The following is a 115,343-nucleotide window of genomic DNA, read 5'->3' on the forward strand; positions in this document are numbered from 1 at the left end:
TCGCTCCAGGGCCCGTACCTCACCGCGCTCCTCGGCAGCGTCGAACTGTCCGCGGTCTCCGCCGTGCTCGGCGCCCTGCTCGGGCTGCCGCTCGCGCAGGCCGTGGCCGGCTCCCGCTCCCGCGCGCTGCGCGAGGCCGTGCTGACCGCGTCCGGCGTGCTCGCCAACTTCGGCGGGGTCCCGCTCGCCTTCGCCTTCGTCGCCACCCTCGGCAACGCGGGCGTGCTGACCGTGCACCTCGGCCTGAAGGACAGCGGCTGGGACCTGTACAGCTTCTGGGGACTGGTCCTCGTCTACCTGTACTTCCTGATCCCGCTCATGGTCCTCACCATCACCCCGGCCCTGGACGGTCTGCGCTCCCAGTGGCGGGAGGCCGCGCTGAACAACGGCGCCACCGGTGTGCAGTACTGGCGGCACGTGGCCCTGCCCGTGCTGGCGCCCTCCCTGCTCGGCGGCCTGGTGCTGCTGTTCGGCAGCGCCTTCGCCGCCTACGCCACCGCCGCCGCGATGGTCGGCAGCGCGGTCCCGCTGGTCACCCTGCAGATCGCCGACGCGCTGTCCGGCAACGTCCTGGTCGGCCAGGAGAACGTGGCCCTCGCCCTCAGCCTCGACATGGTGCTGGTGGCGGGCCTGGTGATGGCCGTGTACCTGCCCCTGCAACGACGGAGCGCCCGATGGCTCGACGCCTGACACCGTGGCGGTGGGCCGTCCTCGGCCTGGCCGCGCTGTACTTCCTGGTGCCGCTCACCGCCTCCGTGATCTTCACGGTCGACGTGCCCGGGCAGGGCGTCACCTCCGACGCCTACACCAGGATCCTGTCCACCGAGGGCTTCGTCTCCAGCCTGCTGCTCTCGCTGGAGCTGGCCGTCGCCACCATCGCGGTCGTCCTGCTGCTCATGGTGCCCGCCGTGGTCGCGCTCAGGCTCGGTGCGCCCCGGATGCGGCCGGTGGTCGAGGTGGTGTGCTCGCTGCCACTGGTGGTGCCGCCGATCGCGTTCGTCGCCGGGATCGTCACCGTGCTCAAGTGGGGCCCGGAGCATCTGTCCCGGACCCCGCTGTTCCAGACGTTCGTGGTGATCCAGAACGAGAACTTCCCCCTGGTCCTCGTCCTCGCGTACGTCGTGATGGCGCTGCCCTTCGTGTACCGCGCCCTGGACGCCGGCCTGCGCTCCATCGACGTACGGACCCTGGTCGAGGCCGCCCGCAGCTGCGGTGCCTCCTGGCCGCAGGCGCTGGTCCGGGCCGTGCTGCCGAACCTGCGCGGTGCCCTGCTGAACGCCTCCTTCCTCACCCTGGCACTGGTCCTCGGCGAGTTCACCGTCGCCCAGCTGCTCGGCTTCCGGCCCTTCGCCGTGTGGATCTACAACGTCGGCGGCTCACAGGCCCAGATGTCCGTCGCCGTGTCCGTGCTCAGCCTGCTCGTCACCTGGGCCCTGCTCCTCGCGCTCGCCGGTGCCGGCGGCGGACGCACCCGAACCGCTTCTTCCCGGGGATGAACCGTCATGACCGTCACCACGCCTGAGAAGGCAACGGCCGAGAAGGCCGCCACCGTCGAATTCCGCGGTCTGCGCAGGGAGTTCGGCGCCACCGTCGCCCTCGACGGACTGGACCTCACCGTCCGCCCGGGGGAGTTCCTGGCCCTGCTCGGCCCGTCCGGCTGCGGCAAGACCACCGCGCTGCGCATGCTCGCCGGGTTCGAGCACCCCGACTCCGGCGCCGTCCTGGTGGACGGCGAGGACGTCACGCGGGTCCCGGCCCACCGTCGCGACGCCGGGATGGTCTTCCAGTCGTACAGCCTCTTCCCGCACCTGGACGCCCTCGACAACGTCGCCTTCGGGCTGCGGATGCGCAAGGTCCGCATGGCCGAACGCCGCTCCCGCGCAGCCGAATTGCTGGAGCTGGTCGGCCTCGGCGACAAGGGCGCGCGCTACCCGCACCAGCTGTCCGGCGGCCAGCAGCAGCGCATCGCGCTCGCCCGCGCCCTCGCGCTGCGTCCGCGCGTGCTGCTGCTCGACGAGCCGCTGTCCGCGCTGGACGCCAAGGTGCGCCTCACCCTGCGTGAGGAGATCCGCCGGCTCCAGCAGGAGCTCGGCATCACCACCCTGTTCGTCACCCACGACCAGGAGGAGGCCCTGTCGGTCGCCGACCGGGTGGCCGTCATGGGGGCCGGGCGGCTCGAACAGTGCGCCGCGCCCGCCGAGCTGTACTGGCGTCCGGCCACCGCGTTCGTCGCCGAGTTCGTGGGCACCATGAGCCGTTTGCCGGGGGAGCTGAGGGACGGCACCGTCGAGGTGCTCGGGCAGCGGCTGCCCGCCGAGGGCGAGGTGCCCGACGGCGCGGTGGACGTGCTGGTGCGGCCCGAGGCCGTACGGCTGCACACCGACGACCGGGGCGGCGCCCGCGTGGTCGCCACCGCCTTCCTCGGCGCGGTCGTCCGGGTCACCGTACGGCTCGCCGACGGCACCGAGGCCAAGGCCGACCTGCCCGCGCACGAGGCCGCCGGACTCGGCGCCGGAACCGCCGTCACCGTGTCGCTGCCGGAGCGGCCGGTGCTGGTGGCAGAACGTATCCAGAAGTGAGGAAAGACCCCGACGTGACCCCCCACGCCCCCGACCGCCTCCACCACCGGCTGCACGCCGTCCTGTTCGACATGGACGGCACCCTCGTGGACACCGAACGCCTGTGGTGGGAGGCGGTCGAGCAGGTCGCCGGACGCCCGCTGACCGAGGCCGACCAGCCGGAGGTGCTCGGCCGCCCCGTCGAGCACACCGCCGACTGGCTCGGCGCTGCCACCGGCAGGCCGGCCGCCGACCTCGCCACCGTCCTGCACCGCGAGTTCGCCGAGCGCGTCCGCACCGGCATCGTGCCCCGCCCCGGCGCCGTCGAGCTGCTGGACGCGCTCGCCGCCGCGGGCGTCCCCACCGCCCTGGTCACCGCGTCCCCGCGCGCGGTCGCCGACGTCGTCCTCGACGCGCTGGGTGCCCACCGGTTCGCGACCTCCGTCACCGCCGACGACACCGCCCGCACCAAGCCCGCCCCCGATCCCTACCTGGCCGCCTGCCGGATCCTCGGGGTCGACCCGCCGGCCTGTGTCGCCGTCGAGGACACCGAGACCGGCGTCGCCTCCGCCGAGGCCGCCGGGTGCACGGTGCTCGCCGTGCCCTCGCTCGCGCCGATCGGCGAGGCGCCCGGCCGGACCGTGCGGGACAGCCTGGCCGGGGTCACGGCCGCCGACCTGGAACGGATGGCCGCTCCCCGGCTCCGCGTGATGAGCTGGAACCTGTGGCTCGGCGGCAGCAAGGTAGACGACCACCGGGCCAAGCAGGTCCAGGCGGTCCTGGAGAGCGGTGCCGACGTCGTCGGGCTCCAGGAGACCGGCGGGACGGCCGCCCAGGAGCTGGCCGAGGCCCTCGGCTGGCACCACCACCGGGCCGGCGAGAACCTCGGCGTCCTCAGCCGTCACCCCGTCACCGCCCGCTTCGGCGACCCGGACGTCGGTTTCTACGGCGCCGCCGGTGTCCGGATCGCGGTCGCCCCCGGTCGCGAGGTGGACGTCTGGACCGCCCACCTGCACTACACGCCGTACGGGCCCTACGAGGCCGCCTTCGACGGACTGCCGGCGGCCGGGCTGATCGCCCACGAGGAGCTGCGGCTGAGCCAGATGCGGGACGCGCTGGACCGGATCGCCGAGTCGTCGGACGACGGCGTCCCGGTCGTCCTCGTCGGGGACTTCAACTGCCCCTCCCACCTGGACTGGCCGGACGTGCGCTGGCCGGTGACCGAGGCGGCCGAGGACGCGGGGTTCGCCGACTCCTTCCGCGAGGCCCACCCCGACCCGGCCGCCGAACCCGGGCACACCTGGTCGCCCGTTCATCCGGTGCACGAGGACGGCAGCGGACGGCCCGAACCGCAGGACCGGATCGACTACGTCCTGCACCGCGGACTGACCGTGCTCGACTCCCGGACGCTGGTCACCGGCATCCCGCGGCCCTGGCCGGACGTGGCGGGCAACGACTGGCCCTCCGACCACGCGGCGGTCGTCACCACCTTCGCCCTGCCCAGCGGGTGACCCGGGGTTACCGCAGGTCACCATTGCGGGGCCGGTGCTGATCCCGTAGGTTGTGCCGAACTTTCTACCGACTGGTAACACCGGCAGGTCTCCATGCGCTGGCCCCTCGGCCGTCCCACCACCGTTCGTGCGCGGATCGTGGCGCTCGCGCTCGCCCCGGCCGTCGCCCTGATGGCCCTGTGGAGCTTCGCCATGGTGTCCGTCACCGCCGAACTGCGCGCGCTGGTCCGGCTCCAGGGGGTGTACGAGGACTTCGGCACCCCCGTGGACACCGCGGTCGGACAGATCCAGATCGAGCGGCGGATGTCCGCCACCTACCTGGGCGGGCGCCTCGACACCACCACCGCCGGGCAACTGCTCGGCCAGCAGCGGCGTACCGACCGGGCCGTGGACGCCATGCGGCAGGCGGTCCGGGACGGGGACCGGGACCGGCTCACGGACCGTCAGCGGCAGGCCCTGGACACCATGGTGAAGGCCACCGGCAGGCTGGAGGGGCTGCGCGAACGCGTACTGTCCCGGCGGCTCAGCTGGGACCGGGCCGTGGACGAGTACAGCGCGCTCGTCGAGCCCGGCTTCGACGTGCAGTCCACGCTCACCGCGCTCCAGGCCGGACAGCTCGCCCGCGAGGCACAGGTCGTCGTCGAGCTGGTCCGGGTCCGGGAATTCGTGTCCCGGGAGGACGCCCTCGTCGCGGGCGCACGCGCGGCCGGCACGCTGACCGACCGGCAGTACGACAGCCTGACCGCGGCCATCGAGGACCGGCGCGTCTTCGAGCGGACCTACGTGCCGGACCTGCCCGCCGACTCGCGGGCGCTGTTCGAACAGTTCGCCCGGGACGACCTGCACCGCTCCCTGGAGCGGGGCGAGGACGCGCTGCTGCGCTCCGGTGCCGCGGGGGCCGGGCGGGCCGTCGCCGCCGACAGCTGGCGCTCCACCACCGACCGGGCCGTCAAGCGGTACATGCTGCTGTGCACCCGGTCCGCCGAGAACTCCGCCGCGCGCGGACGGGCCTTCGCCTACCGGGAGCTGACGAAGGCGGCCGTCGTCGGCGCGGTCGGGCTGGCCGCCGTGGCCCTGTCGCTGTGGTTCGCGGTGCGCGGCGCCCGGCGGATCTCCCGGCGCCTGGAGACCCTGCGGGACGCCGCCGACGTCCTGGCGCAGCGCCAGCTGCCCGACGTCATGCGGAGACTGGGCGCCGGCGAGGAGGTGGACGCGGCCGCCGAGGCCCCGCCGCTCGCCGCCGACGACGTGCGCGACGACGAGATCGGGCAGGTCGGCCGGTCCTTCAACGCGGCCCGCCTGGCCGCCGTGGAGGCCGCGGTCCGGCAGGCGACCCTGCGCCGCGGCCTGTTCGCCGTCCTGCTCAACATCGCCCGGCGCAACCAGGCGCTGGTGCACCGCCAGCTGAAGCTCGTCGACACGCTGGAGCGGCGCACCGAGGACCCGGACGTGCTGCGCGAGCTCTTCCGCATCGACCACCTGACCACCCGGATGCGCCGGCACGCGGAGAGCCTGATCATCCTGTCCGGCTCCGCCCCCGGCCGCCGCTGGCGCAGGCCGGTGCCCGTCGCGGACGTCGTCGCGTCGGCCGTCGGTGAGATCGAGGATTACGCGCGTGTGGTCGTGCCGCCGATGCCGGAGACGGGCGTGGCCGCGGACGCGGTCGCCGACGTCGTGCACCTGGTCGCCGAGCTGTTGGAGAACGCCACGGTGTTCTCGCCGCCGCACACCCAGGTCACCCTGCGCACCGGGCGGGTGGGCGGCGGCTTCGTCCTGGAGATCGACGACCGGGGCCTCGGTCTCGACGCCGGGCAGCGGGCCGAGGCCCAGCGCACCCTCACCGACCCCGACGCCTTCGACCCGACCCGCCACGACCGGCTCGGCCTGTACGTCGTCGGCCGCCTCGCCGCCCTCCACGGCATCGAGGTGAGCCTGCGCGACTCGCCGTACGGCGGTACGACGGCGGTGGTGCTGCTGCCCGAGAGCGTGCTGGCGGAGCCGGAGCCGGTGCGGACCGTAGCGGGGGTACGCCGGCCGGCGACGGACGTGGAGACGGGCCGGGGAGCCGGGGCACGGCCGAGGCCGGACGACACCACGGCCACGGCCGCCGGCGCAGCGCCGGCAGGCACCGGGGACCCGGCGACCGGTGTCCGGGCGGCGCGTGGGCTTCCCGCGCCGCGGACCGGCGAGGGGATCGCCCCGGTGCGGGAGCTGCCGACGAGGAAGCGGACGCGGCCGGCGCAGGAGCCTGCCGGACCGGTCGTGGAGGGGGATTCGCTCGCCGCGGAGCCTTCGGTCCGGGAGCCTGCCGGACCGGTCGTGGAGGGGGATTCGCTCGCCGCGGAGCCTTCGGTCCGGGAGCCTGCCGGACCGTCCGTGCTGCCCACGTTGCCCAGCCGGACCCGCCAGGCCGCCCTGGCCCCCGAGCTGCGCGACGATCCGGCCGGCCCCGGGGCCGTGCCCGAGCGGGCCCTCGACCCCGAGGAGATGCGCGCGATCTTCGGCGCCTTCCAGCGGGGCCTCGACCGCGGCCGCAAGGGCCTCCCCGCGGCCGGGGAGCCGGGCACGGAAGGAACGGCAGCGCAGGCCACCGACATGACCACCCACGCCGACGAAGGGACGGACACCGACGATGCCCGGTGACGATCACAACCCCGAGCAGACCGACGTGCCCGCGGGAGCGCCCGGCACGGACCTGGGCTGGCTGCTGGACGATCTCGTGGCGCGCACCGACCACGTACGCCAGGCCGTGCTGCTCACCGCCGACGGGCTGCCGCTCAGCAGCTCGGACGGCATGCGCAGACGGGACATCGAGCATCTGGCCGCCATCTGCTCCGGCTTCCACGGCCTGGCCAGATCGGCGGGGGAGCGGTTCGCGGCGGGTGAGGTGCGGCAGACCATGGTGATGCTGGACGACGCCTACCTCTTCATCACCCCCGCCGGCCACGGCAGCAGGCTCGCCGTGCTGAGCGAGGCCCGGACCGACGTCGGTCAGCTCGCCCACGAGATGGCCCTCCTCGTCCGCCGCCTCGGCAGCCACCTGGACGCCGCCGCCCGATCGGGCTCCTGAGCCGACGGTGAGCGACGAGCACTGGTACGAGGACGAGACCGGGTCGATGGTGCGCCCCTACACGGTGACCCGGGGCCGTACCCGGCCCGACGGCCGGCACACCGTCGACCTGATGTCCCGGGTCACCGCGCTCGACACCGAGGGGCCGGAGCCCGCCGTGGACCACGCCGGTGCGACCCTGCTCGAAATGGTCCGGCGCGGCCCTCGCCCCGTGGTGGAGCTTGCGGCGGACGCCGATCTCCCCCTCACCGTCGTCCGGGTCCTCCTCGGCGACCTGGCCGCGGCGGACCTGATCCGCATCGACGAGCCCCGGCGCGCGGGACCCGACGGCACCGCCACCGACCCGGTCCTGCTCCGCGAGATCGTCCAACGGCTCCGGCAGATCTAGCACGGGCGCCGGGGGACCGCCGTACCCGCGCTGAGCAGCGGTGACGCGGCCGGTGAACCGACGGTGATCTTCCTCCTGAGGGCACGGCGGTCCCGCCGCGAGCTCCTGCCCGCGCCCGAGCCCCCTTGAGGGACGGGCACCGCTCCGACGGGCCGCGCAACGAATCGCCGCCGAACCCGTGGTGCACGCAACAAACCGTGCACCGGCGCGCAACGGCTCCTTCTTGTCCGGCCGAGCGCGCCGAACGTACCTTTCTTCTGGCCCCCAAAACCCCTTTTTCCGGTGAGGACCCCGCATGCGCACCGCCCTGCTCCAGAGCTCCGGCCGCCCCGGCTCCGTCGCCGAGAACCTCAAGGTCCTCGACGCGGCCGCGGGCCGGGCCGCCGCCGCTGGCGCCGCGCTGCTCGCCGCGCCGGAGATGTTCCTGACCGGGTACGCGATCGGCGACGACATCGCCCGCCTCGCCGAGCGCGCCGACGGCGACTCCGCCGACGCGATCGCCGAGATCGCCGGCCGGCACGGCATCGCGATCACCTACGGCTACCCGGAGCGCGACGGCGAGACCGTCTACAACTCCGCCCAGCTGATCTCCGCCGACGGCACCCGGCTCGCGAACTACCGCAAGACCCACCTCTTCGGCTGCGCCGAGCGCGAGCACTTCACGCCCGGCGAGCAGTCGCTCGTCCAGGCCCGGCTGGGCGGCCTGACCGTCGGCATCATGATCTGCTACGACGTCGAGTTCCCGGAGAACGCCCGCGCCCACGCCCTGGCCGGCACCGACCTGCTCGTCGTGCCGACGGCGAACATGCACCCCTTCCAGTTCGTCGCCGAGTCCATGGTGCCGGTGCGTGCCTGGGAGAACCAGATGTACGTCGCGTACGTCAACCGGGTCGGCGCCGAGGGCGAGTTCGAGTTCTTCGGGCTCTCCGCGCTCGCCGGGCCCGACGGGATCGCCCGCACCCGCGCCGGCCGCGGTGAGGAGCTGGTCGTCGCCGACGTCGACCCGGCCTTCCTCGCCGCCTCCCGCGAGGCCAACCCGTACCTGAAGGACCGCCGCCCCGGCCTGTACGGGTCCCTGGTCTGATCCCCCCGAGCCCTCCCCGATCCACCCCCGCGCAAGGAGTCCGTACCCCATGACGTCCACGGTGCCCAACGCCGTCGAGCACACCGACGAGCAGCAGCCGCCGATCACCATGTTCGGCCCGGACTTCCCCTACGCCTACGACGACTTCCTCGCCCACCCGGCGGGCCTCGGCCAGATACCGGCGACCGAGCACGGTGCCGAGGTCGCGGTCATCGGCGGCGGCCTGTCCGGCATCGTGGCCGCGTACGAGCTGATGAAGATGGGCCTCAAGCCCGTCGTCTACGAGGCCGACCAGCTCGGCGGCCGGCTGCGCACCGTCGGCTTCGAGGGCTGCGACGAGGAGCTCAACTGCGAGCTGGGCGCCATGCGGTTCCCGCCGTCCTCCACCGCCCTGCAGCACTACATCGACCTGGTCGGCCTGGAGACCACGCCGTTCCCGAACCCGCTGGCCGAGGCCACCCCTTCGACCGTGGTCGACCTCAAGGGCGAGTCGCACTACGCCGAGACGGTCGAGGACCTGCCCCAGGTCTACCGGGACGTCGCCGCCGCCTGGAACAAGTGCCTCGAGGACGGCGCCGACTTCTCCGACATGAACCGCGCGATGCGCGAGCGGGACGTCCCGCGCATCCGCGAGATCTGGGCGCAGCTCGTCGAGAAGTTCGACAACCAGACCTTCTACGGCTTCCTCTGCGACTCCGAGGCCTTCAAGTCCTTCCGGCACCGCGAGATCTTCGGCCAGGTCGGCTTCGGCACCGGCGGCTGGGACACCGACTTCCCGAACTCCATCCTGGAGATCCTGCGCGTCGTCTACACCGAGGCCGACGACCACCACCGCGGCATCGTCGGCGGCTCGCAGCAGCTGCCGCTGCGCCTCTGGGAGCGCGAGCCGGAGAAGATCGTCCACTGGCCGTACGGCACCTCGCTGAAGTCCCTGCACGTGGACGGCGAGCCGAAGCCGGCCGTGACCCGCCTGCACCGCACCGCGGGCAACCAGATCACCGTCACCGACGCCAACGGCGACATCCGCACCTACAAGGCGGCCATCTTCACCGCCCAGTCCTGGATGCTGCTGTCCAAGATCGCCTGCGACGACTCGCTCTTCCCGATCGACCACTGGACCGCGATCGAGCGCACCCACTACATGGAGTCCAGCAAGCTCTTCGTACCCGTGGACCGGCCGTTCTGGCTGGACAAGGACGAGGAGACCGGCCGGGACGTCATGTCGATGACGCTCACCGACCGCATGACCCGCGGCACCTACCTGCTGGACGACGGCCCGGACAAGCCGGCCGTGATCTGCCTGTCGTACACCTGGTGCGACGACAGCCTGAAGTGGCTGCCGCTGTCCGCGAACGAGCGGATGGAGGTCATGCTGAAGTCGCTCGGCGAGATCTACCCGAAGGTCGACATCCGGAAGCACATCATCGGCAACCCGGTGACCGTCTCCTGGGAGAACGAGCCCTACTTCATGGGCGCGTTCAAGGCCAACCTGCCGGGCCACTACCGCTACCAGCGGCGCCTGTTCACGCACTTCATGCAGGACCGGCTGCCCGAGGACAAGCGTGGCATCTTCCTCGCCGGCGACGACATCTCCTGGACGGCCGGCTGGGCCGAGGGCGCGATCCAGACCGCGCTGAACGCGGTCTGGGGCGTCATGCACCACTTCGGCGGCGAGACCGACGCGGTCAACCCGGGCCCGGGCGACGTCTACGACGAGATCGCCCCGGTGGAGCTTCCCGAGGACTGACCGGGACAAGGACGAAGGCGCGGCCGGCCGGCCTCAGACTCCGGCCGCCCGCGCCTTTTCGAACACCTCGGCGGCGACGTCCGTCAGCTCCTGCGCGTCCCGCGCCTCGCCCTGGAGGTCGACGAGGATCTCGTCCAGTCCGATCCCGGCGTGCTCCACGAGATCGGCCACGATCTGGTCGACGCTGCCCTGGAAGGGCCTGCGGTCGGTGCCCTCGCACGGCTTCGCGCGCACGCTCGTGTTCGCCCGCAGCACCGTCCGGATCGGCTCGGTGCGCCCGCGCTCCTCGGCCATGTCTCGCAACCGCCGCCACTGGACGGCGATCTGCTCCGCGCCGGCGCCCGCGGGCAGCCAGCCGTCGGCGTGGTCGACCAGCCGGCGCAGGGCCCTGCCGTTGCCCGCGGCGAGCAGGATCGGGATCGGCCGGGCGGGCTTGGGTCCGACCACCGCCGAGGCGATCCGGGCGACCGCGCCCTCGTGCACCACCGGGTCCGGGCCCCACACCGCGCGGCACACCTCGATGGTCTCGTCCAGCACCCTGCCGCGTTCCTCGAAGGGCCGGACGCCCGAGGCCGCGTACTCGTCCAGGGACCAGCCCGTGCCGAGGCCGGCCACCACCCGGCCGCCGCTGGCCGCGTCCAGCGTGGCCAGGGCCTTGGCGAGCTGGAACGGCAGGTGCAGTGGCGCCACCAGCACGCTGGAGCCCAGCTCCGCCCGCCGGGTGGCCGCCGCGGCCAGCGTGAGGGTGACCAGCGGATCTGCCACCGCCCGGTAGCGGTCGGGCCAGGGCAGGCCTTCGATGCCGTACAGGCCCTGGGTGGCGGGCTCCGGGAACAGGGCCCGCTCGAAGACCCACAGGCTGTCGTAGCCGATCTCCTCGGCCGCGCGCGCCACCCTCGGGACGTCGTCGCCGATCGAGTACTGCCGCATCTGGGGAAGTCCGAGTCCGAGCCGGGTCGCCATGCCGCCGCTCCTCTGCAGTCGAGTACCGGTAGTTCAACTCCCGGCGTGCGCGGGAGAGTTCCGGATAACGGGTCCGGATCAGCCGGCGAGCGGGGTCAGCAGCATCCGCCCGGCGAACCCCACCGCCGCGTCCAGCCGTTCGGTGAACTCCTCGGCCAGGTCCCCGCAGCGGCGCAGTGCCCACAGCGCCCGCGCCGCCGCCCAGGTGGCGTCCCGGGCCCGCTCCAGGCTCCAGGAGCCCAGCAGATGGGTGAGCGGATCGGCGATCTGGAGCAGATCGGGGCCCGGCATCAGATCCTCGCGGATGCGCTCCTCCAGCGAGACGAGGAGATCGCCCACGCGGTCGAACTCGTCCTCCAGCTCGGCCGGTTCGCAGCCGAGCGTACGGCAGGCGTCCACCACGGCGAGCGCGAGATCGTGCCCGATGTGCGCGTTGATGCCCGCCAGCGCGAACTGCAGGGGGCGTACCCCGGGGTGGTGGCGGAGCTGCAACAACGGCCGCCAGCAGGCGGGTGGACGGCGGCCCGCGGCCACCGTGTCGACCGCCGCGAGATACCGCTCGGCGAACCGCACGTCCAGCGCGATCGCCGCCCGCGGATCCCCGAACCTCCCGCCGTGCAGGTGCCGTCCGACCTCCTCGGTGACGGCCAGGTAGACGCGGTTGAACACGGCGACCCCGTCCCGCTCGGGCAGGGCCGCGTCGAGCGCGCGCATCCGGCGGAGGACCGCGTCGACGGGAGTGGTGAGGTGTTCCAACTGCGCCATGAGGGAAGGGTCCCAGCCCTACGCCGACCGGCGTGCCGACCGGCCCGGTGCTTCGCCGGATCGGGGGAACGCGGGGCCGTACGGGGGTGCGGCGCCGCGCACGTCGCGGGGGACATCGCGGTGGAGGGGGCAACGGCACCGTGTCAGGCTTACGGGTCCGGCGCCTGGCCGAGCGGCGGGCCGCACGCGGGCGCGCCGTCCGGCGCGGGCTGAGGGCGGCGGTGGCCGCGGCGGTCACCGGGATCGGCACCGTCACGGGGGCGCTCTCGGCGCTCGGCGACGGCCACGGCTCCGACCGGGCCCGGCCCGCGGCGAGCCACCGGGCGATTCCGGCGCCGCCGCCCGCCGTACCGTAGCGGCCGACGTCGGCGAGTGCGCCGGTCACGTCCCGGCCGACGCCGGAGGCAGGGCCGCCGACGAGGACGCCCGCACCGGCCGGGACCGGGAAGGGGCGGCGGACCGCACCCGTCCCGGGGCTCCTGTACCGCGACCCCGACTCCCAGGTGCGGGACCGGGCCCGCGCCCATCCCGCCGATCCACGTACCACCGTCATCGCGTCCAGGATCGCCGGGCAGCCGGCCGCGGTGTGGTTCACCGACCCCGCCACGGACACCGTCGCCGGCCGGGTGCGCGCGGTCACCGCCGGCGCGGCGGCCATGGGCAGGCTCCCGGTGCTCGTGCCCTACGCCGTCCCGGACCGCGACTGCGGCGGCGCCCCCCCAGGGCGGTGCCGCCGATCTCGCCGCCTACGACGTCTGGATCGACGCCTTCGCCGACGGGCTGGGCTCGGGCGAGGTGACCGTGATCCTGGAGCCGGACTCCGTCGCGCAGTCGGACTGCCTGACGGCGGCGGCCCGGGCCGCCCGGTTCGCCTCGCCGGCCCGGGCCGGCCGGGTCCTGAAGGCGGCGAACCCCAGGGCGCGGGTCCACTACGACGCCGGTCACTCCGGCTGGAACCCGCCCGCCGAACAGGCGGCGCTGCTGCGGGAGGCGGGCGCCGCCGCCTCGGACGGCGTCTTCAGCGACGTCTCCGACTTCCGGGGCACGGCCGACGAGATCGCCTGCGACCGCCGGGTCCTCGACGCCCTCGGCGGGCCGGCCGGCCCCCGACACCGACCACGGGCGAGGCGCGCGTCGACGCCCACCTGTGGGTGAAGCTGCCGGGGGAGTCCGACGGCTGCCGGGGCCCGGCCGGGACGTTCACCCCGTGGTACGCCTACGACTCGGCGCGCGGGGTCCGGTCGTCGTAACGGGACGTGCCCTCGTCCAGCAGCGGCCCCTGCTTCTTCAGATGGGCCGGGGCGAAGGCGCGCAGCGTGTGGTAGCCGGTGATGACGACGAGGGTGCCGAGCGCGATGCCGCTGAGCGAGAAGGTGTCGGAGAACTTCATGCTCACGTTGCCGACGCCGATGATGATGCCCGCGGCGGCCGGGACCAGGTTCAGCGGATTGCGCAGGTCGACCTTGGCGTTGATCCAGATCTGGGCGCCGAGCAGGCCGATCATGCCGTAGAGGATGACGGTGATGCCGCCGAGGACCCCGCCCGGGATCGCGGCCACGATCGCGCCGAACTTGGGGCAGATGCCGAAGAGCAGCGCGAAGCCCGCGGCGGCCCAGTAGGCGGCGGTCGAGTAGACGCGGGTCGCCGCCATCACGCCGATGTTCTCCGAGTAGGTGGTGTTCGGCGGGCCGCCCACCGCGGTCGACAGCATGGAGCCGACGCCGTCTGCCGAGATCGCCGTACCGAGCTTGTCGTCCAGGGGGTCGCCGGTCATCTCGCCGACGGCCTTCACGTGTCCCGCGTTCTCCGCGACCAGGGCGATGACGACCGGCAGCGCGACCAGGATCGCCGACCACTGGAACGTCGGCCCGTGGAAGGAGGGCAGACCGATCCAGTCGGCCTGGGAGACGCCGGAGAGGTCCAGCCGCCAGTGGTCGGTGACCTTGCCGCTCGGGCTCATCGAGTGGATCTTCCCGAAGATCCGGTCGAACGCCCAGGAGATGAAGTACCCGAAGAGCAGTCCCAGGAAGATCGCGATGCGGGACCAGAAACCGCGCAGACAGACGACGGACAGACCGGTGAACAGCATGACCAGCAGCGCCGTCCACTGGTCCTGCGGCCAGTAGGTGGAGGCGGTGACCGGGGCGAGGTTGAAGCCGATCAGCATGACCACCGCGCCGGTGACGATCGGCGGCATCGCCGCGTGGATGATCCGCGCCCCGAAGCGCTGCACCGCGAGCCCCACCAGGAACAGCACGGCACCGACGACGAAGACCGCGCCGGTGACGGTCGCGCTCGTGCCGCCCTGCGCGCGGATGACGGCGGCGACGCCGACGAACGACAGCGAGCAGCCGAGGTAGCTGGGCACCCGGCCGCGGGTGGCGAGCAGGAAGATCACGGTCGACACGCCCGACATCATGATCGCCAGGTTGGGGTCCAGGCCCATGAGCACCGGTGCCACGAAGGAGGCGCCGAACATCGCGACGACGTGCTGCGCGCCCAGTCCGACCGTGCGGGGCCAGGAGAGCCGTTCGTCGGGGCGTACCACCGCTCCGGGCGCGGGCGTGCGCCCGTCACCGTGCAGCTTCCAGCGCACGCCGAGATCCATGTGGGGTTTCGCTTTCTCTGTACGTGAAGACGGTCCGAACCATTGTCACGTGTACCTCGCGGCTCTACGCTCGCACGGTCCTATTCATGAACGAAGTTCATGTATCTGACCACCCTGCTCCCGAGATCGGAGTGCCCGATGAGAGGAAGCCCCCGTGCGGCCGTGCTGCTCGCCGCCGTGGTGACCTTCACGACAGCCCTGCTCGCCCCCTCCGCGCACGCCGCCCCGGCCGCCGCCGGGGCCCCGCGCACCGCCGTCCTCGACGGCGCCCGCCTCGAGCGGACCCGGGCCCGCCTCGATCACGACCCCCGGCTGCGGCGGACCCTGAAGGACCTCACGACCCGTGCCGACACCTGGCTGGACCAGGGCCCCTGGACGGTCGTCGACAAACCGAGGCCGGCGCCCGGAGGCGACGTCCACGACTACCTCAGCCAGGCGCCCTACTGGTGGCCCACGACCACCCCGACGGCCGGCAACCCCTGGGGCTGCCCGTACGTCCAGCGCGACGGGCAGCGCAATCCCGAGGTCGACACCGGTACGGACCGCCAGGACGCCGAGAAGGTCTTCGACGCCACGTACGACCTCTCGCTCGCCTGGTACTACACGGGCAGACGCGCCTACGCCGTGAAGGCGGGGGACATCCTGCGCACCTGGTTCCTGGACCCGGCCACCCGGATGAACCCGAACCTGGACCACGCCCAGTTCATCCCCTGCAAGTACGACGGCCGGGCCATCGGCGTCATCGACTTCTCGCAGTCGTACACCAGCGTGCTGGACGCCCAGGCGATCCTCGCCACGGGCGCACCCGGCTGGACCGCCGGGGACCGCGCCGCGATGGGCGAGTGGAACACCGACTTCCGTGACTGGCTGCAGAACAGCGACTTCGGCCGGCAGGAGGGCGCGGCCGCCAACAACCACGGCACCTTCTACGACATGCAGCTCGCCGCCCTCGCCTACGCCACCGGGGACACCGCCCTGGCCCGGCGGACCGTGCTGGCCGCCCGCACGGCCCGGATCGACCCGCAGATCGCGGGCGACGGCAGCCAGCCCCAGGAACTCGCCCGCACCCGCAGCTGGCACTACTCGACCTTCGACCTCGTCGCGTACACCCGGCTCGCGGCCATCGGCCGGCACGTGGGCGTGGACCTCTGGCGCTACCGCGGACCCGACGGACAGAGCCTGGTCAAGGCCGTCGACTACCTGCTGCCGGCCGCGACCGGCGCCGCCGGCTGGCCGCACCCCGAGCTGGAGTTCCTCCGGTACGCGGCGGCCGATGTCGTCCACGCGGCGGCGGACGCCGGCGACCGGGCGGCGAGGGCGGCCGTGCCGCGCCTGGAGGCCCCGCCCGGGGGAGATCTGTGGGCGCTGCGGCCCGCCGCCGAGCAGCTGGACTCGATAGCGGGCTGACCAGGTACTTCCCAGAGTCCGGGGCTTCTGAGCGGTCGCTTAGTATGGAATGCGTCCGGGGGTGGGCGCGCCCCACCCCGCCAGCGATGCTCAGGAGCCCTCCCGTGACCGCCGAAGCCCCGACCGCCCCCGTGGTGTCCCACGGCCGGCTGATTCCCGTCACCGTCCACTTCGACGACCTCGACGCGCTCGGGCTCCTGCACAACGCCCGCTACCCGCTGATGGTCGAGCGGGCCTGGACCGAGCTCTGGAACGAGCACGGCGTCCGCTTCGACGGGGACTGGGCGGCCGCCGGCGACGCCTGCAACGCCGTCCGCGAACTCACCATCGGCTACGAGGCGCCGGTCACCCGCCCCGGCACGTACGCCGTGCATCTCTGGCTGGAGCGGCTCGGCGCCACCGGTCTGACCTACGGCTTCCGCTTCTGCTCGGCCGACGGGAGCGAGACCTATGCGCGGGGCACCCGGGTTCTCGTCCGGCTGGACTCGGCGACCCTGCGCCCCGCGCCGTGGAGCGACACCTTCCGGGCCGTGGGCGAGGAACTGCTGCGGCCCGCGGACTGAACGGGGCCGGGCGCGGCTAGTGCCAGCAGGTGGCCTCGTCCCCGCCGCTGCCGTCCGCCTTGCTGCCGACGGACACCTCGAAGGCGATACCCGAACCCACCTCGGGTGCCGGGGAGATGGAGCCGGTGGGGAAGTCGACGGTCAGCAGCAGATGCCGGCCGTGTTCGGTCCTCGTCCAGCAGGCGCCCTCCACGGAGGCGGGCGCCGCCGTGCCGCTCGGGTCCCGTTCGGGACGCCAGCCGGCCGCAGCGGCCGCCCTCGTGTAGTGCGCGACGACGTCACCGGGCCCGCCCGGGAAGGCGTACAGACGGTCCGCATGCAGCCAGGGCGCACCGCTGCTGTCGTCGTCGCAGCCGGTGGTCACGCCCGTGCCGCGGTAGTTGGCGGGTGCGGCGGCACGGGCGGGTGCCGTGCCGAGCACCGGCTCGGCGGCCAGCCGCTTCAGGTCGCCTCCGGTGCCGTGGCAGCCGTCGCCGCCGGTGAGCGCGCATCCGCCGAGAAAGGCGGCCGGCACGAGGAGGGCGGCCGCCAGCCCGGCACGGGCGGAGGCGGACGGCGAAGTGGGGGACAAACGGGTCTCCTGTCCGGGAACGTCGGAACCCGACGTGCCGGGGAGCGGCGCCGTCAGGGGCGTGGGTCGGGAACCGCCGTGGCCTGCGGGCCGATCTCCTTGCGGCCGCCGCGTTCGGCGGTGCGCAGGACGCCCGCGAACACCGCGAGCCCGCACGCCAGGACCGTCACCACGCAGAAGGACACCACCAGGCTGGTCGCCTGGGCAACCCCGCCGATCAGACTCGGTGCGATCAGCCCCGAGGTGTAGGTGATGGTCGCGACGCCCGCGATGGCCTGGCTCGGATTGGGTCCCGCGTGCCCGGCCGCCGCGAAGCACAGCGGTACGACCACGGCGATGCCGAGACCCATCAGCGCGAACCCGCCCATCGCCACGGCCGGATGGCCGGCGAGGACGATCAGCAGCCCGCCGAGGACGGCCAGCATCCCGCCCGCCCGGACCGTGCGGACCGCGCCGAAACGGTTCACCACGGCGTCCCCGGCGATCCGGGCCACGGCCATCGTCAGCATGAAACCGGTGGTCGAGGCCGCGGCCAGACCGGCCGAACTGTCCAGCCGGTCCCGCAGGAACACCGCCGACCAGTCCAGGCTCGCGCCCTCCGCGAACACCGCGCAGAAGCCGACCGTGCCGATCAGCAGCGCGGAACGGGGTGGCAGGGCGAACCGCGGAGGCGGCTCCTCGTCCTCGGCCGGCTGGAGGTCGAGCACCCAGTTGCAGGCCAGCAGGCCCAGGAGGGTCAGGGTGGCCGCGGCGAGCGCGTGGTGCAGGCGGGCGTCGGAACCGAGGTGCGCGGCGAGTGTGCCCGCCGCCGAGCCGACCAGCGCGCCCGCGCTCCACATGCCGTGCAGGCCCGACATGATCGACTTCTCCAGCAGCCGTTCGATCTCGACGCCGAGCGCGTTCATCGCGACGTCGGCCATTCCGGCGGTGGCGCCGTAGGCGAACATGGCCAGGCACAGCGTGTACAGGTTCGGCGCGAGGGACGGCAGGATCAGCGACAGCGTCCACAGCGCGAGCAGCCCGCGCAGCGCCGTCCGGCTCCCGAAGCGGTGGCTGATCCGGCCGGCCAGCGGCATCGCGCACGAGGCGCCGAACGCCGTGAAGGCCAGCGCGAATCCCAACTGGCCGGCCCCGAGCGAGGCGTGGTCCTGGATCCAGGGCACGCGGGTCGCGAAGGAGCCGGTCACGGCGCCGTGCACGGCGAACACGGCCGCCACGGCGTACCGGGCGCGCCTGACCTCGCCGCGTGCGTAACCCACGTCACCCATGTTCCAGTCCCTCCCCGGGAGTTCCCCACCCGCCGTGCGGCACGCGGCGTAAACTATCAGGGACCCTGCCTGATAGATAGGTCGTTTCACGTCCCGCGGGCCGGGGTGCGGCTCGTGGGACCGACGGGCGGCCCGGTCGCAGCGATCTGGGAGGATTCCCGTCATGCCCGCATCACCGAGCACCGCCCGGGCCATCAACGACCGGGTCGCCCTCCGGCTGCTGCAGCAGGAAGGCCCGCTGACCGCGGGGCAGTTGAAGCAGCTGACGGGGCTGTCCCGGCCGACGGTCGCGGACCTCGTCGAACGGCTCACGGCCTCGGGGCTGATCACGGTGGTCGGCGAGTCCGGCGAGCAGCGCCGGGGCCCGAACGCCCGCCTCTACGGCATCGTCGCCGGCCGGGCCCACCTCGCCGCCCTCGACGTCCGCACCGAGGGCGTCCTCGTGCTCGTCTCCGACCTGGTCGGGCGGGTCCTCGCCGAGGCGTCCGTGCCGATCGGCGGCGACGCCGGGACCGGTCCCGCCGTGGAGCAGGCGGTGGCCGCGGTGGAGCGGACGGCCAAGGAGGCCGGGGCCGACCGGCTGCACACCGTCGGCATCGGCGCGCCCGGCCTCATCGACCCGGCCACCGGCGACCTCCGCGACTCCGCCGGGCTGCCCGCCTGGCACCGGAACCTGGCCGCGGCCCTCCAGGAGCGGCTGCCCGGTGCCCGGGTCACCGTGGAGAACGAGACCAACCTGGCCGCCCTGGCCGAACAGCGTGAGGGCGCCGCCCGGGACCGGGACACGTTCGTCCTGCTCTGGCTGGGTCACGGTGTCGGCGCCGCGGTCGTCCTGGACGGCATCCTGCGCCGGGGCGCGTCGGGCGGCACGGGCGAGATCGGCTTCCTGCCGGTCCCGGGCACGACGTCCCTCCCGTCGGCGACCGACTGCGACGGCGGCTTCCACTCGCTTACGGGCGCGGCGGCGATCGGCGCGCTGGCGGTCCGCCTGGGCCTGCCGGCCCCCGCCACACCGGACGGCCCGGGCGCGGCGGCGATCGTCCGCCGAGCGTCGGAGACGACCACCGAGCGGCTGGACGGGGGCGATGCCGGCACTGCTCGGGTGACCTCAGCGACCGGGCGCGGGCGGCTCACGCCTGGCGAATCGGTCCCTGCCGACGGGGGCGAGGGCCCTGCCGGTGCCGGCCGGGCGGCCGCATCGCCGGCGGAGGCCGGGCATGGGTGCTCCGCCCCCGGTGGATCCGCCTTCGTGGACGCGGTCGTCGCCGCCGACGGCGATGTCGGCACGAACGGGCTGACCGGCTCGCCCGCTGCGGGGACGGACGCCGGGCGCGGGCGGCTCGCGCCCGGTGGATCCGCCCCCCTGGACGCGGACCTCGCCGCCCGCTTTCTCGGCGTTCTCGCCGATCGGATCGCCGTGGGTGTCGCCTCCGTCGTGGCCGTCCTGGACCCCGGCTGCGTGGTGCTCGGCGGGGAGGTGGGGCAGGCCGGGGGAGCGGTGCTCGCGCGGCTCGTGCAGGAGCGGCTGCGGCGCATGTCCCCGCTGGCCACCGAGGTGCGGGCCAGCAGCCTCGGCGGCACGGCCGTACTGCGCGGGGCCCTGCTGACCGCCCGCGAGCGCGCCCAGGACGAACTCTTCGCCCCGCCGGAGCGCCGCTAGGGCCGCGTCCGGCAGACGCCGTACCCGGCCGGTCAGCGGTGCCTGCGGCTCGGGTCCGCACCTTTCCGAAGCGGTGCGCCAGGTAGTCGGCCTGTCGCGGCGCACCGGGTTCAGGCTCGCCCGCTTCCGAAGCGGCGCGCCGACTCCTTCTCGACGTCGCGTCCCGGCCGAATCACGTTGCGTGCAGCTCGGGCACCGCCCGCTTCCCAGGCGGTGCCCAAGCCCCTCGCACGTCGCCGCCCGGCCGGATCGCGATGCGTGCGGCCCGGGCCCGCCCGCTTCCCAGGCGGCACCCAAGTCCCCCCTCCACGTCGCCGCCCGGCCGGACGGCGGAGCCCCCAGCCCGGGCTCGCCCGCCTCCGTAGCGGTGCGCCGACTTCTCCTCGAAGAAGCCGCGTACCGGCCGGGGCCGCGGAGACACGTGGCTCAGCTCCGCCCGGTTCCGAAGCGGTGCGCCAAGTGCTGTTCGAAGTTCAGCTTGCCCACCGCGTGGTCCGGTGCCAGGTGGCCGCCCGCGCGGAAGGCGCCGTAGGCCCTGCCGAAGAGCGGGAGTCGCACGATCAAACGGCGCCGGCCGGTGGCCCGCAGGTAGGACCGGGCCAGCGAGTCGAACGAGCGCACCTCCGGACCGCCCATGTCGGGCACTCGTCCGGCCGGTGCGGCGAGCGCCAACTCCGCCAGGCGACCGGCCACTTCCGTCACCTCGACGGGCTGGTCCGGCACCCCGGCGGGGAGCACCAGGACCGGCGACTTGGCCAGCCCCCGCAGGACGGTGACCACCAGGTCGTGGAACTGGGTCGCGCGCAGCACCGTCCAGCCCAGCCCCGATTCCTCGATCTGCCGCTCCACCGCGAGCTTGCTCCGGTAGTAGCCGAACGGCACCCGGTCGACGCCGACGATGGAGATGTAGAGGAGGTGCCCCACCGAGGCCCGCCGTGCCGCCTCGATCAGGTGCGCGGCCGCCTTCTCGTCCCCGCCCCTGGGGCTGCTCGCGCAGTGCACGACCGTCTCCACGCCCGCCAGGGCCGCGTCCAGCCCCGGGCCGCCCTCGCGCAGATCGACGGCGTACGGCTGCGCGTGCCGGCTGAGCACCCGCACGTCGTGCCCGCCCGCCCGCAGCTCGTCCGTGACGACCCGGCCGAGCGTTCCGGTCCCGCCGGTCACCAGGATGGTGGTCATGCTGTTCTCCGTCCCCTCAGGACACCGCGGCGCCCCTCCGGGGCACCCTTCGGGGAGTGAGACGTGGGGCGGCCCCGTAAACGTGACATGGCACCGTGACACGACCCGGCGGCGGGCAAGGGCCGTCGTCACCGCCGCCGGGCCCGCCCGCACCCTAAAAGGACTAGACCAGTGTGGTCAATGGGTTCGAGCCAAGGTCAACGCGCCACCTCGACGCGGAAGTTGACCGGCGGCGCTGCGCGGAGCAAGGCCGGCGACACGTACTGTGAGCGAACCCACACCCGCCCCCTGTCTGGGGGAGCGTCCGGCGTGGCACACTGGCCGTGTACCAGAAGCAGCGCACTCCGGGGTCGGTGAAAGTCCGAACCGGCGGTTACAGTCCGCGACCCGACCGCTTCCAGCGGCCGGTTGACCAGGTGAAATTCCTGGACCGACGGTTAAAGTCCGGATGGGAGGCAGTGCGCGGCGGGCGGGCATGCGTCATGTGTGCGCGCCGCCGTATCTGGACTCGTCCGTATGCGGACGTGTCCTTTTCGGCGTCGCCCCCGATGTGTGTTCACCCGTTGATTCTGTCGTCTTCGACAGGCCCCGGAGTCCGTGCCCCCATGAGGCAGGAGGACCCGGGAAGTGTTCACCGGAATCGTCGAAGAACTGGGTGAGATCATCGCCGTCGAGAACCTCGGCGACGCCTCCCGTTTTCGGCTCCGCGGCCCCGTCGTGACCGAGGGCGCGCAGCACGGCGACTCCATCGCCGTGAACGGGGTCTGTCTCACCGTCGTGGAACACGAGGGCGACGAGTTCACCGCCGACGTCATGGCCGAGACGCTCAAGCGCTCCAGCCTGGGCGCGCTCACCGTCGGCTCCCGGGTCAACCTCGAACGCCCCATGGCCGTCGGCGCGCGCCTCGGCGGGCACATCGTGCAGGGCCACGTGGACGGCACCGGGCAGATCCTGGCCCGCACCCCGTCCGAGAACTGGGAGATCGTGAAGGTCTCGCTCCCTGCGGACCTCGCGCGCTACGTCGTCGAGAAGGGCTCCATCACGGTCGACGGCATCAGCCTCACCGTGGTCGACGCCGGCGCCGACCACTTCACGGTCAGCCTCATCCCGACCACCCTCGCCCTGACCACGCTCGGCCACAAGCAGCCCGGTGACCCCGTCAACCTCGAGGTCGACGTCGTCGCCAAGTACGTCGAGCGCCTCCTCGGCGACCGCGCGCAGGGAGCCACCAAGTGAACTGGCTGAACTCCGAGGCCTTCACCCTCTTCGGCCAGCACATCATCTGGTCGGACATGGTCGGCAACATCCTCGGCCTCATCACCCTCGCCCTCGGCTGGCGCCGCTCGCTGTGGACCTGGCCCGTGCAGTTCCTGTCCGGCCTCGTCCTGTTCGGGGCCTTCTACGGCCACCTGACCGGCAGCGCCGGCAAGCAGGTCGTCGTCATGGCGGTCGCGCTGTACGGCTGGTGGCAGTGGCAGCGCAACAAGGACCGGGCCGTGGACGGCCACATCGTCCCCCGGTTCGCCACCTGGCGTGAGCGGGCCGCGATGCTCGGCGCGGCGGCCGTCGGCACCGTCGCGGTGGCCCTGCTCTTCACGGCCTACCCGTCCCTGTCCTGGGACCCCTGGCCGGACGCCTACATCTTCGTCGGCACCGTCGTCGCCATGTACGCCCAGGCCAAGGGCATGGTCGAGTTCTGGTTCGCCTGGCTGCTCGTCGACCTCGTGGGCGTACCCCTCAACTTCGCCAACGGCTACGCGTTCTCCGGCTTCGTCTACGTCATCTACGGCGCACTCGTCCTGTGGGGCATGCGCGACTGGTGGCTGCGCTCCCGCAGGAGCCCGCAGCCCGTCCTGGAAGGAGCGCCGGCATGACCTCGGCACCGATCCTGTACCGCACGGACGACATCGAGAACTTCCAACTCGACCCCGTGGAGCAGGCCATCGCGGACATCGCGGCCGGCCGCCCCGTCGTGGTCGTCGACGACGAGGACCGCGAGAACGAGGGCGACCTCGTCATCGCCGCCGAGAAGGCGACCCCCGAGATCGTCGCCTTCATGATGAGCGAGTGCCGTGGCCTGATCTGCGCCCCCATGGAGGGCGAGGAGCTGGACCGGCTGCGGCTGCCGCAGATGGTCGAGGACAACACCGAGTCGATGAAGACGGCGTTCACCGTCTCCGTCGACGCCTCCGCCGCGCACGGCGTGACCACCGGCATCTCGGCCGCCGACCGCGCCACGACGCTCCAGCTGCTCGCGAACGGCACCGCCGAACACACCGACTTCGTGCGCCCCGGCCACATCTTCCCGCTGCGCGCCCGGCCCGGCGGCGTCCTCGTCCGCGACGGCCACACCGAGGCCGCCGTCGACCTCGCCCGGCTCGCGGGCCTGCGCCCGGCCGGCGCCATCGTGGAGATCGCCGGCGAGGACGGCCGCATGCTGCGCCTGCCCGAGCTGATCCCGTTCGCCCGCAAGCACGGCCTGACGATCATCTCCATCGAGGACCTGATCGCCTACCGCCGCGGCAGCGAGCCCACCGTCCGCCGTGAGGCCGAGACCCGGCTGCCCACCGCGCACGGCACCTTCACCGCCTACGGCTACCGGTCCACCCTCGACGGCGTCGAGCACGTCGCCCTCGTGCACGGCGAGATCGGCGCGGGCGAGGACGTCCTGGTCCGCGTCCACTCCGAATGCCTCACCGGAGACGTCTTCGGCTCCCTGCGCTGCGACTGCGGCCCCCAGCTGGACACCTCCCTGGCCCGCATCCAGGAGGAGGGCCGCGGCGTCGTGGTCTACCTGCGCGGGCACGAGGGACGCGGCATCGGACTGCTGTCCAAGCTGCGGGCCTACGAGCTCCAGGAACGGGGCCGTGACACCCTCGACGCCAACCTGGAACTGGGCCTGCCCGCCGACGCCCGCGACTACGGCGCCGGCGCGCAGATCCTCGCCGACCTCGGCGTCCGCAGCGTCCGGCTCATGACCAACAACCCCGACAAGACCGACGCGCTGCTGCGCCACGGTCTGCGGGTCACCGGCCGCGAGCCGATGCCGGTCCAGGTCGGCGAGCACAACATGCGCTACCTGCGCACCAAGCGGGACCGGATGGGACACGACCTGCCCTGGCTGGACACGCCCGCCGTGTCGGCCCCCGCGGCCGCGCCCGCGGCCACCTGCGGCAACCAGTAAGCGAAAGCACTTAGGAGAGACGTGAGCGGCAAGGGTGCACCGGAGCTGTCCGTACGCAACGCGAGCGACCTCAGGGTCGCCGTCATCGCGGCACAGTGGCACGTGAAGGTGATGGACGGTCTGGTGAACGGCGCCCTGCGCGCCCTGCACGAACTCGGCATCGACGAGCCGACGCTGATCCGCGTCCCCGGCAGCTTCGAGCTGCCGGTCGCCGCCAAGGTCCTCGCGGGCCGCGGCTACGACGCGGTGGTCGCCCTCGGCGTCGTCATCCGGGGCGGCACCCCCCACTTCGACTACGTGTGCCAGGGCGTCACCCAGGGCCTCACCCAGGTGTCCGTGGAGACCGGCGTCCCCGTCGGCTTCGGCGTGCTCACCTGCGACACCGAGGAACAGGCCCTGGACCGGGCCGGTATCGAGGGTTCCAGCGAGGACAAGGGGCACGAGGCGGTGACGGCGGCGGTGGCGACCGCGGCCACGCTCCGCTCAGTATCCGAACCCTGGCACTGAGGCACCGCCCGAACCGCGTAGGGTGGGACCACCATGTCCAAGAAGACGTTCGAGGAGCTCTTCACCGAGCTCCAGCAGAAGGCCGCCCACGGCGACCCCGCCACCTCCCGCACCGCCGAACTGGTCGGGAAGGGCGTCCATGCCATCGGCAAGAAGGTCGTCGAAGAGGCCGCCGAGGTCTGGATGGCCGCCGAGTACGAGGGCAAGGAGGCGGCTGCCGAGGAGATCTCGCAGCTGCTGTACCACGTCCAGGTGATGATGGTCGCCCGCGGGATCTCCCTGGACGACGTCTACGCCCACCTGTAAGCCCGCCCTCCGCACCAGCCGCAAGAAACCCCTTCACGCAAAGGAAGCCGACCTCATGCTGCGCATCGCCGTCCCCAACAAGGGTTCACTGTCCGGCCCTGCGGCGGAGATGCTGCATGAGGCCGGCTACCAGCAGCGCCGCGAGTCCAAGGAACTGCGCATCGTCGACCCGGAGAACGAGGTCGAGTTCTTCTACCTCCGCCCCCGCGACATCGCGATCTACGTCTCCTCCGGCAAGCTCGACATCGGCATCACCGGCCGTGACCTGCTGATCGACTCCGGCGCCGACGCCGAGGAGATCCTTCCGCTCGGCTTCGCCCGCTCGACCTTCCGCTTCGCCGCCAAGCCGGGCACCGCGAACGGCATCGAGGACCTCAAGGGCAGGACGGTCGCCACCTCCTACGAGGGCATCGTCGCGGGGCACCTCGCCGACCGCGGCGTCGACGCCTCCGTCGTCCACCTGGACGGCGCCGTCGAGACCGCCATCGAGCTGGGCGTCGCCGAGGTCATCGCGGACGTCGTCGAGACCGGCACCAGCCTGCGCAACGCCGGCCTGGAGGTCTTCGGCGAGCCGATCATGAAGTCCGAGGCGATCGTCGTCCGCCGCACCGGCGCCGACTCCGAGGAGGCGAAGGTCCAGCAGTTCCTGCGCCGCCTCCAGGGCGTCCTGGTCGCGCGGACCTACGTGATGATGGACTACGACTGCCGGGTCGAGCAGCTGGAGAAGGCCGTCGCGCTCACCCCCGGCCTGGAGTCCCCGACCGTGTCCCCGCTGCACAACGAGGGCTGGGTCGCGGTCCGCGCCATGGTCCCCGCCAAGGAGGCGCAGCGGATCATGGACGACCTCTACTCCATCGGCGCCCGCGCCATCCTGACCACGGCCATCCACGCCTGCCGCCTCTAGAGGTACGCCAGAGATGCCCGACGTTCCCACCCTTCCCGTCACCTTCCGGCCGGGCCACACCCGGGCCATCCTGCTCACCGCCGGTGCCGTGATCTTCCTGGTGATCTCCGGGATCGCGCTGCTGCTCGAGCTCGGCCCGGGGGAGCGGCTCACCTTCGTCCTCACCGGGGCCCTCAGCTTCTGGGCGCTGGCCCAGATCGCCCGGGTGCGGGTCGTCGCCGACGAGTCCGGCGTCACCGTGGTCAACATCGCGAGCAGGCGCCGCCTGGACTGGGCGGAGATCGTCCAGGTGAACCTCCGTCCGGGGGATCCCTGGGTGTTCCTCAACCTCAGCGACGGCACCAGCCTGCCCGCGCTCGGCATCCAGCCCGGCCTCGCGAGGCAGCGGGCCATCGCCGACGCGCGCGCCCTGCGGGAGCTCGTCGAGACCCGCTCCGCGGCCCGCCGCGCACAAGATCAGGGCTGACTCGGGGCCGTCCGCCCTGCCCCACTGGCCCGTGTCTTGATTAATCTGGTGACTGGAGGCGTTTCGCTGCGCCTCCGCCCCTGCGTGCCACCCGGCGCCCGGGGGTTCCTGCTACCCGAGGAGTGACTCCCTCCGGCGATGGACGGATCGTCCTGTAGTACCTGCGCCGCCCCTACCCGACATACCGGGAAGGCGGTGGCAGCGTGACCATCTCTTTGCTGCTCCTCGGAGCGGCCCTCCTGCTGATCCTCGCCAACGGCTTCTTCGTGGCCGCCGAGTTCGGCCTCGTCACGGTCGAGCGGCCGGACGCCGAGCGGGCCGCCGCCGAAGGCGACCGCCGCGCCCGTACGGTCGTGGAGTCGCTGAAGGAGCTCTCCTTCCAGCTCTCCGGCACCCAGCTCGGCATCACCATCACCTCCCTGGTCGTCGGCATGCTCGCCGAACCGGCCCTGGCCGGGCTGCTGCACAGCCCGTTCGCCGCGCTCGGCATCCCCGCGGGCGCCGTCTCCGGCGTCGCCGTGGTCGTCGGGATGCTGCTGGCCTCCGCCATCCAGATGGTGATCGGCGAACTCGTACCCAAGAACTGGGCGGTGTCGAAGCCGCTGCAGGTCGCGCGCTTCGTCGCCGGCCCCCAGCACCACTTCTCCCGCCTGTTCCGGCCGGTGATCGCCGCACTCAACACGGTGGCCAACCGGCTGGTCCGCGCACTCGGCGTCGAGCCGGCCGACGAACTGGCCTCCGCCCGCACCCCGGGCGAACTGGTGTCCCTCGCCCGGCACTCCGCGCGGGCCGGCGCCCTGGAGCAGGACACGGCCGATCTCTTCGTCCGCACCCTGTCCCTCGGCGAGCTGACCGCGCAGCACGTCATGACCCCCCGGGTGAAGGTCAGCGCCCTGCAGGACTCGGCCACCGCCGAGGACGTGGTCAACCTCACCCGGGCCACCGGACTGTCCCGGTTCCCCGTCTACCGGGAGAAGATCGACGAAATCGTCGGGATGGCCCACCTCAAGGACGCGCTGGCGGTCCCCGTGCACGACCGGCTGCGCACGCCGGTCGGCCGCATCATGCGCAAGGCCCTCCTCGTGCCCGAGACCCTGCCCGTCCAGCCGCTCCTCGCCCGCCTGCGCAGCGAGCAGCCCATCGCGGTCGTCGTCGACGAGTACGGCGGCACGGCCGGTGTGGTCACCCTGGAGGACATCGTCGAGGAACTCGTCGGCGAGGTCCGCGACGAGCACGACGCCAAGGACATGCCCGAGCTGGCCCCGGCCCCGCCCGAGGACGGCAGGCCCGCCTGGGACGCGGACGGCAGCTGCCGTGTCGACATCCTCCAGCGCATAGGCCTCGACGTGCCCGAGGGGCCGTACGAGACCGTCGCCGGACTGGTCGCCGACCTGCTCGGCCGCATCCCGGCCCCCGGCGACCGGGCCGAACTGCCCGGCTGGCGGCTCTCGGTCCGGCAGGTCGGCCACTACCGCGCCGAACGGGTCCGCCTGGTCCGGACGGTCCCCGCGGTGAACGTCATGGAGGCCGTCCGATGAGCGTCCTCCAACTGCTCTTCGCCGCGCTGCTGGTACTCGCCAACGGGTTCTTCGTCGGCGCCGAGTTCGCGCTGGTCTCCGTGCGCCGCAGCCAGATCGAACCGCTCGGCACCGTCCGGGCCCGCCAGGTGCTGGTCGGCCTGGAGCGGCTGCCGCAGATGATGGCCGCCGCGCAGTTCGGCATCACCGTCTGCTCCCTGACGCTCGGCGCGGTCGCCGAGCCGACGGTGGCCCACCTGCTGGAACCGGTGTTCGAGGCGATCCGTCTGCCGGACGGTGTGGTGCACCCCCTCGGCTACGTCATCGCCCTGGCCGTCGTGGTCTTCTTCCACCTGGTCATCGGCGAGATGGTGCCGAAGAACCTCGCGATGGCGGCCCCCGAGAAGGCGGCACTCTGGCTCGGCCCCGGCCTGGTCTACTTCGCCCGCCTCTGCAAGCCGATCACCGTGTCCCTCGGCGCCTGCGCCCAGGGCATCCTGCGTCTCTTCCGCGTCGAGCCCAAGGACGAGGTGGAGGCTGTCGTCACCACCGAACAGCTGAACCGCCTGCTGGAGGACTCCGGTCAGGCGGGCCTCCTCGATCCCGAGGAGCAGGAGCGGCTGGAGGACGCCCTGGAGCTGGGTTCCCGCCCGGTGACGGACGTCCTGCTGCGCCGGGAGTCCCTGGTCACGGTGGCCCCCTCGGTCACCCCGGGCGAGATCGTGGAGCTGACCGGCCGTACGGGCTACTCACGCTTCCCGGTCGCGGCGGGGGAGAAGGGGCCCTTCATGGGATACGTCCACGTCAAGGACGTCCTCGACCTGGAGGACTCCGAACGCGCCGTACCCCAGCACGTCTGGCGCCCCATGACCACCCTGCGCGCCGAGCTGCCGCTGGACGACGCGCTCACGGTGATGCGCCGGGCGGCCACCCACCTGGCCCAGGTGGCCGACCCCACCGGCCGGGTCCTCGGTCTGGTCGCCCTGGAGGACGTACTGGAGCTGCTGGTCGGCGAGGTACGGGACCCGGCCCACCGTGAGCTGCCCGACATCAGGCTGACCGAGCCCAGGGGAAGCGGGGAGCCGGAGGGAGCGCTCGCCGGCTAGCCCGGGCGGTGTCCGGGGCCCGCGCGACCGCGCGCGGGCCCCGGCACGGGCGGGGAACCGGGACGCAGTCGGGCTACATGGCCGGCGGATCCTGCGGGCCCCGCCCCGACAGCACCTCGCCGTACGCCTGCATCAGGTCCGGCAGCCGCAGTGTCGCCAGGTCGTCCCGGGACAGTGAGCCGACGCAGGTCGACAGCCGCAGATCCCGGTACGCACAGCTCTTCTCGTACAGGGTCCGCAGGAACCGCCCGTTGCCCAGCTCGTCGATCCACCCCTGATCGACCACGTGCCCGGCGATCGACCGCAGCTCCTCCAGCGCCTCCTCGTCCCACCGGTCACCGTTGTCGGCCGCCAGCACCTTGCCGATGTCGGTGAGCTCCAGCGGCCGGTAGGAGGGGAAGTCCACCCGGGTCGTGAAGCGGGAGGACAGCCCCGGGTTCGCCGCCAGCAGCCGGTCCATGCCCTCCGGATACCCGGCCAGGATCACCACCAGATGGTCGCGGTTGTCCTCGGCCCGCTTCAGCAGCACCTGCAGGGCCTCGTCGCCGTACGCGTCCCCCTTGCCGTACCCGGAGTTGGACAGGGAGTACGCCTCGTCCACGAACAGCACCCCGCCGATCGCGGAGTCGATGAGCTCGTTGGCCTTCACGGCCGTCTGCCCGAGGTACTCGCCGACCAGGTCGGCCCGCTGGGCCTCCACCAGGTGGTCCCCGCCGAGCAGGCCGAGGGCGTAGAACACCCGTCCGAGGATTCGCGCGACCGTGGTCTTGCCGGTGCCGGACGGCCCGGAGAAGACGAAGTGCCGCTTCGGCGGCTGCACCGGCAGCCCCTGCCCGGCCCGCAGCCGGGCCATGTTCAGCTGCGCGGACAACGCCTTGACCTGGCGCTTGACCGGTTCCAGCCCCACCATCCGCTCCAGCTCGGCGAGGGCCTCCTCCAGCAGAGCCGGATCGGTCGGCCCGGCAGGGATCGCCGAAGAGCTCACCCCGGTCTTCACCCGCACCACCGGATCGGTCACCGACGGCAGGGGCCCGGTCGGCAGGTCGGGCTCGGGCAGCCGCAGATCACGGCCCTCCATGCCGAACACCGGATCGAAGAGGTCGGGCCCGTCCGCGGTGTCCTGCCCGGCACCGGCCAGGGTGATCGCGGCGAGATCGGCGTCGTCGTACCCGTCGCCCTCGGCGATCGCGGCGAGCCGGGCCGAGGTGTCCATGAAGGCCGGGTCGACCCGGTGCACCGCGCGGTACAGCGGGAGGGCGGCGGCCGAGCGGCCGGTCCCCTCGTGGGCGCGCGCCAGCCAGTACCGCAGTTCCTTGCGCTGCGGCTGCTCGCTGCGGCAGCGCATCAGCGCCGCGGCGAGCAGCGGCTCGGCCTGTCCGTACATCTCCAGCCGGACCCGGGCCATGCCACCGAACAGGCCGACCTCGATGCCGAGCAGGGTGTCGTCCAGCAGCGGATCGGTGTGCCGGACCAGCTGCTCCCAGTCCTTGACCAGATAGGCACGACAGGCGTGCAGGAAGCGGACCTGCGGGTCGGTGTCGACCGGGGGCAGCCCGGCGAGGGCCCGGTCCAGCTCCGGCACATGCCGGCCGTCCAGCCAGTGCGAGGCGTGCGCGAGCAGCAGGTCCCGCGGGCTCTCCAGCACCGGCTGCACCCACCAGCCCAGCCAGTACCAGGAGTTGAGGGTCCTGCGGTGCCGGGCCCGCTGTTCCCCGAAGCGCTCGCGGTGCCGGAACATCCGCAGCAGCGCGGTCGTCGTGTCGACGCGCAGTGCGTGCAGCCCGAGCCAGGCGTCTGCCATGCCCGGATCCATCCGCACCGCGGTGCGGAACTCCTCCTCGGCCTGCGGGTAGGCACCCACCGTGTAGGCGTCCACACCCCGCAGCCAGGCAAGATCGGCCGGGGCCTCGGGGCCCTGCGTGCCGAAGTCCATCCCGTCCCCCCACAGACCGTGTCCCCGTGGTTCACCACCGGGCAGGCATCCGACGGCCGCCGCCGTCGAACCGCCGTGCCGCGGACCGGAGTTGCAGGTGCTCGAGGCAGCAGCTCGAAGGTCGCACCGAGGGCATCGTACCCGCGGGGAGACCGCGTTCCGAAGGGTGCCGCACAGGCCGTCGGGGGAGGTGGGAGCAGACGGGGCGCACACGATTCGGTGACCGAGGGTGAGCGGATCGGTGCGTGGGGCGCCCGGAAAACCGGCCGCGGACAGAACGAAGCCCCCGATCACGGGGGAACAACCGGGGGCTTCGCGTCTGAGGGGCGGCTCCTTATGGCCGCACATCCAGAACGTAAGTCCTGTACGGGCTGCGGGTCAAGCGAAGTTGAGGCACTCGGGGAAGTTGGGCCACGGGGGTTTTCACACCTTCACCACATCGCCGGTGGTTCCTCACTCTGGGTAGCGAGGTGGTCCGGTCCGGGCGACGACCCGGGCCCCGGGAGTACCTCGTACCCCTCCGCTTTCTGCAGTACCAGCAGATCGGCATGGGGGCGTGAGGGGTCGGTGGCGAAGTGCGCCTGCTCCGCCCGGATCCACCCGTCCCAGAACTCCCGCTGCTCCGCCCCGTCGCGCGAGCGGCCCCGCGCCCAGGACTCCTCCGGCGGCAGCTCCATCCACAGCAGCCGCGCCAGATACGGCCGCAGTGCCCGACGGCCGGCCCCGACGCCCTCGATCAGCACCACGGGCGCCGCCGGCAGCGGCCGCGGCGCGCCGAACGTGCGGGTGCGCCAGTCGTACGGGGTGCAGGACGCGCTCTCACCACGGGCGAGCGGGTGGATCACCTGGGTCATGAGCCGGTCGGTCCACGCGAAGAGCTGATCGTGGCTCGCGATGTCGTCGAGGCGGAGCACCGGTGCCCCGCCGAGCGCGGCCGCCAGCCGGCCGGCGAAGGTCGACTTCCCGGAGCCGGCGTGCCCGTCGACGCCGATCAGCCGGACCGGCCCCAGGGAGGGGGGAAGCCCGCGCAGCCGGGCGGCGAGGTCGTGAATGGTGATTCCCGAGGTGTGGTGCCGTGTGGGGGTTTTACGGAAACAGTGTAGTGACGGCGCCCGCGACGCCCGGACCACCCACGGGATCGGGCCAAAGGACGTCGCAATTTGAACCATCGGCTGGCGGCCAGTCAATGTTCTCGATAAACAATCCGAATCCTCTGACCGATATGTCGAATTCGGCGTTCCGGGTGCGCCCGCCGCTGAGTAAGGTGCCTTCTGCGCAACTGCGACGCGTCGAACGGGGACGGACGGGTGGAGATGGCCGCGGAGTTATTCGAGGGGCAGTATGTGTGGCACCCGGCGGCCGACGACCGTGTCCTGGCAAGCGTTTGCGTCGATGTGCGCGCCGGACGATACCGGCACGCGCACGAGGCGCTCGCCGAGACGCGTTCCGACTTCGCCCTGCGTGCCCACCGCTCACTCGTCCTCGCCTCCGAGGCGGCCGGCACCGACCTGGTCGAGCGCTGGCTGGACGAGGAGCCGTCGCCCGAGGCGGCGCTCATGTGGGCCCGGGTCGCGGTGCAGCGCGCCCTGCGGGCCGCCGACCAGCGGGACGACCGTGCGCAGGCGCTGGAGCGGATCGCGCTGACGGCCTGCGACCGGGCCGCCGCTGCGGCCCCCCGGGACCCCACCCCCTGGGTCGCCAAGCTGGCCATGGCCCGGCTGCACCGGCTGCGCGACCCCGCCCCGCAGGGGCTGCTCACCGCGCCGCCCGGCCCCTGGCGGCTGTTCGCGCACGTCCTGTCCCTGGACCCCTGGCACCGCGAGGCCCACCACCGCTTTCTGTCCTGTTTCTTCACGCGGCACGGCGGTTCGGTCAACGCCGCCTGGGACGTCGCCGCCTTCCTCAGCCAGCGGGCGCCCGCCGACTCCGTCCTCCGGCTGCTGCCCCTGGTGGCCCTGGTGGAGAGCTACAACCCGACCCAGCTGCTCGCCGACCGGGTCTGGGAACAGCCCCAGTGGCGCTCCACCGCGCTCGCGATCTACCACAACTGGCTGCCGGCGGTCGCCGGTTACCGCTTCACCCCGGTGCTCGACCTGGCCTACCTCGCGCACGCGCTGGTCATGGCCCAGCGCGAGTTCGAGGCCCGGGCCGTGTTCGCGGCGATGGGTCCGTACGCCTCGCGCATGCCCTGGAGTGCCTTCGGTGACCCCGTCGAGCAGCTTTCCCGGGCCCGGCGCACCTGCGGACTGCCCGTGCCCGGACCGGCCTGACCCCGCACGTCCCCCACCTTCCCCCGGAGAGAAAGGCCGATCTGTGTCGGAACGGACATCGACGCCGCGGACCGAGGCTCGCGCGGGCGACGCCCCGGTCGTGCTCGACGACGACGCGACGCTGCACGCGATGGGTTATCCGCGGAAACTCACGCGGCGCTTCAAGGCGTTCGACAATTTCGCGATCTCCTTCACCATCATCAATATCCTCTCGGGTATTTTCTCGTCCTTCGGATTCGGTATGAATGCGGGCGGCCCCCGCATTCTCGTGTTCGGCTGGATAGGCGTGTCCATCATGGTGCTGCTCATCGGTGCGGCCATGGCGGAAGTCGCCTCCGCCTATCCGACGAGCGGGGCGCTGTATTTCTCGGCCGGTAAACTCGCCAAGCGGCACAAGGGCGCCTGGTCGTGGTTCACCGGCTGGCTGAACTTCGTGGGCCAGATCGGCGGCACCGCCGCCACCGGCTATGCGGCGGCCACCTTCATCCAGGCGTTCGTGCAGCTGCAGTGGCCCTCCTACCAGCCGACCGTGCACCAGACGGTGCTGATCACGGCCCTGGTCATCGTGCTCCAGGGGCTCGCCAACACCTACACCGTCCAGCTCGTCGCCGTACTCAACCGGATTTCCGTGTGGTGGCTGCTGATCGGACTCGTCGTGATCGTGGGCGCACTCGTAGTGATGCCTGATCAGCATCAGTCGGCGTCCTTCGTGACGCATTTCGAGAACAACACCGGCTTCACGAACGGGCTTTACGGCGGCATGCTCGGCCTGCTGGTCACCAGCTGGACCTTCACCGGGTTCGACGGCAGCTTCCACATGTCCGAGGAAACGGTCGGCGCGACGGTCAACGCCCCGAAGGGGATCACCCGGGCCATCGGCTATTCGGCGATCACCGGACTGATCCTGATGCTCGCACTGGTCTACAGCATCGGGGACTACGCCAAGGTGGCCGGTTCCGGTACGCCGCCCGTCCAGATCCTCATCGACGGGCTCGGTCTGGGTGCCGCCAAGGTCATGCTCCTCATCGTCATCGGCGCGATGCTCTTCTGCGGCCTGGCCAACCTCACCAGCAACACCCGGCAGATCTTCGCCTTCTCGCGGGACGGCGCCATGCCGGGCTCCCGCTGGTGGCACTCGGTCTCGCTGCGCACCCGTACGCCGGTGAAGGCGGTGTGGCTCGCGGTGGGCTGCTCGTTGGTCCTGGTGGTGCCCGGCTGGTGGTCGCACACGGCGTTCACCGCGATCGTCAGCGTCAACGTGGTCGGTCTCTTCCTCGCCTACGCCGTGCCGATCTTCCTGCGGCTCAGGCTGGGCGACGCGTTCCGGCCCGGGCCCTGGCACCTGGGCCGCTGGGGCCGGCCGATCGGCTGGCTCGCGGTGATCTGGATCCTGCTGAGCAGCGCGCTGTTCATGCTGCCGCAGGCGTCGCCGATCACCGTCGACTCCTTCAACTACGCGCCGATCGCCCTCGCCGTCGTCCTGCTCGTGGCCACGGTGTGGTGGTTCGCCACGGCCCGCCGCCGCTTCCAGGGCCCGGTCAGCTACGGCCGCCCGGACGAGGTGGCCGCCATGGACCTGGTCTGACCTGCCCCCCTGATCCGGCGGCCGACCCCACCACCCCCCTCGCCCGATCGGCTCGGCCCGGTCGCCCCGAATCCTCGATCACCCCGGCCCCGGCGCGCGGCAACCCGCACGCGCCGGGGCCTTCGTGCACCTGGCGGGAATCTCCCCCAGGCCGCTCCGCCACCGTTTGGGAGATCGACCCCACCCCCGAGAAAGCCCTTTCAGTGGCGCAGACCAATATTCATCGCGCCGCATGTGCGGAAGTGCTGGCAGGGGCATGCCGCCTGATCCATAGTTGGCGCACACACCGTGCACCGGACCAGCCCCGACTCGCACCCCTGGGGGTCAAAGCGCCCATGAGCAGAGCCGAACAGCCGTCCCGCAGAACCCTCCTGGCCGTCGCCGTCGCCGCCGCGGTGACCGGCGCGACGGCCACCACCGCCAGCGCACAGCCGACCGCCGCCCGGACCCGGGCCTCGGGCCCGACGCCGGCCCGCCCGATCGACTACCACGCCTGGACCACCCACCACGAGTGGCGTTCCGGGACATCCGAGGGCACCCGGGCCGTCCCGGGCGCCCGCCCGGGCGTCGTGATCGCCGTCCCCGTCGGCCGCAGCGACTACACCGACCCGCACACCGGCACCACCGCCACCTGGGAGTACGCCACCTGGACCTCAGGCGTGCACCGGCTCACCGTCCCGGCCACCGAGGTCGTCGCCTCCTGGAACGCCCACACCCCGGACGGCACCTGGATCCAGGTCGAGCTGCGGGGCACGTACTCGGACGGCACCGACACCCCCTGGTACGTGATGGGCCGGTGGGCGGCCGGCGACCAGGACATCAAGCGGACCTCCGTGGACGACCAGACGGACGGCAGAAGCACCATCTGGACGGACACCTTCTCCATCGACGACGCGAGCACCGGTCTGCGGCTGACGTCGTACCGGCTGCGGCTCGCCCTCTACCGCAAGCCCGGCACGCGTCTGACCCCCACGGTGTGGCGGCTCGGGGCCATGGGCTCCGACATCCCCGACCGTTTCACGGTCCCGGCCTCCACCCCGGGCCTCGCCCAGGAACTGGCCGTACCGCGCTACTCGCAGGAGATCCACAAGGGGCAGTACCCGCAGTACGACAACGGCGGTGAGGCCTGGTGCAGCCCCACCTCGTCGCAGATGATCATCGAGTACTGGGGCGGCCGGCTCACACCCGAGCAGCTGTCCTGGGTGGACCCGTCCTACGCCGACCCGCAGGTCGACCACGCGGCCCGCTTCACCTACGACCACCAGTACGAGGGCTGCGGCAACTGGCCCTTCAACGCCGCCTACGCGGCCACCTTCCACGGCCTGCAGGGCGTGGTCACCCGGCTCGCCTCGCTGACCGACCTGGAGACCCTGGTCGCCGCCGGCATCCCGGCCATAACGTCCCAGTCCTTCCTCAAGACCGAGCTGACCGGCGCCGGCTACGGCACCTCCGGGCACCTGATGACGGTCATCGGCTTCACCGCGGACGGCGACGTGATCGCCAACGACCCGGCCTCGCCGGGCGACGACGCGGTACGGCGGGTCTACCTGCGCCGGGAGTTCGAGAACATCTGGCTGCGTACCAAGCGGTACAACGCCTCCGGCGGTGTGTCCTCGGGCACGGGCGGGGTCTGCTACCTCTACTTCCCCGCGCACCCGAGCCCCCGCCAGCGCAAGGCGCTCGCCGCGGTGGGAGTGCGCTGACCCGGCCCGTGTGAGCAACGTCTCCGCCGCGAACGCCGTCGCGGGTGGCAAGGTGGACAAATGGGTGGGGGGACTCCACTCCGTACGTCCGACCTCTGTGAGAAACCATGACCGCACACCCCGCCACCGCCACCCGCGTCCGCACCGGCGGCCCCCAGGAGGACGGCCCGAAGATCCTCGAGCACGTCATGGGCTGGGTCCTCGTCGTGGTGGTCGCGATGCTCGTGACCCGGCTCGGGCTGCTCTGACCCGGCCCCTCACCCGGCCGGCATGTTCTGACATACTGCGGCTGTCCCACCGACCTACCGGACCAGGGTCGAAAGTGAATATGCCTCAGCAGCGTGCCGCCGCCCGTCCCCGGGTGAGCGGCACCGAGCGATCCACGGCGCGCCGTGCCGAACTCATCGCCATCGGACGGAAGTTGTTCGCGGATACGTCCTACGACGCGCTCTCCATGGACGACATAGCCCGCCAGGCCCATGTCGCCAAGGGGCTGATCTACTACTACTTCCGGTCCAAGCGCGGCTACTACCTGGCCATCATCCAGGACTCCGTGGCCGACCTCGTCTCCTTCGCGGCGAGCGGCACCGAGCTGCCCGCCAAGGACCGGGTCCAGCGCACGGTCGACAGCTATCTGCGCTACGCCGAGCACCATCAGGCCGCCTACCGCACCATCGTCAGCGGGGGCGTCGGCTTCGACGCCGAGGTGCACGCCGTCCGGAACGGGGTGCGCGAGGCGATCGTCGCCACCATCGCGGAGGGGGCGTACGGCCGCACCGACATCGCCCCGCTGGCCCGGATGGGCCTGCTCGCCTGGGTGTGCAGTGTGGAGGGCGCCACCCTCGACTGGATCGCGCGGCCCGAACTGTCCCGCGACGCCATGCGCGAACTGCTGGTGAGGACGCTCGGGGGAGCCCTGCGCGCCATCGAGGAACTCGACCCGGCCCACCCGGCCCCGTCGGCGGCCCGCCGGGACGTCTGACGCGCACGAGGGAGCGGAGGCTCGTGGTCCTCCGCTCCCTCGCCCCCCGTGGGCCGGGTCAGTGGATGGCCCTGATCAGCTCACCGTTGGCGGTGTCGCCGCTCAGCTCCCAGAAGAAGGTGCCGCCGAGGCCCTGCTGGTCCTTGTACGCCATCTTGGTGCCGATGGTCGCCGGGGTGTCGTAGCTCCACCAGTTGCTGCCGCACTTGGCGTAGGCCGTGCCGCCCACCGTGCCGGTCGCCGGGCACTTCGTCCTGAGCACCTTGTAGTCGTCGATGCCCTGTTCGTACGTGCCCGCCGCCGGACCGGTCGCGGTACCGCCGGGGGCCGCCTGGGTGACCCCGGTCCAGCCGCGCCCGTAGAAGCCGATGCCGAGCAGCAGCTTGGCGGCCGGGATGCCGAGCCCCCTGAGCTTGGAGATGGTCGCGGAGGTGTGGAAGTTCGCCTTGGGGATGCCCGCGTACGAGTTCAGCGGAGAGTGCGGGGCGGTCGGGCCCGTGGCGTCCCAGGCGCCGAAGTAGTCGTACGTCATCGGGTTGTACCAGTCGACGTAACGCGCGGCGCCCGCGTAGTCCGCCGCGTCGATCTTGCCGCCGCCGGTGGCGTCGGCCGTGATCGCCGCGGTGACCAGACTGCCGGAGCCGAACTTCGACCGCAGCGCGGCCATCACGTTCTTGAAGGCCTCCCGTCCGCTGGTGTCGCAGGTGTTCCCGCAGGCGTTCGGGTACTCCCAGTCGATGTCGATGCCGTCGAAGACACCCGCCCACTTGGAGTTCTTGACCAGGTCGTAGCAGGACTGGGCGAAGGCGGCCGGGTTCTTCGCGGCCTCCCCGAAGCCGCCGGACCAGGTCCAGCCGCCGAAGGACCACAGGACCTTCAGCCCGGGGTGCTTCTTCTTCAGCTCGAGCAGCTGGTGGAAGTTGCCGCGCAGCGGCTGGTCCCAGGTGTCGGCGACGCCGTCGACGGACTCGGCGGCGGTGTAGGCGCGGTCGGTCGCCGCGTAGGAGTCGCCGAGCGCGCACTTGCCGCCGGTGACGTTGCCGAACGCGTAGTTGATGTGGGTCAGCCGGGCCGCGGAGCCCGAGGTCTCGATGTTCTTGACGTAGTACTTGCGGTCGTAGGTGCCCCATTCGGTGAAGTAGCCGACGACCTTGGAGCCGGCCTTCGCCTGGGGCGCCGCCGGAGCGGCCGCGGTCGCGGTACCCGCGCCGGCGAGCAGCCCGGCGCCGAGGACGGTGGCACACGCGGCGGCGACGAGCGCCCGGAACCGGGCGCGGGGACGGTGGGGAGTGTGCATCGGTGTGTCTCCTCGTGGGGGGAGGGGAACGCGCGCCGATTGGCATGAACGCGGTAAAGCGTTGGTCCTGCACAGTAGGAGGACTAGACCACTAGGTCAATGGTTCGGACCAATTCGGGGCTGTCGGAAATTCGCCGCCGGATATCCGAAGTAAGCGGTCGTTAACTGGTGACGCGAGCACGCCGATCGGGCATACTCACAGCGCAGCCGCTGGTCAGCAGCTTCCGAGACCCGGAGGCGGGCGCCTTCGGCAACCCGAACGATCAGGCGGAGCCGCCCCCACCCACGGGCCGTACCGCTGGTGCCCGAACAGGGAGGAGACCGACGCCATGTCCGACCGCGACCCGCAGCCGGTGGAGCGTCAACTGCCGACGGAAGAGTCGAGGGATCTGCTCGCACTCGTCCGGGAGATCGCCCAGCGCGAGATCGCGCCGAAGGCGGCCGAGGAGGAGGACGCGGGACGCTTCCCGCGCGACGTCTTCACCCTGCTCTCCGAGTCCGGCCTGCTCGGCCTGCCGTACGACTCGGAGTACGGCGGCGGCGACCAGCCCTACGAGGTGTACCTCCAGGTCCTGGAGGAGCTGGCCTCGGCCCGCCTCACCGTCGGTCTCGGCGTCAGCGTGCACACCCTCGCCTGTCACGCGCTCGCCGGCTACGGCACCAAGCAGCAGCAGGTCGAGCACCTGCCCGCCATGCTCGGCGGCGGCCTGCTCGGCGCGTACTGCCTCTCCGAGCCCGCTTCGGGCTCGGACGCGGCCTCCCTGCGCACGAAGGCCGTCCGGGACGGCGACGGATGGGTGATCGACGGCACGAAGGCCTGGATCACGCACGGCGGCATCGCCGACTTCTACACGGTGCTGGCGCGCACGGGCGAGGACGGCCCGCGCGGGATCACCGCCTTCCTCGTGCCCGGTGACGCACCGGGGCTGAGCGGCGCGCTCCCCGAGAAGAAGATGGGCATGAAGGGCTCACCGACCGCCCAGGTCCACCTCGACGGCGTCCGGGTCCCCGACGGCCGGCGCATCGGCGAGGAGGGCCAGGGCTTCGCCATCGCCCTGGCCGCCCTCGACTCCGGCCGGCTGGGCATCGCGGCCTGCGCCATCGGCCTCGCCCAGGCCGCGCTCGACGAGGCGGTCGCCTACGCCACCGAGCGCCGGCAGTTCGGCCGGCCCATCGCCGACTTCCAGGGCCTGCGCTTCATGATCGCCGACATGGCGACCCAGATCGAGGCCGGCCGCGCCCTCTACCTCGCCGCGGCCCGGCTGCGCGACGCGGGCAGGCCCTTCGCCAAGCAGGCCGCCATGGCCAAGCTGCACTGCACCGACACGGCGATGAAGGTCACCACGGACGCCGTGCAGATACTCGGCGGCTACGGCTACACCGCCGACTTCCCGGCCGAGCGCTACATGCGCGAGGCCAAGGTGCTGCAGATCGTCGAGGGCACCAACCAGATCCAGCGGATGGTCATCGCCCGTCACGTGGCGGGACCCGAGGCTCGCTGAACTGACCCCGCAGGACCGTGGGGGCCGCCAGCCTGACCCACTCCGGGTCGTGGCGGCCCGGCAGGGTCCGGCCCCCGTCGGCCCAGACCCGCAGGAGATCGCGGTAGATGGGCGGGTCCTGCGGGGGAGGCGGCGGCGGAACCGATTCCGCCGGGCGAGGCACGAAGATGCGGCGCGGACGCCCGGTGACCGTGTGCAAAGGGGTCATGCCCCAAGAACGTGGCGCGGGCGCCGCGAGTTACCCCCCGGCCGAATCGCGCGTGCGTTCACCGCCGACGCCCGCTCCCTCCTCTGGCCGTCTCCGGTCATCTGACGTACCGTCAGCGGACTGTCTCCAGGGGGGTGTCCGTGGCCGACGACGACCGACCCGTACCGCTCGACGAGTACCCCGTGCACCAGGTGCCGCTGTCCATGAAGCACGTGGCGACCGGGGACCGCAACGCCTACGACCGCTGCATCTTCCACGTCCTCGACCACACGGGCCGCGCCCTGCTCATCCTCGGCCTCGGTGTCTACCCCAACCTGGGGGTGATCGACGCCTACGCCACCCTCCGCACCGGGGACGTCCTGCACGCCGTCCGTGCCTCGGACGCCCTCGGCGAGGACCGGACGCGCCTCGCCGTCGGGCCGCTGCGCATCGAGGTCCAGGAACCGCTGCGCCGCCTGCACCTGGTCTGCGAGGACGAGCCGCTCGCCTTCGACCTCACCTGGACGGCCGCCTTCCCGGCCCTGTGGGAGCCGCACCACCTCCAGCGCCGGGGCGACCGGCTCACCCTGGAGGGCCGGCGCTTCGTCCAGGCCGGGAAGGTCGCGGGCGTCATCCGGGCGGCCGGCGAGGAGCTCGACGTCTCCGCCGACGGCTGGACCGGCACCCGGGACCGCAGCTGGGGTGTGCGCCCGATACCGGGCGAGGAGGGCGGACGGCTCGTCGAGGACCACCCCGCCGAGGGCTTCCACTGGATCTGGTGCCCGGCCGCCTTCGAGGACCGCTTCCTGATGGTCGTCACCCAGGAGGACGCCGACGGCCACCGCTCCCTCAGCGACGCCACCCTCGTCCGCCCCGGCCGGCGCGACCGCCAGCTCGGCTGGCCGTACAGCGAGATCGGCTACCGCCCGGGCACCCGCCACCCCGAGCACGCCGTCGTCCACCTCGGCGACCCGCGCGAACCGCGGACCCTGGAGGTGGAGATCCTCACCTCCTCCCCGCTCGCGATCGGCGCGGGCTACCCGCCCGCCGGCGACTGGCAGCACGGGACCTGGCAGGGCCGGGGCTGGACCGACCGCCGTACCTACGACCTGACGTCGCCCGACCCCCTCGCCGCCTACGGCGTCACCGACCACTCCGCCCGATTCCGGCTCGACGGGCGGACCGGATACGGGATCTTCGAACACGGCACCTTCGGCCGGCACGACCCGAGCGGCTTCACCGGATTCGACTCGGTCGCCCCCTGAAGGAGGACGAGATGGCCACCGCACCACGTCCCCGCACCACCACCCGCGACCCCGGCGACCTGGCCCGGCGCCTGACCGCCTGGCTCGGCACCCGACTGCCCGGCGCCGAGGCCACCGGCGTGACCGTTCCGGCCTCCAACGGCATGTCCAGCGAGACCCTGCTGTTCGACATCGACCACCCGCGAACCCCGCTGCGGGCCTGCGCGTTGCGCCTCGCCGCGGACCCGGCGGCCTACACGGTGTTCCCGGAGTACGACATGGCCCGCCAGTACCGCACCCTGCGCCTGGTGGCCGAGCACACGGACGTGCCCGTGCCCAGGACGCTCTGGCTCGAGGACGATCCGGGCCCGCTCGGAGCACCGTTCTTCGTCATGGCGCGGGCCGAGGGACGCGTGCCGCCGGACGTCATGCCGTACACGTACGAGGGCAGTTGGCTGTACACGGCGACCGACGCCGAGCGCGAGCGGCTGGAGGCCGCGACCATCGGGCTGCTGGCCCGCCTGCACGACCAAGTGCCCGTCGGCGAGGCCCGGTTCCTCACCCTGCCCGGCGAGGGCGACGCACTGCGCCGGCACGTGACCGCCCAACGCGCCTACTACGCGTGGGTGATCGACGGCCTGGCCCGCTCACCCCTCATCGAGGCCGCCTTCGACCGGCTGGAGCAGCTGTGGCCCCGCGACCCCGGTGACCCCGTGCTGAACTGGGGCGACGCGCGCATCGGCAACATCGTCTACGACGGTTTCGACCCCGTCGCCGTACTGGACTGGGAGATGGCGGCGCTCGCCCCGCGCGAGGTGGACCTCGGCTGGACGATCTACCTGCACCGCTTCTTCCACGATCTGACGACCGGCTCCGGGCAACGGGGGCTGCCCGGCCTCCTGCGCCGCGACCGCGTCGAGGCCCGCTACGCCCGGCTGACCGGCCACACCCCCCGGGACATGGACTTCTACACCCTCTACGCCGCACTGCGGCACGCGATCGTCATGCTGCGCATCGCCTACCGGCAGGCGTACTTCGGGGAGGTCGACGTCCCGGCGGACCCGGACGCACTGATCCTGCACCACGACAGTCTGCGCGCCATGGTGCAGGGCAGTTACCGGTACTGAGCCGGGCCTCCGGCAGGAGCCTCAGGCAGCCTGGCGGCGCATCTCCGCCACCCGCATCGGGCGCGAGCCGGGACCGCCGACGTGCGAGAAGGGCTGCGTCCGCCAGTCCAGGCCCTGGGGGAGCGTCAGCAGCAGGGCGGTGTCCTGCTCCTGCGGCGTGAAGTCCTCGTCCGCGGGGCGTGCCTCGGCCGCCGCACGGCCCGTGCCCGCGCAGACCGTGAGCCCGAACGGGTTCCACGGCGAGGCGCACAGCGCGTGCTCCGGCAGGGCCTCCTCGTCCGCCAGCAGCGCGATCGGCTGCGCGCAGTCCGGGCAGATCACCCGGTACATCTCGAAGGTGTCGTACGTGTCGAGTTCCTCGTCGAGGGCGTCGGGTTCGACGCCCTCCGGCTCGGGCTCGACGACCGGCTGCTGCCGCTTGGGCGTGGAGCGACCAGGGCGGTTGACACTCTGCATGGGATTCTCCCCCTAAGGCTGGGCCGTGAAGGCACTGCGGCCTCGACCACACCAAGCACTTCCCGTCAGCCCTCGGCGGTAATCACGAGAACATCACAGAGCCGGTTCCAGCCATGTGGTGTTCGTCACATGCCGTGCGCGGGTGCCCGGAGGGGGGACCGGCGCGGTGCTTTTTGTATCGAACCGGCCATGACCTGCGCTCTCGGCTATCCGAGGAGATCAAGCGCACGGTAGGTTTTGGCGCCATGGAGGAGCTGGACCGTCAGATCGTGCAGCTGCTCGTCAAGGACGGGCGGATGAGCTACACAGACCTGGGCAAGGCCACGGGCCTGTCCACGTCGGCCGTGCACCAGCGCGTGCGCCGGCTCGAACAGCGTGGAGTCATCCGCGGCTATGCCGCGGTGGTCGACCCGGAGGCCGTGGGGCTGCCGCTCACCGCGTTCATCTCGGTGAAACCCTTCGACCCCAGCGCCCCCGACGACATCGCGGAACGCCTGGCCGGCGTCCCCGAGATCGAGGCCTGCCACAGCGTCGCCGGCGACGAGAACTACATCCTCAAGGTGCGCGTGGCCACCCCGCACGAGCTGGAGGAGATGCTGGCCCGGCTGCGCTCCCTGGCCGGGGTCTCCACCCGAACGACGGTGGTCCTGTCGACGCCGTACGAGGCCAGGCCGCCGAAGATCTGAACCCGGGACGCCGCGTAACCCGGCGTCCCGCCCCTCCCGGCGCGCCGCCCCGGTGCCCGCGGCGCCCCGCGCACGCGAGAGACTGTCGGACATGAGTGAGCAGTCCGCCGAGCCCAAGACCGTCCTGCTGCGCCGCGGGGAGGTGCACAGCCCCGCCGACCCCTTCGCGACCGCGATGGTGGTGGAGCGCGGCCAGGTCTCCTGGGTCGGTTCCGAGGGCGCCGCCGACGCCTTCGCCGACGGGGTGGACGAGGTGGTCGACCTCGACGGCGCCCTGGTGACGCCGGCCTTCACCGACGCCCATGTGCACACCACCGCCACGGGCCTGGCGCTGACCGGCCTCGACCTGTCCACGGCCCCGTCCCTGGACGCGGCCCTCGCCCTGGTCCGGGAGTTCGCCGCCGCCCGCCCCGGCGACCGGGTGCTGCTGGGCCACGGCTGGGACGCCGCCCGCTGGCCCGGCGGCCGGCCGCCGACGCGTGCGGAGCTCGACGAGGCCACCGGTGGCCGCCCGCTGTACCTCTCCCGCATCGACGTGCACTCGGCGGTCGTCACCACCGCCCTGCTGGCCTTGGTGTCCGGCGACGTCCCGCGCGAGGACGCCCCGCTCACCGCGGACGCCCACCACACCGTGCGCGAGGCCGCCCTCGCCGCCATCACCCCCGCCCAGCGCGCCGAGGCCCAGCGCACCGCCCTGGCCCACGCGGCCTCCCTCGGCATCGGCTCGGTGCACGAGTGCGGCGGCCCGCAGATCTCCTCCGCGGACGACTTCACCGCCCTGCTGCGGCTCGCCGGCGAGATCCCCGGGCCCCGCGTCGTCGGCTACTGGGCCGAGCAGGGCGACGAGGGCGTGACCCGGGCGCGCGAGCTCGGAGCCACGGGTGCGGCCGGGGACCTCTTCGCCGACGGCGCCCTCGGCTCGCACACCGCCTGCCTGCACGAGCCGTACGCCGACGCCGGCCACAGCGGCACCGCCTACCTGGACGCCGACGCCGTCGCCGCCCATGTCGTCGCCTGCACCGAGGCGGGTCTCCAGGCCGGCTTCCACGCCATCGGCGACGCCGCCGTCACCGCAGTCGTCGAGGGCCTGCGCGCCGCCGCCGACAAGGTCGGCCTCGCCCGCGTCCGGGCCGCCCGCCACCGCGTCGAGCACGCCGAGATGCTCACGCCAGGGACCGTCGCCGCCTTCGCCGAGCTGGGTCTGATCGCCTCCGTCCAGCCCGCCTTCGACGCCCTGTGGGGCGGCGAGGACGGCATGTACGCCCGGCGCCTCGGCGCCGAGCGGGCCCGCACCCTCAACCCCTACGCGGCCCTGCTGCGGGCCGGTGTGCCCCTCGCCTTCGGCTCCGACAGCCCTGTCACCCCGCTCGACCCGTGGGGCACGGTCCGTGCCGCGGCCTTCCACCACACGCCCGAGCACCGCATCTCCGTCCGCGCCGCCTTCACCGCGCACACGCGCGGCGGCTGGCGGGCCGTGGGACGGGACGACGCGGGGGTCCTGGTACCCGGTGCGCCCGCCGACTACGCCGTCTGGCGCACCGGCGAACTGGTCGTGCAGGCACCCGACGACCGGGTCGCCCGCTGGTCGACGGACCCCCGCTCCGGCACCCCCGGCCTGCCCGACCTCACCCCGGGCCGTGAGCTGCCGGTCTGCCTGCGGACCGTGGTGGGCGGGCGGACGGTGTTCGTACGGCCGGGCGAGTGATCTACCGGGGTGGCGCGGCGGCGGCCGATCCCGGCCGCCGCGTCGCCCGACCTGCGCATCCTCCGCCCGCACTGCGGGGAAGCCGCTGTCCGCGCAGGTCAGGGGAGTGTTGACAGTCGGCGGCCGGGGGCCGGTAGGTTCGGCCGAGTCCACCACCGGACGCCCGACCGGGGAGTGTTCACGCAACTCGTCGCAGCGCCGCTGGGTCAGGGACGGTGTGCCGCACCGGGCACCGCCACTGGGAGCCAGGCTCAGCGCCCGCGCCGACGGGGGAACGTTCCAGCCGGTCGGCCAGGTGTGACCCGGGTGGGGCCCGGGCGCTCAGTAGACAACGGCTTTCGGTCGATCCGCAGCCAGCGGGTCCCAGGTCGGCCCGAAGGGCGCCGGGCCCCCACCGTCGCGGTACGCGCGTGCCGTAACCGGCCTTCTTACCCCGCTTTTGTGCAATCGACACCGCCGGGGGACCGCGTCGGCGCGTCATGCCAGGCCGCGGCCACTATGGTGGATCCCTGCGTACGACATTGAAGGGGCAGCAGTGAACGACGGCGACGGGACCCTCGCGGCCAAGGCCCAGGGGCGACAGTTCGGTCCGCTCGGCCTGGCCTTGGTGATCATTCCGACCTACAACGAGGCGGAGAACATCAAGACCATCGTCGGCCGGGTGCGCAAGGCCGTCCCCGAGGCGCACGTACTCATCGCGGACGACAACAGCCCCGACGGCACGGGCAAGCTCGCCGACGAACTCGCCGCCGACGACGCCCACGTGCAGGTGCTGCACCGCAAGGGCAAGGAAGGCCTGGGCGCCGCCTACCTCGCGGGCTTCCGCTGGGGCATGGAGCACGGCTACGGCGTGCTGGTGGAGATGGACGCCGACGGCTCCCACCAGCCCGAGGAACTGCCCCGCCTGCTCACCGCCCTCAAGGGTGCCGACCTCGTCCTCGGCTCGCGCTGGGTGCCCGGCGGCCGGGTGGTGAACTGGCCCAAGTCGCGCGAGTTCATCTCCCGCGGCGGCAGCCTCTACTCCCGCCTCGCCCTGGACCTGCCGCTGCGCGACATCACCGGCGGCTACCGCGCCTTCCGCCGAGAGACCCTGGAGGGCCTGGGCCTCGGCGAGGTCGCCTCACAGGGCTACTGCTTCCAGGTCGACCTGGCGCGGCGCGCGGTCAAGGCCGGCTACCACGTCGTCGAGGTGCCGATCACCTTCGTCGAGCGCGAGCTGGGCGACTCCAAGATGAGCAAGAACATCGTCGTCGAGGCGCTGTGGCGGGTCACCGCCTGGGGCGTGGGCGACCGCGTCGACAAGATCACCGGCAAGGGCAAGCAGGCCTAGTCCGCACCGCTTCGTTTTCCCCGGTCAGCCCCTTATCCCGCGCTGAGCCGCCGCCAGGCACACTGGGAGCATGACGACTGGCGCTCCCACCTCTCCGTACACCGCCCGCCCCCGGCGCTCCGGGCTGCGCAGGTACCTGCCGCTCGGTGTGGCCGCCTGGCTGGTGCTGGAGATCTGGCTGCTGACCCTGGTCGCGGGCGCGGCCGGGGGGCCCACCGTGTTCCTGCTCCTCGTGGCCGGCGTCGTGGCCGGCTCCGTGGTGATCAAGCGGGCGGGACGCCGCGCCTTCCAGAGCCTCAACGAGGCCCTTCAGCGAGGCGGATCACCCGAGCGCGGCGGTGGCAACGGCCTCATGATGCTCGGCGGCCTGCTGCTGATCATCCCGGGCCTGATCTCCGACGCTGCCGGGCTGCTGCTGCTGGTCCCGCCGGTGCAGAAGGCCGTGAGCCGCTACGCCGAGAGTGCCGTGGAGAAGAGGCTCCGCAAGGCCACACCCGGCAGCCTGGGCGACGCCTTCCAGCAGGCCCGCATGCACCGCCCCGACGGCAAGGTGGTGCAGGGCGAGGTCATCCGCGAGGACCGTCCGGAGGCGGGGGAGCAGCGGCCGCCGCTGACGCGCTGAGCCGGGCGGGCGGCGCGCCGGACCGCCCCTCGCGAGAGATCATGACGAAAAACCGCGGGCGCCGTACGTGATGTACGGCGCCCACGGTTCTGTCGTCTGCGTGTTACGCGGACTTGCGGCTGTCCCGAGGGTGAACCGCGATGTTCATCGCCCCCGAGCGCAGAACCGCCAGGCGCTCCTCGAGGACCTCTTCGAGCTCCTCACGGGTGCGCCGCTCCATCAGCATGTCCCAATGGGTACGCGCGGGCTTGGCCTTCTTCTCTTCAGGGCCGTCGCCGTCAACGAGGAGTGCTGGGGCCCCGCAGACCTTGCACTCCCACTCCGGCGGGATCTCCGCCTCGACCGAGAAGGGCATCTCGAAGCGGTGCCCCTTCTCGCATGCGTACTCCACGGCCTGGCGCGGAGCCAGGTCGATACCGCGGTCCGTCTCGTAGCTGGTCACTACGAGGCGCGTACCGCGAAGAGCTCGCTCACTCATGAATCGTGCCTCCCGGGCTTGTCGCCCACAGGACAGGTGTCGCTGTCGTCGTCATCCGGTCAACGTCCGGTCGGCGGTAAAGATTCCCGTTCCGTGTCCCGTTCCGGGTCACGCGTCGCCGTCGTAGCCGCCCCTTGTTCTACCCACAGGCGCCCGGTTTGTCACATCTGCTAGCAGATGTCACCCAGCGTTTCGGCATCTTTGACGCGCAGTAACGGTACGCCTGGCAGGCCAAACGCGTACACTACCGCCCTTTGGGTTTGAACGCTAAATCGAAGCTAGATCTTCTCCGGAACCGGGTTCCCCGCCGCGCCGATCGCACGCCGCACCGGGACCCGGGCGAGCAGGACGAACCCGATGACGAAGAAGGCCACGAGCGACACGATCGCCGAACGGTAGCTTCCGGTCAGCTGGTAGGTCAGGCCGAACAGCAGCGGCCCGAGCCAGCTCATCCCGCGGTCGCTCAGTTCGTACGCCGCGAAGTACTCGGCCTCCTTGCCCGGCGGCACCAGGTGGGAGAAGAGCGACCGGGACAGCGCCTGGCTGCCGCCGAGGACCAGTCCGATCCCGGAGGCCAGCACGAAGAACCACACCGGGGCCTTCGCGGGCAGGAAGTAGCCGGCGGCCAGGGTCGCCGTCCAGGCCACCAGCGAGCCGAGGATCGTCCGCCGGGCACCGTACGTCCGGGCCAGCCGTCCCATCGCCAGCGCCCCGGCCACGGCGAGGACCTGGACCAGGAGCACGGCCCCGATCAGCGTCGACTGCCCGAGGCCCAGCTCCTCGGAGCCGTAGACCGAGGCCTGGGTGATCACCGTCTGGATGCCGTCGTTGTAGACCAGATAGGCCAGCAGGAACGACAGCGTCAGCGGATGGCCGCGCATGTCGCGGACGGTGCCCAAGAGCTGCCGCAGCCCGGGGGCCGTCGCCCGCTCCGCGCGCGCGTGCCGGTCCCGGAGCCGGCGCAGCGGTACGAGGGTGAAGGCGCCCCACCACAGGCCTGCCGAGGCCAGGCAGACGCGGACCGCGGCCGTCTCGGACAGGCCGAAGGAGTCGTGCGCCGTGTACAGCACCAGGTTGGCGACGAGGACCAGGGACCCCGCCGCGTACCCGAAGGCCCAGCCGCGCGAGGAGACGGCGTCGCGTTCGTCGGGCGGGGCGATCTGCGGCAGGTAGGAGTTGTAGAGCATCATCGCGACGGACTGCGCCGCGTTGGCCACGACGAGCAGCACCCCGCCCAGCAGGTACCGGTCGCCGTCGAGGAAGAACATGCCGGTGGTCGCCGCCGCACCGGTGTAGGCCGCCGCCGCGAGCAGCGGCTTCTTACGGCCCGTGCGGTCGGCGGCACCGCCCACGAGCGGCATCACCACGACGGCCGCGATCACCGACAGGGACACCGAGTAGGCGAAGAAGGAGCCGGCTCGAACCGGGACGCCCAGCGGATGCACATAGCCGTCGGCGTCCGCGGCATGCTCGGCGACCGCGGTGAGGTACGGGCCGAGGAACACGGTGAGGACGCTCGTGGAGTAGACCGAGCACGCCCAGTCGTAGAAGTACCAGCCGCGCTGTTCGCGCTTCCGGCCGGCGGTCTCGTCCGCCGTGTGTGTGCGCACGGTCTCGGTGCCCACCCGTGCCCTCGCTTCCCCGCCGAAGTGCCGTGCGAAGGCGCGGCCCCGGCCGGTCCGGTCGCTCAGACCCAGACGCCGCGGTCCTCCATGACCTTGCGCAACGTGTCGATGTGATCGGTCATGATGCCATCAACGCCCAGCTCCAGGAGCCGGTGCATCCGCGCGGGTTCGTTGACCGTCCACACGTGCACCTGCAGCCCGCGCGCGTGGGCGGCGCGGACGAAGCGCTGGTCGACCACCGGGACTCCCGACTGGGCCTCGGGCACCTGTGCCGCGACGGCGGACCGGCGCACCGCGGCGGGCAGCCCCCAGGACCGCAGCCGCAGGCTGAGCACCCCCCGGGTGCCGAACGAGGTGGCCAGGCGCGGTCCGGCCAGCCGCTGGGCCCGCAGCACGCGTGCCTCGGAGAAGGAGCCCACGCAGACCCGGTCCCAGGCGTCGGTGCGCTCGATCAGGTCCAGCAGGGGCCGCAGGGCCGGCTCCGCCTTGATGTCGACGTTCCAGCGGACCTCGGGGAAGGTCTCCAGCAGTTCCTCGAACAGCGGCACCGGCTCCCGGCCGCCCACGCGCGCCTGCCGTACGTCGTCCCACCGCAGGTCCGCGATCCGGCCCGCGCCGTCGGTGACCCGGTCCAGGGTCGTGTCGTGGAAGGCGACGAGACGGCCGTCGGCCGTGGCGTGGACGTCGGTCTCCATGTACCGGTAGCCCGTCTCGAACGCGCGCCGGAACTGCGCCACGGTGTTCTCCAGCCCGTCGGCGGCCCCGCCGCGGTGGGCGAAGGCGATGGGCCCCGGATGGTCCAGGTAGGGGTGGCGTATGGGCGGTGTCGTGAGGGTCACCCCCGCAGTATCGCTCCCTCCGGTGTCGCGGCGGCAACGACCGTGCCGCGGTCCGGTGCCGGGGGGACGGCGAACATCCGCAGGAAGAACTGGGCCAGCGGACCGATGGAGACGGCGTACAGCACCGTGCCGATGCCGATGGTGCCGCCCAGCAGGAACCCGGTGACCACGACCGCGATCTCGACCCCCGTCCGCATCAGCCGGATCGAGCGGCCGGTACGCCGGTGCAGTCCCGTCATCAGCCCGTCGCGCGGGCCCGGCCCGAAGTCCGCCGCGATGTACAGACCGGTCGCCACGCCGTTCAGCACGATGCCCGCGAGCAGGAGCGGCACGCGTACGGCGAGCGTGCGTGCGTCCGGGAGGAGCGCGAGCGTGCCGTCCATGGCGAGGCCGACGACGAAGACGTTCGAGACCGTTCCGAGTCCGGGGCGCTGGCGCAGCGGGATCCACAGGAGCAGCACCGCCGCCCCCACCACGATCGACACCACGCCGATGGTCAGCCCGGTGAGCTCCGCGAGCCCCTGGTGCAGCACGTTCCAGGGCTCCAGGCCGAGCCCCGCCCGCACGAGCAGCGCGGAACTCGCGCCGTACAGCGCGAGTCCGGCGTAGAGCTGGATCGAACGGCGTCCGAGACGGCCGTGTCTCGACATGACGGACACGACATACCCCCCTGGGTGGTGGCGGTGGCCTGACGCATGACACTCTGTGGCGTGGGATGACTCGGCATCCATGGCCAATTCGGGGAAGGTGGACTGATCGTCATGGCGCAGTGGACCTCTGCGATGGGGGCCGCCCAGCTGGCACGGCTCCTCAACTCCCAGCAGGAGCGGCCCGCCGGCCCCGGCACCCGGCGCCCGCCCGCCTACCGTGCCCTGGCCGACGGCATCCGGCTGCTGGTGCTCGAAGGCCGCGTTCCGGTGGCCGCCCGCCTCCCCGCCGAGCGGGAACTCGCCCTCGCCCTCTCCGTGAGCCGGACCACCGTGGCGGCCGCCTACGAGGCGCTGCGCGCCGAGGGCTTCCTGGAGTCCCGGCGCGGAGCCGGGAGCTGGACCGCGGTGCCTGCGGGCAACCCGCTGCCCGCGCGGGGCCTGGAACCGCTGCCCCCCGAGGCCCTGGGCTCGGTGATCGACCTGGGCTGCGCCTCGCTCCCGGCGCCCGAACCGTGGCTCACCCGCGCGGTCCAGGGCGCCCTGGAGGAGCTGCCGCCGTACGCGCACACGCACGGCGACTATCCGGCCGGGCTGCCCGCCCTGCGCGCGATGATCGCCGAGCGCTACACGTCGCGCGGGATCCCCACGATGCCGGAACAGATCATGGTGACGACCGGTGCGATGGGCGCCATCGACGCGATCTGCCACCTCTTCGCCGGCCGCGGCGAGCGGATCGCCGTGGAGTCCCCGTCCTACGCCAACATCCTCCAGCTGATGCGGGAGGCGGGCGCCCGGCTCGTACCCGTCGCCATGGCCGAGGGGCTGACCGGCTGGGACCTGGACCGCTGGCGCCAGGTGCTGCGCGAGGCAGCGCCGCGCCTCGCCTACGTCGTCGCCGACTTCCACAACCCCACCGGCGCGCTCGCCGACGAGGACCAGCGGCGCCGGCTCGTGGACGCGGCCCGCTCGGCCGGCACGGTGCTCGTCGCCGACGAGACGATGTCCGAACTCTGGCTCGACGAGGAGTACCGGGACGGCGGCATGCCCCGCCCCGTGTGCGGCTTCGACCCGGCCGGTTCCACGGTGATCACCGTCGGCTCGGCCAGCAAGGCGTTCTGGGCGGGCATGCGGATCGGCTGGGTGCGCGCCGCTCCGGACGTCATCCGCAGCCTGGTCGCGGCGCGCGCGTACGCCGACCTGGGCACGCCCGTTCTGGAGCAGCTCGCCGTGAACTGGCTGTTCAGCACCGGCGGCTGGGAGCAGGCCGTGGACCTGCGGCGCGAGCAGGCCCGTGAGAACCGGGACGCGCTGGTGACCGCCGTACGCCGGGAACTGCCCGGCTGGGAGTTCGAGGTCCCGCGGGGCGGCCTGACCCTCTGGGTGCGCGCCGGCGGCCTCTCCGGCTCCCGGCTGGCGGAGATGGGGGAGCGCGTCGGCGTCCGTGTCCCGTCCGGCCCGCGTTTCGGCGTCGACGGCGCCTTCGAGGGCTATGTCCGGCTCCCGTTCACGGTCGGGGGAGCGGTGGCCGACGAGGCTGCGGCCCGGCTCGCGGCCGCGGCCCGGCTCGTGGAGTCCGGGGCGACGGGGAGCTCGGAGGCACCGCGCACGTTCGTGGCGTAGCCGGCACGGGGGCGTGCTCGCGGCCTGCGCGCGCTGTGTCCGCCCGCGTCACCCGCAGCGCCGCGGTGTCGTGTCGCTTGCTGTCTCGTGTCCGTCCCGCAGCGCCTTCGCCGCTGCGGAACCGGGGTGTGCCGCCGCCGTGCCCTTGCATCGTCGGGACGCCGTGCCTTCGCGCTGCCGCGCCTCGGGGGGTGTCGTGGCGCCGGGTTTCCCGTCCCGCGCCGCCGGGATGCTGTGCCGCCGTGCTGCCGTGCGGTGTCGCGCCTCGGCGTCGTCGCGCCGCTGTGGTGCCGCGCCTCCTGCCTCGCGCCTTCAGCGCCGCTGGGGTTGCTGGGGTGTGCCGCCGCCGTGCCCTTGCATCGGCGGGGTGCCGCGCCTTCGCGTTGCCGCGCCTCGGGGGGTGTCGTGGCTCCGGGTTTCCCTGTCCCGCCCCGCCGGGATGCTGTGCCGCCGTGCTGCCGTGCGGTATCGCGCCTCGGCGTCGTCGCGCCGCCGTGGTGCCGCGCCTCCTGCCTCGCGCCTTCAGCGCCGCTGGGGTTGCTGGGGTGTCCCGCCTCCGCGCCTGCGCATCGCCGGGACGCCGTGCCTTCGTGCCGCCGCGCCCAAGGGGTGTCCTGCCGGCGCGCTGGCCCGGCGGCCACGCGCCGCCGGGGTGCCGCGGCCGGTGTCGGCCGCGGCACCCCGGCAGGTGTCCTACGAGGGTTCCGCGGCCAGTGCCTCCACGGGAGCCGGGGTGGGCTTCGTGAAGTCCGCCGGGGCCGGGGCCGACGTCGGCTGCTCGTCCGCCGTGGTCGTGCGCGGCGGCAGCAGCGCCAGCACCGCCTGCCGGTCCACGTCGCTCGTCGCCTCGTCGTACGGATCGGGCGTGCGCGGCACCTGGAGCCGGTGCACAGGACCCGACCCCAGCCGGGCGTACCCCCGCCCCGGCGGTACGTGGGCGAGGGCCGTCGTGTGCGGCGGCATCCCCAGGACCGCCTCCACCTGTCCCGGCGCCGCGGGCCCGAGCACGACACGCGCGCGCGTGTGCTGCCGTACCGCGTCGCTCAGCGCGTCCGCGCCGTCGATCTGCTCGGCCACGACCACGGTCACGTTCGCCGCGCGGCCGTGCCGCAGCGGCAGCTGGAGCAGTGCCTGCGGGTCCTTGCGGCCGTCCGTCGCGGCGAGGTGCGCGAAGACGCTCGGGCGGTCCAGCACGATCCACAGCGGTCGCCGGGTGTCCTCGGGCGGCGGGTCGCCCGCCTGCCGGGCCAGGTTGATGGCGATGAGCCGCCGCTCGGTCTCCTGGGCGGCCCACTCCAGGCTGGCCAGCGCCCCGGGGAGGGCGCACTCCACGGCCAGGACGCCGTCCCGGCCGGTCAGGCACGCGTACTCACCCGTGCCCCCGCCGTCGACGATCAGGACGTCGCCGTACTCCAGGGCCTGCAGGGCGATGGAGCGCAGCAGGGTGGAGGTGCCGCTGCCGGGGTGGCCCATGGCCAGCAGGTGCGGCTCGGTGGAGCGGATGCCGGTGCGCCAGACGACCGGGGGGACGTCGATCTCCTCCTCCGCGAAGGAGAGGGGGAGCGTGCGCTGGACCTCGCCCGGGTCGGTGAAGCCGAGGACGGTCTCGCCGGGCGCGGTGACGAAGCGCTGGGCGGTGATGTCGGTGGGCAGCGGGGCGAGGACGGTGACCGTGAGCTGGTTGCCCTCCTCGTCCCACGCGAAGCGGTACTCGCGGCCCCGCCCGGCCTTCGCGGTGAGCACCTGCTCGACCCGCGCGCGGGCCGCGGGCTCGCCGTCGGGGAAGTAGGCGGGGTAGCGGATCACGAGGTGGCCGATGCGTCCGCCGTCCTCGAACTCGTGCTCGGTGAGGGCCTTCTGCCAGTCCCCGCCGTGCAGGTAGAGCGGCGCGGGGTCCTCGGGGCCGGTGAAGTACGGCACCAGGGCCTCGTACAGCGCCTGGAGCCGTTCGGTCTGCGACTCGTCGGGCCCCTCGGGCTCCCGCGGGGTGCGGTCGCGGCCCTGCCAGGCCGCCGCCGCCATCACGGTGATGACGGCGAGCAGCGGCCCGTACGGCACCAGGGCCACGACCAGGAACACGGAGGCCGTCAGGAACAGCAGGGGGCCGCGTCGGTCCTTCGGGGTGTCCGCCCACCTGCGCCGACCGGCCGTGGCCAGCCGGCGCAGTCCGCGCGAGACGGTGATCAGCGGGTGGAGGACGTCGGTGGCGCTGTCGGCCGCCGTCCGGGCCAGCTCCCGGCTCCGGGCGATCTGCGTCCGGGCGATCTGCGCGCTGTCTTTGCTCAGAATGCGGGGGAGAGGGCGCCGGGCCACTGCTGTCTCCTGATCGTGCGTGCGGGCGTGACGGTCGGGGTCAGAACTTGAGGCCGCCGAGGAGGCTGGCCAGACTCTCGCCGCCTGCCTTGATGCTCGGGGCGATGGCCGTGCTCGACAGGTAGAAGCCGAACAGGGCCGAGACCGTGGCGTGCGAACCCTTCAGTCCGTCCTTGCGGAAGAAGAGGAAGACGATGACGCCGAGCAGGAACACGCCTGACAGGGAGAGGATCATTTCGGGCCTCCTGGTGTCGAAGGTGGGGGACAGTCACCATGAGTTGTTCCAGGATCACAGCATGTATCCATACGATTAAAGGTGCAACTGGGTGAAATGCGGCTGATTTCCCCCACTCGGCGGAGCCGATCCGGCCCGGTTGACCAGGATTGATGCCGCCAACGGAGCCTGTCGGTGATCTTTACCTCGGGCAGATCGGGTCATGTGCCGCGAGAGCCAGTACGCTGGCGATTCACTCGTACGGCGGCGTACGGCCGCGTCCCGCGCGCTGCCGTACGCTGCCTGACGTTCACCGAAGTTCCGAGGAGAGGCGGTCCGGCCGATGAGCGAAGCCCCCGACCCCGAGGTCGTGGAGCTGGCCACCAAGATCTTCGATCTGGCCCGACAGGGGCAGACCGAGGCGCTCGTGGCGTATGTCGACGCGGGCGTGCCGGCCAATCTCACCAACGACCGCGGCGACTCCCTGGTGATGCTCGCCGCCTACCACGGCCACGCCGACGCGGTGAAGGCGCTGCTGGTCCGGGGCGCGGAGGCGGACCGGATCAACGACCGGGGCCAGACCCCGCTCGCGGGCGCCGTCTTCAAGGGCGAGACGGACGTGATCAAGGTCCTTCTCGAAGCCGGGGCGGACCCCGCCGCGGGCACGCCGTCGGCCGTCGACACGGCCCGCATGTTCGGCAAGGCGGAGCTGCTGGAGTTGTTCGGCGTCAACTGAGCCGGACGTCCTGATCAGGTACGACACGGAAAACGGGGGAGGCGGTAACAGGCCGCCGTAAATACGGTCGCGGCAGCACACACCGCGGGTCATCATGACGTCGTGCTTCACGGACGCGATGGCTGGGCAGGTGTTGCCGCACCGCGCGGGCCGTGATGCGGTCCGCATGGGCCACCGACGAGAGGCAGAGAGAGATGGTCTACAGCAAGCAAGAGACGGCGGGCGCTCCGACGTTGTGTCACGCGGCCAGGTAGTGCGTGTTCCCCGGTTGCGTCGACGCTTGATGTGAGGCTGTTTCCCATGTTCGATCCGGTCATAGCGCCCAGCGGTACGCTGCTCGGGCTGCTCCAGCGCGGTCGCGGCGACGGCACGCTGCACGCGCTCACGGCCCCGCGCGCCGAAGCGCTCGCGGCCCTCAACCACTGTGTGCTGCGCGATCCCCGCCACGACTGGCAGGTGGAGAACCGCTCCCTTTACTACGCCCGGCTCTACCTCGACCTGAACGGCGAGCTGGACGCCGTCGAGGCGCACCTGTTCGACGCCGAGGACGTCCTCGACACCGAGGACTCCCGCACCGGCCTGGCACTGGCAGTCCTCGGGCACCTCGCCTCCTACGGCAGGCGGGACGCCCTGGAGCTGCTGCGCAGGTACGCCGCCCACGGCTCCAACTGGGCCTGGGCCCTGGACGAGCTCGCCCTGCGGGACGACGACGCGGGCCTGCGCGCCCTGGCCGCCCCCGTCCTGGCCCGCTTCCCCGCCGATCCCGAGGGCGACGCCGAGCTGGCCGCCACCGTGCGGGACGCCTTCGAACCGCGGCCCTGGCGGTTGTGGGCCGAGGATCCGCGCGAACCGATCGCCACGCGCGTGCGTGCCGCCCACGAGGCCGGCTGTTTCGACCGCTGGCAGCGGCAGATGCGGCCCACCGGGCCGCGCCCCGGCTGGAGCGTGCGCGCCGTCTTCGAATGGGCCCAGCAGGGCATGGAGCGCGGCGCCGCCCTCCATGTCCCGGCCGCCCGCTGCCTGGTCGCCGTGGCCGGCCCCGAGGACCGGCCCGAGATCCTCCGGGCCGCCCGCGACGGCGACGACGGCGCGCGCTGCACCGCACTGCGCTACCTCGCCGACAGTAACGATCCGGGCGCCCTGGACCTCGTCGAGGCCGCCGTCGTCGACGGCACGGCTCCCGTCGTCGAGGCCGCCGTGGACGCCTTCGAGCGGATGCAGAGCGTCGCCGCCGTCGACCGCGCCCGCCGCTGGGCCCAGCGCCCCGACGCCCTCGGCGCCGCCGCCGGACGCGTGCTGGCCTGCCGGGGCGGCAGCCAGGACCGTGAACTCGTCCTCGGGGCCCTGCGCGAGGCCGTACGCGGCGAGGGCCCCGACGCACCCACCCTGTGGACCCTCGTCGACGGCGCCGGACGCCTCGGCATCGCCTGCGCGGCCCCCGTGCTGCGCCACGTCTACCGAGAGACGGCCTCCTCCCATCTCCGCGGCCGCGCCGCCCGCGCCCTGGCCGCCACCGATCCCTCCTTCGCCACCGGATTCGCCGTCGAATGCCTGTGGGACTGCGAGGAGACCACCCGCGAAGTGGCCGCCCGGCACGCCGAGACCGGCGACGCCCGGGTCGTGGAGCGACTGCGCCGCCTGGCCGTGGACCCGGCCGAGGAGGACGAGGTGCAGACGGCGGTGCGCAGCCGCTTCGGCCCGGACCTCGCCGCCGGCTGACCTCCGCGCACGCACACGGCCGCGGCGCACGACCGCCCGCCGTGTGAACAACCGGTGACCCGGGGGTCAGGCGGCCATGACGGCCGTCTGACCCGCTCGGGTGTGCGGTCCAACGCTCATGGGACGTTTCCCGCGCGGAAAGATCGAAGTCGACGCGGCCACGTCCGGCACGGCGACAACACCCGTATGCGTGTCGTCATCGTGACCGAATCCTTTCCCCCCGACGTGAACGGCGTGGCCCACTGCGCGTTCCAGACCGCCCGGCACCTCGTAGATCGCGGTCACCTTCCGCTCGTCGTCGCGCCGGCCACCGCCCCCGGCAGCCCGCCGGACACGGATGCCCCGTGCCCGGTCGTCCGAGTCCCCTCCCTTCCCCTCCCCGGCTACCCCCAGGTCCGAGTCGCCCTGCCGAGCAGGCGTCTCGCCGCGGCCCTCACGGAGCACCGCGCCGACGTGGTCCACCTGGCGAGTCCCTTCGTCCTCGGCGTCCGCGGCATGGCGGCCGCCGCCCGCCTCGGCATCCCCGCCGTAGCCGTCTACCAGACCGACCTGGCCGGCTACGCCCGCACCTACATGGGCGCCGGAGAGGCCGCGGCCTGGCGCCGGATCCGCTCCGTGCACTCCGCCGCCGACCTCACCCTGGCCCCGTCCAGCGCCGCCCTCGACGATCTGGAGGCACACGGTGTGCCCCGGGTACGGCTGTGGCCCCGCGGCGTCGACACCGTACGTTTCCGGCCAGAGCACCGCGACGAGTCCCTGCGCCGCGAACTCGCCCCGAACGGCGAGCTGATCGTCGGCTACGTCGGCCGGCTCGCCCCCGAGAAGCACGTGGAACTCCTCGCCGGGGTCGGCGCCATGACGGGCGTGCGGCTGGTGGTCGTCGGCGACGGACCCAGTCAGGCCCAGCTGACCGAGGTCCTGCCCGGCGCGGTCTTCCTCGGCCGCCGCACCGGCGGTGAACTGGCCCGGATCTTTGCCTCGCTGGACCTGTTCGTGCACACCGGCCCCTTCGAGACGTTCTGCCAGACCGTCCAGGAGGCCATGGCCAGTGGTGTCCCGGTCGTCGCGCCCGCCGCCGGCGGCCCGCTCGACCTGGTGGCCCACGGCCGCACCGGCCTGCTCGTCCCGCCCCGCGACGCCGCCGCCGTGCACGACGCCGTCCGCGAACTGGCCGCCGACCCCGCGCGGCGGGCCGCCTACGGCGCCGCCGCCCGCACGATGGTCGAGGGCCGCACCTGGGCCGCCGTCGGCGACCGGCTGATCGCCCACTACGACGACGTCCTCGCGACGCGGATGACGGCGGTGGCGGCATGACCGGCCAGTCCCTGCGCATCGTCCGGCTCGCCAACTTCGTCGCCCCCGCCTCCGGCGGCCTGCGCACCGCCCTGCGTGAACTGGGCAGGGGCTACCGGGCCGCCGGCCACGCACCCGTGCTGATCGTGCCCGGCGAACGCCACACCGACCGCGACACCGAGCAGGGCCGGGTCATCACCCTCCCCGGCCCCCTGCTGCCCGGCACCGGCGGGTACCGCGTCCTCACCGACAGGCGGCGCGTCGCCGCCCTGCTGGAGGACCTCGCCCCGGACCGCCTGGAGGTCTCCGACCGTACGACCCTGCGCTGGACCGGCCGCTGGGCCCGCCGCGCGCGCGTGCCCTCCGTCATGGTCTCCCACGAGACCGCCGACGGCGTCCTGCGCACCTGGGGCCTGTCCGAGCAGCTGTCCCGCCGGACCGCCGACGCCCTCAACACCCGTACGGCACACGTCTACTCACGGGTCGTGTGCACGACGGAGTTCGCCGAGCGCGAGTTCGTCCGCATCGGCGCGCGCAATGTCGTACGCGCCCCCCTCGGCGTCGACCTGATGGAACGCCACCCCGGGCTGCGCGACCCGGGGCTGCGGGGACAGCACGTGCGCGGGGACGAGGCGCTGCTCGTGATGTGCTCCCGGCTGTCCGTGGAGAAGCGGCCCGGCACGGCCCTGGACGCCCTGGAGGCGCTGCTGCGGCGCGGACGACGGGCGGCGCTGGTGGTGGCCGGGGACGGACCGCAGCGAGCCCGGCTGGAACAGCGCGCGCGGGAGCGCGGGCTGCCGGTGACCTTCCTGGGGCACGTCTCCGACCGGTCCCTCCTCGGCGCGCTCCAGGCGTCCGCCGACGTCTGCCTCGCACCTGGACCCGCCGAGACCTTCGGGCTGGCCGCCCTGGAGGCCATGGCCTGCGGCACACCGGTGGTCGCCGGCGCGTCCTCCGCGCTGCCCGAGGTGATCGGGTCCGCCGGCGTGGCCGCGGCCGGTACCGGGGAGGCGTTCGCGGACGCCGTCGAATCCCTCCTGGAGCGCGGCGAGTCCGTGCGGCGGGACGCGGCACGCGCGCGTGCCGAGTGCTTCGGCTGGGGAACGGCCGTCGAGGCGTTCCTGGCGGCCCACGACACGGAGGTGGTGCGCCACCCGGAGCCCCGCCGCACCGTCGCGGAGGGCGTGGCATGAGACCCGTCCGCTTCGTGGCCCTCGGCGACTCGCTGACCGAGGGCGTGGGCGACCCCGCCGGGGACGACTGGCGCGGCTGGGCCGCGCTCCTGGCGGCCGCACTGCCCGTGGAGTTCACCAACCTCGCGGTCAGCGGGGCCCAGACCCGGGACGTGCTCGAGTCGCAGACCCCCGCCGCCCTCGGCCTGCGGCCCGGCCTCGTCTCCGTGGTCGTCGGCGTCAACGACACGCTGCGGCACACCTTCGACATCCACACCGTCGCCGCCAACCTCGACCAGACCTACGCGGCTCTCGCCGGCCAGGGCGCCACCCTGCTCACCGCCTGCCTGCCCGACCCCGGTGCGATGCTCGGGCTCCCGGGCGCGCTGGCCCGCCCGCTGGCCCGGCGGCAGCGGGCGGTCAACGACGTCGTGCACGCGTTGTCCGAGCGGTACGGCGCCGTCCACCTGCACGCGGCGGACGGGGACTGGGTGAGCGACCGCACGCTGTGGAGCGCCGACCGGCTGCACCCGGGGGAGCGCGGTCACCGGCAGTTCGCGGTCCGCTTCCACGCCCTGCTCGCCGAGGCGGGCCGGGCGACCGGGGAGCCGCCCTCGCCCGAGCCGGAGTTCCCCGCGCCGACCCGGACGGCGAGCCTGTGGTGGCTCGCCACCGCCGGCACCGGCTGGGTGGCCCGCCGCTGCGGGGACCTGCTCCCGCAACTGCTGCGCCTCGCCGCCGACGAACTCCACCACCACGCCCGGGGCACCAGCTCCCGGCTCGACCTGAGCGCGTCGGCGGCCGTGTCCGCGGCCCTCGCGGCCCTGCCCGAGCCCACCGTCGACGGGGCCGGGGCTCAGCGGCGCCGTACCGGCACGAAGCGGACCGGGGTGCCCGGCAGGGCCTGCGCCACCGCCGGGAGGTCGGCGGTGCGGACCACCGCGATGACCGGGTAGCCGCCGGTCGTCGGATGGTCCGCCAGGAAGACCACCGGACGTCCGTCCGGCGGGACCTGGACCGCGCCGAGGACCATGCCCTCGCTGGGGAGTTCACCGGGCCGGGCCCGCTCCAGCGGGGGCCCTTCGGTGCGCAGGCCGATGCGGTTGCTCGCCGGGGAGACCCGGTAGGCGCGCGTGGTGAGCGTCCGGACGGCGCCGGCCGTGAACCAGTCCGCGCGCGGTCCGGGGGTCACCCGGAGCACGAGGCCGGCCGGCGGGCGGGGCTGCGGGACGCCGTCCACGCGCGCGGGCGGCCCGGCCGGGGCACCCAGCGGCAGCACCGTGCCGTCGGTGAGCGGCGCCGGGCCGAGGCCGGACAGCAGGTCCGTGGCCCGGCTGCCGAGGACCGGCTCCACGGCGATGCCGCCGGAGACGGCCAGGTAGCCGCGCACCCCGGCGGTGGCCGCGCCCACCTCCAGCAGCTCGCCCTCCCGCACCAGGACGGGGGCGCCCCACGCGGCCGGCCGGCCGCCCACCCGGACGGGGCAGGGCGCACCGCCCACCGCCACGGTCACCGTCGAACGGGGGCGCACCGCACAGCCGTCGAGCGTGGTCTCCAGGACGGCCGCGTCCGGCGGGTTGCCGACCAGCCGGTTCACGAGCGCGGCCGCGGGCGGGTCGAGGGCCCCGGAGCGGGGCACCCCGAGGTGGGCGTATCCCGGCCGGCCGCGGTCCTGCACGGTGGTCAGCGCCCCGGAGCGCACGACGACGAGCGCACGGTCGGTCATGCGCCCTCCCCTGCCGCGCGGGTGTCACGCGTACGCGCGCGTGGCCGGTCGTGGCGCCCGCCGTCGGTACGCCGTGCACGCGCGCGTGGCCCGTTCACAAGTCCTCCGCCGGGACGAACCGCACGCGCGCTCCCGGTGACAGCAGGGCGGCCGGTACGCGCGTGTGGTCCCACAGCACGGCGTCCGTCGTTCCGATCAGCTGCCAGCCGCCCGGCGAGGAACGCGGGTAGACGCCGGTGTAGGGGCCGGCCAGGGCGACCGCGCCGGCCGGGACCGTCGTGCGCGGGGTGGCCCGGCGCGGCACGTCGTAGCGGCCCGGGAGTCCGGTGAGGTACCCGAAGCCCGGTGCGAATCCGCAGAAGGCCACCGTGAATTCGGTGCCCGCGTGGATGCGGCCCACCTCCGCGCGGGGCACACCCCAGTGCGCGGCCACCTCCCCGAGGTCCGGGCCGTCGTAGCGCACGGGCAGGTCGATGGGTTCCCGCGCGTGGGGCGGCGCCGACGGCACCGCGGCGGAGGCCAGTTCCGCGGCCCGGCGGACCGGGTCGTCCAGGCCGTCGAGGAGGACCGTCCGGGCCGCCGGCACGATCTCGCGCACGGCCAGCGACCCCTCCGCGCGGCGCCGCAGCAGCTCCGCATGGAGGGCCTGCGCCTCCTCGCCCGAGGCCACCTCGACGAGGAGCGCGTCGTCGCCGACGGGAAGCGTCCTCACGCGAAGGCCTCCACCCGCACCCCGGCCGCCAGCAGCCGCTCGCGCACCCGGCGGGCCAGGTCCACCGCGCCGGGCGTGTCGCCGTGCAGGCACAGCGAGCGGGCGCGCACCTGGACGCGCGTGCCGGAGTGCGCGGTGACCACGCCGGACCGCGCGAGGCCCACCGAGCGCTCCACGACGGCCTCCGGGTCGGTCACCACGGCGCCGTTCCGGCCGCGGGGCACCAGCGTGCCCTCGTCGGTGTACGCGCGGTCCGCGAACGCCTCCGTGACGGCCGGCAGCCCCGCCCCGGCGGCCAGCTCCAGCAGCCGCGAGCCGGGCAGGCACAGCAGGGGCAGCGAGGCGTCCGCGAGCAGCACACCGTCGATCACCGAACGGGCCTGCTCCTCGTCGTGCACGACCCGGTTGTAGAGCGCGCCGTGCGGTTTGACGTACGCCACGCGCGCCCCGGCGGCCCGCGCGAACACCTCCAGGGCGCCGATCTGGTAGGCCACTTCGGCCGCCAGCTCGGCGGGCGGCACGTCCATCGCGCGCCGCCCGAACCCGGCGAGGTCCCGGTAGGAGACCTGCGCGCCGATCGTCACCCCGCGCTCGGCCGCCAGTTCGCACACGCGGCGCATGGTCGCCGCGTCCCCGGCGTGGAACCCGCAGGCCACGTTGGCGCTGGTGACGACGGACAGCAGCTGTTCGTCGTCGGTCAGCCGCCAGCGGCCGAAGCCCTCGCCGAGGTCGGCGTTCAGATCGATCGCGGTCATGGTGCTCTCGTGTCTCCCGTTCGGGTGCGTTCGGGTGCGGTCGGGGCCGCGAGTCGGCGGCACCGGTGTCAGTCGACGCCGACCAGTCGGTACTGCTCGTCACGGGCGTCGGTCAGGAACATCTGCCCCGGTGCGTGGGTGATGGCGAACGGCGGCCTGGAGGCCATGACCGCCGCCTGAGGAGTCACCCCGCAGGCCCAGAACACCGGGATGTCGCCGTCGTCGAGGACGACCGGGTCGCCGAAGTCGGGCCGGTCCAGGTCCTCGATGCCGAGGGCGGCTGGATCTCCGCAGTGCACGGGGCCGCCGTGCACGGCCGGCAGGAGGCTGCTCTCCCGGATCGCGGCGCGCAGGTGCTCGGGCGGCACCGGGCGCATCGACACCACCATCGGGCCGCGCAGCCTGCCCGCCTCCCGGCACGCGCGGCCGGTCGCGTACATCGGCACGTTGCGACCCTGCTCGACGTGCCGGATCGGCACGCCCGCCCGGGCCAGCGCCCACTCGAAGGTGAAGCTGCAGCCGAGCAGGAACGACACCAGGTCGTCCCGCCAGTACGCGCGCGCGTCCGTCGGCTCGTCGACGAGTTCGCCGTCCTGCCACACCCGGTAGCGCGGCAGATCGGTGCGCAGGTCCGCGCCCTCGGCGAGGACGGTCGTCGCGGAGCCGGCGTCGGTGACGTCGAGCACCGGGCACGGTTTGGGATTGCGCTGGCAGAACAGCAGCATGTCGTAGGCCCAGTCGGCGGGTACGGCGATCAGGTTGGCCTGCGTGTGGCCCGCGGCGACCCCGGCCGTGGGTCCGGCCAGGCCCTCGCGGAAACGGGCCCGCGCGGTCTCCGGGCTCCACGCGTGCGCGTGCTCGCGGGCCGTGGCGACCGGCCGGTCCTCGGTACGGTGCGGCCGCGTCACGCCAGTTCCCTTCCACGGGTCTCCGGGAGCCCGAGCAGCGCGAGGGCCGCGAGCCCGTAGCCGAGCGCCCCGAAGACCAGCGCACCGCCCACGCCCCAGCTGTCCGCGAGGAAGCCCACCAGGGTCGGGAACACCGCCCCGACCGCGCGCCCGGTGTTGTACGTGAAGCCCTGGCCGGTGCCGCGCACCGCCGTCGGGTACAGCTCGCTCAGGTAGGACCCGAAGCCGCTGAAGATGGCCGACATGCAGAAACCGAGCGGGAAGCCGAGCACCAGCAGCAGGGTGTCGGCACCGTGCGGGATGTTCGCGTAGGCCAGGACGCACACCGCCGACAGCAGCGCGAACAGCCAGATGTTGTTCCGCCGGCCGAGCCGGTCGGTGAGGTGGCCGCCGGTCAGGTAGCCGAGGAACGCGCCGGAGATCAGGAACGTCAGGTAGCCGCCCGTGCCGACGACCGACAGGCCGCGCTCGGACTTCAGGTACGTGGGCACCCAGGTGGCCAGCGTGTAGTAGCCGCCCTGCACGCCCGTGGAGAGCAGGCTCGCGAACACGGTCGTGCGCAGCAGACCCGGGGCGCCGTTCCGGCCCGGGCGGAAGATCGCCGCGAACGAGCCCCGCGCAGGGTCCTGTTCGCGGGCCGCCGTCGCCGTGGGGGCGTCGTGGACCCGACGCCGCATCCACACCACCAGCAGCGCGGGCAGCGCGCCGGTCCAGAACATCACGCGCCAGGCCAGGTCGTCCCCGACGAAGGTGAAGACCAGCGTGTAGACGACCGCGGCCAGCGCCCAGCCGACCGCCCAGGAGCTCTGGACCGCACCGAGCGTGCGCCCCCGGTGCCGGGCGCTCGCGTACTCGGCCACCAGGATCGCGCCCACCGCCCACTCGCCGCCGAAGCCGAGCCCCTGGAGCGCGCGGAAGACCAGCAGCGTCTCGTAGCTGGGCGCGAAGCCGCAGGCCACCGTGAAGACCGCGTACGCGATCACCGTGATCATCAGGGCCCGGACCCGGCCGACCCGGTCCGCGACCACCCCTGCCACGGCGCCGCCGACCGCGGACACCACCAGGGTGACCGCGGTGAACAGGCCGGTCTGGCCGCTGCTGAGGCCGAAGTACGCGGAGAGCGCCACCATGCTCAGCGGCAGCGTGAAGTAGTCGTAGGAATCCAGGGCATATCCGCCGAAAGCTCCGGCGAAGGCGCGTCGGCCACGCGGACCGAGGGCGCGGAGCCAGCCGAACGCGCCGTCGTCGGCGGTGCGTTCGCCGTGCGCCGGCCGTACGCCGGAGGGGGCCGGCCGGGGCGGTGGTGTCGTGCTCATGGGCACCTCGCAGTAGGGGGACGGAGGGTGCTGGGAAGTGAGCCGTGCGGAGCACCGTAGGGGATCGTTCAACGATCCTTCAATACCTACGTTGTCTCGTTCCGGTGCGTGCGATTGAATTCCGGGCATGGCAGAGCAGCTGGCGGGACTGGCCGACGACCGCGCCCTCCTGGGGCGCACGAGCACGGCGGAGCGGGTTTCGGACATCCTCAGAAGCCGCATCGCCGACGGGTACTTCCCACCCGGCACCCGGCTGTCGGAGGACGGGATCGGCGGGGCGCTCGGCGTCTCCCGCAACACCCTGCGCGAGGCGTTCCGGCTGCTCACGCACGAGCGCCTGCTGATCCACGAGCTCAACCGGGGCGTGTTCGTCCGGGTGCTGACCGTCGAGGACGTCGAGGACATCTACCGCACGCGCTCCCTCGTGGAGTGCGCCGTCGTCCGCGGCCTGGGCGAGCCGCCCTACCCGCTGCACGGACTGGCCTCCGCGGTCGCGGAGGGCGATGCGGCGGCCGCCGACAATGACTGGAAAGCGATGGGCACGGCCAACATCCACTTCCATCAGGAACTGGTCGCCCTCGCCGGCAGCGAACGCACCGACGAACTGATGCGCAGCGTCTTCGCCGAGCTGCGGCTGGCCTTCCATGTCGTCGACGACCCGCGCCGGCTGCACGAGCCGTATCTCGCCCGCAACCGCCGGATCCTGCAGGCCCTCCAGGCCGGTGAGCGGACGACGGCGGAACACCTGCTGCAGACCTACCTCGCGGACTCCCTGGAGCGCGTGGTCGAGGTGTACCGGCGCCGGGTCGGCGAAGAGGGCGCCGAGTAGGAGCGCCCCGACTCCAGGGGGGCCAAACCGGCGGAGCCTCTCGTTTGGGTCGATGTCAGACCGAGGACCTAGTCTGTGCACCGTGACTTCGCCTGCATCGACGGACAGCGTTCCGCCCCAGCTCAGCGCGGGGCCGCGCCCGGCGCCGGGCCCGGCCGCCGACGAGGGGCTGGCGCGTCGGCTGCGCGCGCTCGCCTGCACCGCGCCGCTGCACGACCTCGACGCACGCAAGGCCAACCTGGCCGGCGAGTACTCGGTGTACGGGATGGCCGAGGTGGCGCTGGCCGCCATCGACCTGGTCACGCTCAACATGGACTTCGACACCGGCGCCGACCACGAGCAGATCGTGGCCAGGCTCGTCCCGCGCATCGGCGCCCAGGCCCCCCACCGCCCCACCGCCGAGCACGAGCGGGTGGCCCGCTGGGTCCTGGAGAACCTGATCAACGTCGGCAGCGTCGACCGCGGCTTCCGCGCCGTCTACGGCACCTTCGCGCCGGACGGCAGCTACGTCCGCCGGGACTACGACTTCAAGCTGATCGAAGAGGTCCCCGGCCCCGGCGGCACGGTCTACCTGCGGACCACCGACGAGGCGGTCAACGTCCTGGTCGGCGCCCTCGACACCGACGTCACCAGCGCCCAGATCGCCGCCGAGGTCAAGCTCGAGGTACTGATCAACCGCGGCCGCCTCGCCGACGCCCAGCTCGCCGCCGAGCAGGCCCGCTACCGCACGGTGCAGTACTCCGAGACCCTGCGCCGCGCCCTCGACGCCACCCGGCGCAACGTCCGCGCGGTGGACTGGCTGGGCGCCGTGCCCGACATGATCGCCGAGGCCCTGGACCACGTGGCCGAGCGCTACCGCCACGAGAACGCCATCCTCACCAACATCCGCAAGGCCCGGGACGAGACCGAGGACGCCGAGCACAAGCGCCGCGCCGCCGAACTGGTCGACATCGTCAAGGACTGCATCCGGCGCCACACCCAGCTCCAGTCGCGCCTGCTGGAGGCCGGCCCGCTGTTCCGCGCGGAGCAGGACCGGCAGGCCTTCGCCACCCCCGCGACGACCTCCGGAACGGATCTCTACGGTCACCTCGTCGCCCCCCTGCTGCCGCTGCCCCTGGAGCAGGCGATCCGGGTCACGGACGCGTTCTTCGCGCATGGCACCGGCCTGCGGACACCGGTGTCGGTGCGCGTCGCCGACCTGGTCGACATCCTGCTGACGCCGCCGGTGGAGCGTGAGCACCTGGGCGCGGAGATGCCCGAGCCGGACCTGATCGCCACACCGGACGACAGCCGCTTCAGCGAGGAGCAGCTGGCCGCGGCGACGGACCTGCTGGACCTCCCGGCGGACGCGCCCCGGAGACTGTCCGGACTGCTCGCCGAGGCACGCCGGACGGGCGACCCCGCTCTGGCCTACCTCGTCGCCCTGCTGGCGGTCCACGCCGCCAGCCCCCCGGTGGGCACCGCCTACCGCCAGGGCGAGGAGAAGCTGCTGTTCGCCGTGGACGACGGGACGGAGCTGGACGACCCCGAGTTCGGCGGGGCGGATCTGATCGTCGGGACGGCCCTGCTGGACGCGGCGGGGATGGCGGCCGACAGGACGGAAGCAGCATGAGTGACCGAGAACGCGACAAGGAGTCAACGCCGTGAGCGAGCACGTCGAGTGGAGTGACACGGAGGCCCCGGCCCCGTCGGCATCCGCCGCCGTCACCCCCGCCGACGCCGCCGACGCGGCGCGGCTCGTCGCCTTCGGACTGCAGCCCAAACTGCAGCCCGCCCGCGACCAGGAATACGCGGACTTGCTGCGCCGCTACCGCGACGACCCGCCCTTCGCTCGGCTCGCGGACGCGGTCGCCGCCGGCCTGGGACTGGTTGTGCTGGAGGTCTCCCCGCGCGCGGGCATGGCCGTGACGGCCGCCGAGGACTCGGTGTTCGCCGTCCGCATGGGCGACTACGCGCGTCGCACCGCCGCCGACGCCGGCGACCGTTTCCTGCACGGACTCGCCCATCTCGCCGTCGCCGCCCTGGCGTTCCCGCGCCCCGAGGACCTCGCCGACGACACCTACATCGGCCGCGTCTCGGTCAACGGCGTCGATGCCTTCGTCCGGCAGGCCTGCCGGCGCCTGGAGGAGCGCGCCGAGGAACACGGCGTGAACACCGACCCGGCGACGGACGCCCCCGGCCTGGAGGCCGCCTGGCGGATCTGGGCCCGCCGCAGCGCCACCGGCGCCACCAAGGACGCCCGCCGTCCGGCCGCCTCCACCACCGGCATGGTCGCGAAGGCGGTGGCCTTCCTCACCGACTCGGGGTTCCTCCAGCGCACCGGCGACGACAGCGGCGGCACCTACCGCACCACGGCCCGCTACCAACTCCAGGTGCGCGACATGGCCGGTGGCGCCGCCATGGCCGAACTGCTCGACCTGGGCGTCGTCCCGGTCACCGACGGCACCGCCAGCCTGCTGCCGGCCGAGGACACCGACGACCTGGAACTGGTGGCCGACGCCGGTCTGCCGTTCCACGCGCCCTCGCACCCCTGAACCCCCTGAACCGCCAGAAGACTGACGAGAGTCCGCCATGTACGAGCTGTCCCGGGTCCGCCTCTACTCCATCGGTCCCGCCGGTGCGCGCTACGCCGACACCGTGCTTGACCTGCGGGGCGTGGGCCAGCCCGTGCCCGACCCGGCGCCCACCCAGGCGGAGTTCTTCGCGGAGGAGCCGTCCGGGCCGCCGCGCCGGCCGGCCCCCGCGGGCGTGCTGTTCCTGGAGAACGGCGGCGGCAAGTCCGTCCTGCTCAAGCTGATCTTCTCGGTGATGCTTCCGGGCCACCGCAACACCCTCGGCGGCGCCAGCTCCGGCGTGCTGCGCAAGTTCCTGCTCGCCGACGACTGCGGGCACGTGGCCCTGGAGTGGCAGCACGTGCAGACCGGCGAGTGCGTCGTCGTGGGCAAGGCCAGCGAGTGGCGCGGCCGGCAGGTCTCCAACGACCCGCGGAAGTTCGCCGAGGCCTGGTACTCGTTCCGGCCCGGCCCCGGCCTCAGCCTGGACAACCTGCCCGTGGCCGAGTCCACCGCCGTTCGGCCGCCCGTCGAGGGCGCCTCCGGCGCCCGGGGCCGCCGCCGCACCATGAAGGGCTTCCGCGACGCCCTCACGGAGGCCGGCAAGGCCTACCCGCACCTGGAGGTGCACTGGGAGGAGATCCACGACCGCTGGATCGAGCACCTCGGCGCCCTCGGCCTCGACCCCGAACTCTTCCGCTACCAGCGCGAGATGAACGCCGACGAGGGCGAGGCGGCCGGTCTCTTCGCGGTCAAGAAGGACTCCGACTTCACCGACCTGCTGCTGCGCGCGGTCACCGACACCCGCGACACCGACGGCCTCGCCGACCTCGTCAGCGGCTTCGGCAACAAGCTCGGCCGGCGCGCCGAACTGATCGCCGAACGCGACTTCACCGCGGGCTCGGTCGACCTGCTCGGACGCATCGTCGAGGCCGCCGACGCCCGCGGACGCGCGCGTGACGTCCACGCGGGCGCCGAGCGCCGTACCCGCACACTGGCCCGACGGCTGTCCGCGCGGGCCGTGCGGGAACGGGTACGCGCCGCCGACCTCGCCCAGCGGGTCACCGCCGCCGCGTACAGCGTCACCCACTCCGAAGGCGCACGCGAGCGCAGCGCCCTGGTCGCCGCCGAACTCGCCTACCGGCACGCCTCCCTGGCGCTCGCCGCCGCGGAGAAGTCCGCCGCGGCGCAGAAGCGCGAGCTCGCCGACGCCCGCACCCTGCACTCCGCCTGGCAGGCCGCGGAAGCCGTACTGCGCCACCGCGCCGCCGCCGACCGCGCCGCGCGCGTGTCCGCCGCCATCCAGGAGGCCGAACGCGACGCGGCTCCCGCGCTCGCGGCCCGCGCCAAGGCCGCCGTGGACCTCGTACGGGCCCTGCAGGCGGCCGCGGAGAGCGCCGAGGCCCTCGCCAACGAGGAGGAGGAGCGCTCCGCCGCCCTCCAGGAGGTCAGCGACTGCGCCTACCGGGACTCCACCTCGGCCGCCACCGAGGCGCAGCGCGCCCGCAGCGAGGCCGGTCACCTGCGCCAGCGCCTCACCGAGGTCGAGCAGGAGACCGCCGAGGCCGTCCGCGCCGGCTGGCTGGACGACAGCTCCCCGGACGCCGACCCGGCACGCGCCGCGCTCGCCGCCAGCGACGCCGAGAAGACCGCCGTGGCCGCCTGGGACGCGGCCCGCGAGGCCGCCCGCAGGACCACCGAGCACGCGCGCGAGGCGGCCTCCGCGGAGTCCCGCGCCGAACTGACGGCGGCCCGCGCGGCCGACGCCGGTACGGCTGCCGAGCGCGCCCACGAGGCCGAGCGGCGCCTGGCCGAGTCGCTGGCCACCGAGGAGCGGCTGGCGGAACTGCTGAGCCTGCCGGGCGCACCCGGGGCGGCACGCGTGGGCGTGCCCGCCCCCAGGACCGGAGCGGACGACGGCGCACCGGACACGCCGGCCGCGGACCCGGCGGCCCCGGCCGAGAGCCCGCTCACCGCCGAGGAACTCGACCGGTTCGCCGACGAGTTGCGCGCCCTCCTCGACGACGCCGTGTCCGCCGCCGAACGGCACCTCTTCGAACTGCGCACCGCAGCCGCCGACGACGCCCGGATCCTCGGCGCCCTCGGCGACGGCGGACTGCTGCCGCCCGGCCCCGACGTCCTGGCCACCGTCGAGTTCCTCGGCGAGCACGGCATCCCCGCGCTGCCCGGCTGGCGCTACCTCGCGCAGGCCGTCGACCCCGCCGACCACGCGCGCGTGCTCGCCGCCCGCCCCGAACTCGTCGACGGCGTGATCATCACCGACCCCGACACCCACGCGCGGGCCCGCGAGGCCCTCGGCGACGCCGCCCTGCTGCCCCGCTCCGCCGTGGCCGTCGGCACGGCCGCGGCCCTGCTCGCCCCGACCCCCGCCGACGACGCCGGCCCCGGCGACGTCTTCCTCGTGCCGCCGAACCCGGCCATGCACGACGAGCACGCCGCCGACGAGGAACGGCATGCCCTGCGCGCGCGGGCCGGCGAACGCGACGAGGAGATCCGCACCCTCGCCACCCGGCTCGGCAAGGACCGTGAACTGGCCGCCCGGCTCGCCTCCTGGCGCACCGGCTGCCCCGCGGGGCGCCTCACCGAACTGACCCGCGCCGCCGAGGAGGCCCGCGCCTTCGCCGAGGAGGCCGAGGCCGAACTCGCCGAGGCGCGGACCGCGCGCGCGGAGGCCGACGAGGCCGCCGCCGAGGCCGCGCAGATCCGCGACGAACGGCAGGAGGCCGCGCAGAAGGCCCGCCGCGCCGCCGACGCCCTGGCCGGACTCGCCTTCCGGCTCCGCGAACGCGCCGGCTGGCAGGCGAAGCTGCGCGAACTCGCCGATGACGCCGCCGAGTCAGAGGCCCGCGCCCAGACCTGTCTGGACCGCGCCCGCGCCGCCGACGAGGACCGCCGGGGCGCCCAGCGCGCCGCCGACGACGCCCGCCGCACCGCGCGCGCCCTGCGTGCCGAGCGCTCCGAGATCGCGGGCGCCCCCGACGAGGTACCGGACGACGGCGCGGACGCCCCCGAGGCGTCCCTGCCCGCCCTGCGCGAGGCCTACCGGGCCGCCTCCCAGCTGTACGAGAAGGTCGGCGTCGGCGCCGACCTACGGGCGGAGCAGGCCCGCGCGGAGAGCGACGAGAGCGCCGCCCGCGCCGAACTCGACCGGCTCAGCAACAAGGTGCGCACCCGAGCCGAGCAGCTGCTCCAGTCGCCCGACGGCTCCGACGGACCCTCCCGGCAGGCGGCCGCCACCCGTGCCGAGGAACTGGTGCAGCTCCTGGAGACCCGGATGTCGACCGCGAGCGAGCAGCTCGGCCGGCTGCGCGGCGAAGCGGAGCGGCACGCGCCCGAGGACGGCGAGGCGCACACCGAGCTGCCCGAGGAACTCCTCCCGTGCGACGCCGAGCACGCCCAGGCGCTGCTGCGCACGGCCACGGCCGAACTGGCCGCGCGCGCCGAGGCGCTGGCCGGGGCCCGCGAGGCGCACGCGGAGCTGCTGGAGGCCCACCGCGCCGCCGAGGACGCGGCCGGCGGCTTCGACGAGATCGCCGCCATGCTCCGCGACCTGCTTCGCGAGCACACCCCCGACGAGGAGCAGGAGGAGCCGGAGCCGTACCCCGGCAGCCTGGAGGAGGCCCGGCACTCCGCCGCCGAGGGCCGCCGCTCGCTGCGCGGCTGTGCCGCCGACCTGTCCGCCGCCGAGGCCGGCGTGCGCGAGGCGAGCGACGTCCTCGTCCGGCACGCCAACTCCACGCGTTACGAACAGGTCCGCACGCCCGCCCGGCAGCAGATCCGCGAACTGCCCGCCGCCGCGCTGCCCGAGCACGCCCAGAAGTGGGCGGACGCCTTCGCGCCGCGGCTGCGCGTCCTGACGGACGAGCTCGCCCAGCTGGAGCGCAACCGGGACTCGATCGTGGACCGGCTGCGCGGACTCGTGGAGTCGGCGCTGGCGACCCTGCGGTCCGCCCAGCGGCTCTCCCGGCTACCCGAGGGCCTGGGCGAATGGTCCGGGCAGGAGTTCCTGCGCATCCGCTTCGAGGAGCCCGACCAGGCCACGCTCACCGAACGGCTCGGCGACGTCATCGACGACGCCACGCGCGCGGCCGTGAAGAGGAACTCCGACCTGCGCCGCGACGGCATGTCCCTGCTGCTGCGCGGCGTCGGGGCGGCCCTCCAGCCGAAGGGCGTCGCCGTCGAGATCCTCAAGCCGGACGCGGTCCTGCGCGCCGAACGCGTCCCCGTCGGCCAGATGGGTGACGTCTTCTCCGGCGGTCAGCTGCTCACCGCGGCCATCGCCCTGTACTGCACGATGGCCGCCCTGCGCTCGAACGACCGGGGCCGCGACAAGCAGCGGCACGCGGGCACGCTCTTCCTGGACAACCCCATCGGCCGCGCCAACGCCACCTACCTGCTGGAACTCCAGCGGGCCGTGTCGGACGCGCTGGGCGTCCAGCTGCTGTACACCACCGGCCTGTTCGACACGACGGCGCTGGCCGAGTTCCCGCTGGTCATCCGTCTGCGCAACGACGCCGACCTCAGGGCGGGCCTGAAGTACATCAGCGTGGAGGAGCACCTGAGGCCCGGCCTGCCGCCACAGCCGCAGGCGGGCGAGGCGGTCCACAGCGAGATCACGGCGACCCGGATGTACAAGAAACCTGCCGGCAGCACGTCGTGAGGGGCGTGGGCGCGGCCACCGCCGTCCGGCAGCCGCCCCGCGACCTCAGGTGCCGAGTCGGTGCGCGTCCTCCTTCAGGAGGTCCGCGCACTTCTCGCCGATCATCATCGTCGTGATGCACGGATTGACGGCGATCAGGTCCGGCATCACCGACCCGTCGGCCACCCGCAGCCCCTCGACGCCCTTGACCCGCAGCCGCGCGTCGAGCGGGGCCGCGGGGTCGTCGTCCGCCCCCATCCGCACGGTGCAGGACGGGTGGTAGACGGTGTTGTGCGTGCGGCGGATGTAGTCCAGCAGTTCGTCGTCCGTCCGGACGTCGGGCCCCGGCGCCAGCTCCGCGCCCGCCCAGCCGCTCAGCGCGGGCTGGGCCGCGATGCGGCGCGCCAGCCTCAGCCCGTACGTCATCACCCGCACGTCGTGCTCGTGCGTGAAGTACCGGGGGTCCACCTTCGGCTTGTCCCGGTAGTCCCGGGTCCGCAGCCGTACCGTGCCGCGCGACCTCGCCCTCGTCACGTTCGGCGTCAGGCAGAACGCGTTCTCCGACGTGGGGTAGCCCCAGCGCGCGGTGTTCATGTCGAACGGCACCGAGCCGTAGTGGAACATCAGGTCGGGCCGGTCGAGGCCGGGCTCGGTGTCGTAGAAGACGCCCGCCTCCCACCACTGGCTGGACGTGGCGGTCATCGGCTGCTTCGCCTCCCACATGATCACGCCCTCGGGGTGGTCCTGGAGGTTCTCGCCGACGCCCGCGGCGTCGACGACCACGTCCACACCGACCTCCCGCAGATGGGCGGCCGGGCCGATGCCCGAAAGCATCAGCAGCTTCGGGGAGTCGATCGAGCCACACGAGAGGATCACCTCGCGCCGCGCCCGCACCGTGCGGGTGTGCACCAGATCGGGGTCCAGGTACTCGGCGCCCACGCACCTGCGCCCCTCCAGCACCAGCTTCCGGGCCCGCACCCCGGTCCGGACGTCGAGATTGGGGCGCTTGCCGAGCACGGGGTGGAGATAGGCCACCGACGAGGACTGACGGACGTTGTTCTCGTCCGAGTTGATCTGGAACCAGTTCGCCCCGCGCACCACGGTCCTGCCGGTGTTGAACGGGACCGTCGGGATGCCGGCCTGCGCACACGCCTCCAGCAGCGCCGCACCGCACGGGTCGCCGCCCTTCAGCGTGCGCAGCCTGACGGGGCCGGTGCGGCCGTGGTGGTCGCCGGGCGCGTCGTTGTTCTCCAGCCGCCGGTACAGCGGGAACAGGTCGGCCGCGCTCCAGCCCGTACAGCCACGGGCCGCCCAGTCGTCCAGGTCCTCCGCCGGCGCCCAGAAGGCGATGCAGGAGTTGTGCGAGGAGCAGCCGCCCAGCACCTTCGCGCGCGCGTGACGCAGGAAACTGTTGCCGGTGGCCTGCGGTTCGACCGGGTAGTCCCAGTCGTACCCGGACTCCAGCAGCCCCATCCAGCGCTCCAGTCGCAGCACGGCGTCGTCGCCGACGTCGCTCGGGCCCGCCTCCAGAACGCACACCGTCACCGCGGGGTTCTCGGTCAGGCGTGCCGCCACGACGTTGCCCGCGGTTCCGCCGCCCACCACCACGTAGTCGAACTCGTCGATGCTCATATGACCTCCTGGCCGGCCGGGAACGGGGGAATCAGTCGGACGCCGGAGCGGCGAGGGGAGCGGCGGGCGCGCCCGGCGGCACCTCCGAGCGGTGCTCGGCGAGGACGCCGGTGCGATGGCGCTGGACGAACCAGTAGTAGGCGAAGCCACCGCCCGCGATGACCGCGACGAACAGCACCGCGCCCCAGCGCAGGTACCAGTGGTAGGGGGCGCTCGCGTTGTAGACCGCGGCGCGGGGCCAGATCAGGTTGACCGTCATGGCGGCGCCCCACACCACCGCGATGATGTTGACCGGCAGCCCCCAGCGGCCCAGTGAGAACCTGCCCCCGCCCGCCGGCTGCCACTTTCCGCGCAGCCGGGCCACCAGCATGGGCGCGGTGACGCCCAGGTAGGCGAGGTAGATCATGACGATGCCGATGCTGGTGACGACCGTGAAGATCTGCGGCTGGCGGATGTTGACCACGAGGATCGCCAGCGCCAGCACACCGATGATCACGGCCGGCAGGACCGGGGTCCGGAAGCGGGGGCTGACCCGGGCCATCAGCGAGGACGCGGGCAGGTTGTTGTCCCGGGCCATCGCGAACGCCAGGCGGATCGCCGCCGTGTGCACGGCCAGCGCGCACACCGTGACCGCGATCAGCACGCACCAGAGCATCGCCTTGCCGGCCGTCGGCCCGAGCACGTCGAGCACCACGTACTGCAGTCCGTCCGTGGACAGCTTGTCGCCCTTCAGGCTGGAGACGCTCATCAGGGCGAGCAGCAGCACCAGGCCGCCCAGGACGAAGGAGGCGACGATCGCGCGGATGATGGCGCGCGGGGCGTTGCGGGACGGGTCCAGGGACTCCTCGCCGAGCGAGGCGGCCGTGTCGAAGCCGTACATGACGTACGCCGACGCCAGGGAGGCCACGAGGAAGGCGCCGAGGTAGCCGGTCGAGTACCCCGCGCCGGTGTGGTTCGTCTGCATGACGACCTGCGGGCCGCGGGTGATGTGGACGGCGAACAGGACGATCAGGACGACGGTGGCGATCAACTCGATGAACACGCCCGCCGTGTTGATCGTCGCCATGAGCTTGACGCCGAACGCGTTGACCAGCGTGGTGAACAGGATCAACACGGCCGCCAGGACGACGGCGTTGGTCGCCACGTCGTACTTGCCGGTGCCGTCGCCGACGAACTGGAACGTGGCGGAGATCTGCGGCAGCGTCAGCTGGTAGGCGAGCGCGACCGCCGCGATGGACACGATCGACGCGATCAGCATCATCCACCCGGCGAGCCAGCCGAGATGCGGATTGCCGATCTTCTTCGACCAGTTGTAGACCGAACCGGCCACGGGGTAGCGGGCGGCCAGTTCCGCGAAGCACAGGGCCACCGCGAACTGCCCGCCGAACACCATGGGCCACGACCACCAGTAGGCGGGGCCGCCGCTGCCGTAGCCGAAGTAGAACAACTGGAAGGTGCCGGTCAGGATGGAGATGTAACTGATCCCGGCCGCGAAGGTGTGGAAGGTGCCCAGAGTGCGCTTGAGTTCGGGCCGGTAGCCGAACTCGGCGAGTTCGGCGTCGTCCCGGTGGTGCGGGCCTGGCGATTGCTCGGTGGTCGTCATGAGCGGACTCCTCTGGCTGTCAGTCGAACCAGCCCTGTGGTGCCGGCGCCGTGTTGCGCCAGATGTGTTTCGTCTCGCGGTACTCGGCGAGCCCCGCCGGTCCGAGTTCACGCCCGAACCCGGACTGCTTGTAACCACCCCATTCGGCCTGCGGCACGTACGGGTGGTAGTCGTTGATCCAGACCGTGCCGAGGCGCAGCCCCGCCGCGACCCGGGCGGCCCGGCCCTCGTCGCGGGTCCACACGGCGCCCGCGAGGCCGTAGACCGTGTCGTTGGCGAGGCGCACGGCCTCCTCCTCGGTGGTGAACCGCTCGACGGTGAGCACCGGCCCGAAGGATTCCTCCCGGACCACCGACATCCCGCTCGTGCACGCGTCGAGGACGGTCGGCAGGTAGTAGAAGCCCTCGTCGAGGCCGGGTCCGGAGGGCCGCGCGCCGCCGCAGCGCAGCACCGCGCCCTCCGCGAGCCCCTTCGCCACATAGGCCTCGACCTTCGCCCGGTGGGCCGCCGAGATCAGCGGTCCGGTCCGCGCCCGCTCCTCGAACGGGCCGCCCGGCCGGATGCCCCGCGCCCGCCGGACGACCTCGGCCGTGAACCGCTCGTGCAGCGAGTCCTCCACCAGCAGCCGGGCCCCGGCGGAACACACCTGGCCGGAGTGCAGGAAGACGGCGGTCAGCGCCATGTCGACCGCCGCCTCGAAGTCGGCGTCGGCGAAGACGATGTTCGGGTTCTTGCCGCCGAGTTCGAGCGCCACCTTCTTCACCGTGCCGGCCGCGGCCGCCATCAGCAGGCGCCCGGTCGCCAGACCGCCGGTGAAGGAGACCAGGTCGACGTCCGGATGGTCGCCGAGCGGGGCGCCCGCCTCCGGACCGGCGCCCAGCACCAGGTTCCCGGCACCCGCCGGCAGTCCTGCCTCCGCCAGCAGCCGCAGCAGATGGATCGCGGTGTGCGGGGTCAGCTCGCTCGGTTTGAGCACGAAGGTGTTCCCCGCGGCAAGCGCCGGGGCGACCTTCCACGCGGTCTGCAGCAACGGGTAGTTCCAGGGCGTGATCAGGGCGCACACCCCGACGGGCTCGTGCACCACGCGGCTGTCGACACCGTCCCGGCCGGTGTCGACCACCCGCCCGCTCTCGCACGCGGCCAGCCGCCCGAAGTAGCGGAAGCAGCCGACGACGTCGTCGATGTCGTAGGCGCTCTCCACCAGCCGCTTGCCCGTGTCCAGGGACTCGGCGCGGGCCAGGGCGTCCTTGTCGCGGAGGAGGAGATCCGCGACCCGCAGCAGCAGATCCCCGCGCTCCGAGGGCGCCGTGTGCGGCCAGGGGCCGGCGTCGAAGGCCCGCCGGGCCGCCGCGATCGCCTCCACCGTGTCCTTGCCTCCGGCCTCGTCCACGACCCCGACCAGGGAGCCGTCGGCGGGACAGCGGATCTCCCGGGTGCGCCCGTCCAGGGCGCCCCGCCACACTCCGTCGACGAAGAGGTCAGGCACGGGAGCCTCCCAGCCGGTTCAGCAGCCACTCGTGAAAGATCCCGATGTGATGCTCGTTGGGGACCAGCACACCGCCGTCGCGGTACGCGCGCGACGACATCGCCGGCTGGGTGCGCTCGCAGGCCGCGAAGTCCTGGACGTTGACGCGGTGGAACAGCTCCACCGACTTGGACACGTCCGCGCCCGACGCCACCACCTCCGGCGCGTACAGCCAGTCGCACTCCACGACCGTGCGGTCCTCGGCCAGCGGGAACATGCGGTGCAGGATGACGTGGTCGGGCACGAGGTTGACGAACACCGTCGGCCTGACCGTGATGGCGTAGTAGCGGCGGTCCTGCTCCTCGCTCAGCTCGGGCAGTCGGGTGAAGCCCGCGCTGCCGTCCACCGTGAAGCCCTGGACCTCCTCGCCGAACCGCGCGCCGTGGCCCACGTAGTACTGGGCCGCGTACCCGTCCGCGAACTCCGGGAGCACCTCCGTGAGTTCGGGGTGGATAGTCGCGCAGTGGTAGCACTCCATGAAGTTCTCGACGATCAGCTTCCAGTTGGCCCTCACGTCATAGGTGATGCGTCTGCCGAGCGCCAGGTTGTCCGTGCCGTAGTGCTCGATCGCGGCCGCGTCTCCGAGCCGTTCGACTGCGGCGTGCATCACCGTGTCCTCGAATGAGGGCGGCGCGTCGGCGAGGCACACCCAGGCGTAGCCGAGCCATTCGCGCAGGGCCACCTTGATCAACCCGTACTCGACCCGGTCGACGTCCGGCATCTTGATCAAGCTGGGTGCGGCGATCAACCTGCCGTCAAGGTCGTACGTCCATGCGTGGTACGGGCATTGCAGGCCGCGCCGCACCTCGCCGGACTCCTCGGTGCACAGCCGGGCCCCCCGGTGCCGGCACACATTGAGGTACGCGCGCAGCTCACCGGTCCGGGTGCGGGTGACCAGGACGCTCTCGCGGCCCACCTGGACCGTACGGAAGGCGCCCGGCCCGGCCAGGTCGGCGCTGCGGACCGCGCAGAACCACAGGGACTCGAAAAGGGCCTCCTGTTCCCGCCGGAAGATGTCCGGGTCGGTGTAGTACCGACCTGGCAGCGTCGCGATGAGGCTCGGGGAGATCGGGGTCGACGTCACGGGCGTGCTCCTCGTTCGGATGAGCCTCAGGCGGGCGCGGCGGCGAGGCGGGCGGGGTCGAACAGGCCGATCGGGTGCGCGGTGGAGCCGGTAAGGGCCAGGTCGGCCAGGATCTCGCCGACGACCGGGACGAACTTGAAGCCGTGCCCGGAGAACCCGCAGGCGACGGTCACCGACTCCGGGTGTACCGGGTGCCGGTCGATCACGAAGTGCTCGTCGGGCGTGGTCGAGTACATGCAGGTGGCGGCCGTGAGGAAGGTGCCGGGCAACTCCGGGACGCAGCGGGCCATGTGGTCCGCCATCGCCGTGACCTCGTCCTCGTCCTCGTCCACGGTCCGGTCGACGGTCTCCGGCGTGGTGACGCGGCCCTTGCGGAAGAAGGCGACCTTGGCGCCCCGTTCGGGGCCGTCGATGGCCGGGAAGCCGTACACCTGGACGCCGGCCGCGTCCTCCCAGATGCAGACCGGGTGGTGCTCGGGTGCTCGGGGACGAACCGTCCGGTGCCGCCCCTCGGCTGGAACCAGTACATGACCTGCCGCTCGACGGTGACCGGCACCCCCACGTCGGCGAGGAACCGCGGCGCCCACGCGCCGGGGCAGATCACCAGCTGGGCGGCGGTGTACGTGTTCTCGGCCGTGTGGACGCGCACACCGTAGCGGTACGGATCCCAGCGCAGCACCGGTTCCTCGAAGTGCAGCGCAACGCCCTGCCGGGTGGCCATCTGGAGGTGGGCGGCGACCGTGTTCTCGGGCCGGAGCAGGCCGGCCGGCCCTGGACTCGTACAGCGCCACCTCGTCGTCGTCAGGACTCAGGGTCGGGAGGCGACGGCGGATCTCCTTCGCGTCCAGCATCTCGTGCGGCAGGTCCCGCCGCTCTGCCGAGCGCAGCGCGCCGGCGACGGTCCGCGACTCCGGGCGCCCGATCATCACCCCGCCGCAGAGCACGGCGATCTCCCGGCCGGTGGCACGGGCCAGGTCCTCGTACAGCTCGTAGGCGCGCAGCAGCAGCGGTACGTACGCCGGGTCTTCGAAGTGCGACTGCCGGGTGATCCGGGAACCGCCGTGGCTGGAGCCGCGGCTGTGCACCGGACCGAACCTCTCCAGGCCGAGGACGCGGGCGCCGCGCGCGGACAGGTGGTGGGCGGCGGCGCCACCCATGCCGCCGAGACCGATGACGACGACGTCGTAGGACGGTGACACGGGGCCTCCTAGCGGCGGATGCGGGTCATCTTCGGGTCGAACAGCGGCTCGTCGGCGACGGTGGCCGCGACCTTCTCGCCGAAGTAGACGACCTGGACGCCCGTGCCGGTGGGCAGGCCCGCCGGGAGCCAGGCGTAGGCCACACAGCGGCCGAGCGTGTAGCCGTACGACGCGCTGGTCACGTACCCGGCGGGGACGCCGTCGACGTGGACGGGCTCCTTGCCGAGGACGACGGCCGCGGGGTCGTCGAGCAGGAGCGGGGTGAGCCGCCGGGTGGGCTCGGGCAGTCCACGCAGGGCCTCCCGGCCGACGAACTCCTCCTTGTCCATGCGGACCGCGAAGCCGAGGCCCGCCTCGAAGGGGGTGTGCTCGTCGGTCATGTCCGTGCCCCAGGCCCGGTATCCCTTCTCCAGCCGCAGGGAGTCGAAGGCGGAGCGGCCGGCGGCGATCACGCCGAGCTCCTGTCCGGCCTCCCACAGCGTGTCCCACAGCCGCAGGCCGAGGTCGGCCGTGGTGTACAGCTCCCAGCCGAGCTCACCGACGTAGCTGAGCCGCATCGCCGTCACCGGCACGTGCCCGAGCCAGGTCTGCCTCACCCGGAAGTAGCCGAAGCCCTCGTGCGAGAAGTCGTCCGGGGTCAGCGGCTGGACCAGGGCGCGGGCGAGGGGGCCCCAGACGCCGACGCAGCAGGTGCCGGAGGTGATGTCCCGGATCCGCACGTCGTCCGGCGCGTACCTCAGCAGCCGGTCCGGATCGGCGGGGGAGTTGGCGCCGATCTGGAAGCGGTCGGGCGCGAGGCGGGCGACGGTGAGGTCGGAGCGGATGCCTCCGGTCTCGTCGAGCAGCAGGGTGTAGGTGACGGCTCCGGGTTTCCGGCGCAGGTTGTTGCTGGTCATCCGGTCGAGGAAGGCGAGGGCGCCGGGGCCGGTCACCTCCAGGCGGCGCAGCGGGGTCATGTCGTACAGGGCGACCGTCTCCCGGGTCGCCATGGCCTCGGCGGCGGCGATGGGGGACCAGTAGCGGGCCGACCAGGCGTCACGTTCGGGAAGGCCGCCGGGGGCGCCGGGACCGTCGAGGCCGCCCGGGTCGTCGAGGAGCGCGGCGTTCGCCTCGTACCAGTGCGGGCGCTCCCAGCCAGCCCCCTCCAGGAAGAAGGCGCCGAGCTGCTGTTGACGGGCGTGGAAGGGGCTGACGCGCAACGGCCGTGGACGCTCCATCGGCTGGAGGGGGTGGAGCACGTCGTACACCTCGACGAACTGCTGTGAGCCGCGTTCACGCACGTACGACGGTGAACGCTGCACCTCCTCGAACCGCGTGTGGTCGCACTCGTGCACGTCGAGGGACGGCCGTCCGTCGACCATCCACTCGGCCACCGCCCTGGCCACACCGGCGGAATGGGTCACCCAGACCGCCTCGGCCAGCCAGAAACCGCGCAACTGCCGCGTCTCCCCGAGGAGGGGCATACCGTCCGGTGTGAACGAGAAGACACCGTTGAAACCGGCCTCGATCCGCGACTCCCGCAGGGCGGGCAGCAACCGCCGGCAGTCCTCCCAGCTCGGCGCCCAGTCCTCGGCGGTGAACGGATACGAGGACGGCATCGGCATGTCCCGGGCACGTGCTTCGTCGTACGCCGGTACGGCGAACGGGTCCACCGGCATCGGCCGGTGCGCGTACGAGCCGATGCCGAGGCGGTCGCCGTGCTCGCGGAAGTACAGGTCGCGGTCCTGGAAGCGCAGGGTCGGCCGGGTCGCCTCTGCCGCGGCACCGCTCAATTCGGGCAGTGGAGCGGTCTTCGCGTACTGGTGGGCGAGGGGTTGCAGCGGTACGTCGACACCGGCCATGGCGCCGACGACCGGGCCCCAGAAGCCGGCCGCCGAGACCACGTGGTCGGCCGGGAAGGTGCCCCGGTCGGTGACGACCGCGGTGACCCGGCCATGCTCCTGCTCGATACCGGTGACCGTGTGCCGCTCCAGGAAGCGGGCGCCGCGCGCGGTGGCCCGGTCCATCTGGGCGCGGGCGGCGAGCAGGGCCCGGGCCAGGCCGTCGTCCGGGGTGTGGAGCCCGCCGAGGACCATCGACTCGTCCAGCAGGGGCCAGAGTTCCTTGCAGCGGGCGGTGCTCACGACCTCGGCGCGGATGCCCCAGGAGGCGGCGTAGCCGGCCCTGCGGTGCAGCTCCGCCAGACGCTCGGGGGTGGTGGCCAGTTCCAGGCCGCCGACCTGGTCGAAGCAGGCGACACCGTCCACCTTGAGTGAACGGAACTTCTCCACCGTGTACTTGGCGAACTCCGCGAGCGTCTTCGAGGGACTGGTCCGGAAGACGAGCCCGGGGGCGTGCGAGGTCGAGCCGCCCGGGGCGGGCAGGGGGCCCTGTTCCAGGACGGTGACGTCGGTCCAGCCCCGGGCGGTCAGCTCGTCGGCGAGGGAACAGCCGACGATGCCGGCACCGATGACGACGACGCGGGGGCTGGGGGCGGGCTGGTGGCCGGGGGTGTCGGTGGCCTGGTGGGCGGGGGTGCGAAAGTCCTCGGGTGTGCTGGGCATGCCCCTCCTCGTGGTGGCGGGGAACGGGAATGGTGGCGGGACGGCGGGCGCGGGAAGCCGTTCAGACGGCGGGAAGGTGCGCCCGCGCCGCGGCGGTGGCCAGGAAGGTGCGCGACCGCGGTTCGTGGTCCTCGGGTGGCAGCAGGACAGGAGCAGCGGTGGGGACGGAGGGCACGGGCGCCTTCCGCGGCCTCGGTGCCCCCGCGCTCACAGGACCACCACCGAGCGCAGCACCTCACCCCGGTGCATCTTGCCGAACGCCTCCTCCACCTGGTCGAGGGCGATGGTCTCGGACACGAACGCGTGGAGATCGAGCAGGCCGTACAGGTACTGGTCGATCAGGTACGGGAAGTCCCGGCTCGGCAGGCAGTCGCCGTACCAGGAGGACTTGATGGCGCCACCGCGCGAGAAGACGTCGATCAGCGGGAGTTCGATCCTCATCCCGGGGGAGGGGACGCCGACCTGGACCAGCAGCCCCGCGTGGTCGCGCATGTAGAAGGCCTGCTCGAAGGTCTCCGGGCGGCCCACCGCGTCGATCGCGATGTCCACACCGTGTCCGCCGGTGAGTTTCCGGACCGCCTCGACCGGGTCGGTGCCCCGGGAGTTGACGGTGTGGGTGGCGCCGAACCTCTCCGCCCGGTCCAGCTTCCTGTCGTCGATGTCGACGGCGATGACCTTCATGGCACCGTTCAGACAGGCTCCCGCGATGGCCGCGTCGCCGACACCGCCGCAGCCGATGACGGCGACCGAGTCGCCCCGGCCGACCTTGCCGGTGTTGACCGCCGCGCCGTACCCGGCCATCACCCCGCAGCCGACGAGACCGGCCGCCTCGGGCCGCGCGGCCGGGTCGACCTTCACCGCTTGACCGGCTGCGACCAGCGTCTTCTCCGCGAAGGCGCCGATCCCCAGGGCGTTGCTGAGCGCAGTGCCGTCCGGCAGCGTCATGGGCTGGGCGGCGTTACGGGAGTCGAAGCAGTACCAGGGCCGGCCACGGCGGCAGGAACGGCAGCTGCCGCAGGGTGCACGCCACGCGAGGATCACGTAGTCGCCGGGCTTCAGATCGGTGACACCCGGTCCGACCTCGGCGATGGTGCCGGCCGCCTCGTGCCCCAGCAGGAACGGGAAGTCGTCGGTGATCGCGCCCTCCCGGTAGTGGAGATCCGTGTGGCACACCCCGCAGGCCTGTACGTCGACGAGGACCTCACCGGGTCCCGGATCGGGAACGACGATCGTCCGCACCTCCACGGGTGCGCCCTTCTTCACGGCGAGTACGGCACGGACCTCGTGTGGCACGACCAGCTCCTCTGCTGTTGCGCATTGCACGATGGGTTGCGTGATGGGGAACATATTGGGAACGCCGTCACGGAGCCGTCAAGAGGTGCGTGCCAACCCTTGGGCAAAGGGAACCCGCGGGACGAAACCCGTCGGACACACAACGGCGCGGGACCAGGTACGTCCTGGTCCCGCGCCGCGGTCCGAGCGTGGTGAACGCTCCGCCGTGTCCGCCTGCCGCTCCGTCAGAAGCCGTACCCCATACGGCGCGAGAGCTCCGCGCCCGCCGCCACCGTCCGCTTCGCCACCTCCGGCAACCGGTCCGCGTTCAGCCGGTACACCGGTCCCGAGACGCTGATCGCCGCGATCACCTTCCCGTCGTGCGCGCGCACCGGCGCCGCCACGGCCGCGAGACCCAGCTCCAGCTCCTCGACGGTGAGGCCGTAGCCCTGCTCGACGACGGCCTCCAGCTCGGCGCGCAGCATCGTCGCGCCGGTGACCGTCCGTTCCGTGAACCGCGGCAACGACCGCGCCAGCAGTCCTTCGCGCAGGGTGGGCGGCATGTGCGCGAGCAGCACCTTGCCGCTGGAGGTGGCGTGCAGGGGGGTGCGTCTGCCCAGCCAGTTCTGCGCGGTGACCGACGCGGTGCCGCGGGCCTGCATGATGTTGACCGCCGCATCGTCGTCCAGTACGGCGATGTTCACCGTCTCGCCCAGCTCGTCGGCGACCTCGCGGCAGACCGGGACACCCTCCTGGGAGATGTCCAGCCGCACCGCCGCCGCGCCCGCCAGGCGCAGGACGCCGGCGCCCAAGTAGTACTTGCCGCGGTCCTTCGCCTGGGCCACCAGGCCGCGGTTCTCCAGGACGCCGAGCAGCCGGAAGGCCGTGGACTTGTGCACGTCCAGCTCGTCGGCGATCTCGGTGACGCCCGCCTCGCCGTGCCGGGCGAGGATCTCCAGCACGCTCACGGCGCGGTCCACGGACTGCACCGCACTGGCCGTGCCGCGGCCGCCCTGCCTCCCGGCGGTCCTCGGGTTCTCCGTGGTCTCCTCTTGGCGGTCGGACTGCTTCTGCGCGCGGGTCATGGCTGAACTCTCACCACCTGGGGGCCCGGTTCGGGCCGCATCTGCGGGAAGTGCTTGACGCGACGGTCGTCCCGCCCGGATTCTGTTGCGCATAGCGCCGACTGATGCGCCATGCGAAACATCATGGTACCGAAGTGTCCGGATCCCGGTAGGGTCCCGGACCACCGGGACCACCTGCACGACCCGGGCGGGCGAGGTCCCGCACCCTGACCGGCCACTGTCCGCCACTCCCGCACCGCTTCCTCGGGCCGGACCGGCCGACAGCCGGCTTCCCGCCCGCACCCTGACGCCTGCATCGAGCAGGTCCCGGACCCGGCGTCCGGGACCGAGAGGGGGGCCCGTGATTCCCGTCTGCCGCCTCGAAGACCTCCCCGAGGGGGAGTCCCTCCGCGTCGATACCACGCCACCGATCGCCGTGTTCCACACCGAGCACGGCGAGCTGTACGCCATCGACGACACCTGCACCCACCAGGACGCGTCGCTCTCCGACGGCTGGCTGGAGGGCTGCCAGGTCGAATGCCCGCTGCACGCCGCGTCCTTCGACCTCCGCACCGGCGAGCCGACCTGCCTTCCGGCCCGGCGCTCGGTCCGCACCCACCGCGTCACCGTCGAGGACGGCGTGATCCACGTCCACCTCACGGCGGAGGAGGGCACGGCCGCATGAAACCCGCCGAGCACCGGCCGAGTCCGCCCGCCCCCGCGTACACCCCCGTCTCCCGGGCCCCCGTTCCGTCGGGAGGAGCGCCGGTCAGCCCGGCTCCTTCCGACCGCACCGCGAGGAGCCACCCCGCATGAGGACCGTGACCGTCGTCGGCGCCTCCCTCTCCGGTCTCCACGCAGCCCGTGAGCTGCGCGCCCAGGGCTTCGACGGCCGACTCGTGATCATCGGCGAGGAACCCCACCGCCCCTACGACCGCCCTCCCCTCTCCAAGGACTTCCTCACCGGCCGCACCGGCGAGGAGCAACTGGCCCTCACCGACGCCGAGGAGACCGCCCACCTCGACGCCGAGTGGCTGCTCGGCGTCCGCGCCCGCGGACTCGACGCCCGCGGCCGCGCCGTCGTTCTCGACGACGGACGCACCGTGTCCACCGACGGCGTCGTCATCGCCACCGGCGCCGCCGCCAGCAGGCTGCCCGGCGACCCACCGGCCGGCGTGCACACCCTGCGCACCCTCGACGACGCCCGTGCCCTGCGCGCCGACCTCACCGCGGGCCCCCGCCGGGTCGTCGTCATCGGCGGCGGTTTCATCGGCGCCGAGACCGCCTCGTCCTGCGCCCGGCTCGGCCACGCGGTCACGGTCGTCGAGGCCGCACCGCTGCCACTGCTGCCCCAGCTCGGCCCGCGGATGGCCGCCGTGTGCGCCGCCCTGCACCGCCGCGGCGGGGTGAAGTTGATCGCCGGCACCGGTGTGGCGGGACTCCGCGGCCCCGGCACCGTCACCGGCGTGCACCTCGCCGACGGCCGCACCCTGCCCGCAGATGTGGTCGTGGTCGGCATCGGCGCCCGTCCCCGCACCGACTGGCTGGACGGATCGACGCTCGCCCTGCACGACGGCGTGCTGTGCGACGACGGCTGCGTGACCGCCCTCCCCCAGGTCGTCGCGGTCGGTGATGTCGCCCGGGTCGGCGGCACCCGCGCCGAGCACTGGACCTCCGCCACCGAGCAACCCCGCGTCGCCGTCGCCAACCTGCTCGCCGGCCGCACTCGGGAGACCTTCCGCCCGCTGCCGTACTTCTGGTCCGACCAGTACGGCACCCGCATCCAGTTCGCCGGCCGGTGCCGCGACCGGGACACCGTCCAGGTCACCGAGGGCGACCTCACCGACGGCCTGCCCGGCCACGGCGGGTTCCTGGCCCGCTACGAGCGCGACGGCCGCACGGTCGCCGTGCTCGGCGTGGACCGGCCACGCGCCTTCACCCGAGCCCGGCGCGAACTCCAGCGGGACGTTCGGCAGCGCGGGCGGACCGAGCAGGCAGTGCTCTGAGCACATGAACCGTGCGCGCCGGGCCGGGACCGCCTGTCCGCTCTCCGGGTTCGTACCCCTACGCGTGCCGCGCGGGTACGAACCCGGGCGGGTCAGGAATGGGACAACTGCCCGGCGCCACGCCCGCGTATCCGCCCCTGTGCGCGCACGGCCGCCCGCTCCTGACGCCTATGGGCGCGCCGCTCGCGCCGGAGCGTCCGGGCCGTGCTGCTCGGCTCCGAGACCACGCCGTTCCGCTGGTTCCACACCTGGCGGGTCACCCACACGTCGACCACGGCCCAGGTCGCCAGTACCGTGCTCGCCACACCGCTGATCACCATGGGGAACGCCAGCCACGATCCCGCCAACGTGCACAGGAACGCCACCATCGCCTCGATCAGCGTCACGGCGATCACGATGACCGCCCGCACCGCCGCCGTGCGCACCGGATCGGGCAACGGGTGCCGACGCGCCGGCTCCTCGACCCACAACGGCCGGGATATCTCCAGCTGTTCACCACGTGTGCGTTCCGAGGTGCGCGCGGGCCCCCGAATGTCGCGATCCGGCGCCTCCCGGACCTGTCGTACCACTGAGCGTCCCGCCACGCTCTCCTCGGACGCCCTGTGCCGCTCCGCCGTGCCCATCACCGTGTCACTCCCCACCGCCGGCATGCCGCTCGCCCGGCGTCCTAAGACTCCGACTCCCCAGTGGCTGCCCGGCTTGCGCTGTTTTACGCCGCCGGGATGCGGGATGCGGCTCCTGTGTCCCATTCCGCCCCCATCTCCCACACGTAGGACGATCGAGATCCCACGAAGATTCCCCAGCGGCGAAAAAATCCAGCCAACCGCCTGTCCGACCCGTCGTGTCCGGTCCTTCCGTGTCCCCACGAATCACGGTGGCAATCTCCCGCAATGCCCGGACAACTCGCCATGTCTCGCCGCCCCCGCGGAAGTTCGCCCTCCGGACATGCCTTCGAGTTATCTGTGAGGCGGTAGTAGGCTCGCGCCGTTTGTTGACGCACATGTGCACCCCCGACCGGCGGGGGTCGAGCTGGGGGAGGCCATGCGCTTTCGCGGGAAGTCGATCCGCCGGAAGATCGTGGCGCTGCTTCTCGTGCCGCTGGTGTCCCTGACCGCCGTCTGGGGCTTCGCCACGGTACTGACGGGTCGCGAGGTCGCCCGGCTGTTCCAGGTGTCCAACGCCGTGCAGGACATCGGCTATCCCACCGAGGACACCGTGCGTGTCCTGCAGCAGGAGCGGCGCCAGACCCTCGTCTACCTCGCCGACCCGAGGGCCGCCGACGCCCTCACCGCGCTGCACCGCACCCGCAGCGCCACCGACGGGGCGATCGCCAAGGTCCGCAGGAATGCCGAGGACCGTGACCTCCGCGACGGCATGGACGCCGAGGACGGCGAGCACATCACCGCCGTCCTGGACGCCCTCGACGGCCTCGACTCCCTGCGCCGCGGCGTCGAGGAGGGCACGGTCACCCGCGCCCAGGCCCTCGACCGCTACGACCATCTCGTCGACCCCTGCTTCGCGCTGCTCGCCGCCCTCGACGGCATCGACGACGTCGACATGGACCAGCAGGCCCGCGCCATGGTCAACATCACCCGCGCCCGCGAACTGCTGTCCCGCGAAGACGCCCTCCTCGGCTCCTCCCTCGTCGTCGGCCGGCTCACCCGCGCGGAGACCCGGGACATCTCCGACCTCGTCGCCCAGCGCACCCTCCTGTACGACATCAGCCTGCCGCTGCTGCCCGCCGCGGAGCGCGAACGCTACGAACGCTTCTGGAAGAACGCCACCACCGCGTCCCTGCGCATGGCCGAACAGAGCGTCGTCGACACCGACGACGGAACACCGCGCGGTGTCGACGCCAAGAGCTGGGACACGGCCGCGGCCGGCGTCCTCGACGAACTCGGAACTCTCGACGACCAGGTGGGGGACGGTTTCCAGGACCGTGTGCGCCCGGTGGCCATGAACGTCATCGTGCAGGCCGCCGTCGTGGGCATCCTCGGCCTCGTCGCCGTCCTGTTCTCCCTCGTCCTCTCCGTCCGCGTGGGCCGTGCGCTCATCCGCGACCTGAGGCAGCTGCGCCTGGAGGCGCACGAGGCGTCCGGCGTCCGGCTGCCCAGTGTCATGCGCCGCCTGTCCGCCGGTGAACAGGTCGACGTCGAGACGGAAGTGCCACGGCTCGAGTACGACAAGAACGAGATCGGAGAGGTGGGCCAGGCCCTCAACACCCTCCAGCGCGCCGCCGTCGAGGCCGCCGTCAAGCAGTCCGAACTGCGGTCCGGTGTCTCCGAGGTGTTCGTCAACCTCGCCCGCCGCAGCCAGGTGCTGCTGCACAAGCAGCTCACCCTGCTGGACACCATGGAACGCCGGACCGAGGACACCGACGAACTGGCCGACCTCTTCCGTCTCGACCACCTCACCACGCGCATGCGCCGGCACGCCGAGGGCCTGGTGATCCTGTCCGGCGCGGCGCCGTCCCGGCAGTGGCGCCGCCCCGTGCAGCTCATGGACGTCGTCCGCGCCGCCGTCGCGGAGGTCGAGGACTACGAGCGCATCGAGGTACGGCGGCTGCCGCGCGTCGCCGTCACCGGCCCCGCCGTCGCCGACCTCACCCACCTAGTGGCCGAACTCCTCGAGAACGCCACGGTGTTCTCGCCCCCGCACACCGCAGTCCAGGTCCTCGGCGAACGCGTCGCCAACGGGTTCACGCTGGAGATCCACGACCGGGGTCTCGGCATGACGGCCGAAGCACTGCTGGACGCCAATCTCCGCCTCGCCGAGACGCCCGAGTTCGAACTGTCCGACACCGACCGGCTCGGCCTGTTCGTGGTCAGCCGCCTCGCCCAGCGGCAGAACGTCCGCGTCTCCCTCCAGCCGTCGCCCTACGGCGGCACCACGGCCGTCGTCTTCATCCCCGACGCGCTGCTGACCGACGACGTCCCGGACACCAACGGCATCGGCTTCCGCCTCGACCGGGAACGCCCGGCCAAGGACAAGGGGCAGGTGGCGGGAGGCGCCACCGGACGGTCCACCGCACCGGCGCAGTTGCCGGGTCTGCCCACCTCCCTGCTGGACGGCCCGGTCGAACTGGAGGCGCCCGTCGATCTCGACGCCCTCGACGGCTTCCCGGGCGTCCTGGCGGACGAGGACAGCGAGCGCGGCGGACTCTTCCGACACCGCCGGACCCTCGCCGGCACCGACGACTCGACGGACACCCTGTCCGGCGGGCAGCCCTCGGCCGAGGAGCCCCGCGAACCCGGCCCCGTCCCACTGCCGCGACGGCAGACGCCGAAACTGGTCAGCTCGCACGGCAGGCCCGTCACCGACCAGCGTTCCCGTCGCCAGGAACCGGACCAGCAGCCGTCCGCCGGACCGCGCCGCGCCGACACCGGCGGTCTGGCCCCCCTGCCCGCCCGTCGCCGCGGCGCGACCTCCCGGCGCTCGGCGGACCTCGCCGACCTCACGGACCGTGTCGCAGAACCCGGCACGGCCCCGCTCGACGGTGCTCCCGAGACGGCAGAGCCCCCGGCACTGCCCAGGCGGACCCGGCCCAGGGCGATCGCCTCCGGCAGCCCGGACGACACGCCCACGGCCGCGCCCGGGGCTGCGGCGGCACCGATCGGTGGCGAACAGCCCCCGCTCGGCGGCAGCGCACCTTGGGCGCCCGGTGAGCGCATTTCCAGCGGCGGCGAAACGGCCCCTACCGGCGGCGAAACGTCCCGGGCCGGTGGTGAGCAGTCCCCGACCGGCGGCGAGCGCATCCAGACCCGCGGCCGGGCTGCCCCCACCGGCGGCACCACCGCCTCGCCCCTCGGGGGGACGGGCACGGAACCGGCCACCGGTGCCCTGCCCCGACGCGTCCGCCAGGCCAACCTGGCGCCCCAGCTCAAACAGGACACCCAACGACGCGTCGAGCGCGCGGACCGGCCTGCCGACCGCGACGCCGACGAGGTCCGCGGCCGGATGGCCTCCCTCCAGCGCGGATGGCAGCGTGGCCGGGAGGAGAACGCCGCGGGCGACGGGGCCCGGAACGGCACAGCACCAGGAACGAACGAGGGGGACGGTCGATGACCGCACCGAACGCGACCGGCCACACAGGGACCGACAAGGTGGAGCTGAACTGGCTCCTGGACGACCTCGTCGACCGGGTCGCCAGCATCCGCAAAGCCGTCGTCCTGTCCGGCGACGGGCTGCCCACCGGCGTGTCCAAGGACCTGTCCAGGGAGGACAGCGAGCACCTCGCCGCCGTAGCCTCCGGCTTCCACAGCCTCGCCAAGGGCGTCGGACGCCACTTCGAGGCGGGCAGCGTGCGGCAGACGGTGGTCGAGCTCGACGACGCCTTCCTGTTCGTCACCGCCGCCGGTGACGGCAGCTGCCTCGCCGTGCTCTCCGACGCCGACTCCGACGTCGGACAGGTCGCCTACGAGATGACCCTGCTGGTCAAGCGGGTCGGTGTGCATCTGGGTGCCGCCCCGCGCACCGATCTGCCCGCAGGCGGGTAGTGGGATGACATGAGCGGAGACGGTCAGGGAAGACACCACTGGTTCGACGACGACGCCGGACCGGTCGTCCGCCCGTACGCCATGACGCGCGGCCGCACCACGAGTGCGGCCCAGCACCGCCTCGACCTCATCGCGGTGGTCGTCACGGAGCCCGACGCGGGCGACCCGGAAGCGGACCCGACGCTGTCGCCGGAGCACGTGGAGATCGTCGGGCTCTGCCGCGACACGCCGCAGTCGGTCGCCGAGATCGCCGCGGAACTCGACCTGCCCGTCGGCGTGGTCCGCGTCCTCCTCGGCGACCTGGTGCACGCGGAACTCGTCCACGTCACTCGCCCGGTTCCCCCGGCCGAACTGCCCGACGAGAGTATTCTGCGCGACGTGATCAACGGCCTCCGGGCGCTGTGACCGGCGCGGAAGCGGAGTAATGACGTGACTGGCTGGCAGTTCTGGGTCGACCGAGGGGGCACGTTCACCGACATCGTCGCCCGCCGCCCGGACGGCCGGCTGCTCACCCACAAGCTCCTGTCCGACAATCCGCGCTACGCCGACGCGGCCGTCACCGGCGTACGCGAACTCCTCGGCACCTCGCGGGAGCCCGTCGAGGCCGTCCGCATGGGTACCACGGTCGCCACCAACGCCCTGCTGGAACGGAAGGGCGAACGGACCCTCCTCGTCATCACCCGCGGCTTCCGCGACGCCCTGCGCATCGCCTACCAGAACCGCCCGCACATCTTCGCCCGCCGTATCGAACTGCCCGGCCTGCTCCACGAACGGGTCGTCGAGGTGGACGAACGGGTGGCGGCCGACGGCACCGTCCTGCGCGTCCCCGACCTGGACGCCCTCGCGGAGCCGCTCCGGCGGGCGTACGACGACGGGATCCGCGCGGTCGCCGTGGTCTGCCTGCACAGCCACCTGTACCCCGCCCACGAACAGGCGATCGGGGAGCTCGCGGCCCGCACCGGCTTCCCGCAGATCTCCCTGTCCAGCGAGGTCAGCCCGCTGATGAAACTCGTCCCGCGCGGGGACACCGCCGTCGTCGACGCCTACCTCTCGCCCGTGCTGCGCCGCTACGTAGAGCACGTCGCCGACGAACTGCACGGCGTGCGCCTGATGTTCATGCAGTCCAACGGCGGCCTGACGGAGGCCGGGCAGTTCCGCGGCAAGGACGCCATCCTCTCCGGCCCGGCCGGCGGCATCGTCGGCATGGCCCGCATGTCGCAGCGCGCCGGTTTCGACCGCGTCATCGGCTTCGACATGGGAGGGACCTCCACCGACGTCTCGCACTTCGCCGGCGAGTACGAACGCGTCTTCACCACACAGATCGCGGGCGTCCGGCTGCGCGCCCCCATGCTGGACATCCACACGGTCGCCGCCGGCGGCGGCTCGGTCCTGCACTTCGACGGCTCCCGCTACCGGGTGGGCCCCGACTCCGCCGGCGCCGATCCGGGCCCCGCCTGCTACCGCGCCGGCGGCCCCCTCACCGTCACCGATGCCAACGTCATGCTCGGGCGCGTCCACCCCGGCCACTTCCCGGCCGTCTTCGGTCCTGCGGGCGACCAGCCCCTGGACGCGAACCTCGTCCGGGACCGGTTCACCACCCTCGCGCGCGAGATCCACGAACGCACCGGCGACGACCGGACCCCGGAGCAGGTGGCCGAGGGATTCCTCCAGATCGCCGTCGCCAACATCGCCAACGCCGTCAAGCGGATCTCCGTCCAGAAGGGTCACGACGTCACCCGCTACGCCCTGACCACCTTCGGCGGAGCGGGCGGCCAGCACGCGTGCCGGGTCGCCGACTCGCTCGGCATCCGCAGCGTGCTCGTACCCCCCATGGCCGGTGTGCTCTCCGCCCTCGGTATCGGTCTCGCCGACACCACGGCCATGCGCGAACAGTCCGTCGAGGCACCCCTCGAGACGGCCGCCATGCCCGGCATCCGCAAGATCGCCGACGACCTGGAGACCGCGGCCCGCACCGAACTCCTCGCCGAGGACGTCCCCGAGGACCGCATCGAGATCACCCGCCGGGCACAGCTGCGCTACGACGGCACCGACACCACCCTCACCGTCGAGCTGGCCGAGCCCGAGGCCATGACGCACGCCTTCGAAGAACGTCATCGCGCCACGTACTCCTTCACCCTCGACCGCCCGATCGTCGTCGAAGCCCTCTCCGTCGAAGCCACCGGCATCACCGCACCCCCCGATCTGTCCGCCCTCGCCCCGTACGAGGGCCGCCCCACCGCACCCGACACCGTCCGCCTCCACACCGGCGGGGCCTGGCGCGACGTACCCCTCCACCGCCGCGAGGGCCTTCCTCCCGGCGAGACCGTCACCGGCCCCGCGATCGTCACGGAGGCCAGTGCGACGACCGTCGTCGACGACGGCTGGCGGGCCGTGGCGACCGACGACGGGCATCTGGTCATGGAACGCACGGCGATTACGCAGAGTTCCCGACTCGACACGGAGGTCGACCCGGTCCTGCTCGAGGTCTTCAACAACCTCTTCATGTCCATCGCGGAACAGATGGGAGCCCGGCTGGAGTCCACGGCCCAGTCCGTCAACATCAAGGAACGCCTCGACTTCTCCTGCGCCCTGTTCGACCCCGACGGAAACCTGGTGGCCAACGCCCCGCACATCCCCGTCCACCTGGGCTCCATGGGCACCAGTGTCAAAGAGGTCATCCGCCGGCGCGGCACCGCGATGCGCCCGGGGGACACCTACGCCGTCAACGACCCGTACCACGGCGGGACGCACCTGCCCGACGTCACGGTGATCACCCCCGTCTTCGACACCGACCGGGCGACGGACACGGAGAGTGAACCGGCGATCCTCTTCTACGTCGCCTCACGCGGCCATCACGCAGAGATCGGCGGCATCGACCCGGGCTCCATGCCGGCCGGTAGCCGCACCATCGAGGAGGAGGGCGTCCTCTTCGACAACTGGCTCCTGGCGGAGGACGGCCGGTTCCGCGAGGAGGAGACCCGCCACCTCCTCACCGACGCGCCCCACCCCTCCCGCAACGTACGCACCAACCTCGCCGACCTGCGCGCCCAGATCGCCGCCAACCGGAAGGGCGTCGACGAGGTCCGCCGCATGATCGCCGAGTTCGGCCTCGACATCGTCCAGGCCTACATGCGGCACGTGCAGGACAACGCCGAGGAGGCCGTCCGCCGCGTCGTCGACGCCCTGGCCGACGGGGAGTGCGCCTACGAGACCGACTCGGGCGCCGTCATCCGGGTCCGGGTGCGCGTCGACCGCGCCGGACGCCGGGCGACCATCGACTTCACCGGCACCTCCGCGCAGCTCGCCACCAACTTCAACGCCCCCTTCGCGGTGGTCAACGCCGCCGTCCTGTACGTCTTCCGCACCCTGGTCGCCGACGACATCCCGCTCAACGACGGCTGTCTGCGCCCCCTCGACATCGTCGTGCCGCCCGGTTCGATGCTCGCGCCCGAACCGCCCGCCGCGGTCGTCGCGGGCAACGTCGAGACCTCCCAGGCCATCACCGGCGCCCTCTACGCCGCCCTCGGCGTCCAGGCCGAGGGCTCCGGCACGATGAACAACGTCAGCTTCGGCAACGAGCGCCACCAGTACTACGAGACCGTCGCCTCCGGATCCGGAGCGGGCGACGGCTTCCCCGGTGCCGACGTCGTGCAGACCCACATGACCAACTCCCGGCTCACCGACCCGGAAGTCCTGGAGTGGCGGCTGCCGGTCAGGCTCGAGGAGTTCGCCGTCCGGCGGGGGAGCGGCGGCGCCGGACGGTGGCCCGGCGGCGACGGCGCCGTACGCCGGCTCCGCTTCCTCGAACCCATGACCGTCTCCACGCTCTCCCAGCACCGCCGCGTGCCCCCGTACGGCATGGCGGGCGGCGAACCCGGAGCGCTCGGCGCCAACCGGGTCGAGCGCACCGACGGCACGGTCACCGATCTCGGCGGCAGCGGCTCGGCCGACGTCGGGCCGGGCGACGTTCTCGTCATCGAAACCCCCGGTGGCGGCGGCTACGGCCGACCGTCGCCCGATTCCCGTCAAGCAGGAGAAGAGATCGATGATCTTCGGGCGTTCTGAGCGCGGCAAGCCCCCGGTCGAGCCCGTCACGCTCAAGATCCTCGTGGCCGGCGGCTTCGGCGTGGGCAAGACGACCCTCGTCGGCGCGGTCAGCGAGATCAGGCCGCTTCGTACCGAGGAACTGCTCACCGAAGCCGGTCGTCCGGTCGACGACACGAGCGGGGTCGAGGGCAAGCACACCACCACCGTGGCCATGGACTTCGGCAGGATCACGCTGCGCGAGGACCTGGTGCTGTACCTCTTCGGCACGCCCGGGCAGGAACGGTTCTGGTTCATGTGGGACGAGCTGTCCGAGGGCGCGCTCGGCGCCGTCGTCCTCGCCGACACACGGCGGCTGGAGGACTGCTTCGCCGCCGTCGACTACTTCGAACGGCGTTCCATACCGTTCATCGTGGGTGTCAACTGCTTCGAGGACGCGGCGCGTTATCCCGCCGACGCCGTCCGTCAGGCCCTCGACCTGGACGACGACGTGCCCGTCCTGCTGTGCGACGCCCGCGACCGCGAGTCGGTCAAGGACGTGCTCATCGGCGTCGTCCAGCACGCCATGGAGTACGCCGCGGGCAGCCGTCAGGCCGCCGCCACCTGAACTGGCGAGCACGGCCCGTACCCCCGCCGACAGGGGTACGGGCCGTGGTCCGGTGAGGCCACCACGCGCGCGTGCGACGCCCGTCTACGCGCCGTCCTCCTCCAGCCAGCCGAAGCTCTTCTCCACCGCCTTGCGCCAGCTGCGGTACTCGCGGTCGCGCACCGACGCCTCCATCGCGGGTGCCCACTCGGCGTCCTTCTGCCAGTGCGACTTCAGCTCGTCCAGGTCGTTCCACACGCCCGTGGCCAGACCGGCCGCGTAGGCGGCGCCGAGGCAGGTCGTCTCCGACACCCTGGGGCGGATCACCGGAACGCCCAGCACGTCCGCCTGGTGCTGCATCAGCAGATTGTTCTTCGTCATGCCGCCGTCGACCTTCAGGGTCGTGATCCGTACTCCGGAGTCCTGGTACATGGCGTCCACGACCTCACGCGTCTGCCAGCTCGTCGCCTCCAGCACCGCGCGCGCGAGATGGGCCTTGGTGACGTACCGGGTGAGCCCGGTGACGACCCCGCGTGCGTCCGAGCGCCAGTAGGGCGCGAACAGGCCCGAGAACGCGGGCACGATGTAGGCGCCTCCGTTGTCCTCGACACTCGCCGCCAGTGGCTCGATCTCGTCGGCGGTGCGGATGATGCCGAGCTGGTCGCGGAACCATTGGACCAGGGCGCCCGTTATCGCTATGGACCCCTCCAGGCAGTACACCGGCGCCTCCTCGCCGATCTTGTAGCCCATCGTCGTCAGCAGCCCGTTCTTGGACGGCACCGGCCGGTCGCCGGTGTTCAGCAGCAGGAAACTGCCGGTGCCGTAGGTGTTCTTCGCGGTGCCGACGTCGTAGCAGGCCTGCCCGAACACGGCGGCCTGCTGGTCGCCCAGCGCCGAGGCCACGGGCACGCCCGCGAGCTGCCCGACCGCGGTGCCGTACACCTCCGCGGAGGACCTGATCTCGGGGAGTACCGCCTCGGGGATGTTCATGGCGGAGAGGATGGAGGAATCCCACTGGAGGGTCTCCAGGTTCATCAGCATGGTGCGGCCGGCGTTCGTGACGTCGGTGACGTGCCGGCCGCCGTCGGTGCCTCCCGTGAGGTTCCAGATCAGCCAGGAGTCGATGGTCCCGAAGGCGATCTCGCCGTACTCGGCCCGTTGCCGCAGCCCGGGCACCTGGTCCAGCAGCCAGGCCGCCTTGGGGCCGGAGAAGTAGCTGGCCAGCGGCAGCCCGGTCTGCTCGCGGAAGCGGTCCTGGCCGTCCGTGCCGCCGAGTTCGTGGCACAGGGCGGCGGTGCGGGTGTCCTGCCACACGATCGCGTTGTGCACGGGCTTGCCGGTGGCGCGGTCCCACAGGACCGTGGTCTCCCGCTGGTTGGTGATGCCGAGCGCGCTCAACTGGTCGGCGCGCAGCCCGGCTTTCGCCAGCGCCCCGGCGACGACGGCCTGCACCTTGGACCAGATCTCGGTGGCGTCGTGCTCCACCCAGCCCGGCTTGGGGAAGATCTGGCGGTGCTCGCGCTGGTCGACGGCGACGATCGCGCCGCTGTGGTCGAAGACGATGCAGCGGCTGGAGGTGGTGCCCTGGTCGATGGCGGCGACGTACTTCTCGGCGTTGTCCGTCATGGCTGTCCCTGGGTCGAGGGTCGGGTCGCTGGTCGTAGGGCGAGGCAGGCCCGCGTGGGGGTGGCGGGCCGTGCGCGGGTCAGAAGGCGACGTTGTAGAGGAGCCCGGCGAGCGCTCCGCCGATGAGGGGGCCGACGACCGGGATCCAGGCGTAACCCCAGTCCGACGTGCCCTTGTTCGGGATCGGCAGGAAGCTGTGCACGACGCGCGGGCCGAGGTCGCGGGCCGGGTTGATGGCGTAGCCGGTGGGGCCGCCGAGAGACAGGCCGATGCCCACGACGAGCAGGGAGACGATCAGCACGGTGGTGCCGGACTCTCCGAGTCCCTTCGTCAGCCCGAAAGCGAGCACGGGCAGCACCAGTGCGACGGTCGCGATGATCTCGGTGATGAGGTTGGCGACCGGGTTCCGGATCTCCGGGATGGTCGAGAAGATTCCGAGGGTCGGCACCGGTTCGTCGGCCGTGCCCTCGGTGGTGCCCGTCTTGCGGACGTTGGCCTGGAACTGGGCCAGATACACCAGGTAGGCCAGGACGGCGCCCAGCATCGCGCCGACGATCTGCCCCAGCAGATACACCCAGACCTTGTCCCACTTGCCGGTGTCCACGGCGATGCCGATGGTCACCGCGGGATTGAGGTGGCCGCCGGAGAGGGGGGCCGCGGTGTACGCGCCGGCGAGCACACCGAAGCCCCATCCGAAGGCGATCACCACCCAGCCCGCGGCCCGCGCCTTGGAATATCTGAGGGTGACGGCGGCGCAGACACCGGCACCGAACAGGATCAGGATCGCGGTGCCGACGATCTCCCCGACGAAGATGTCTCCATTGCTCATGGGCGGCTCCTTTGACGCCGGTCGGGACGATCAGCCCCGACCTCCTGTGCAGGAACGATGCGCGTGGCGACTTCAGCCGACGGCAGGGAGGCCCCGCGCCCCGCCCGGCGTCCGTGACGAGCGTGCCTCGCAGCCGGATCGCCTTGGGCGGACGGGCCGTGGAGCAGGACAGACCCGTGGCGCAGTGCCTGATAACGCCGAGAATGTACGGCGATGTCGGCTGACACCGGGAAGTGTTCACCGGCGTCACGGGGGCGTCAAGGTTGCCGACGGGGACGGTGACAGCCACGCGGTCTCGCGCGGCGGGAATTCCTCAACGGCGGTACGTGGGGGAGGGTTCACCACCGTGGCTCGGCTGCCGCGTAATCTGCCTGCGCCGGTGCCGCCCCCGAGCCGCCGCGTCGCACCTCGTGGCCCGGCAGCTCCGCGCGCCCCAGCACCCAGCTCGCACCGCTGAGTGCCTTGGCCGCCTTCTTCAGCGGAGCGAGGTGGGCGGCGGCCTGACGATGGTCGCGCACGCTGCCCGGCGCACACACCACCGTCGCGAGGGAGAGTGTGACCGGCCGCCCGCCCGCCGCCCAGGGCACGTCGAGCACGGCGGCGGCCAGCGGGTCGAGCGCCTCCACATCGGCCAGCACCAGGAAGTCGTCGCCGCCGATGTGCCCCACGCGCGCGTGTCCGGCGGCCGCCTCCTGCAGCGCACGCCCCACCGACCGGATCAGCTCGTCACCGGCCGCGAACCCGGCGCCGTCGTTGACCTGCTTGAAGTGGTCGATGTCCAGCCAACTGAGGGCGAACACCCGTCCGTCCGCGATCCGCCGGTCGACCTCACCCGTGATCGCGTCCGAACCGGGCAGCCGGGTCAGCGGATTGAGCCCGGCCGCCTCCTCGACCCTGCTCTCGGCCAGTGCCCGCACGAGATCCGCGAGCCGTACGACCCCCACGCACCGGCCGCGCTCGTCGACCACCGCCACATCGTCGGAGGTCCGGTCCCGGCCGCCGACCGCGACCACGTCCAGCACCTCCCAGGCGGTCGCGCCGATGCCCACCGTCCGCGGCGCGTCACCCAGCTTGAACGCCGGCCGGTCCGCGTACAGGGCGTGCCCGTAACGGCCGGACATCGACAGCAGGAACCGCGACCGGTGCACCGACCGAACCGGCCGGCCGGCCTGGTCCACCAGCAGCACCCCGGAGACGTCGGGCGATCCCGTCAGCAGCGCCCGCACCCGGCCCGCCGGAGCGGTCACGGGCAGGACGGCGGCCGGACGGACGAACTCCCGCACCGACGGCCCGGACCGGGGCACGGCGAGGAATCCGCGCGAGAGCGGCGGAACGTATACGTCCGCCACGGGAATCCGGGCCGGAGGCGCGAACAGCTCACCCTGCGCCAACTGCGCGCCCGCCGACACCGCGGCCGCACACTGCAGTTCGGTCTCCACTCCCTCCACCGCCACCAGGGCACCCAACTCCTCGCACAGCGCCCGCATGGCCCGCACCGCGGCCGGCCGGGCCAGCAGCGAGGCGTCGAGCTTGACCAGGTGGGGCGCGAGATCGATGAGCAGTCTGAGGGGTACGTCGCCGTCGCCGATGCCGTCCGCGCTGATCCGGAAGCCCTGCTCGCGCAGTGCGGCCACCGCCTCCAGCAGAGCCCGATGGGGCACGTGCGTGAAGGGCGGGACGATGTCGAGGGTCACCTCCCAGGGCATGCGCCCCGCGGCGCGTACGGCGTCGTGCAGCGGTGTGAGACCACCGAGGTCGGCGAGCGTGGCCGCGAACACGTTCAGGTGCAGCGGCAGCAGCGTCTCCTTGCGTGTTGCCGCACGGAGCGCCAGCACGGCCAGCATGCCGTCGAGTTCGGGGTCACGGCGCGCCTCGGCCAGGATGTCACCGGTCTCCGGGCGGGCCAGTGTCTCCAGTGCCGCGACCGCGCCCGTCCTCAGGTTGACCACCGGCTGGAAGGCGAAGCGGAGAGTATCCGTCCAGGAGTGCACGGGAGCATGATGGCTCCGCCCGGAAACGCCCAGGGCCAGTTCATGAGACGTTCACGCAGGATTCCTGCCTGATCACAGAGCGTGTGGATCTCCTGAGTCCCTCGTGCCGCAGGAGACGCGTAGCCGAGCCGGTCATCTCACCGCGATCACCGACGATCCGTGCCCGAAGAGCCCCTGGTTGGCGGTGATGCCCACACGCGCCCCGGTCACCTGGCGCTCACCGGCGGTGCCCCTCAACTGCCAGGTGAGCTCGCAGACCTGGGCGATGGCCTGGGCCGGCACCGCCTCCCCGAACGAGGCGAGCCCGCCGCTGGTGTTGACGGGTATGCGGCCGCCCGGTGCCGTCGCCCCCTCCCTGAGCAGCTTCGCCCCCTCTCCCTCGCCGCACAGCCCCAGATCCTCGTACCACTGCAACTCCAGGGCGGTGGACAGGTCGTACACCTCCGCCAGGGACAGGTCCTCGGGCCCGACGCCCGCCTCTTCGTAGGCGGCCCGGGCGATGGACGCCCGGAAGGTCTCCGGTCCGGGTTCCACCGCGACCGCGCAGTCCGTGGCGATGTCGGGCAGGTCCAGGACCGTGCTCGGGAAGCGGGGGGTCACCGTGGACACCGCCCGGATCAGCACCGGACGGGACACGCCGTGCCGGTGCGCGAAGTCCGTGCTGCACAACACCAGGGCCGCGCCGCCGTCGGAGGTGGCGCAGATGTCGAGGAGCCGCAGCGGGTCGGCGACCACGGCGGAGGCGGCGACCTCCTCGACGGTGACCCGTTTGCGATAGCGGGCGTACGGATTGAGCGCCCCGAGCGCCGCGTTCTTCACCTTCACCAGCGCGAAGTCCTCCGGGGTGTCCCCGTGCACCGCCATCCTCCGCCGGGCGTACAGCCCGAAGTACGTCGGATTCGTCGCGCCCAGCACACGGAAGCGCAGCCAGTCCGGGTCGTCCGGGCGATCACCGGCCGCCGGCCGGAAGAATCCCTTGGGTGCGGCGTCCGCCCCCACCACGAGGACGACGTCCGCGAGACCCGCGAGGATCTGGGCCCTTGCGGTCGCGATCGCCTGCGCCCCCGACGCGCAGGCCGCGTACACACTCGAGACCCGCGCGCCCTGCCAGCCCAGCGCCCTGGCGAAGGTCGCTCCCGCCACGTATCCGGGGTAGCCGCCACGCACCGTGTCCGCGCCGACGACGGATCCGACGTCCCGCCACTCCAGCCCGGCATCCGCGAGCGCCGCCCGGGCCGCTGCCGTGCCGTACTCGACGAAGCCTCGGCCCCACTTGCCCCAGGGGTGCATGCCCGCGCCGAGCACCGCCACTTCCGCCGTCATGCCGTCACCCCCGTCGGCCGCCAGTGCCAGGTCGTCCAGGTCGTCTCCGCGTCCTCGTGGAGCACGCCGGGGGCGACCTCCACCTCCATGCCCACCGTCAGATCGGCGACGGTGACCCCGGGCGCCGCCTGGCCCAGAACGACCATCCGCTCGGCCTCCAGCTCCACCGCGATCAACGCGTACGGCTCCCAGGGAAGTTCCGGGTTACTCACATAGGGTGACGGAGGCCGGTAGCGGCTGTCCGTGTATGACCAAATCCGCCCCCTCTGTGACAACGGGGTCTCCTCCAGGGCTCCGCCCGCGCAGTGCGGGTTGCGGCAGTGGGTGTCCTCGCGCGGGAAGAAGACGGACGCGCAGGACGCGCAGCGGGTCCCCAGCAGTCGGAAGCCGTCCCCCTCGCCGGTGAACCAACCGGCGAGCGCGGGTGTCGATGCGTGCGGCAAAGCCCCTCCCTCAGACGATCTGACGAAGCGTCAGAAGTCTGCCACGGGCCACGGGAAAAGGGCAGGCCGTCTCTGTGAACCGAAACGGCCCCCACGGCGTCGTGTTACCTGAGAGGCGGCCGGGATCGACGGGGGTGATTCCGGCCGCCTCTCCTGTCACACGTCACTCCTTGCGCGCCGATGCCGGAAGACGCCCTTCCTCTGATCGGATACAGTCCGCGCGTGTCCGAAATTCAGCACCCAATTGCCAACTCCGCACCGAGCTCGCATTGTTCGAACTGCGGAGCGCCCTACGGGGAGGGCGCCTCCGGCTGGCCGCGCAGCTGCCCGCACTGCGGAACGGTCGCCTACCGCAATCCGCTGCCGGTCGCGGTCGCGCTCCAGCCCGTGTACGACACCAAGGGCACGGCCCTGGTCGTCATCACCCGAACCATCGCCCCCGCACGCGGAGGCATCGCCCTGCCCGGTGGCTACATCGACGACCGGGAGGACTGGAAGCAGGCCGTCGTACGCGAACTCAAGGAGGAGACCGGAATCGACGCCGCCGCGCGCGAGGTCCGGCTCGTCGACGCCATGAGCTCGCCCGACGGCCACCTGCTGCTCTTCGGCCTGCTCCCGGAACGCCCCGCCGAGGGACTCCCGCCGTCCGACGCCACCGACGAGACCGAGGGCTGGCACCTGCTGCGCAGGGCCGAGGAACTCGCGTTCCCGCTGCACACCCTGGCCGCACGGGCCTGGTTCGAGGGCCGCTACTTCTGAGCCGCACGACTCGGCCGAGCCGCCCTCACGCGACACGGCTCAGTCGAGCCCCCGCACACGCACCGGACAGGACGGCTCGGCCGAGCCGTCCTCCTGCTCCCGGGTGACCACCACCCGCCGGCCCTGCATGCGGGCGACGTAGCGCTCGATCTCCGGGTCGTCCCAGCCGTCGCCCGCGTCCCGCACCACCAGGCCGCCGCCCGTCCGCCCGCGCGCGGGCGCCCAGACCTCCAGCTCGAGATCGTCGTCGGCCCCGCGCACGGGCACGACCGCACCCGCGCGCGCGAACACCGGTATCCGCGACAGCGGCGCGTCGACGAGGACCCGAGCGGGCCCCTCGTACGCCTCCTCCGTGGCCGTGTCGTACCAGCGGCCCCGGGGCAGCTGCACCGCACGCCGGTCGGCACCCGGGTCGAGGACCGGGGCCACCAGCAGGCTGTCACCGAGCAGAAACGTGTCCTCGCAGTCCCGGAGCGACCGGTCCTCCGGAGCCCCCCACCACAACGGCCGCACATAGGGCGCGCCGGTCCGCCGCGCCAGATGCGCCAAGGTCACGAAGTACGGCAACAGCCGCCGCCGCTCCAGCATCGCCACGCGCGCGTGCTCCAGCACGTCGGCGCCGAACTCCCAGGGCTCCCTGCGCCCCGCGCGCAGACTCGCGTGCGTACGGAACAACGGCAGGTACGCGCCGAGCTGGAACCACCTCAGGTACAACTCCGGCGACGGACTGCCGTCGAAACCGCCCACATCCGGACCCGAGTACGGAACACCGCACAGACCCAGCCCCAGCACCAGCGACAAGGACGCGCGCAACCCCGGCCAGCCCGTCGCCACGTCCCCCGACCAGGCTCCGCCGTACCGTTGCGTCCCCACCCACCCGGAGCGCGAGAACAGGAAGGGCCGCTGCTGCGGCGACAGCTCACGCAGCCCCGCGTAACCGGCCTGCGCCATGCACAGCCCGTACACGTTGTGCGCCTCACGGTGGTCACCGTCGCGCCCCTCCAGCGCGTGCCGGGCCGCACGCGGCAACGTGGCCTCACCGAACGCACTGAACGACGTCGGCTCATTCATGTCGTGCCAGAACCCGGCGAAGCCCTGCCCCAGCCGCTCCTCGTACAGACCGCCCCACCACTTGCGCACGCGCGCGTGGGTGAAATCCGGAAAGACCGACTCACCGGCCCACACCACACCCCGCACCGTCCGGCCCGCAGGGTCCCGCACGAACGCGTCCACTTCCGAACCACTGTCGTACACGGCGTTGCCCGGCACGGCCTTCACCGCCGGATCCACGATCGACACCAGCCGGATCCCGTCCCGCCGCAACTCGTCCGCGAGAACGGGCAGCTTGGCGAAGCGCTCACGGTCGACGGTGAACACCTGATGCTCGTCGTAGTGGTCGATGTCCAGGTGGACGGCGTCCAGGGGCAGACCGCGCTCCTGGTAGCCCGCGACGACCCGGCGCACCTCCTGCTCGCTGCCGAACCCCCACCGCGCGTGATGGTGACCCAACGCCCACGCCGGCGGCAGGGCGGGCGCCCCTGTCAGCGAGGCCCACGTGTGCAGCACGCGCGCGGGCGTACCCACCATCACCCAGCAGCGCAGCGGCCCGCCGTCCATCCGCACCTCGCAGCGGCCCGCCCGGTCGTGCCCGGACCCCGCGCCCTCCTCACCCTCCCGCAGCACCACCGTGCCGTCCCACGTGGAGTCGTGGAACACCAGGTGCGTGCCCGCGTCGGCCACCACGAGCTGCACCGGCATCGTCAGGTAGAGCGGATCGTCACCGGGCCCGAACGCACGGCCCGGATCGGTGTTCCACAACCGGTACGACCCGTCTCGCAGCCGAGGCCCGGACGCCCGACCGCCCAGGCCGAAGAACCGTGCGTCCGCCGCCACCTCCGACCGCTGCATCCACCGGGCCGCGCCCCCGCCGACCGGCTCCCACCAGCGCGGCGGAAGATCCCGGCGCAGCGTCACCCCGCCCGGAGTGCACACCTCCACCGCACCGTGCCGGGAGACGACGACCGTCACCCGCTCGGCGACCACCCGCCAGCCCCCGTCCTTGTCCGGCTCCAGTACCGCACGCGGATCCGGCTCCGGACTGTTCCCGGCGAGCGCGTACGACGGCTGCGGACCGGCCCCGTCCCACCCCCAGAAGACGGCACCGTTCACGGCGACGGTGATCCGCAGCTCCGACCGGCCGAACCGGATCAGACCGCCCCCCGGCCCCGGCTCCACGCCCTGCACCTGCCCCGGGACCCGCGCCCGTTCGGCCCCCCGCTGCGGCAGCCCGGCGGCGTCGATGCGCCTCCTGCGCCACGCGGCCCGCACGGTACGCAACCCCCGAGCCGCCATCCCCCCACCGATCTCACTCACCGAACGCACCAGGTCACGACCGTCCATGCTGCTCACCCTGCCACTGAGCGCCCCACGCGTGCGTGTCGTTCAACTGCCGTTCACCCGTGCCGAGCCCACATCTTCACGACACGGACTATGTGGGGCGCGCCCTGGTGCGGAAGTCGATCACATGGCATCGTCCCTGTCAGCCGCGTCACGCGCACACCCCAGCCGTGCGCGGACCGACGCACACGACGCGCACAGCCCGGGAGCCGCCCCATGTCGACCGCGAACCCCCAGCCGCTCTGGCAGCCCGATCCCGAGCGGATCGCCCAGGCACGCATCACGCAGTTCCAGGCATGGGCAGCAGAGCACCACGGCGCACCGGCCGAGGGAGGCTACCCGGCACTCCACCAGTGGTCCGTCGAGCAGCTGGACACCTTCTGGAAAGCTGTCACCGAGTTTTTCGACGTGCGGTTCTCGACGCCCTACGCGCGCGTGCTGGGCGACCGCTCCATGCCCGGCGCCGAGTGGTTCCCCGGAGCCACCCTCAACTACGCCGAACACGCCCTGCGGGCCGCCGACGACCGCCCCGGCGAACCCGCCCTCCTCCACGTGGACGAGACCCACGAGCCGCGCCCGGTGACCTGGTCCGAGCTGCGCCGCCAGGTCGGCGCCCTCGCCGCCGAACTCCGCACCCTCGGCGTACGCCCCGGCGACCGCGTCAGCGGCTACCTGCCGAACATCCCCCAGGCAGTCGTCGCCCTCCTCGCCACGGCCGCCGTCGGTGGCGTCTGGACCTCCTGCGCCCCCGACTTCGGCGCCCGCAGCGTGCTGGACCGCTTCCAGCAGGTCGAGCCCGTCGTCCTGTTCACCGTCGACGGCTACCGCTACGGCGGCAAGGAGCACGACCGCCGGGAGACCGTCGCCGAACTGCGCCGCGAACTGCCCACCCTGCGCGCCGTCGTCCACATCCCGCTCCTCGGCACCGACACGCCCGACGGCGCCCTCGAATGGTCGGCACTCACCGCCGGGGACACCGAGCCCGTCTTCGAGCAGGTCCCGTTCGACCACCCCTTGTGGGTGCTCTACTCCTCCGGCACCACCGGCCTGCCCAAGGCCATCGTCCAGTCGCAGGGCGGCATCCTCGTCGAGCACCTCAAGCAGCTCGGGCTGCACTGCGACCTAGGCCCCGAGGACCGTTTCTTCTGGTACACCTCCACCGGCTGGATGATGTGGAACTTCCTCGTCTCCGGCCTGCTCACCGGAACCACGGTCGTGCTCTACGACGGCAGCCCCGGCTACCCGGACACGGGCGCCCAGTGGCGTATCGCCGAGCGCACCGGAGCCACCCTCTACGGCACCTCCGCCGCTTACGTCATGGCCTGCCGCAAGGCCGGCGTGCACCCGTCCCGCGACTTCGACCTCTCGAAGGTGCAGTGCGTCGCCACCACGGGCTCGCCCCTGCCCCCCGACGGCTTCCGCTGGCTGCACGACGAGGTCCGCGACGACCTGTGGATCGCCTCCGTCAGCGGCGGCACCGACGTCTGCTCCTGCTTCGCCGGCGCCGTACCGACCCTGCCCGTGTACACCGGAGAACTGCAGGCGCCCGGACTCGGCACCGACCTGCGGTCCTGGGACCCCAGCGGAAAACCCCTCATCGACGAGGTCGGGGAACTGGTCGTCACCAACCCCATGCCGTCCATGCCCATCCACTTCTGGAACGACGGCGACGGCAGCCGCTACCACGACAGCTACTTCGACACCTACCCCGGCGTATGGCGCCACGGAGACTGGATCACCGTCACCGAGCGCGGTTCCGTGATCATCCACGGCCGCTCCGACTCCACCCTCAACCGGCAGGGCGTACGGATGGGTTCAGCCGACATCTACGAGGTCGTCGAGCGCCTCCCCGAGATCAGGGAATCCCTCGTCATCGGCATCGAACAGCCCGACGGCGGCTACTGGATGCCGCTGTTCGTGCACCTCGCACCCGGTGCCGCCCTCGACGAGGCGCTGCTCGGGCGGATCAAGCAGGCCATCCGCGAGCAGCTCTCGCCCCGCCACGTTCCCGACGAGGTCATCGAGGTGCCCGGCATCCCGCACACCCTCACGGGCAAGCGCATCGAGGTCCCGGTCAAGCGCCTCCTCCAGGGCACACCGATGGAGAAGGCCGTCAACGCCGGATCCATCGACAACCTCGCCCTGCTCGGGTTCTACGAGGAGCTGGCCCGAAAGCGAGGCTGACCAGACCCGGCACGTCACCCCCCGCACATGCTTCCCGGACCCCGCCGCACACGGTCGCGGGGTCCGGAGCCGCGGCATGCGCTGCCCAGCCCCCACAAGCCCCTGACCTGCACAGTCGCCCGGTGTTCCCACCTTCGGCCCCTCGCCCGCGATCCCGTTGTCAGTGGGGCCGGTTACGGTGAGTGAGCATTGATCGACCGCGCACTTGGGGGAAACATGGCGCACACCGACCACCAGACCATGCGACGCGACGTGCGCCGCGAGATCGCCGGCACGATCGGTCTGCTCACCGACGAACACGACTTCCGCACCATGCGGCGCTACCGCAGCTTCACCTTCGACGACCACACCACCTACCTGCGTCAGGTGGAGGCCGTCCTCAGGTCCCGGGCGGCCCAGGGCACCCACACCACCCTCGCCCTGTTCGACCCGGAGGACTACGCCGTCTACTGCGCGGAAACCGGCCTCGACCCGGAATCCCCCGCCAGCAGGACCCGGTTCACGGCGGAACTCGCGTCCACCGGGCCCACCATCCCCTACGACGGCAGTCCTCTCGCCACACTCCTGCCGGCCCTCGTGGACGAAGCCGTACGCCAGGCCACCTGGGAGTACGCCACCACCCTCCTGACCCGCCTCGGCCCCTGCCCCACCTGCGGCGAGGACATCGGCAGGGCCGCCTTCACCCGTGCCTCCGATCTCCTGGTCCGCATCCTCGACACGGCACCGCCCGGCGACCGGCACCTCGTCTGCAGCGTCTCCGGCCCACCGGACACCCTGGTCTCCGTCCTGCACGGAGACCAGGACGGCCAGGGAGACACCCGACTCGGCGAGGCAGAAGCCCTCGAATTCACCAGCGTGCTCGCCCTCGGCCTCGCCACCCGCAGCCCCGGCGGCCTGGTCATGCGCACCAGCGCCCCCGGATCCGCCGACCAGGTCTACGGATGGCGGCTGCGCACAGGCGCCTTCGAACCGCTCACCGCGTCGGAAGTGTTCGACGCCTACTGCACCGACGCCGAATCCGGCGACCTCATCTCCCCGGAGCCCGGCGTCGACTACTGCGAGCCACCCGACCTCGGAGAGGACCGCACCGGACAGGGACACCACCACTGACCCCGAGCACCGGCGGCCGAACGCACCAGGGGCGCCCCACCGAAGGCGGGACGCCCCTGCACACCTCGTGCGCCGTACAGACCGCGGCTACTCGCCGGACAGCACCGCCTGAGCCGCGCTCCGCGCATCCTCGGCGCTGTCCGCCGCACGGGCGGCCGCCGCGGCACGCTCGCACTGCGCCAGCGTGAACTTCGCCAGCGTCGCCCGCACATAGGGAAGGGAAGCGGAACCCATGGACAGGGAGGTGACACCCAGACCGGTCAGCACACACGCCAGCAACGGATCGGACGCGGCCTCGCCGCACACGCCGCAGCTCTTGCCCTCGGCCCTGGCCGCCTCGGCGGATAGCGCGACCAGATCGAGCAGCGCCGGCTGCCACGGGTCCTGAAGCCGCGAGACCGCACCGACCTGCCGGTCCGCCGCGAAGGTGTACTGCGCGAGGTCATTGGTGCCCAGCGACAGGAACTCGACCTCCTGAAGGATCGAACGCGCCCGCAGCGCGGCGGACGGGATCTCCACCATCGCGCCGAACTTCGCACGCAGCCCCGCCTCACGGCAGGCGTCCGCGAACGCCTTGGCGTCCGCCCGGTCGGCCACCATGGGCGCCATGACCTCGAGGTAGACGGGAAGCCCCTCGGCGGCCCTCGCCAGCGCGGTCAGCTGCGTACGCAGAATCTCGGGATGGTCGAGCAGCGTACGGAGACCACGGACACCGAGCGCGGGGTTCGGCTCGTCCGCCGGCGTCAGGAACGCCAGCGGTTTGTCCGCACCCGCGTCCAGCACGCGCACGACCACACGGCCCTCGGGGAACGCCTCCAGCACCTGCCGGTAGGCCTCCACCTGCTTCTCCTCGGAAGGAGCGTTCTTGCTGTCGTCCAGGAAGAGGAACTCGGTCCGGAAGAGACCGACACCCTCGGCACCGGCCTCCACGGCCGCCGGCACGTCCGCCGGACCGCCCACGTTGGCCAGCAGCGGCACCTTGTGCCCGTCCGCGGTCACGCCGGGACCCGTCGACGCGGCGAGCGCGGCCTTCCGTTCGGCGGCCGCGGCCTCAAGCTGCGCCTTCTTCTCCTCGCTCGGGTTGACGAAGACATCACCGGTGCTGCCGTCCACGGCCACCACGGTGCCCTCGGCCAGTTCACCGGCACCGGGCAGAGCGACAACGGCCGGCACGCCCAGCGCACGGGCCAGGATCGCGCTGTGGCTGGTCGGACCGCCCTCCTCGGTGACGAATCCGAGCACCAGGGAGGGGTCGAGCAGTGCCGTGTCCGCCGGAGCCAGGTCCCGCGCGACGAGTACATAGGGCTGGTCACTGTCCGGAACACCCGGCATCGGAACGCCCAGCAGCCGGGCGACGATGCGGTTCCGTACGTCGTCGAGGTCGGCCACCCGGCCGGCGAGGTACTCCCCGGCACCGGCAAGCAGCTCCCTGTACGCCGCGAACGCGTCGTACACCGCACGCTCGGCCGTGCTGCCGACAGCGATGCGCCGGTCCACGTCGGCCATCAGCTCGGGGTCCTGGGCCATCATGGCCTGCGCCTCGAGCACCGCCTGAGCCTCGCCCCCGGCCAGGTTGCCGCGTGCCATGAGGTCGGCGGCCACGGCGTCCACGGCCTGGCGCGCGCGGCCCTGCTCACGCCCGGCGTCCTCAGTGGGGATCTGCTTGGCCGGCGGCTCCAGAACCGCCGTCCCCATGTGCCGCACCTCGCCGATCGCCACGCCATGGCTCACGCCGACGCCTCGCAGCGTTGTCTCCATCTCACCCGTCTCCGTTAGTGCGGCGGGTCCCGCCGCCGCGGTGGTTGTCCTGTCGGCCGTCCTGCGACGGCGCCGCCGTCAGTTCCAGGCGAAGAGGCTGTCGCCGGCCTTCACGTCACCGCTGTCACGAAGGTCGGCGAGGGAGTCGGCCGTGGCTTCGAGTGCGACGACGGGACACACCGGGGACTTGCCGGCCGCCTCGATCGCGGCGGGGTTCCAGCGCACGATGGCCTGGCCGCGCCGGACGGTGTCGCCCTTGGCCACGAGGAGCTCGAAGCCCTCGCCGTTGAGCTGGACGGTGTCGATGCCGAGATGGGTGAGCACGCCGTGTCCGTTGTCGTCCACGACGACGAAGGCGTGCGGGTGCAGGGAGACGATGACGCCGTCCACGGGTGCCACGGCTTCGGAGGGTTCACGTACGGGGTCGATCGCAGTGCCCGGGCCGACCATGGCCCCGGAGAAGACCGGATCCGGCACGGCGGCCAGTCCGATGGCGCGTCCGGCGAGAGGGGACGTCACGGTGGTCATGGGAAGCCTCCCAGGAGTGGAGCTGCAGGTAGGGCCGTCACTGCCTGTCCCTGACGGCGCACTGAGCAGCAGGGTATGTCAAAGGAAGTGGCGGTTCCGTATGGAACCTACCAGTAAGTGGTCTAGACCACCAACCCTATCGATTTGCACGGGCTCCGAGGCCGCGTGTACAGTCGTACTCCTGCTTGGGACGGAGCGGCGCGAAAGCGCGTCCGTCCGGCAGCATCCAAACTTGTCAGATCCTATCTCGGGGTCACCTTCCGCATGTCTGCGGGGCGGTGGTCAGGGAGACGGAAAAACCCTGGTAGAGTTTGAAACACCGAAGGGAAGCCCGGAGGAAAGCCCGAGAGGGTGAGTACAAAGGAAGCGACCGTTCCTTGAGAACTCAACAGCGTGCCAAAAATCAACGCCAGATTAGTTGATACCCCGTCTCCGGTCATCACGATCGGGGCGAGGTTCCTTTGAAAAAACACAGCGAGGACGCTGTGAACCATCGGACTATTCCTCCGGTGGTTCCGCTCTCGTGATGTGTGCACCGGATTACCGGTAAACATTCACGGAGAGTTTGATCCTGGCTCAGGACGAACGCTGGCGGCGTGCTTAACACATGCAAGTCGAACGATGAACCACTTCGGTGGGGATTAGTGGCGAACGGGTGAGTAACACGTGGGCAATCTGCCCTTCACTCTGGGACAAGCCCTGGAAACGGGGTCTAATACCGGATATCACTCCTGCAGGCATCTGCGGGGGTCGAAAGCTCCGGCGGTGAAGGATGAGCCCGCGGCCTATCAGCTTGTTGGTGAGGTAGTGGCTCACCAAGGCGACGACGGGTAGCCGGCCTGAGAGGGCGACCGGCCACACTGGGACTGAGACACGGCCCAGACTCCTACGGGAGGCAGCAGTGGGGAATATTGCACAATGGGCGAAAGCCTGATGCAGCGACGCCGCGTGAGGGATGACGGCCTTCGGGTTGTAAACCTCTTTCAGCAGGGAAGAAGCGAAAGTGACGGTACCTGCAGAAGAAGCGCCGGCTAACTACGTGCCAGCAGCCGCGGTAATACGTAGGGCGCAAGCGTTGTCCGGAATTATTGGGCGTAAAGAGCTCGTAGGCGGCTTGTCACGTCGGGTGTGAAAGCCCGGGGCTTAACCCCGGGTCTGCATTCGATACGGGCAGGCTAGAGTGTGGTAGGGGAGATCGGAATTCCTGGTGTAGCGGTGAAATGCGCAGATATCAGGAGGAACACCGGTGGCGAAGGCGGATCTCTGGGCCATTACTGACGCTGAGGAGCGAAAGCGTGGGGAGCGAACAGGATTAGATACCCTGGTAGTCCACGCCGTAAACGGTGGGAACTAGGTGTTGGCGACATTCCACGTCGTCGGTGCCGCAGCTAACGCATTAAGTTCCCCGCCTGGGGAGTACGGCCGCAAGGCTAAAACTCAAAGGAATTGACGGGGGCCCGCACAAGCAGCGGAGCATGTGGCTTAATTCGACGCAACGCGAAGAACCTTACCAAGGCTTGACATACACCGGAAACGTCTGGAGACAGGCGCCCCCTTGTGGTCGGTGTACAGGTGGTGCATGGCTGTCGTCAGCTCGTGTCGTGAGATGTTGGGTTAAGTCCCGCAACGAGCGCAACCCTTGTCCTGTGTTGCCAGCATGCCCTTCGGGGTGATGGGGACTCACAGGAGACCGCCGGGGTCAACTCGGAGGAAGGTGGGGACGACGTCAAGTCATCATGCCCCTTATGTCTTGGGCTGCACACGTGCTACAATGGCCGGTACAATGAGCTGCGATACCGTGAGGTGGAGCGAATCTCAAAAAGCCGGTCTCAGTTCGGATTGGGGTCTGCAACTCGACCCCATGAAGTCGGAGTTGCTAGTAATCGCAGATCAGCATTGCTGCGGTGAATACGTTCCCGGGCCTTGTACACACCGCCCGTCACGTCACGAAAGTTGGTAACACCCGAAGCCGGTGGCCCAACCCCTTGTGGGAGGGAGCTGTCGAAGGTGGGACTAGCGATTGGGACGAAGTCGTAACAAGGTAGCCGTACCGGAAGGTGCGGCTGGATCACCTCCTTTCTAAGGAGCACTTCTTACCGGGCTTGCCCGGTCAGAGGCCAGTACATCGGCGAATGTCCGGTGCTGGTTGCTCATGGGTGGAACGTTGATTATTCGGCCGGATGTCACGGGTCGGAGGCTGCAAGTACTGCTCGCAAGAGCGTGGAAAGCATGATCTTCGGACGGGATCGGGTCGGGCACGCTGTTGGGTGTCTGAGGGAATGTTCTTCCTTCAGTCGCCGGCCCCGGTAAAGCATCGCGTAAGTGGTGTGTGACGGGTGGCTGGTCGTTGTTTGAGAACTGCACAGTGAACGCGAGCATCTGTGGCCAAGTTTTTAAGGGCGCACGGTGGATGCCTTGGCACCAGGAACCGATGAAGGACGTGGGAGGCCACGATAGTCCCCGGGGAGTCGTCAACCAGGCTTTGATCCGGGGGTTTCCGAATGGGGAAACCCGGCAGTCGTCATGGGCTGTCACCCGCTGCTGAACACATAGGCAGTGTGGAGGGAACGAGGGGAAGTGAAACATCTCAGTACCCTCAGGAAGAGAAAACAACCGTGATTCCGGGAGTAGTGGCGAGCGAAACCGGATGAGGCCAAACCGTATGCGTGTGAGACCCGGCAGGGGTTGCGCATGCGGGGTTGTGGGATCTCTCTTCTGCGGTCTGCCGGCCGTAGGACGAGTCAGAAACCGTTGATGTAGGCGAAGGACATGCGAAAGGTCCGGCGTAGAGGGTAAGACCCCCGTAGTCGAAACGTCAACGGCTCGTTTGAGAGACACCCAAGTAGCACGGGGCCCGAGAAATCCCGTGTGAATCTGGCGGGACCACCCGCTAAGCCTAAATATTCCCTGGTGACCGATAGCGGATAGTACCGTGAGGGAATGGTGAAAAGTACCGCGGGAGCGGAGTGAAATAGTACCTGAAACCGTGTGCCTACAAGCCGTGGGAGCGTCGGATGCAGCTTGCTGTATCTCGTGACTGCGTGCCTTTTGAAGAATGAGCCTGCGAGTTTGCGGTGTGTTGCGAGGTTAACCCGGGTGGGGAAGCCGTAGCGAAAGCGAGTCCGAACAGGGCGATTCAGTAGCACGCTCAAGACCCGAAGCGGAGTGATCTAGCCATGGGCAGGTTGAAGCGGAGGTAAGACTTCGTGGAGGACCGAACCCACCAGGGTTGAAAACCTGGGGGATGACCTGTGGTTAGGGGT

90 protein-coding genes, 2 rRNA genes, 2 pseudogenes and 1 riboswitch (2 of these 95 only partly in view) are annotated in these 115,343 nt (G+C 72.4%); of the genes and pseudogenes, 56 read left to right on the top strand and 38 right to left on the bottom strand.

Translation table 11 applies throughout. From position 1 onward, the window contains the following. The 9 genes from BLW57_RS31940 to BLW57_RS31980 form a co-directional block, all read left to right on the top strand. Positions 1-690, top strand: the 3' portion of a protein-coding gene (locus BLW57_RS31940; RefSeq protein ID WP_093479212.1) for an ABC transporter permease. It extends 210 nt beyond the left edge of the window; 690 of the gene's 900 nt are visible here — the last part of the coding sequence; its start codon lies off the left edge, out of view; it ends in the stop codon at positions 688-690. Then, positions 675-1,496 carry an ABC transporter permease gene (locus BLW57_RS31945; RefSeq protein WP_093479213.1) on the top strand — a complete coding sequence of 274 codons (822 nt, stop codon included), beginning with the start codon at positions 675-677 and terminating at the stop codon, positions 1,494-1,496. The genes BLW57_RS31940 and BLW57_RS31945 overlap by 16 nt, the downstream gene beginning before the upstream one ends. Before the next feature lie 6 nt (positions 1,497-1,502). Next, positions 1,503-2,579, top strand: a complete 1,077-nt coding sequence (locus BLW57_RS31950; protein WP_093479214.1) for an ABC transporter ATP-binding protein — start codon at positions 1,503-1,505, stop codon at positions 2,577-2,579. 14 nt (positions 2,580-2,593) lie between these two features. After that, complete coding sequence (locus tag BLW57_RS31955) at positions 2,594-4,069, top strand: HAD-IA family hydrolase (RefSeq protein ID WP_256339631.1); 1,476 nt, start codon at positions 2,594-2,596, stop codon at positions 4,067-4,069. 93 nt (positions 4,070-4,162) lie between these two features. Next, on the top strand, positions 4,163-6,712 hold the full coding sequence (locus BLW57_RS31960) for a sensor histidine kinase (protein ID WP_093479215.1): 2,550 nt from the start codon (positions 4,163-4,165) through the stop codon (positions 6,710-6,712). Continuing rightward, entirely contained in the window at positions 6,702-7,139 is a 438-nt protein-coding gene (locus BLW57_RS31965; RefSeq protein WP_079192735.1) for a roadblock/LC7 domain-containing protein, read from the top strand. Before BLW57_RS31960 ends, BLW57_RS31965 begins: the two co-directional genes overlap by 11 nt. Positions 7,140-7,146: 7 nt before the next feature. Further along, positions 7,147-7,527, top strand: a complete 381-nt coding sequence (locus BLW57_RS31970) for a DUF742 domain-containing protein (protein ID WP_256339632.1) — start codon at positions 7,147-7,149, stop codon at positions 7,525-7,527. Positions 7,528-7,822: 295 nt separating this feature from the next. Then, positions 7,823-8,611, top strand: a complete 789-nt coding sequence (locus BLW57_RS31975) for a carbon-nitrogen hydrolase family protein (RefSeq protein WP_093479216.1) — start codon at positions 7,823-7,825, stop codon at positions 8,609-8,611. A 49-nt stretch (positions 8,612-8,660) separates the two neighbouring features. Next, positions 8,661-10,358, top strand: a complete 1,698-nt coding sequence (locus BLW57_RS31980; RefSeq protein WP_093479217.1) for a flavin monoamine oxidase family protein — start codon at positions 8,661-8,663, stop codon at positions 10,356-10,358. Between the two features lie 33 nt (positions 10,359-10,391). Here the strand turns inward: BLW57_RS31980 and BLW57_RS31985 are convergent, their stop codons facing one another. Both BLW57_RS31985 and BLW57_RS31990 read right to left on the bottom strand, forming a co-directional pair. Next, positions 10,392-11,321, bottom strand: coding sequence for a TIGR03619 family F420-dependent LLM class oxidoreductase (locus tag BLW57_RS31985; protein ID WP_093479218.1), 930 nt, complete (start codon positions 11,319-11,321; stop codon positions 10,392-10,394). A gap of 78 nt (positions 11,322-11,399) precedes the next feature. After that, complete coding sequence (locus BLW57_RS31990; protein ID WP_093479219.1) at positions 11,400-12,086, bottom strand: DUF5995 family protein; 687 nt, start codon at positions 12,084-12,086, stop codon at positions 11,400-11,402. 209 nt (positions 12,087-12,295) lie between these two features. Here BLW57_RS31990 and BLW57_RS31995 point away from each other — a divergent pair. Further along, positions 12,296-13,336, top strand: a pseudogene (locus BLW57_RS31995) (glycoside hydrolase family 6 protein). Here BLW57_RS31995 and BLW57_RS32000 read toward each other — a convergent pair. Then, positions 13,303-14,694 (bottom strand): uracil-xanthine permease family protein, encoded by a 1,392-nt coding sequence (locus BLW57_RS32000; RefSeq protein ID WP_093479220.1) that lies wholly within the window; start codon positions 14,692-14,694, stop codon positions 13,303-13,305. The pseudogene BLW57_RS31995 and the gene BLW57_RS32000 sit on opposite strands and share 34 nt — an antisense overlap. Before the next feature lie 138 nt (positions 14,695-14,832). On the opposite strand from BLW57_RS32000, the gene BLW57_RS32005 reads away from it, so the two are divergent. Together BLW57_RS32005 and BLW57_RS32010 are read left to right on the top strand one after the other, a co-directional pair. Beyond that, positions 14,833-16,101 carry an alginate lyase family protein gene (locus tag BLW57_RS32005; RefSeq protein ID WP_093480988.1) on the top strand — a complete coding sequence of 423 codons (1,269 nt, stop codon included), beginning with the start codon at positions 14,833-14,835 and terminating at the stop codon, positions 16,099-16,101. A gap of 104 nt (positions 16,102-16,205) precedes the next feature. Continuing rightward, a complete protein-coding gene (locus BLW57_RS32010) occupies positions 16,206-16,664 on the top strand; it encodes an acyl-CoA thioesterase (RefSeq protein WP_093479221.1) in 459 nt (152 codons plus the stop codon). Between the two features lie 16 nt (positions 16,665-16,680). Here the strand turns inward: BLW57_RS32010 and BLW57_RS32015 are convergent, their stop codons facing one another. Continuing rightward, positions 16,681-17,235, bottom strand: coding sequence for a hypothetical protein (locus BLW57_RS32015; RefSeq protein WP_093479222.1), 555 nt, complete (start codon positions 17,233-17,235; stop codon positions 16,681-16,683). Positions 17,236-17,288: 53 nt separating this feature from the next. After that, a complete protein-coding gene (locus BLW57_RS32020) occupies positions 17,289-18,503 on the bottom strand; it encodes an MFS transporter (RefSeq protein WP_093479223.1) in 1,215 nt (404 codons plus the stop codon). Positions 18,504-18,666: 163 nt separating this feature from the next. Here BLW57_RS32020 and BLW57_RS32025 point away from each other — a divergent pair, with 163 nt between their 5' ends. After that, positions 18,667-20,163 (top strand): ROK family transcriptional regulator, encoded by a 1,497-nt coding sequence (locus tag BLW57_RS32025; protein WP_093479224.1) that lies wholly within the window; start codon positions 18,667-18,669, stop codon positions 20,161-20,163. Positions 20,164-20,589: 426 nt separating this feature from the next. On the opposite strand, the gene BLW57_RS32030 is transcribed toward BLW57_RS32025, so the two are convergent. Beyond that, positions 20,590-21,342: an SDR family oxidoreductase gene (locus tag BLW57_RS32030; RefSeq protein ID WP_093479225.1), complete on the bottom strand. Its 753-nt coding sequence runs from the start codon at positions 21,340-21,342 to the stop codon at positions 20,590-20,592. 335 nt (positions 21,343-21,677) lie between these two features. Further along, positions 21,678-21,808: riboswitch (FMN riboswitch) on the top strand. 161 nt (positions 21,809-21,969) lie between these two features. Between BLW57_RS32030 and BLW57_RS32035 the strand changes: the two genes are divergently transcribed. From BLW57_RS32035 to BLW57_RS32075, 9 genes are all read left to right on the top strand, one after another. Next, positions 21,970-22,578, top strand: coding sequence for a riboflavin synthase (locus tag BLW57_RS32035; RefSeq protein WP_093479226.1), 609 nt, complete (start codon positions 21,970-21,972; stop codon positions 22,576-22,578). Beyond that, positions 22,575-23,216 (top strand): nicotinamide mononucleotide transporter family protein, encoded by a 642-nt coding sequence (locus BLW57_RS32040; protein WP_093479227.1) that lies wholly within the window; start codon positions 22,575-22,577, stop codon positions 23,214-23,216. The genes BLW57_RS32035 and BLW57_RS32040 overlap by 4 nt, the downstream gene beginning before the upstream one ends. After that, entirely contained in the window at positions 23,213-24,526 is a 1,314-nt protein-coding gene (locus BLW57_RS32045) for a bifunctional 3,4-dihydroxy-2-butanone-4-phosphate synthase/GTP cyclohydrolase II (protein ID WP_093479228.1), read from the top strand. The genes BLW57_RS32040 and BLW57_RS32045 overlap by 4 nt, the downstream gene beginning before the upstream one ends. A 21-nt stretch (positions 24,527-24,547) precedes the next feature. Then, positions 24,548-25,033 carry a 6,7-dimethyl-8-ribityllumazine synthase gene (gene ribH, locus BLW57_RS32050; RefSeq protein ID WP_093479229.1) on the top strand — a complete coding sequence of 162 codons (486 nt, stop codon included), beginning with the start codon at positions 24,548-24,550 and terminating at the stop codon, positions 25,031-25,033. A 33-nt stretch (positions 25,034-25,066) separates the two neighbouring features. Continuing rightward, entirely contained in the window at positions 25,067-25,339 is a 273-nt protein-coding gene (locus BLW57_RS32055; protein ID WP_023552153.1) for a phosphoribosyl-ATP diphosphatase, read from the top strand. Between the two features lie 55 nt (positions 25,340-25,394). Then, complete coding sequence (hisG, locus tag BLW57_RS32060) at positions 25,395-26,243, top strand: ATP phosphoribosyltransferase (RefSeq protein ID WP_093479230.1); 849 nt, start codon at positions 25,395-25,397, stop codon at positions 26,241-26,243. A 13-nt stretch (positions 26,244-26,256) separates the two neighbouring features. Then, positions 26,257-26,709 (top strand): PH domain-containing protein, encoded by a 453-nt coding sequence (locus BLW57_RS32065; RefSeq protein WP_093479231.1) that lies wholly within the window; start codon positions 26,257-26,259, stop codon positions 26,707-26,709. A 203-nt stretch (positions 26,710-26,912) separates the two neighbouring features. Next, entirely contained in the window at positions 26,913-28,247 is a 1,335-nt protein-coding gene (locus BLW57_RS32070) for a hemolysin family protein (protein ID WP_093479232.1), read from the top strand. Next, positions 28,244-29,332 carry a hemolysin family protein gene (locus tag BLW57_RS32075; RefSeq protein WP_093479233.1) on the top strand — a complete coding sequence of 363 codons (1,089 nt, stop codon included), beginning with the start codon at positions 28,244-28,246 and terminating at the stop codon, positions 29,330-29,332. Before BLW57_RS32070 ends, BLW57_RS32075 begins: the two co-directional genes overlap by 4 nt. A 73-nt stretch (positions 29,333-29,405) precedes the next feature. Here BLW57_RS32075 and BLW57_RS32080 read toward each other — a convergent pair whose 3' ends face one another. Together BLW57_RS32080 and BLW57_RS32085 are read right to left on the bottom strand one after the other, a co-directional pair. Next, complete coding sequence (locus BLW57_RS32080) at positions 29,406-31,265, bottom strand: AAA family ATPase (protein ID WP_093479234.1); 1,860 nt, start codon at positions 31,263-31,265, stop codon at positions 29,406-29,408. A gap of 431 nt (positions 31,266-31,696) precedes the next feature. Further along, positions 31,697-32,317 carry a uridine kinase family protein gene (locus BLW57_RS32085; protein WP_093480989.1) on the bottom strand — a complete coding sequence of 207 codons (621 nt, stop codon included), beginning with the start codon at positions 32,315-32,317 and terminating at the stop codon, positions 31,697-31,699. 261 nt (positions 32,318-32,578) lie between these two features. Here BLW57_RS32085 and BLW57_RS32090 point away from each other — a divergent pair, with 261 nt between their 5' ends. From BLW57_RS32090 to BLW57_RS32105, 5 genes are all read left to right on the top strand, one after another. After that, positions 32,579-33,535 carry a hypothetical protein gene (locus BLW57_RS32090; RefSeq protein ID WP_176985797.1) on the top strand — a complete coding sequence of 319 codons (957 nt, stop codon included), beginning with the start codon at positions 32,579-32,581 and terminating at the stop codon, positions 33,533-33,535. 43 nt (positions 33,536-33,578) lie between these two features. Beyond that, on the top strand, positions 33,579-35,120 hold the full coding sequence (locus tag BLW57_RS32095) for an amino acid permease (RefSeq protein ID WP_093479236.1): 1,542 nt from the start codon (positions 33,579-33,581) through the stop codon (positions 35,118-35,120). Positions 35,121-35,455: 335 nt separating this feature from the next. Then, on the top strand, positions 35,456-36,823 hold the full coding sequence (locus BLW57_RS32100; protein WP_093479237.1) for a peptidase C39 family protein: 1,368 nt from the start codon (positions 35,456-35,458) through the stop codon (positions 36,821-36,823). A 107-nt stretch (positions 36,824-36,930) separates the two neighbouring features. Continuing rightward, positions 36,931-37,071 (top strand): SCO1431 family membrane protein, encoded by a 141-nt coding sequence (locus BLW57_RS40650; RefSeq protein WP_107423822.1) that lies wholly within the window; start codon positions 36,931-36,933, stop codon positions 37,069-37,071. Between the two features lie 74 nt (positions 37,072-37,145). Next, entirely contained in the window at positions 37,146-37,805 is a 660-nt protein-coding gene (locus BLW57_RS32105; RefSeq protein ID WP_093479238.1) for a TetR/AcrR family transcriptional regulator, read from the top strand. Positions 37,806-37,863: 58 nt separating this feature from the next. On the opposite strand, the gene BLW57_RS32110 is transcribed toward BLW57_RS32105, so the two are convergent. Continuing rightward, positions 37,864-39,102 carry a glycoside hydrolase family 18 protein gene (locus tag BLW57_RS32110; RefSeq protein ID WP_093479239.1) on the bottom strand — a complete coding sequence of 413 codons (1,239 nt, stop codon included), beginning with the start codon at positions 39,100-39,102 and terminating at the stop codon, positions 37,864-37,866. Positions 39,103-39,431: 329 nt separating this feature from the next. Between BLW57_RS32110 and BLW57_RS32115 the strand changes: the two genes are divergently transcribed. The 3 genes from BLW57_RS32115 to BLW57_RS32130 all read left to right on the top strand — a co-directional run bounded on the left by BLW57_RS32115 (position 39,432) and on the right by BLW57_RS32130 (position 43,162). After that, positions 39,432-40,604 carry an acyl-CoA dehydrogenase family protein gene (locus BLW57_RS32115; protein WP_093479240.1) on the top strand — a complete coding sequence of 391 codons (1,173 nt, stop codon included), beginning with the start codon at positions 39,432-39,434 and terminating at the stop codon, positions 40,602-40,604. 411 nt (positions 40,605-41,015) lie between these two features. Beyond that, positions 41,016-42,056: an Rv3169 family protein gene (locus BLW57_RS32125; protein ID WP_093480991.1), complete on the top strand. Its 1,041-nt coding sequence runs from the start codon at positions 41,016-41,018 to the stop codon at positions 42,054-42,056. A gap of 11 nt (positions 42,057-42,067) precedes the next feature. Beyond that, positions 42,068-43,162, top strand: a complete 1,095-nt coding sequence (locus BLW57_RS32130; RefSeq protein ID WP_093479241.1) for a phosphotransferase family protein — start codon at positions 42,068-42,070, stop codon at positions 43,160-43,162. A gap of 21 nt (positions 43,163-43,183) precedes the next feature. On the opposite strand, the gene BLW57_RS32135 is transcribed toward BLW57_RS32130, so the two are convergent. Next, positions 43,184-43,618, bottom strand: a complete 435-nt coding sequence (locus tag BLW57_RS32135; protein ID WP_093479242.1) for a hypothetical protein — start codon at positions 43,616-43,618, stop codon at positions 43,184-43,186. 245 nt (positions 43,619-43,863) lie between these two features. Here BLW57_RS32135 and BLW57_RS32140 point away from each other — a divergent pair, with 245 nt between their 5' ends. The 4 genes from BLW57_RS32140 to fxsA all read left to right on the top strand — a co-directional run bounded on the left by BLW57_RS32140 (position 43,864) and on the right by fxsA (position 47,961). After that, entirely contained in the window at positions 43,864-44,304 is a 441-nt protein-coding gene (locus BLW57_RS32140) for an Lrp/AsnC family transcriptional regulator (protein WP_093479243.1), read from the top strand. Between the two features lie 91 nt (positions 44,305-44,395). Next, positions 44,396-46,009 (top strand): amidohydrolase, encoded by a 1,614-nt coding sequence (locus tag BLW57_RS32145; protein ID WP_093479244.1) that lies wholly within the window; start codon positions 44,396-44,398, stop codon positions 46,007-46,009. A 535-nt stretch (positions 46,010-46,544) separates the two neighbouring features. After that, positions 46,545-47,339, top strand: a complete 795-nt coding sequence (locus BLW57_RS32150) for a polyprenol monophosphomannose synthase (protein ID WP_073899290.1) — start codon at positions 46,545-46,547, stop codon at positions 47,337-47,339. Positions 47,340-47,409: 70 nt separating this feature from the next. Next, positions 47,410-47,961, top strand: coding sequence for an FxsA family membrane protein (gene fxsA, locus BLW57_RS32155; protein ID WP_093479245.1), 552 nt, complete (start codon positions 47,410-47,412; stop codon positions 47,959-47,961). Positions 47,962-48,064: 103 nt separating this feature from the next. Here fxsA and BLW57_RS32160 read toward each other — a convergent pair whose 3' ends face one another. The 4 genes from BLW57_RS32160 to BLW57_RS32175 all read right to left on the bottom strand — a co-directional run bounded on the left by BLW57_RS32160 (position 48,065) and on the right by BLW57_RS32175 (position 51,553). Then, positions 48,065-48,439, bottom strand: coding sequence for an RNA polymerase-binding protein RbpA (locus tag BLW57_RS32160; RefSeq protein WP_009187548.1), 375 nt, complete (start codon positions 48,437-48,439; stop codon positions 48,065-48,067). Positions 48,440-48,717: 278 nt separating this feature from the next. After that, positions 48,718-50,064, bottom strand: a complete 1,347-nt coding sequence (locus BLW57_RS32165) for an MFS transporter (RefSeq protein ID WP_093479246.1) — start codon at positions 50,062-50,064, stop codon at positions 48,718-48,720. Positions 50,065-50,126: 62 nt separating this feature from the next. Beyond that, positions 50,127-50,903 (bottom strand): glycerophosphodiester phosphodiesterase family protein, encoded by a 777-nt coding sequence (locus tag BLW57_RS32170; RefSeq protein WP_093479247.1) that lies wholly within the window; start codon positions 50,901-50,903, stop codon positions 50,127-50,129. Beyond that, on the bottom strand, positions 50,900-51,553 hold the full coding sequence (locus BLW57_RS32175) for a membrane protein YczE (RefSeq protein ID WP_093480992.1): 654 nt from the start codon (positions 51,551-51,553) through the stop codon (positions 50,900-50,902). The genes BLW57_RS32170 and BLW57_RS32175 overlap by 4 nt, the downstream gene beginning before the upstream one ends. A gap of 111 nt (positions 51,554-51,664) precedes the next feature. Between BLW57_RS32175 and BLW57_RS32180 the strand changes: the two genes are divergently transcribed. Further along, the gene (locus BLW57_RS32180; protein ID WP_093479248.1) at positions 51,665-53,173 is read left to right on the top strand and encodes an SCO1417 family PLP biosynthesis transcription factor; all 1,509 of its coding nucleotides are present in this window, start codon (positions 51,665-51,667) and stop codon (positions 53,171-53,173) included. A 693-nt stretch (positions 53,174-53,866) separates the two neighbouring features. Here the strand turns inward: BLW57_RS32180 and BLW57_RS32185 are convergent. Both BLW57_RS32185 and BLW57_RS32190 read right to left on the bottom strand, forming a co-directional pair. Continuing rightward, entirely contained in the window at positions 53,867-55,486 is a 1,620-nt protein-coding gene (locus BLW57_RS32185; protein WP_093479249.1) for a P-loop NTPase family protein, read from the bottom strand. A 40-nt stretch (positions 55,487-55,526) separates the two neighbouring features. Beyond that, positions 55,527-55,721: a hypothetical protein gene (locus tag BLW57_RS32190; protein WP_073899278.1), complete on the bottom strand. Its 195-nt coding sequence runs from the start codon at positions 55,719-55,721 to the stop codon at positions 55,527-55,529. A 322-nt stretch (positions 55,722-56,043) separates the two neighbouring features. Here BLW57_RS32190 and BLW57_RS32195 point away from each other — a divergent pair, with 322 nt between their 5' ends. From BLW57_RS32195 to BLW57_RS32215, 5 genes are all read left to right on the top strand, one after another. Continuing rightward, the gene (locus BLW57_RS32195) at positions 56,044-56,436 is read left to right on the top strand and encodes an ankyrin repeat domain-containing protein (protein WP_093479250.1); all 393 of its coding nucleotides are present in this window, start codon (positions 56,044-56,046) and stop codon (positions 56,434-56,436) included. A 300-nt stretch (positions 56,437-56,736) separates the two neighbouring features. Further along, positions 56,737-58,155 (top strand): HEAT repeat domain-containing protein, encoded by a 1,419-nt coding sequence (locus tag BLW57_RS32200; RefSeq protein WP_093479251.1) that lies wholly within the window; start codon positions 56,737-56,739, stop codon positions 58,153-58,155. 186 nt (positions 58,156-58,341) lie between these two features. Continuing rightward, positions 58,342-59,469: a glycosyltransferase family 4 protein gene (locus tag BLW57_RS32205; protein ID WP_093479252.1), complete on the top strand. Its 1,128-nt coding sequence runs from the start codon at positions 58,342-58,344 to the stop codon at positions 59,467-59,469. Further along, a complete protein-coding gene (locus BLW57_RS32210) occupies positions 59,466-60,641 on the top strand; it encodes a glycosyltransferase (protein WP_093479253.1) in 1,176 nt (391 codons plus the stop codon). The genes BLW57_RS32205 and BLW57_RS32210 overlap by 4 nt, the downstream gene beginning before the upstream one ends. Then, a complete protein-coding gene (locus tag BLW57_RS32215) occupies positions 60,638-61,576 on the top strand; it encodes an SGNH/GDSL hydrolase family protein (RefSeq protein WP_093479254.1) in 939 nt (312 codons plus the stop codon). Before BLW57_RS32210 ends, BLW57_RS32215 begins: the two co-directional genes overlap by 4 nt. Here BLW57_RS32215 and BLW57_RS32220 read toward each other — a convergent pair. The 5 genes from BLW57_RS32220 to BLW57_RS32240 form a co-directional block, all read right to left on the bottom strand. After that, a complete protein-coding gene (locus tag BLW57_RS32220) occupies positions 61,477-62,346 on the bottom strand; it encodes a 5-oxoprolinase subunit C family protein (RefSeq protein ID WP_093479255.1) in 870 nt (289 codons plus the stop codon). The genes BLW57_RS32215 and BLW57_RS32220 overlap by 100 nt on opposite strands. Positions 62,347-62,440: 94 nt before the next feature. Further along, on the bottom strand, positions 62,441-63,058 hold the full coding sequence (locus tag BLW57_RS32225) for a 5-oxoprolinase subunit B family protein (RefSeq protein ID WP_093479256.1): 618 nt from the start codon (positions 63,056-63,058) through the stop codon (positions 62,441-62,443). Continuing rightward, positions 63,055-63,813 carry a LamB/YcsF family protein gene (locus BLW57_RS32230; protein ID WP_093479257.1) on the bottom strand — a complete coding sequence of 253 codons (759 nt, stop codon included), beginning with the start codon at positions 63,811-63,813 and terminating at the stop codon, positions 63,055-63,057. The genes BLW57_RS32225 and BLW57_RS32230 overlap by 4 nt, the downstream gene beginning before the upstream one ends. Before the next feature lie 68 nt (positions 63,814-63,881). Beyond that, complete coding sequence (locus tag BLW57_RS32235) at positions 63,882-64,721, bottom strand: putative hydro-lyase (protein WP_093479258.1); 840 nt, start codon at positions 64,719-64,721, stop codon at positions 63,882-63,884. Further along, positions 64,718-66,037 (bottom strand): MFS transporter, encoded by a 1,320-nt coding sequence (locus BLW57_RS32240; RefSeq protein WP_093479259.1) that lies wholly within the window; start codon positions 66,035-66,037, stop codon positions 64,718-64,720. Before BLW57_RS32240 ends, BLW57_RS32235 begins: the two co-directional genes overlap by 4 nt. 127 nt (positions 66,038-66,164) lie before the next feature. Here BLW57_RS32240 and BLW57_RS32245 point away from each other — a divergent pair, with 127 nt between their 5' ends. The 4 genes from BLW57_RS32245 (at position 66,165) to BLW57_RS32260 (ending at position 74,099) form a co-directional block, all read left to right on the top strand. Further along, positions 66,165-66,866, top strand: a complete 702-nt coding sequence (locus tag BLW57_RS32245; protein ID WP_093479260.1) for a GntR family transcriptional regulator — start codon at positions 66,165-66,167, stop codon at positions 66,864-66,866. Between the two features lie 82 nt (positions 66,867-66,948). Then, a complete protein-coding gene (locus BLW57_RS32250; protein ID WP_093479261.1) occupies positions 66,949-68,478 on the top strand; it encodes a hypothetical protein in 1,530 nt (509 codons plus the stop codon). A gap of 31 nt (positions 68,479-68,509) precedes the next feature. Then, positions 68,510-69,400, top strand: a complete 891-nt coding sequence (locus BLW57_RS32255; RefSeq protein WP_093479262.1) for a hypothetical protein — start codon at positions 68,510-68,512, stop codon at positions 69,398-69,400. Positions 69,401-69,437: 37 nt separating this feature from the next. Next, the gene (locus BLW57_RS32260; RefSeq protein WP_093479263.1) at positions 69,438-74,099 is read left to right on the top strand and encodes a hypothetical protein; all 4,662 of its coding nucleotides are present in this window, start codon (positions 69,438-69,440) and stop codon (positions 74,097-74,099) included. A 45-nt stretch (positions 74,100-74,144) separates the two neighbouring features. Here BLW57_RS32260 and BLW57_RS32265 read toward each other — a convergent pair whose 3' ends face one another. The 8 genes and pseudogenes from BLW57_RS32265 to BLW57_RS32300 form a co-directional block, all read right to left on the bottom strand. Further along, on the bottom strand, positions 74,145-75,710 hold the full coding sequence (locus BLW57_RS32265; protein WP_093479264.1) for a GMC family oxidoreductase: 1,566 nt from the start codon (positions 75,708-75,710) through the stop codon (positions 74,145-74,147). A gap of 31 nt (positions 75,711-75,741) precedes the next feature. Then, entirely contained in the window at positions 75,742-77,313 is a 1,572-nt protein-coding gene (locus BLW57_RS32270; protein WP_093479265.1) for an APC family permease, read from the bottom strand. 19 nt (positions 77,314-77,332) lie between these two features. Then, positions 77,333-78,799, bottom strand: coding sequence for an aldehyde dehydrogenase family protein (locus BLW57_RS32275; RefSeq protein WP_093479266.1), 1,467 nt, complete (start codon positions 78,797-78,799; stop codon positions 77,333-77,335). Beyond that, positions 78,792-79,922 carry an aromatic ring-hydroxylating oxygenase subunit alpha gene (locus BLW57_RS32280; RefSeq protein ID WP_093479267.1) on the bottom strand — a complete coding sequence of 377 codons (1,131 nt, stop codon included), beginning with the start codon at positions 79,920-79,922 and terminating at the stop codon, positions 78,792-78,794. The genes BLW57_RS32275 and BLW57_RS32280 overlap by 8 nt, the downstream gene beginning before the upstream one ends. Positions 79,923-79,948: 26 nt before the next feature. Then, positions 79,949-81,121 (bottom strand): annotated as a pseudogene (gene solA / locus BLW57_RS32285) (N-methyl-L-tryptophan oxidase). Positions 81,122-81,129: 8 nt separating this feature from the next. Beyond that, positions 81,130-83,664, bottom strand: coding sequence for a GcvT family protein (locus tag BLW57_RS32290; RefSeq protein ID WP_256339634.1), 2,535 nt, complete (start codon positions 83,662-83,664; stop codon positions 81,130-81,132). 207 nt (positions 83,665-83,871) lie between these two features. Continuing rightward, positions 83,872-84,957 carry an S-(hydroxymethyl)mycothiol dehydrogenase gene (locus tag BLW57_RS32295; protein ID WP_093479268.1) on the bottom strand — a complete coding sequence of 362 codons (1,086 nt, stop codon included), beginning with the start codon at positions 84,955-84,957 and terminating at the stop codon, positions 83,872-83,874. Between the two features lie 224 nt (positions 84,958-85,181). Then, the gene (locus BLW57_RS32300) at positions 85,182-86,021 is read right to left on the bottom strand and encodes an IclR family transcriptional regulator (protein WP_256339635.1); all 840 of its coding nucleotides are present in this window, start codon (positions 86,019-86,021) and stop codon (positions 85,182-85,184) included. Between the two features lie 340 nt (positions 86,022-86,361). On the opposite strand from BLW57_RS32300, the gene BLW57_RS32305 reads away from it, so the two are divergent. Together BLW57_RS32305 and BLW57_RS32310 are read left to right on the top strand one after the other, a co-directional pair. Next, the gene (locus BLW57_RS32305) at positions 86,362-86,685 is read left to right on the top strand and encodes a bifunctional 3-phenylpropionate/cinnamic acid dioxygenase ferredoxin subunit (protein WP_093479269.1); all 324 of its coding nucleotides are present in this window, start codon (positions 86,362-86,364) and stop codon (positions 86,683-86,685) included. A 127-nt stretch (positions 86,686-86,812) separates the two neighbouring features. Next, the gene (locus tag BLW57_RS32310; protein WP_176985799.1) at positions 86,813-88,006 is read left to right on the top strand and encodes an NAD(P)/FAD-dependent oxidoreductase; all 1,194 of its coding nucleotides are present in this window, start codon (positions 86,813-86,815) and stop codon (positions 88,004-88,006) included. Positions 88,007-88,098: 92 nt separating this feature from the next. On the opposite strand, the gene BLW57_RS32315 is transcribed toward BLW57_RS32310, so the two are convergent. Beyond that, positions 88,099-88,629 (bottom strand): hypothetical protein, encoded by a 531-nt coding sequence (locus BLW57_RS32315; protein ID WP_093480996.1) that lies wholly within the window; start codon positions 88,627-88,629, stop codon positions 88,099-88,101. Positions 88,630-89,047: 418 nt separating this feature from the next. Between BLW57_RS32315 and BLW57_RS32325 the strand changes: the two genes are divergently transcribed. From BLW57_RS32325 to BLW57_RS32345, 5 genes are read left to right on the top strand one after another with little or no spacing between them, the layout of a single operon-like run. After that, complete coding sequence (locus BLW57_RS32325; RefSeq protein ID WP_093479271.1) at positions 89,048-92,071, top strand: sensor histidine kinase; 3,024 nt, start codon at positions 89,048-89,050, stop codon at positions 92,069-92,071. Then, positions 92,068-92,502 carry a roadblock/LC7 domain-containing protein gene (locus BLW57_RS32330; RefSeq protein WP_073899232.1) on the top strand — a complete coding sequence of 145 codons (435 nt, stop codon included), beginning with the start codon at positions 92,068-92,070 and terminating at the stop codon, positions 92,500-92,502. The genes BLW57_RS32325 and BLW57_RS32330 overlap by 4 nt, the downstream gene beginning before the upstream one ends. A gap of 9 nt (positions 92,503-92,511) precedes the next feature. Further along, the gene (locus BLW57_RS32335) at positions 92,512-92,907 is read left to right on the top strand and encodes a DUF742 domain-containing protein (RefSeq protein WP_093479272.1); all 396 of its coding nucleotides are present in this window, start codon (positions 92,512-92,514) and stop codon (positions 92,905-92,907) included. Positions 92,908-92,931: 24 nt separating this feature from the next. Beyond that, positions 92,932-96,567: a hydantoinase B/oxoprolinase family protein gene (locus tag BLW57_RS32340; protein ID WP_093479273.1), complete on the top strand. Its 3,636-nt coding sequence runs from the start codon at positions 92,932-92,934 to the stop codon at positions 96,565-96,567. Beyond that, the gene (locus BLW57_RS32345; RefSeq protein ID WP_093479274.1) at positions 96,548-97,153 is read left to right on the top strand and encodes a GTP-binding protein; all 606 of its coding nucleotides are present in this window, start codon (positions 96,548-96,550) and stop codon (positions 97,151-97,153) included. The genes BLW57_RS32340 and BLW57_RS32345 overlap by 20 nt, the downstream gene beginning before the upstream one ends. Before the next feature lie 84 nt (positions 97,154-97,237). Here the strand turns inward: BLW57_RS32345 and glpK are convergent, their stop codons facing one another. The 5 genes from glpK to BLW57_RS32370 all read right to left on the bottom strand — a co-directional run bounded on the left by glpK (position 97,238) and on the right by BLW57_RS32370 (position 103,344). Then, the gene (gene glpK / locus BLW57_RS32350) at positions 97,238-98,758 is read right to left on the bottom strand and encodes a glycerol kinase GlpK (RefSeq protein ID WP_093479275.1); all 1,521 of its coding nucleotides are present in this window, start codon (positions 98,756-98,758) and stop codon (positions 97,238-97,240) included. Between the two features lie 79 nt (positions 98,759-98,837). Then, complete coding sequence (locus BLW57_RS32355) at positions 98,838-99,587, bottom strand: MIP/aquaporin family protein (RefSeq protein ID WP_093479276.1); 750 nt, start codon at positions 99,585-99,587, stop codon at positions 98,838-98,840. A 338-nt stretch (positions 99,588-99,925) separates the two neighbouring features. Then, positions 99,926-101,578, bottom strand: a complete 1,653-nt coding sequence (locus tag BLW57_RS32360) for a GGDEF domain-containing protein (RefSeq protein ID WP_093479277.1) — start codon at positions 101,576-101,578, stop codon at positions 99,926-99,928. 132 nt (positions 101,579-101,710) lie between these two features. Continuing rightward, complete coding sequence (locus tag BLW57_RS32365) at positions 101,711-102,901, bottom strand: lipid-transfer protein (protein WP_093479278.1); 1,191 nt, start codon at positions 102,899-102,901, stop codon at positions 101,711-101,713. Then, entirely contained in the window at positions 102,898-103,344 is a 447-nt protein-coding gene (locus BLW57_RS32370) for a Zn-ribbon domain-containing OB-fold protein (RefSeq protein WP_093479279.1), read from the bottom strand. Before BLW57_RS32370 ends, BLW57_RS32365 begins: the two co-directional genes overlap by 4 nt. A 222-nt stretch (positions 103,345-103,566) precedes the next feature. On the opposite strand from BLW57_RS32370, the gene BLW57_RS32375 reads away from it, so the two are divergent. After that, the gene (locus BLW57_RS32375) at positions 103,567-104,103 is read left to right on the top strand and encodes an NUDIX domain-containing protein (protein WP_093479280.1); all 537 of its coding nucleotides are present in this window, start codon (positions 103,567-103,569) and stop codon (positions 104,101-104,103) included. Positions 104,104-104,142: 39 nt separating this feature from the next. Here BLW57_RS32375 and BLW57_RS32380 read toward each other — a convergent pair whose 3' ends face one another. Further along, positions 104,143-106,503: a glycoside hydrolase family 31 protein gene (locus BLW57_RS32380; RefSeq protein ID WP_093479281.1), complete on the bottom strand. Its 2,361-nt coding sequence runs from the start codon at positions 106,501-106,503 to the stop codon at positions 104,143-104,145. A 213-nt stretch (positions 106,504-106,716) separates the two neighbouring features. Between BLW57_RS32380 and BLW57_RS32385 the strand changes: the two genes are divergently transcribed. Together BLW57_RS32385 and BLW57_RS32390 are read left to right on the top strand one after the other, a co-directional pair. Beyond that, on the top strand, positions 106,717-108,684 hold the full coding sequence (locus BLW57_RS32385) for an acetoacetate--CoA ligase (RefSeq protein WP_093479282.1): 1,968 nt from the start codon (positions 106,717-106,719) through the stop codon (positions 108,682-108,684). Positions 108,685-108,900: 216 nt separating this feature from the next. Further along, positions 108,901-109,794, top strand: a complete 894-nt coding sequence (locus BLW57_RS32390; RefSeq protein ID WP_093479283.1) for a hypothetical protein — start codon at positions 108,901-108,903, stop codon at positions 109,792-109,794. A gap of 87 nt (positions 109,795-109,881) precedes the next feature. Here BLW57_RS32390 and ptsP read toward each other — a convergent pair whose 3' ends face one another. After that, positions 109,882-111,552: a phosphoenolpyruvate--protein phosphotransferase gene (gene ptsP / locus BLW57_RS32395; RefSeq protein ID WP_093479284.1), complete on the bottom strand. Its 1,671-nt coding sequence runs from the start codon at positions 111,550-111,552 to the stop codon at positions 109,882-109,884. A gap of 78 nt (positions 111,553-111,630) precedes the next feature. After that, positions 111,631-112,080, bottom strand: coding sequence for a PTS sugar transporter subunit IIA (locus BLW57_RS32400; protein ID WP_093479285.1), 450 nt, complete (start codon positions 112,078-112,080; stop codon positions 111,631-111,633). Between the two features lie 553 nt (positions 112,081-112,633). On the opposite strand from BLW57_RS32400, the gene BLW57_RS32410 reads away from it, so the two are divergent. Both BLW57_RS32410 and BLW57_RS32415 read left to right on the top strand, forming a co-directional pair. Next, a 16S ribosomal RNA gene (locus BLW57_RS32410) occupies positions 112,634-114,159 on the top strand. Positions 114,160-114,463: 304 nt separating this feature from the next. Further along, a 23S ribosomal RNA gene (locus tag BLW57_RS32415) occupies positions 114,464-115,343 on the top strand; it runs 2,241 nt beyond the window's last position. Together the 16S and 23S rRNA genes form the textbook arrangement of a ribosomal RNA operon.

This window comes from Streptomyces sp. 1222.5 (assembly GCF_900105245.1).
GTDB lineage: Bacteria > Actinomycetota > Actinomycetes > Streptomycetales > Streptomycetaceae > Streptomyces > Streptomyces albidocamelliae.

Coding starts and splice junctions, on each gene's coding strand:
- BLW57_RS32130 (WP_093479241.1), top strand. CDS start 42,068: ATGGCCACCGCACCACGTCCCCGCACCACCACCCGCGACCCCGGCGAC.
- BLW57_RS32175 (WP_093480992.1), bottom strand. CDS start 51,553: ATGTCGAGACACGGCCGTCTCGGACGCCGTTCGATCCAGCTCTACGCC.
- BLW57_RS32115 (WP_093479240.1), top strand. CDS start 39,432: ATGTCCGACCGCGACCCGCAGCCGGTGGAGCGTCAACTGCCGACGGAA.
- BLW57_RS32080 (WP_093479234.1), bottom strand. CDS start 31,265: ATGGACTTCGGCACGCAGGGCCCCGAGGCCCCGGCCGATCTTGCCTGG.
- BLW57_RS32230 (WP_093479257.1), bottom strand. CDS start 63,813: ATGACCGCGATCGATCTGAACGCCGACCTCGGCGAGGGCTTCGGCCGC.
- BLW57_RS32245 (WP_093479260.1), top strand. CDS start 66,165: ATGGCAGAGCAGCTGGCGGGACTGGCCGACGACCGCGCCCTCCTGGGG.
- BLW57_RS32400 (WP_093479285.1), bottom strand. CDS start 112,080: ATGACCACCGTGACGTCCCCTCTCGCCGGACGCGCCATCGGACTGGCC.
- BLW57_RS32110 (WP_093479239.1), bottom strand. CDS start 39,102: ATGCACACTCCCCACCGTCCCCGCGCCCGGTTCCGGGCGCTCGTCGCC.
- BLW57_RS31945 (WP_093479213.1), top strand. CDS start 675: ATGGCTCGACGCCTGACACCGTGGCGGTGGGCCGTCCTCGGCCTGGCC.
- BLW57_RS32135 (WP_093479242.1), bottom strand. CDS start 43,618: ATGCAGAGTGTCAACCGCCCTGGTCGCTCCACGCCCAAGCGGCAGCAG.
- BLW57_RS32065 (WP_093479231.1), top strand. CDS start 26,257: ATGCCCGACGTTCCCACCCTTCCCGTCACCTTCCGGCCGGGCCACACC.
- BLW57_RS32075 (WP_093479233.1), top strand. CDS start 28,244: ATGAGCGTCCTCCAACTGCTCTTCGCCGCGCTGCTGGTACTCGCCAAC.
- BLW57_RS32330 (WP_073899232.1), top strand. CDS start 92,068: ATGACCGCACCGAACGCGACCGGCCACACAGGGACCGACAAGGTGGAG.
- BLW57_RS32020 (WP_093479223.1), bottom strand. CDS start 18,503: ATGGGTGACGTGGGTTACGCACGCGGCGAGGTCAGGCGCGCCCGGTAC.
- BLW57_RS32265 (WP_093479264.1), bottom strand. CDS start 75,710: ATGAGCATCGACGAGTTCGACTACGTGGTGGTGGGCGGCGGAACCGCG.
- BLW57_RS32365 (WP_093479278.1), bottom strand. CDS start 102,901: ATGACGGCGGAAGTGGCGGTGCTCGGCGCGGGCATGCACCCCTGGGGC.
- BLW57_RS32310 (WP_176985799.1), top strand. CDS start 86,813: ATGAGGACCGTGACCGTCGTCGGCGCCTCCCTCTCCGGTCTCCACGCA.
- hisG (WP_093479230.1), top strand. CDS start 25,395: ATGCTGCGCATCGCCGTCCCCAACAAGGGTTCACTGTCCGGCCCTGCG.
- BLW57_RS32180 (WP_093479248.1), top strand. CDS start 51,665: ATGGCGCAGTGGACCTCTGCGATGGGGGCCGCCCAGCTGGCACGGCTC.
- BLW57_RS31975 (WP_093479216.1), top strand. CDS start 7,823: ATGCGCACCGCCCTGCTCCAGAGCTCCGGCCGCCCCGGCTCCGTCGCC.
- BLW57_RS32145 (WP_093479244.1), top strand. CDS start 44,396: ATGAGTGAGCAGTCCGCCGAGCCCAAGACCGTCCTGCTGCGCCGCGGG.
- BLW57_RS32300 (WP_256339635.1), bottom strand. CDS start 86,021: ATGACCCGCGCGCAGAAGCAGTCCGACCGCCAAGAGGAGACCACGGAG.
- BLW57_RS32030 (WP_093479225.1), bottom strand. CDS start 21,342: ATGACCACCATCCTGGTGACCGGCGGGACCGGAACGCTCGGCCGGGTC.
- BLW57_RS32140 (WP_093479243.1), top strand. CDS start 43,864: ATGGAGGAGCTGGACCGTCAGATCGTGCAGCTGCTCGTCAAGGACGGG.
- BLW57_RS32335 (WP_093479272.1), top strand. CDS start 92,512: ATGAGCGGAGACGGTCAGGGAAGACACCACTGGTTCGACGACGACGCC.
- BLW57_RS31990 (WP_093479219.1), bottom strand. CDS start 12,086: ATGGCGCAGTTGGAACACCTCACCACTCCCGTCGACGCGGTCCTCCGC.
- BLW57_RS32220 (WP_093479255.1), bottom strand. CDS start 62,346: ATGACCGACCGTGCGCTCGTCGTCGTGCGCTCCGGGGCGCTGACCACC.
- BLW57_RS32100 (WP_093479237.1), top strand. CDS start 35,456: ATGAGCAGAGCCGAACAGCCGTCCCGCAGAACCCTCCTGGCCGTCGCC.
- BLW57_RS32125 (WP_093480991.1), top strand. CDS start 41,016: ATGAAGCACGTGGCGACCGGGGACCGCAACGCCTACGACCGCTGCATC.
- BLW57_RS32005 (WP_093480988.1), top strand. CDS start 14,833: ATGAGAGGAAGCCCCCGTGCGGCCGTGCTGCTCGCCGCCGTGGTGACC.
- ptsP (WP_093479284.1), bottom strand. CDS start 111,552: ATGGAGACAACGCTGCGAGGCGTCGGCGTGAGCCATGGCGTGGCGATC.
- BLW57_RS32160 (WP_009187548.1), bottom strand. CDS start 48,439: ATGAGTGAGCGAGCTCTTCGCGGTACGCGCCTCGTAGTGACCAGCTAC.
- BLW57_RS32315 (WP_093480996.1), bottom strand. CDS start 88,629: ATGGGCACGGCGGAGCGGCACAGGGCGTCCGAGGAGAGCGTGGCGGGA.
- BLW57_RS32215 (WP_093479254.1), top strand. CDS start 60,638: ATGAGACCCGTCCGCTTCGTGGCCCTCGGCGACTCGCTGACCGAGGGC.
- BLW57_RS31980 (WP_093479217.1), top strand. CDS start 8,661: ATGACGTCCACGGTGCCCAACGCCGTCGAGCACACCGACGAGCAGCAG.
- BLW57_RS32260 (WP_093479263.1), top strand. CDS start 69,438: ATGTACGAGCTGTCCCGGGTCCGCCTCTACTCCATCGGTCCCGCCGGT.
- BLW57_RS32390 (WP_093479283.1), top strand. CDS start 108,901: ATGGCGCACACCGACCACCAGACCATGCGACGCGACGTGCGCCGCGAG.
- BLW57_RS32045 (WP_093479228.1), top strand. CDS start 23,213: ATGACCTCGGCACCGATCCTGTACCGCACGGACGACATCGAGAACTTC.
- BLW57_RS32380 (WP_093479281.1), bottom strand. CDS start 106,503: ATGGACGGTCGTGACCTGGTGCGTTCGGTGAGTGAGATCGGTGGGGGG.
- BLW57_RS40650 (WP_107423822.1), top strand. CDS start 36,931: ATGACCGCACACCCCGCCACCGCCACCCGCGTCCGCACCGGCGGCCCC.
- BLW57_RS32290 (WP_256339634.1), bottom strand. CDS start 83,664: ATGCCCAGCACACCCGAGGACTTTCGCACCCCCGCCCACCAGGCCACC.
- BLW57_RS32200 (WP_093479251.1), top strand. CDS start 56,737: ATGTTCGATCCGGTCATAGCGCCCAGCGGTACGCTGCTCGGGCTGCTC.
- BLW57_RS32090 (WP_176985797.1), top strand. CDS start 32,579: ATGGCCGCGGAGTTATTCGAGGGGCAGTATGTGTGGCACCCGGCGGCC.
- BLW57_RS31960 (WP_093479215.1), top strand. CDS start 4,163: ATGCGCTGGCCCCTCGGCCGTCCCACCACCGTTCGTGCGCGGATCGTG.
- BLW57_RS32385 (WP_093479282.1), top strand. CDS start 106,717: ATGTCGACCGCGAACCCCCAGCCGCTCTGGCAGCCCGATCCCGAGCGG.
- BLW57_RS31985 (WP_093479218.1), bottom strand. CDS start 11,321: ATGGCGACCCGGCTCGGACTCGGACTTCCCCAGATGCGGCAGTACTCG.
- BLW57_RS31965 (WP_079192735.1), top strand. CDS start 6,702: ATGCCCGGTGACGATCACAACCCCGAGCAGACCGACGTGCCCGCGGGA.
- BLW57_RS32240 (WP_093479259.1), bottom strand. CDS start 66,037: ATGAGCACGACACCACCGCCCCGGCCGGCCCCCTCCGGCGTACGGCCG.
- BLW57_RS32195 (WP_093479250.1), top strand. CDS start 56,044: ATGAGCGAAGCCCCCGACCCCGAGGTCGTGGAGCTGGCCACCAAGATC.
- BLW57_RS32210 (WP_093479253.1), top strand. CDS start 59,466: ATGACCGGCCAGTCCCTGCGCATCGTCCGGCTCGCCAACTTCGTCGCC.
- BLW57_RS32205 (WP_093479252.1), top strand. CDS start 58,342: ATGCGTGTCGTCATCGTGACCGAATCCTTTCCCCCCGACGTGAACGGC.
- BLW57_RS31950 (WP_093479214.1), top strand. CDS start 1,503: ATGACCGTCACCACGCCTGAGAAGGCAACGGCCGAGAAGGCCGCCACC.
- BLW57_RS32325 (WP_093479271.1), top strand. CDS start 89,048: ATGCGCTTTCGCGGGAAGTCGATCCGCCGGAAGATCGTGGCGCTGCTT.
- BLW57_RS32000 (WP_093479220.1), bottom strand. CDS start 14,694: ATGGATCTCGGCGTGCGCTGGAAGCTGCACGGTGACGGGCGCACGCCC.
- BLW57_RS32345 (WP_093479274.1), top strand. CDS start 96,548: ATGATCTTCGGGCGTTCTGAGCGCGGCAAGCCCCCGGTCGAGCCCGTC.
- fxsA (WP_093479245.1), top strand. CDS start 47,410: ATGACGACTGGCGCTCCCACCTCTCCGTACACCGCCCGCCCCCGGCGC.
- glpK (WP_093479275.1), bottom strand. CDS start 98,758: ATGACGGACAACGCCGAGAAGTACGTCGCCGCCATCGACCAGGGCACC.
- BLW57_RS32055 (WP_023552153.1), top strand. CDS start 25,067: ATGTCCAAGAAGACGTTCGAGGAGCTCTTCACCGAGCTCCAGCAGAAG.
- BLW57_RS32270 (WP_093479265.1), bottom strand. CDS start 77,313: ATGACGACCACCGAGCAATCGCCAGGCCCGCACCACCGGGACGACGCC.
- BLW57_RS32025 (WP_093479224.1), top strand. CDS start 18,667: ATGCCCGCATCACCGAGCACCGCCCGGGCCATCAACGACCGGGTCGCC.
- BLW57_RS32190 (WP_073899278.1), bottom strand. CDS start 55,721: ATGATCCTCTCCCTGTCAGGCGTGTTCCTGCTCGGCGTCATCGTCTTC.
- BLW57_RS32355 (WP_093479276.1), bottom strand. CDS start 99,587: ATGAGCAATGGAGACATCTTCGTCGGGGAGATCGTCGGCACCGCGATC.